The following is a 110,945-nucleotide window of genomic DNA, read 5'->3' as shown; positions in this document are numbered from 1 at the left end:
CAGCAGTTCTTTTTCGTGCTGTCAAGGGTGGCGGACGTCTGCCACAACCTCTAATATCTACAATTTTCAAGGTTCATCTGAGCCTAATTTTTTAACTCAGTTTTTTCATATCTTATTTGACACTACCTTCTTTAAAATATCGTGTATTTAACAGTTTCGGCCAAAATCCGAAAACCTCCGGTTTCCGACTTTTGCCTTTGTGTATATAATATCATTCAATTATTGTGATTTACTATAGTTAAGATTAACCTTCTCTTAATTTTATATTCCTGCCATCTGAAGTAATTGTTCTGCCCGTTGTTCCCATGTATGCCCTTTTTCAGTTAAGGTTCTGCCAGCCTCTAATATCTGCTTTCTTCGCTCATCCTCCGACAACAGCAGTCTGATTTTCTCCACTGCCTCCTCCGGATGATTCAGATCATAATAGCAGACGCCGTAACCCTCCGGAAGTTCCTCACAAAGATACCCGCTTCGATCCGACACGCATACCGCACCGTTTAAAATGGAATTAAACACACGGTCATGCGCTCCATCCTTAAACCACGGCATCACATTTAAAGATACTTTTGCCGTTGTCAGTGCCCGAAGACAGGCTTTTGAATCTGTCTGTGGAAGGATCGTAAGATTCTCTTTATGCGTTAATGCAAGCTTCTCCCAGCCTTTTCCGATCACGGTTACCGGAATTCCTGCATCGCATACTTCCGCAACAATTTTTCCACGGAAAAAATTCCGTAAATACAGATCAATAAAGATCATTTTATGTAAAGCAGGTCTTAAATCCTCCGGTGAATTTGCACCCATCTCACGTTCACAGTGTGAAAGTTCTACCGCTTCGACTGTCCACTCCGGATGAAGGATCAGTTCATCAATGATTCCCTGATAAAATGCAGCATATTCCTCGTTAATCCAGTGGATATTCTTTTCAAAAAAAGCAGGTTCCGTGTAATTCCCGGTAAAAATCACATCCACTGTTCCCGCCTCGGTTTTCTCCTCAGATTCCGGATAGCAGCTTCCCGCAAGCGGCAAAAAACCGGCATCATCAAATTCCGGATAAAATTCCTGGAAATACTTCTGATGATTCCGGTCTATGCTCAAATGATGATAATTCCGAAGAAGCCCCGGTTGAAGCTTCTCATCACTGAGAAGCTCCCGGAGTCTGTTATCATAGAAATACGGATGATCTGCTGCAATGTTATAACATGGAATCTGATATTCCTGCCAGACATATCCCATGTCCGGGCTATAAATTCCCTCTTCCCGCTCAAGACCTTCAAAATTAAAGGTAACCAGTATCGTATGCCCCGGTTTTATGAACTTCCTTACACGTTTAACCGAGTCCTTTACATTGTGTAACTGAAACACAAAAACGGATATTCCCATGTTTCTCCATGTCTCTGCCATCTGCTCTGAGAAATAGTCCAACGTTTCCACGCCGCCGTTCATAACAATTATTTTTGTTATTTTTCCCATTTTCTATGTCAAACCTTTCTTCTGGACAATTAGTGCATCGGATCTAAAGGATATTTATCTGTCAATGTTTTAACGATGGCTTTTGCCTTCTCTACAGCCGGCTCACCTTCCTTGATCAGCATTGCGATTGCCTCTGCGACCTGATCGAAATCATCCTCTTTTAATCCTCTGGATGTTGCTGCCGGTGTTCCAAGACGGATACCGCTTGTTACAAATGGTTTCTGAGGGTCATTCGGAATTGTATTCTTATTTGCTGTAATATTGGCTGAATCCAACAGTTTTTCGATGGCTTTTCCAGTCAGGCCAAAGTTGGTAAGGTCAACTAACATCAGATGATTGTCCGTACCACCAGATACGATCTTAACGCCTCTGTTCATAAGCCCATTACACAGTGCCTGTGCGTTTTTCACGATCTGTTTCTGATATTCTTTGAATTCCGGCTGAAGAGCTTCTTTAAAGCATACCGCTTTTCCGGCGATCACATGCATGAGCGGTCCACCCTGAATTCCCGGGAAGATAGCTTTGTTGAAATTATATTTATCCGCAACTTCCTGGCTGCATAAGATCATTCCGCCACGTGGTCCACGCAATGTCTTATGTGTTGTTGTTGTAACAACATCCGCATATGGAATTGGACTTGGATGAAGGCCGGCTGCTACAAGACCTGCAATGTGTGCCATGTCAACCATAAGTACAGCACCGCATGCATCTGCGATTTCTCTGAACTTTTTAAAATCGATCGTTCTTGCATATGCAGATGCACCTGCAATGATCATCTTAGGTCTGCATTCCATTGCCAGACGCATTACCTCATCATAATCAATGAATCCCTGATCGTTTACACCATAAGGAACAACCTTGAAGTATGTACCTGAGAAATTGACCGGTGATCCATGTGTCAGATGTCCGCCGTGATCCAGGTTCATTCCCATAATCGTATCGCCTGGTTTTAAAATTGCAAACTGTACTGCCATATTGGCCTGTGCACCAGAATGTGGCTGTACATTGACATACTCACAGCCAAATAATTCTTTTGCACGGTCTCTTGCAAGATTCTCAACAACATCTACACACTCACAGCCTCCGTAATATCTTCTTCCCGGATACCCTTCTGCATATTTGTTTGTGAGGATACTTCCCATTGCAGACATCACTGCAGGACTTACCCAGTTCTCAGAAGCGATCAGCTCAATATGACTGTTCTGTCGGTTAAATTCATCTGTAATTGCTCCGGCAATTTCCGGATCTGTTTTCTGAATATCTTCTAATGTGTACATAGGCTTCTTAACTCCTTTTCTCTCACGATCTGATTAAATTGTCAGACTAAATTTGCTATCATTATATACAAACTGAATTTATAATGCAATTTAATTAATTATGTTCTGTTATAACATTTTCTTATATCATCCATAAGGAGCCACTCTCCATTTGAAATATAAATATGTAAGAACCACAATCTGAATCAATAAAATCAAAGGCATTCCAATCACGAATTTCATATGTTTCGTTTTGTGCCGGAACAGGTACATGCCAGCCAGACTGCCAACACTTCCACCGAGCAGACTGATCAGAAACAATGTTTTCTCCGGAATCCGCCATGCATGTCTTTTCGCCCGTGATTTGTCAATTCCCATCATCATAACTCCTACGATGTTCATAATAACGACATACAAAAATGCCACTGTAAGCATCTCCATTTGTATTTTCCTCCTTTTTTCTATAAAGATTAAGGTGCCAAAAGGTGACTTTTAATTTTTGATTTAGCAAATTACACAAAGCAGTGCCTATTATGCCCCCTAATTTCATAAAATAAAACAACAGCCGCATCGGATATGGATGCGGCTGTCTGAGAAATAATCTGCCTGATTATTTTTCTTTTTTTACAATTCTGTTCTTGCCAAGATGAAGTTTCATAATAAACCACAGCTCAGTTGCAATAAAGATAGATGAATATGCACCGGAGATCAGACCGATCATCAGTGGCAGTGCAAATTCACGGATTGAAGCAACTCCAAGAATATAAAGCACGATTACCGTGATTAATGTTGTAATCGAAGTATTGATGCTTCGTGCCATCGTCTGTGTCAGTGATTTATTTGCAATCTCTGTCAGATTTTCCTGTGTCAGCTTATTCGTACCGCGCAGATTTTCACGAATTCGGTCAAAGATAACGATAGTATCGTTGACGGAATAACCTACGATAGTAAGCATGCAGGCAATAAATGTTCCACCAACCGAAATACGGATCAGCGCATATGCGGTAAGTACAACAAGAACGTCATGTACTAAAGCAATGATTGCACTGCTTGCAAAGCGGATATCTTTGAATCGGAACCAGATATAAAGCAACATGAAAATACATGCAACAATAACCGCTGATACCGCATCACGTTTCATCTCGCCACTGATTGTTGAGCTGATACTCTGTGATGTGATTGTTGTCTTATCTACGTTAAACTTGTCTGCCAGCACCTGTTCCATCTCCTGACGTTCGTCAAGATCCAGAGTTCTTGTCTTGATCACAATGTTGGTGCTCTCATCAACTGTTGTTGCCTGGATCGCAGAATCTCCGGTAATCTTCTCAATCTCCGGAACAATCTCAGACTCGATCTCGTCAATTGTATATTCCTTGCCAAAATCAGCAGTTGTTGATGTACCACCAACAAACTCCAGACTGTAATTCAAAGCTCTTCCTGTAGATGCATGATATCCGATCATTCCGACAATACCAGCACCGATTACAACAAGTGAAATTGCAAAATATACAAATCTGTATTTGATAAAGTTGATTGCTTTTCTTTCTTTTGCTCTGCCGTAGAATTTTTCAGAGCGAACTCCTACTGCATACATTGCACGCATCAGTGTTCTTGTGATAAAGAGTGCACTGAACATAGACAGGATAATAGAAATCATCAGTGTATATGCAAATCCCTTTACCGTACCTGATCCAAGAAGCATCAGGACAAGTGCCGCAATAAAGGTCGTTACATTACCATCCACGATGGCAGATAATGCCTTTTTATAACCTTCCTCAATCGCAAGACGAACTGTTTTGCCCTTTGTGATCTCCTCACGGATTCGCGCAAATATAATAACGTTTGCATCAACCGCCATACCGATACCAAGGATAATACCCGCGATACCAGGCAATGTCAGTGTAATCTCAAATAAGTAAATGAATGCGATCGTAAGTGTAATATAAATACCAAGTGCGATAGATGCTGCCACACCTGAGATACTGTACATTACGATCATGAAAAGCATAACAAGTGCAAGACCAATCACACCAGCCTTCACACTGGTTGCAAGTGCCTGGCTTCCAAGAGAAGCTCCTACAACGCTGGATTCCAGTTCGGATAATTTCAGGTTGATTGCACCGATACGGATAAATGTTGCAAGTTCTTTGGCTTCATCATAAGAACCCATTCCCTCAATTACACCAGCTCCGTCAGTGATTGCACTTTTTACGGTTGGAACGCTTACGAAATGATCATCGTAATAAATTCCGATGCTGTCGCCGGAAGCTGCTGCCTCTGTTGTGGCATCTGCAAAAATCTTTGCGCCATCATCTGTCAGTGAAAAGCTTACAACCGGTTCCTTGCTTCCTGTTGCACTGTCTGACTGATAAACAGCCTCTGCCGATTCAATATCGGTACCAGTGAGGATAACGGAACCATTATCAATCAGATCCTGAACATCATAATTCAGTTTAAAGCTCTTGGATGAACTGTCATAGCTGTAGTTTGCATTACCATCCGCATCATGCTCTTTAATAATGTAAAGTGATCCTGGGCTTCCCAGGTCCTCCAATACTGCGTTTGCATCTGTTACACCAGGAATTTCAACCGTGATACGGTCATCCCCTACCTGATAAACAGAATACTCTGTACTATAGTTCTGGGCACGCTCTTCCAATTTGGAAATTGTGTCATCGATGTCCTCCTGTGAAGGATTCTTATCATCGATCTGGTATGTAATTGATACACCACCCGAGAGATCAAGACCAAGCTTGATTGAGTTTTTATCCTTACCATTTTCCGTTGCGGAAAGAATGGTCGAAGCGTAATATCCGAGTCCAACTAAGCAGGCCAGGATAACAACGAGGATAACAACGCCTTTACTCTTTTTCATTGTTTTTTACCTTCCTATCTTTATTCTTCTGCCTCTGCGGCTTTTATCATAATCGCGCATTCCACGCGTTTTCTCTGTAATTCGCAGCCAATATCATAGGCATCCAGAATATTTCCATGGAAATTGTAAGAGTTTGCTGCACATCCGCCGCTGCAATAGAATCTTGCGAAACATTTTCTGCATTTTTCTTTTGCGTAAACGTTACAGCATTTGAACTCATCACGGATCTCAGTTTTCTGTACTCCATCCCATACATTGCCCATCAGGAAATCTTCATTTCCAACAAACTGATGGCAAGGATAAAGATCACCCCATGGAGTTACAGCAAGATACTCTGTCCCTGATCCACATCCGGATAAACGTTTTGCCACACATGGTCCACCTTCCAGATCAATCATGAAATGGAAGAAATTAAAGTCCTTATCGGTTCCATGACGTTTTACCATCTCTGCGGCAAGCTTGTCATACTCTTCAAAGAGCTGTGGAAGATCTGCTTCCTGAATCGCATAAGGATCGGTCTCCTGTGCAACAACCGGTTCCACAGAGATCTGTTTAAAACCAAGATCAGCCAGATGCAGTACATCGTTGGAAAAATCTGTATTGTAATGTGTAAAAGTACCACGCACGTAATATTTTTCCTGATTACGGCTGTCTGCAAATTTCTGGAATTTTGGAACGATCAGATCGTAGCTTCCAGCGCCTTTTCGGAATGGACGCATACGGTCATTGACTTCTTTTCTTCCGTCAATACTGAGTACGACATTGTCCATTTCCTTATTGGCAAATTCCATAATATCATCATTCAAAAGTACGCCGTTCGTTGTCAGTGTAAAACGGAAATGCTTGTCCTGTGTCTTCTCAATCTCTCTTCCGTATGCAACCAACTGCTTTACAACATCGAAATTCATCAGTGGTTCTCCACCGAAGAAATCCACTTCCAGATTACGTCTGTTACCGGAATTGGCAACAAGGAAATCCAGTGCCTGTTTACCGGTCTCATAAGACATCAATGCTCTTCTTCCATGATATTCACCTTCCTCTGCAAAGCAGTACTGGCAGGCAAGATTACAATCATGCGCAATATGTAAGCAAAGTGCCTTTACAACTGTTGGACGCTTTTTAAAATCTGTAATATATGTTTCATAGGAGTCCTCTGTAAAAAGATCTCCGTTGTCTTTCAATGTCTGAACTTCTTCAATTGCCTCTTTGATCTCTGTTTCCGGATAACGGTCTTTTAAAGCTGCAATAATTTCCCCGGCAGAATGCTCCTCAAACATTCCGATGACATCATAAGTTACATCATCTACCACATGAATGGCGCCGCTGTTAACATCTAAAACAATATCATAGCCGTTGTTCTTATATTGATGAACCACTATAATATCCTCTCTTTCTCTACTTTTCATTAACGAACAAATGACCGCACGCATCGCGAACGGTCGTTTGAATCATACTTTATGTAATTGATGCAAAAATTATTTGCACTGCTCACATGTCTGGTTTCCTACTGTGCAGGAAGTTTTGCATGCTGACTGGCAAGATGTCTGGCACTCGCCACATCCACCTTTTTTGATTGTGTTCTGTAATTTTCTTGTATTTAATGTCTTTACGTGTTTCATTAAGAATCTCTCCTTTTCTTCATCTATTGACGGAACGCTAAAATCCGCCTATCTTCTGTATTATATCACAGCACTTCCTATATGGAAAGGACTTTTTGAAAAATCATCCCGGAGCGATCATTCCTCCGATCATCGAAGATGCAAGACAAAGGATCATTGTAATAAACATCTGCATCATATCCTTCATCTGGCCTCCGCCTACTGCAAGTGAAATCGCAAGAAGTACGAAAAAATACGCCGCACCAGCTACAAGCCCCCACAGGAATCTGCGTTCTCTCATATATCGTCCCATAAGGAATCCACCGATTACTCCAGCAATTACATACACCAGTATAATAACGATCTCTGCGACATTCTTTCCAAGCGCCATCTTATACATGACAACCGAAAGAATAAAAAGTAACATTGCACTGACTGCAATCATCAGTACGACTGCAATCGCTAACATTTTCCCCGGCTTTTTTCGCTTTTCCTGTCTTTCCATATGCATTCTCCCGCAAAGCACACCTCTCCAGCCGTCATCTGACCGGATCATTGGTATATCTTATGCGGGAGATTCTGCACATATTCTATGATTCTTTATAACTCGCAGTTATTTACTGTTCTTGGGAACGGAATGACATCACGGATATTGCCCATTCCTGTCAGATACATTACGCATCTCTCAAAACCAAGTCCGAATCCTGCATGTCTTGCGGATCCGTATTTACGAAGATCCAGATAGAATTTATAGTCCTCTTCTTTCAGTCCAAGTTCATTGATACGTTCAAGAAGCTTATCATAATCGTCCTCTCTCTGGCTTCCACCAATAATCTCGCCAATTCCAGGAACAAGGCAGTCAACTGCTGCAACGGTCTTTCCATCCTCGTTCATCTTCATATAGAAGGCTTTAATCTCCTTTGGATAATCCGTTACAAATACCGGACGTTTGTAGATCTGTTCTGTCAGATAACGCTCATGCTCTGTCTGAAGATCGCATCCCCAGGATACCTTATAATCAAATTTATCATTGTGTTTGGAAAGGATTTCGACTGCCTCTGTGTAAGTAACTCTTGCAAAGTCATTGTTTACAACATTGTGCAGACGGTCTAACAGTCCTTTATCTACAAAATTATTAAAAAATGCCATTTCTTCCGGTGCATTTTCCAGTACGTAATTGATTACATATTTTAACATGCTCTCAGCAAGAATCATATCGTCCTCAAGATCCGCAAATGCGATCTCCGGCTCGATCATCCAGAACTCTGCCGCATGACGTGTTGTGTTGGAATTCTCCGCACGGAAAGTCGGTCCAAACGTGTAAATATTTTTAAATGCCATTGCATAAGTCTCACCATTTAACTGACCGGACACCGTAAGATTCGTCGGCTTTCCAAAGAAATCCTGTGTATAATCCACTTTTCCATCGGCTGTCTTTGGAACATTGTTCAGATCCATGGTTGTTACCTGGAACATCTCACCCGCGCCTTCACAATCACTTCCTGTAATCAGTGGAGTGTGCACATATACAAAGTCTCTCTCCTGGAAAAACTTATGAATTGCATATGCACATAAGGAACGTACACGGAATACGGCCTCAAATGTGTTTGTTCTCGGTCTCAGATGTGAGATTGTTCTTAAATACTCAAAAGTGTGACGTTTTTTCTGAAGCGGATAATCCGGTGTGGAAGCACCTTCGATCTCTACTTTTTCCGCCTGGATTTCAAACGGCTGCTTCGATTCTGGAGTCGGAACCAGTTCACCGGTAACGATGATTGCAGCTCCTACATTGATCTTCTGGATCTCTGCATAATTCTCCAGTCCATCTGCATATACAACCTGGATCGGCTCAAAAAATGTACCGTCATTTACAACGATAAATCCAAAATTCTTAGAATTACGGTTGCTTCTTACCCAGCCTCCGATTGTAATCTTCTGGTTTTCGAATTTCTTCTGATTGCGGAAGATATCTCTGATATTTGTTAATTCCATCTTCATTTCCTCCAAAATGATTCATTTCCTATTTTAATTAAACGCTGTCTCTTTTCAGCGATTACTGCTGTTCGGTTGATTCCACTGCCTCAGTAGAATCTGCTGCTGTTACGGTTACATTCGCCTTATTTACAACAAAATCCATAGCCTTATTTACAAGATAGAGCTTTCTCATATAGGCTTCCCCGTCCTCTGCATTGTCATTACCAAATGCGTTGTATACAGCTTCTGTATCATCAAATCCATACTGTGAATTATCTACAAAGTTCTGTACAAACTGATTGTAACCATCATCGTCAACTTCAAGATTCTCTTTTTCTGCAATTGCCTGGAAAATAAGTTCTACTTTGATCTGTTCCTCCAGATTGGTTCTCCACTGGGACTGAGCATCTTCAAGGCTTGTATTATAGGTATCCTTTAAATAGGTCTCGAGATCTTCGGTTTCATCGACATACTGTTTCTCATAGGAAGTCTGATATTCATTCAGTCTTGCTTCCAGATAATCTTCCGGAACTTCTACCTCGCTGGATGCAAGAAGCTGTTTTTTCACTTCTACAACTGTTGCGCTGTATTTATTATTGCCTGCCTGATATTCCAGATAGGAACGCACAAAATCTTTAAATTCCTGTGCTGAATTCAGGTTGTATTTCTCTGAGAAATTATCCTTGATCACATCATCAGAAACCGTATCCAGAGTTACCGGCTGATAGATGCCGTTGATCACAAATTCAAAAGTTGCAGGCTGTCCTGCGAGATCTGAGTTGCCGTAATTTTCCGGGAAAGTCACATCAGTAGAGACTGTGCTTCCTACGGTTGCTCCGATCAGACCTGCGGAAAATCCATCTATATAGGTAGTTCCGGATTTCACATCCTTATTATTATCCACATCGATCAGCACATCCTGTGCAGATCCTTTATCAAAAGCCTCACCATCATGATACCCTGTATAGTCTACATTTACATAATCGCCAGCCTGTACGGTATCACGGTCTGTTACCTCAACTGATCCAAGACCATAGCTGTTTAACATGGACATTCCCTGTTTTTCTACATCCTCATCCGTCACATCGTAATTGCCGGAGATTTCTATATCCATTCCATCATAGTTGCCAAGCATTTTCACCTGCTTGTCCACATCAACGTCGATCTGGGAACTTCTTACCTCAGCCTCTGTGGTCTCTGTTGTATTATCCTTGCCGTTTCCACATGCGGTCACTGTTGTCAAAGTTGTCATGCACAGTAAAAGTGCGATTATTCTTTTCTTCATAATTCATACCTTTCTTATCCCATCAGTTATTGCCCAAATGCAATCTAACTTTACTAACATACCATAAAACAGCCAAAATTAAAAGGGATTCCGTTGATTTTTCCATGAATCAATGATACAATATTATCCAGTAAAAAAAGGAGGAACCCCATGAACACAGTTACTATTGTATTGCTTGTCATTGCGATCGTACTTATTGCAGTAATGGTGGCATTATATTTCTTTGGAAAGAAAGCCCAGAAAAAGAAGGATGAACAGGACGAACAACTGGCAGCGGCAGCGCAGAGCGTTACCATGCTGATTATAGATAAGAAGAGACTCCGTATAAAGGATTCCGGTCTGCCTCAGCAGGTGATCGAACAGACTCCGAAGTATCTGCGTCGTTCCAAACTTCCAATTGTAAAAGCCAAAGTTGGTCCAAAGATCATGACTCTGATTGCTGATGAGCAGATTTTCAACGAAATTCCTTTGAAGAAGGAAGTAAAAGCTACTGTCAGTGGTCTTTACATCACTCAGGTTCGCGGTCTTCGTGGTCCTCTTGAAAAACCACAGGGCAAAAAAAGCTTCCGTGCAAAACTTCAGGAGAAATATAATAAGGCAAACGCTGAACTGAAAGCAGAGAAATCTGCAGCATCCGGCAGCAAATCCAAAAAGAAATAGTTATGAACCTAAAATCAGGCATGTCCGCATTTCGGACATGTCTTTTTTTCTTTTATTTTCTGTTATTTTTTCTCATTTTTTTACTTTTTTCTCATTAACGAAAACGTTTTTTAGAATTTGTGTTTTTAGCAGCATTGTGTTTGGTTATATTGCACAGTTTATAACCACATTTTTTATAAACATTGACAGAATGTACAAATACCTATTGCAATTTCACGCAATAAGAGCTATTATAAAGTCGCGAAAACGATTAAGTTATTTTTTAAAGGAGGGTGTTTTATGAAAAAGAAACTTATTAGTGCTTTGTTATGTGCCTCAATGGTGGCTTGCATGACAGCAGGCTGTGGGGACTCAGGTAACTCTGACAAAGGAGGTACAGAAGGATCCACTGGCGGATCTACAAGTTCCAGTGATCTTGCTTACAGCGGTGATCTTGAATTTATGCATTTCTCTACTGAAGAAGAGTCGCAAGGGAATGGGGGTTCCGATGGAATGCGTACCGTATTACAGCAGTGGGATGATGCAAATCCAGACATCAACCTGACACAGACGGTTCTGGCAAATACGGATTACAAAACACAGATCCAGACACTTGCCAACGCAGACGATCTTCCAGATGTATTCATGATTCAGGGTATGAACGTAAAAGCCTGGGCAAAACAGGGACTGATCCTCGATCTGACAGACGAGATCAAAAATTCTCCATATGCTTCTGATTACAATGAAGATTACTTTACACCATTTAAAGATGAGGATGGTAATATCTATGGCTTCCCGGCACTGACCGGTGGTACATGTACCGTAGTTGTATATGATTCCAAAGCATGGTCTGATGCAGGATATGATACTTTCCCATCAACCTGGGAAGATGTTGAAGCAGCTATTCCAAAATTAAAAGATGCCGGATATCAGGAAGCTATCGCATTTGGTAACAATGCACAGTGGCAGATGAACTCCTGCTTCCTTTCTACATTAGGTGACAGATATACCGGAAAAGACTGGTATGAGTCCATGATCAATAAGGGAGGCGCTTCCTTCGAAGATCCTGAATTCGTTGCTGCATTAACAGAGACACAGAGATTATTCAAAGACACAGATATCTTCAACAAAGATTTCAATGCAATCTCTAATGAAGATGCCCGTGAGTACTACATCTCCGGTGATGCTCCAGCATTCATCGGTGGTAACTGGGATGTTTCTTACATCCAGGCTTCTCTCGAGGGAACAGATCTGTATGATACAACAAAATTTGCTGTATTACCACAGCCAGCAGATGCTCAGTATGATAAGAACAGCCAGAACATCGGACTTGGTTACGCAGTTGCAATCAATGCTAAGTTAAAAGATGATCCGGACAAATTAAAAGCTGCAATCGATCTTGCAGAGTACATCACCGGACCTGAATTTGCAAACTATGTAACAGAGAACTATGCATTAGGCGGACTTACCAAAGTAGCAGATGTTGATTTAAGTAAATTCGACCAGTTCACACAGGACTTCTACAACTACTCTTATGTTGATACTACTCCATGTGAGATCTATGATTCTTACTTATCAAGTGATATCTGGAGCGTAGTTAATACCGATCTTCAGGATATGGTAAATGGCGACAAGACACCAGAAGAAGTGGCAGCAGATGCTCAGGCAGCTTACGAGTCTGGCTATTAATGCAATATAAGTAATAAATGTTTAAGGCTGCTTCAAATGCTCTCTTTTGAGGCAGCCTTACTTAATGGGGAATACGTTTCTCTGGTATTTTCCAGGAATCGAGGAGGTTTTTATGTTACAAAAATCTATGCGTAGAAAATCAAGAGTTATCGCATTGTATCTTTTGATACCTCTTGTTATTTATATTTTTTCTGTATTTGTACCGCTGATCACTGCATTCGTAGACAGTTTCTTCGAGTGGAAAGGCGGACCTCAGAAAACATTTAACGGGATACAAAATTACATCACATTATTTCACGACGAAACATTTTGGCAATCATTTGGACATAACATTTACTTAGTAGCTATCTGTATTCTGGGTCAGATTGGAATCGCATTCATTTTTGTATTAATGATCGATTCAAAATTAGTAAAATTAAAAGGAATGCACCGTACTTTTGGTTTCTTCCCAAGTACCATCTCAGCTGTCTGCGTTGGTTTCATCTGGAAGATGATCTACGATTACAACCGTGGAATTTTAAACTGGTTCTTAAAGCTCACAGGACATTCTGATGCTGTTAAAGTCTGGCTGAACGAGCCTAGCAAAGTTATGCTTTTAGTATCCATTCCTCTGATCTGGCAGTACATTGGTTACTATATGGTAATTCTGTTATCCGGAGTTGCTTCCATTGATAAGGAAATCTTTGAAAGTGCAGAGATTGATGGTGCAAACGCTGTACAGCGCGCAATCTACATTGTACTTCCACTGATCAAAAACACTTTATTGATCTGTATTATCCTTTGTATCGCAGGAAATATGAAGGCATTTGATAATATCTACGTTATGACATCCGGCGGACCTGGTACCTCATCCATGGTTATGGCTCTGTACGGATACACCGTTTCATTCAAGCAGAACAACATGGGCTATGGCTGCTGCATTTCTGTAGCAATCTTTGTTCTCAGTCTTATTGTTATCGGTGGTGCACAAAAAGTATTTAATTTCCTGTTAAAGGATAAGGAGGTGGAATAAAATGGCTGAAGTTAAAACTGCAGGCAAGAAAAAGAACAAAGAAAAACTTGGACCAGCACGTGCTCTACTTGCCGTTTTGTTAAATGCAATCTTAATCCTCTTCTCACTCAGCTGTATTTTTCCGCTGTTTTGGATGATTAACTCCGCATTAAAGAAAAAAAGAGATTTCAATTCTGATATTATCGGCATCGTAAAATCTCCTACACTTGAAAACTTTAAAAATATTCTTGGCAACGCAAACTATCATCTTGGTCAGTCTGTATGGAACAGCGCCAGAACAACGATCCTTTCCGTATTTTTCATCGTATTGTTCGGTTTCATTGTAGGTTACATTCTTGCACGAATCAAATTCAAATTAAATCGTGCAATCTTTGCAATCTTCTTAATGGGTATGCTGATTCCACAGCATTCACTGTTAGTACCAATTTACGTTGTATTTAAGAAATTCGGTTTATCAAACCATTGGTTTACACTTCTCATTCCTTATATCGCCTTCGGTCTTCCTATTGCGATATTCCTTGTAGAAGGTTTTGTACGGACGATTCCAACCGAACTAGAACAGGCCGCTGCGATTGATGGCTGTGGTTTCTCCAAAACAATGTTTTCCATCATCATGCCGATCTGTCGGCCGATCATGGTAACCATCGCCATCATCCAGTCGTTCGGATGCTGGAATGAGTTCTCATTTGCATTGATTCTGATCAAAGATCAGGCATTGCAGACCGTACCATTGGCACTGACACAGTTCACCGGACAGTTCAACTCAGACTATCCGAAGATTATGTCCGCTATGTTAGTTACAATGGCTCCAATCGTAATTCTTTACTTTGTATTCAGCAAAGAAATCATCAAAGGTATGGTTGCAGGTGCTGTCAAAGGTTAAACATCAATTATATTTCTTCCTAATGAAAAGATGCGTAACAGTTCATCGCTGTTACGCATCTTTTTCGTCTTTTACAATCTGAAATCCTTCGGTTCCTTTTTCGTTTACCTGTAAATGAATATGACAGTCTGCCACATGCTCATAATTCACTTCAAGTTCATAGTCAACTTCCACTTTCAGTTCGTTCTCCTTCTCCTGAATATCAACCTTCTTTGTGTCGATTCCAATGAGCAGGCTTCCATATGGCGTATAATAATAGGTTACATTTTTCTTGTTCTTCTCAAAAACCATGTGTGTGCTAGTCGCGCCACCTTTTTTTGTGAGCTCCATACTGTCTTTTCCGACTTTGATCATGTTCTTTCCGGTGCTGTCCACACCTTCCACGACCTCTTCGTACATCACATAATGTTTTCCGTTTCTTAAATAATATTCCCCGGCTGTAATTACTTCTACCGGCTCTGCATCGCTTTCTTCTGCAAACTGCATTCCACGAATGGAAATCAATACATCTTTTGTCATAGCTTTTCCTTCATCTGTTCTAACTACGGTTTCAAACACGAAGAATATTATATGCCACCATCTGAGGAATAGCAATCATCATTTTACTTAAAATAGTCCAAAAGTCTGGAATGCACCTCATAATTTCCCGATGTGAATACATCCTCATATTCTTCCGGACTCAAAACTTCCTGCAATTCCTCTTTGGCATCTTCATCCACGATCTCATATACGCTGTCACGGAAGCACATGTTCGGATAAAGTACACACCACCAGTTATGCCCCTTTCCTTCTCCGATCACGACCTGGAGAGCTTCGTAATTTCCAGCCGGGAACGTATAACTTCCATAGGTTTTCACCGGAAAATCCGTATGCGTGATCTTTGCACTGACAGAATCCTCACATCCCTGTTCTTTCAGTGTCTGTTCCGCTTTTGCAACGATATCCGGGATTGAATCTGTAATAATCCTTCTTGTCTCATCCATGTCTTTTACATCTGCAAGCCGTGGTTCCATCAATTCTCCAATGGCATCCCGCACCTTCAGTTTCAACGCCTGATCCTCACTGGAATCACTGTTTGCCAGCACATGAAACCGCATAATTTTTGAGGCAATTGATGGCTGCAGAGGGTCCTGTATACGATATGCCGCTATCGCTTCATTTCTTTGAAATCCACAAATTCCAATCAGAACTGCAATCGCTGCAACTATAATCCCCATACTGATTTTTATATGGTATCTTCTTTTTGTATTGTTCTTTCTTTTTTTACAATTTTTCATTTTCATGCTTCCTCTCTATCATCCATCCGACATTTTCTGTTATAAAAATTTCTGAAAATGTCTTTCTGTCATAGATTCTTTCCAGAAAAAGGAAGCTTATTCAAATTACTTGAAATATGATGTCTTCATTTTAATGATCCACCATCGTCACACGGACATCATATTGAAGCTGGATCGTATCCTCATAAGGAATTTCTGCATTCGCGGTACCGCTCTCCTGCTGTTTTTTCCATGCCTGATACCACGCCCGGTTATAACCGCCCAGCTTCTTATAGGAGTTGCTCAGATCGATCTTCTGGTTTTTCAGACTGTCTTCTGCAAGATTTTGAACATATGAAGTCACCGCATGAGATATCGCTTCCGGAAATACTTTCTGCTGGAATGCCTGCTGCTTTACTTCTTCTCCCTGCAGCAATTCCCCTTCACAGGAGACAGAAATTTTTACACGCCCCTGCGCAGAAAGATCATACTCTGTATAAAACGCGGTCAGCCGCAGATAATCCCCATTTCCAGTTTCCGCTATATACTGCTTTAATGCTCCATTTTCAAGGAATCCAAGCTGTCCGCATTCCATGGAAACAACTCCTTTCGGAACACCTCTTTGCATACAGTAATACCCTGTGATCACCGGCTTATCCTCCTGTACGGTAAGATACGGCAGAAATAAGGTTTCCAGTCTGTTTTTGGAAGCATCGAACAAACTTCCAAGTGTCGGCAGTCCATCTGCATCCACAGACACATCATTTTCAAATAACTGTTCCAGATAGGTCCCAAGATTCTCAGAAAGCGATTCATTGACTCCAAGCAATGTCCCTGCCTGATCCGTGACACATACATAGGTGTTTCTCGGAAAATCACTTTCCTGTTCCAACAGTTCAACCATCCGGTTAAACTGATTCGAATCCGCAAGAAAACGCTCTCCAAGAACAAGCACCTTCATATGATTATAATCCACGACCTTATTTAACTGCTTTTCATAATTATGCTGTGCCTGGTAAAAATCTTCGGCGGACGTTGCAAAACTTCCCACATGGTCAAGATCCGTCATCTCATCCGACACCTTTTCCAGAGGCTGATATATGCAGGAAAATGCAATGCTTTTATCCAATGAGTCCTCTTCCACCGCAGCAAGCATCGGAAAACATCGGTCTTCCAGCTCCACAGAACGACAGCCATTCAAGAACATGCTGCTTAAAATGCAGCCAAGCACAATCATAAGGCGTCCCCTTTTCCGTCCTTTCAACTTCTCTCCTGGCGGATTGCCTCCACGCTTCCTGCCTGTACACCAGACAATGAGACCTGGAACAACAATCATAAGCGGGGTTCCGATATACCACAGGTATCCTAGGAAGAGACGTCCTCCATTCGGATTCTGGTAAAAAAAAGCTGCACACATGATCGCCATAAAAACAAGCACCGTAACATAACGTTTGTTCCCTTTATGTCCAACAAACTTTCTGAGTGCCCGCGCTCCATAATACAGATTCGTGTTCAGCAGGGCAAACAATGTAAAAAACCATATCCCAAGCATGAGCGCATCTGCCCGCTTTAAAAATCCACCTGTAATCTGAACCGTGCTCATAAACGTTACCGCCGGATATTCCATTCCCGCAAGTGCTGCACTGCCAAAATTTCCAAGTAAAAGCATATACATGGCCGCTAAGAGGATTCCCGCAAAAAGCAGTGCTTTTGCGACGCTCCTCTGTATCTTTTTTTCACGATCTGCCTCTTTCACATGTTCCATAAGAAACAGCATCCAGAAGGTTGTTCCCCAGAAGATAAATACCAGATAGGATGCCTTTGCCACATTCCCTGCACTATGCATAAATACAGGTGTCCAGTAATCTGTATCCACCTCTTTTACAGCACCAAGCAGCATTGCAAAAAGCGGAATCATAATAAACCAGAAAAGTACCTCATAGATCCTTGCTCTTCCTTCTATGCCTCCCATAATTCCATATCCTGCAATGCATGCAAGAACCAGAAGAATCAGCCAGTACGACTCATCCCTTAAAAGATTCTTCTGAATCAGATGCGCAAAGACGAATGCCGTGTATCCGGACACGACAGCTGCCTGAACAAAAAGTCCAAGAAGAATCAGTTTTTCCCAGAAAACAGGAAGATTTTCCCCACAATAGACCAAAAAACCTGACTTCATCGTACGACCCAGTCCCCCAAGATAACGCACATAACACAGAGCCGCTGCTGTACCTGCAAGAATTGCAAAAACACCGTCCACTCCGACTTCTCCTGCAAGAAGTCCGGGAAGCAGAAGTGTACTCATTCCAATCAGGTCATACGTAAACAGCCGGAATACCTGACGTATTGATATCTGATGATTATTGGAAAACATACTTTTACTCTTTTCTTGTTAATTTCGTTCTTTTGTCCCTTTTTGCATAAATCGGTCTTTTTGTTATCTTTCGAAGCGGAAAACGCCACAAGAAATCCCTCTGGTCCTCATAACCGGTAAGTTCCGGTCCAACAAAAGGCATCAGATACGGAATTCCAAAACTCGTCAGATGTGACAGATGTATAAGCACCATCAGCAGACTGATCAGGAATCCAAAGTACCCAAGCCATGCACAGACTGCAATAAACGCAAACTTCAATATCCGGAAGGAAAATGCAAATTCTTCATTCGGTATTGCAAACGAACACAGCGCCGTAAATGCAACGATGATCACAACGATCGGACTGACCAGATTTGCTTCGACCGCTGCCTGTCCGATGATAAGCCCGCCCACAATACCGATCGTATTGCCCATGGCACCAGGAAGGCGAACTCCGGCTTCCCGAAGCAGTTCAAATGAGATCTCCATAAGCAGAACCTCAAATACTGCTGGGAATGGAACGCCCTGCCTTGCAGCCTGAAACGAAAGCAGAAGTGTTGTCGGCAGCACCTGTGTATGAAAATTCGTAACTGCCAGATAAAGCCCCGGAAATGTCATTGCAAAAAACGAGGCAATGTAGCGCAAAATCCTTCCAAACGTGGCTACTTCCCATCGATTATAATAATCGTCACTCGTTTTGATAAAAGAGTTATAATCCGTCGGAAGAATCAGCGCAACAGGGGAATTGTCCGAAAGAACAACGACCCTTCCCTCAAGGATCGCCATTGCAGCCCGATCCGGTCTCTGTGTCGTCTGAAACTGTGGAAAAGGAGAATACCACTTCTCTTCTGCCAGCTGCTCTATGACTCCGCTGTCGAGTACTCCATCGATTTCATAACGGTTCAGTCTTTTTTCCACTTCCGCAATAATCTCCGGATACGCCAGGTCTTCCATATAAACCAGATTTACATTGGTGTGGGAACGCACCCCGGGGCGCATTTCCTTTACTTTTACCTTTGTGGAACGCACCCTTTTACGGATCAGGGCAGTATTCACCTTTATGGAATCGGCAAATCCCTCATTGGACCCTCGAATCACCTTCTCCGAGTCCGCTTCCGTCACTCCCATATTCGGATAGCCTTTATCCGAGATTTTCAGAGCTTTTGGATATCCATCCACAAACAGGATCGCATCACCTGTCAGCATGCCCTGTGCTGCCTCCTCCATTGTTTCAAACGGGGTAACATCCGCGATTCCAAGTGCATTCTTATCGAGTATTTCTATAATTTCTTCTCCCGGTGCCTGCTCCAGGTAACTAAGCAGACGCCCAAGTGCAGTTGTCTCCATCAGGATATTGCTCACTGCTACCTCGATATACGCAAGAAAACACCGGACATTTTTCTTTTTTCCAAGCATCATCTCACGCATTTTGATATCCGAACAGTCTTTATAAATCTGCTGGTAAGCTTTAATATTTTCCTTGATATTTTCTGAAACAGATGTCATATTGATATCTCACTTCCTAATAAAGAGCTTTTTGCATTATAGGATTAAGGTATCAAAAGGCGGCTTTTCGGTTCGTGGCTGGCAAATTGCACAAAACAGCGACTGATATTGTGCCTTGGGAGAAAATTAGAAAATCTTAATTTACCTGCTTGTGCATAGTGTTTTGCTGCCATGGACGGCAGCAAAAGTCTTAACGCCCCATGGACGGGGCGTTTAAGACGTACACGTCACTTTGAAAAAATACAAATCAGGTAAATTTAGATTTTCTTATTTTCGGACAATGGGACATAATCGGCACTGTTTGGTGCAATTTGCTAATTCAAAATTAAAAACTACCTTTTGACACCTTAATTTTATAAAGAAAAAGGAACAGACAAAATTGTCTGTTCCTAGTATGGTTTATCCCAAGAGGATTTATTCCTGTTCCCGAATAATTTCTTTGACGGCAGATGCCTGATTCTCAATATGTGTGTGCATCGCCCGGACTACTTCATCCTGATTCCGTGCATATAAAGCCTCCACAATTGCTTCGTGTTCCCCGATCAATGTCGGATAATTCTTCTCTTCCTTCAGATATTCCACGCGATAACGATAGATCTGCTCGCGAAGATTATTGAGCATGCTTACAAGCTTTGGATTCCCTGTTGCCTCATAGATTACATCATGAAAGCTGACATCCGCCTCTGCAATCCGCTTCACATCATGACTTCTTGTACTTTCCACAAAAGTCTCTTTGATCATTTCTAACTGTTTCAACTGATCCTCTGTCATTCTTGTGCATGCAATTTTAGCAGCAAGTTCATCCAGTGCTTCACGGATCTCAAGAACATCTTCCATATCCTTTTCGGTCATCCTTGCCACTTCTGCGCCTTTACGTGGAATTGTCACTGCGAGACCTTCCTGTTCAAGCATACGAATTGCTTCGCGGATCGGTGTTCTGCTGACCCCAAGCTTCGCTGCAAGCTGAAGTTCCATCAGACGCTCTCCTGGTTTTAACTCCCCCTTCAGGATTGCTTCTCTTAAAGTATTAAAAACTACGTCTCTTAGTGGCAGATAAGCATTCATATTTAATGTTAAGTTGTCTGTCATTTTATCGATCTCCTGTTTTTATTTTCTCCGGTTATTGTAAATGGATGTAAGATAAAGCTGCTTTGCAAGTCCTGTCTGTTTCATATCATCATATGCCTTTTGTGCCTGCTTCTCATTCTCAAACAGTCCAAATACGGTTGGTCCGCTTCCGCTCATCATAGAATTCACTGCACCGGAACGCATCATTTGTTCTTTGATCTGTGCGATCACCGGATAATTCGGAATCGTTACTGTCTCTAAAACGTTCCCCATATCTTTGGCAACTGCCTGCAGATCCTTATTGCGAATGTCCTGTATTAATGTATCAATATCCGGATGCACCGTATGTTCATCCAGCTTCAGATTCTGATATACAAACTTCGTCGATACGGAAATCTGTGGTTTTGCAATCAGAACCGGGCATTTTACCATTGGTGGAAGCTGCTTAAGCTTCTCTCCGATTCCCTCCGCAAGCGCAGTTCCTCTCATCAGACAATATGGCACATCTGCGCCGATTGTTACACCACGTTCCATCAGCGCCTGTCTGGAAAGCTTCAGTTCGAAAAGCTGGTTGATTCCATACAACATTGCAGCAGCATCACTGCTTCCGCCTGCCATTCCTGCTGCAACCGGAATCCTCTTCAAAAGGTCTACCCGAACTCCTTCACGGATGTCAAATTCATCCATCAACAGCTTTCCCGCTTTGTAAACCAGATTGTTCTCATTTACCGGCAGAAATGGCAGATTGGAATGAATCTCAATCCCCGGTGTTTTTGTCTTTGTGATCTTCAACCGGTCATATAAATGAATGGTCTGCATGATCATGCGAACCTCATGGTATCCATCTTCTCTTCTTCTGACAACATCCAGACCAAGATTGATCTTAGCAAGTGCCTTTAATGAAATATCATCCATATGTTTTTCTCCTGTATTTTGTATACAATACGATTATACTATGAGAAAATGTGAAAATCAACATCGGAATTTCTACTTTTATTATACTCCATGCACCCGAAATAGATAAGTCAGCGTACACTCTGATATTGTACTTTTTTTCTCATCTAATCTCAGTTTTCATGGACTTCTGCTAATCTAAAAAAGCAGCTCCGATCATTCCGGCATCGTTTCCAAGCTCCGATGTCACGATTGGCGGAATCTCCCCAAGTTCTCCTCCAAAGCATTCTTTTACAACCAGCTTTTGCAGCTGATCCGTAAGATAATTTTTCTGAGCAGACACTCCCCCCCCAAGGATCACAACTTCCGGTCTGAAAATGTTGATAAGATTGGCAATTCCAGTGGCCAGATCCTTTTCGTATTCGGAAACAACCTGAACAGCGGCCTCATCTTTCTGCTTTTCTGCTTCGAAAATAATCCTTCCATCAATAGCCTCCGGCTTATTTCCAGAAAGGATGTTCATCTGTGAACCTGGATATTTTTCTGCCTTCTCTCTTGCAGATTTCATCAGTGCAGATGCCGATGCATACATTTCCAGACATCCTCTTCTTCCGCAGCTGCAGAGTCGTCCGTTCCGCTCAATCACCATATGTCCCGGCTCACATCCCCCTCTTAACGGTCCCAGAAAAATCCTGCCATCCATGATCACGCCACCGCCAACACCGGTTCCAAGTGTCAGAAGAATTGCATTTTTCCGCCCTTTGGCTGCGCCTCCTAATGTCTCTCCAAGTGCCGCAGCATCTGCATCATTTGCCAGATACATTGGAATGTCCAACTGTTCTTTGAGCCATGCAAGGATCGGTACATTCTCCCATCGGATGTTGTTGGAATAAACCACTGTACCCTGCGCCGGATCTACTGTACCCGGACATGCGATTCCAACCGACTCACATTTCTCCTCTTCTACATGATTCTCTTTCAACAGTTCTTTGATCAGTGCTGCCATACGCTGTATGATCTGTTCGGCAGACTCCGTTTCCGAATTTGTTTTAATCGTCTTTTTGTCCACGATCTGATACCTGTCATCCACAAGTCCGGCCTTGATCGTCATCCCGCCAATATCAATTCCAACTCTCATACCTTTTCCTCTTTTCTTTGAGCATTTCATTATAAAAAGAATAACACGGCATACGAGTTTTGTCCATTTGGTTGCACTTTTGCAATTCCTGTGTTATGATTCAGTTTAACAGCTGACAAGACAGTAGCATTTGCAGAAAGGATTTTTCAGTTATTATGGAAAAATGTAAAAAAATATTAAGGGAAATTTTTATTGATGGATTAAGCGGTATGGCTTCCGGGTTGTTTGCAACACTGATCATCGGAACCATCATCGTTCAGATTGGAACACTTCTTCCGGGTTCAGCCGGAATGTATCTGACTTATATCGGGAAACTGGCCCAGGCACTCACCGGTGCAGGTATCGGCTGCGGAGTTGCTGTACGTTTAAAATCAAGCCCGCTTGTTACCATCTCTGCGCTTGCAGCCGGACAGATCGGCGCTTTTGCAAGCAAGATCATTGCCGGAACTGTTTTTGTGGACGGCACAGTTACTCTGACCGGTCCTGGCGAACCACTTGGCGCATTTATCGTAGTTATCGTGGCTGTTTACCTCGGACGTCTGGTATCCGGCAAAACGCAGATTGACATTCTTGTCACTCCATTTGTATGTATCGTATCCGGAGCTGCCGTTGGACTGATTCTTGGACCACCAATCTCTTCTTTCATGACATGGCTTGGTTCTATTATCAACTGGGGAACTGAACAGGCTCCGTTCCTTATGGGTATTGTTGTATCGGTATTAATGGGTATCATCCTGACACTTCCGATCAGTTCTGCTGCACTTGGAGTTATCCTTGGATTAAACGGCATCGCCGCAGGAGCCGCTACGATTGGGTGTTGCGCAAACATGGTTGGCTTTGCGGTAGCCTCTTTCCGTGAGAACCGTTTTAACGGACTTCTTGCACAGGGCCTCGGAACAAGTATGCTGCAGATCGGTAACATTGTGAAAAAGCCTGTGATCTGGCTTCCAGCCATTATCTCCAGCGCAATTCTTGGTCCGGTATCTACCATTATTCTTCATATGACCAATAACAGCACCGGATCCGGAATGGGAACCGCTGGTCTTGTCGGACAGATCAATGCTTATCAGGATATGACCGCAGGCGGAATGGCTCCGGCTCTTGTCCTGTTCGAGATCATTCTTATGCACTTTGTACTTCCTGCCCTTCTTTCTTTTGGAATCTCTGAATTCATGCGGAAAAAAGGCTGGATCAAAGACGGTGACATGAAACTGGACGTGTAATCGACTCATACGTTACACCTGTTTTTATAAAACAAAATACAATCGTAACAAAAAGAATGCAGGGATGTATAGTTACCGCTATACTTCCCTGCATTCTCATTTTGACTTTGTCTGTTCTTATTCTTCTGTCTGTGTCTGGGACTCGTTTTTCCACTTGTTGAATTTCTCTTCAACCGCTTTATACGTGTCCTGTGAAATGGATGGGAGATCCTTGCCCCACGCTTTGGTTGCCTGCTCAAAGCCTTTCTTGAAGGCATTTAAAAGTTCGTCGGCTTTTGATGGATCATCTCCGGATAAAGCCTTCGCAAAATCCAAAATACGGTCAGAAGTCTGCTCAACTCCCCAGTATCCGTCCTCTGCGATATCTGCCTGTGCCTGAGCCTTTACCTCTGGAGAAACGGTAAAATCTCCACCTGCAAGGAATGACCAGATACTATCAGACTCACCAAGTTTCTTTCCCTGCTGGGAAATCATCTGCTGAACCAGATCTGTTAACTGCTGTGTTCTTTTCTCCGTATCTGCCTTCATCTGTGCAACAATTGCTGCATGGTCTTTCTTCTGAGTTACACTGTCTTTCTTTGTAACAGAAGATTTCTCATAGATAACAGCTGTGCTGTCAAATGTACCTGTTTTTGAAGCAGAGGTGCTGCCATTCTTCTTATCTGTCTTAGAAGCCGTATTCTCGGTCTTCTCACTTTTTGTTGTCTTAGCAGAAGCTGTACTTCCATAATAATTATTGATTGCATTTACACTCATTGATAACCCTCCTTGGTATCATGCGGGAATCCGTCCCGTCATTCCTGTGTATAAGTTTCTTTATTATTACATCGGCAGTTTTTGCAGATTTCTTAAGCTTTTCCCTGAAAACATAACGAAAAGTTACTCTAACTGCCTGATCTTTACAAATTCATCAAATCTCGGAAGAGCGAGTGACATTCTGCCGTACTCTCTTGTATCGACAACACCTTTTCTTTTCAATCTTTCCCTGTAAACAGAGAAAAGATTGGAATTCATGCTCAGACTTTCCCTGATATTTTTTACCCTTGTTTCTCCTGTCACTGAAATTACAGTCAGAATCTCCTTATCCTGCATTGAAAGTTCAGACCATATTTTGCTATATACATATTCGTCCAGATATTGATCATATTCTGGCAGAATTTCTTCTAACTTTTTGTCTGCACGATATTCCCAATAGAGATATCCAAGTACCTGAAAAGCAAACGGATATCCTTTTGTCAGTTCAGTCATCTTCTCCGCCTGCGTGATTTCAATTTTGAAAATATCCATATAGTTTTTTCTTATTGCTGTATAATTCAATGGCTCCAGCATAATCTTCGGTGCACGATACAAAAAAGTAAGTGCTTTATCGTTCTGCAGATCATATATGTTTTCATAAAGTCCTGTCATAATAAGAAAAATTGGATATTCCTCTCGTATAAAAATCTGAAAAGCGCTTGCGAAAACCCGTATATACTCAGAATTTGTCACCTCGTCAATCGTAACAAGCAACCGTTTTCCCGCTTTATTTATCTCAGCAAGCATCAATTCTAATGCATTCTCAATATCAGTAACGGGCGCTGCATTTTCGACTGACACACCAAGACCAAATGCAGAGAAGTCGAATTTGGCACTTAAAAATCTTGTATGCATTTCGGGCAAACTATATATTTTAGCTGCAAGACTTTGTAAAAGATCTCTTGTCGGATTTAATTCCACGACAATCCAGTCAGGAATTTTTCGCAGTTCAGCTGCAAGATTTGTCATCATAACGGTTTTTCCCGATCCCCTGACACCTGTGAGCATGAAAATCTGATTGGATGGCTGTTTTGCGCAAAACTCTTCAATAACCTGATTTGTCTGAACAATTCTGGATATATATTGAAGTGGTTTTTTCCCAAAAGATAACGTAAATGGATTACTCATTCTGCCCTCCTTATATAACTTTTATATTCTTATATAAGTTTTTATAACTTTTTCTTTATTATATAACTTTATATAACTTTTCGCAACATCTGCACACTCTATCTCCGGAAACGGTTCAGGCACGCAGCAATTTCAAGCTTTCTTGGTCTTGCAAGTCCACGGGCGCCGATCGCATCCATGCCTTTTTCATCCAACAGACTCTCAATGCGGTCAAGGATCTGCTGCACGGTAAGCCTGTCATCTGCAAGTTTCTGATAAGTATAACGCAGAATCGCACCAAGCGCATTGATCTGTTCCTCATCCACCAGCTGCTCCACAAGACGCAGATCAATCTCATTATGATCCACCGATATACTGTTCATGCCGTTGGTACGGATTTTGGTCCGCGGATTGTCAAAAATACGGTTTTTGTGAAGAATCCGCTTTCCCTCATCAATTGGAAAATACGATTTTCCTGCACCGGACATCGGAATACTTTCCACAGGCTTTTGCTGCGCTGCCAGTGCCTCCGTTTTTGCCATCTCCGTGATATCATACGGATAATATTCCCGCATCTGGATGACCGTGTCTGCCACATAAAAATACGCACCACTGCTTCCTGCAACAAGGATTGTGGAAATCCCCTGTTTCTCATAGAGTTCCCGTACACGGTCGATAAACGGAATGATCGGTTCCTCGTCGGCATGTACCACGCGCTGCATCAGCCGGTCACGGATCATAAAATTCGTAGCACTTGTATCCTCATCCAGAAGCAGAACGGTTGCACCTGCTGAAATCCCTTCTGTCATGCCGGCTGCCTGGGATGTGCTTCCACTTGCATCTTCTGTGGAAAAACGACTGGTATCCTTTCCGTTTGGAAGATTGCGGATAAAACAGGAGATATTTACATCATGCACAGGTCTTCCGTCTTCGGCCCGCGATTTTAATGCCGTATCCTCACAGATTACAAACTCTCTTCCGTCTCCCGCGATATGATCATATACACCGAGTTCTAACGCATCCAGCAATGTGGATTTGCCATGGTATCCACCTCCGACAATCAGTGTGATTCCTTTTCGTATTCCCATTCCACGGATGGAACCATGATTTGGAAGCATAAATTCCACCTCCATGGATTCCGGCGACTGAAAAGCCACCGCGTTTTTCATCGGCAGACTGGATGCACCACTTTCTCTCGGCAGAATTGCACCATTTGCGACAAACGCGATCATTCCGGCTTCCTTCAGCATGATGCGGAGTGCTGCCTGATCCTCCGAAAGTGCACGGACACGTTCGACTGCATCCTTCTGTCCCCTGGAATAACGGTTATAAAAAAGCGTTTTTTCCACACATCCCGGCAGAATATCAAATAAAACATGGATCAGTTCCCTGCTGTTTATTGTTCTTCCATTTGCCGGAAATCCCACCTGAAAACGCATGATAATGCTTCCATCTTTTGGATGGATCTGACACGCACTCCGGTCTAGGATCTCCTGTCCCGGTCTTGTGATAAAAACACGACCGCTTTTTCCGCTTCCTTTTGCCACACGGTCCATGGCTGTGATGCTTTTTCCAAAAATTCTCAGTAAATGATCCTGAAGTGCAATACGCTTTTCTCGTGTGTTATATGTGCAAACAGGGAAAGCCGCCAGCTTTCCCTGTATATGTACACTTAAATCAGACGGCGATGCAAATGGATCTCCCTGTACATGATCGATTGAGAGTGTAAAACCATCAAATTCATAGCTTCCTTTCGTATCCTTATACGCCGGATACCCCTTATGATCAATTTTCTGTAGTAAAGTTCTTAATGCCTGTGCATTTGCCATGCTCATTTCTCCTTTTATGCACTTTTGTACATTTTAGTTGTCTTTAAAGCAAACCAAAGTACAACCGCAACAGCTGCCAGAAGTATCACTTCCGCCACCATCAGTGGAAAATAATGTCCACAAAGCACAATGGTAAAATCTACTGCAAAATGGATCAGATATGCTGCTGCAATATATTTCTTCTGTCCGCTTTTTACTGCTTTGAATACAATTAATGATAACGCAATCTGTAAAACAACTGCAAGTACTCTTTCAGCACCTCCCAGATAAAACTGGTAAGCCGGTGTTGTCCATAAAGACTGAAGTGCTGTATATGTCTGCTGTTTTGTCGAAGCATCCATAAGCTGTAAGCTTTTTTCCATCATACCACTGTTGATGCTGAGAGCACTTACAATGTTTCCAATATAACTAATTCCCCCAACCACAATTGCCTCAAAACCACCGTGACCGATTCCATACATCACTGCATTCGGAAAATCAAGGTTTTTCTTCAGAAAATGCTTCATTGCAAACCAGCGTCCGGTTTCCTCAAAAACCGCCGCAGCACATCCGCCATAAAGCGCATACAGCCAGATGTTATCGGTAAGCTTCGTTCCTGTAATGGTAAGCACAACCGCATGAAGAATCTGCTCAAGCACCAGTGCCATTACAAAAAACACCCCACATCCAATAAAAAATGAAGATAACTTTGCTCCTAATTTTACTTTTCCAACAATTACCAGAATAACCGGAAGCAAGATCGTCACAACTGCGACAACTGCCATTGCTGTAATTGCTGCTCCTGATACATTTCCAAACTCCATAATAAAAACCATCCTTTCGTTTTGTTTTCCTACTTTTTACACCTTCCATCTGGAGGAATGTCAATAGAAAAATGCAAAATTCTGAAAAGTCCCGCTGCCATCAGCACTGCCTTTAATATATTATCCCCGATCATGCAGTACCAGACCTGTGTGATTCCCAATCCGAAGACACGCACAACAAGAAAAGAGCCAAAAATGCGCACGCCCCACCTGCTGATCAGTTCCACAACAAACGGATATTTCGTCCGTCCCATTCCGTTATAGATGCCTTCCATAACTGCAGTCGTTCCAAAGATTGGTTCCGTAAAAGCAACGATCCGAAGCAGCCTGCTTCCAATCTGGATTACCTCAGGGTCTGTGGTAAAAAGACGCATCATAAATTCTGCTCCAACAAAAAGCAGTAGTCCTGTAATACACATAACCGAAAATATAACAAGAATCGCGATCAGAATCACACTGCGTTCTTTTTTCTTATTCTGTTCGCCAATCGCATTGCCAATCAGCGTAGAAGTTGCCGCCTGCATTCCATAACCCGGAATGTAGAAGATCTCCTCCGCCGTAATTGCGATTGAATGTGCGGCATAGACCGTGGTAGCCATCGAAGAGACAAAACTCGTAGCCACAATGTATCCGCTGCAGGACATGATCCTGTTTAACATAACAGGAACTCCAATTGCCATGATCGGTGCAAGAACCGCTCTATCTAAATGGATATTTTCCTTTTTCACGCCAAGCGTCTGATTTTTGATCAGGACTTTCGTCATCAGGATTCCTCCTGCCACAAAAGAAATCGCAGAAGAAACTCCAGCTCCGATCGCGCCCATTCCACATGGATAGATCAGTATATAATTCAATACGATGTTGATCAGGTTTACAATCAGGTTCACGATCATCGGAGATTTGGTATCTCCGGTCGACCGGATCGCTGCACCAAAAATAATGGTGGCAGCACGAAAAACCATCGGCGCATTGATACAGATAAAATAAAGCGTTGCATCACTTCGGATTGCTTCATCTGCTCCCATCCACACCGGCATAAACGGCGCAATCACAAGTATGACAGCCATCAGAGTGACACCCGCAGCCAATGTAACAAGCACCGTCTGTCCTGCTGCTTTTTGCACCTTTTTCTCGTTTTTTTCACCGATTGCCCTTGCAATATAGGCCAGAAAACCAATTCCGATCGCGCTCATCACACTGTTGATCAGCCATGTATAGGTTGAACTTAACGATACGGTTGCCGTGGCCTCTGCGCCAAGATGACCAACCATCGCCGTGTCCACATACTGGACCACGGTTTCCAGTAAAGATTCCAAAATGGTAGGCCATGCCAGCATCAGAAGCGATGCAAACATGGCCTTATCCAGTTTCCGATATGTTGAATGTGTTTTCATATAAGGATCCACACACTTTCTTACCTAAAATTATTCTTTGATTTTATTTCCCAGAAAATACGTAAGGAAAAAGATGACCGATGCAATGATTACGATCATAGGACCGGTTGCAACATTCGTATAATAAGACACGAACAGTCCAACCAGACCGGAAAACAATGAGAAAATGATTGAATACAGATGATATTCTCTCATATTAACCGAAATATTCCGACTGGAAGCCGCCGGAAGAATCAGCAGTGCATTGATGATCATGATTCCGACCCACTTGATGGACAGCATGACGATCAGTGCTACAAATACAGCAAAAAGATTATCCATCAGTGACACCGGAACACGTTTGCTCTTTGCAAGCGTCCGGTGAATGCAGACTGCATTCAGTTTATTGAACCCAAATACCCAGAAAATCACGGTTGCAATAAAAATTAAAACAAGATATACAATCTCCCGTGTGGTAATGCTCAGCACATCTCCAACCAGAAGGCTGGAATATTTGCTGAAGTTGCCACCCTTCGAGAGGATTGCAAGTCCGATTGCGACCGAACAGGACGAAAATACAGAAATGATCGTATCTGTCGAAGCAGTATTCCGGCTTCCGATTTTATTCAGTAACAGTGCAAATAGTATCGCAAACACCACCATGGAAATTGTCGTATCCTGTACACCAAATACGATTCCAACCGCGATTCCCGTCAGTGCAGAATGCCCAAGTGCATCTGAGAAAAATGCCATTTTCTTGTTGACGATCATCGTTCCCATCAAACCAAATAACGGTGTGATAATAATGACCGCGATCAGTGCATTCCGCATGAAATTATAATCAAACCAGGATGTTACCTGACTCATTTTTTTCGCCCTCCCTGATCCATTTTTCTTCACTGGACATTCCAAATACATGATCAAACTCCGGACTCTGGAATACCTCTTTCACAGTTCCCTGCTTTGCAATGGTTGCATGATCCAGCAGAATGACTTTATCCGCATATTTTGCAACATAATCCAGATCATGTGAGATCAGAATGATCGCAAGATCATAGTTCTTCTTCAGATAATCCATCGTCTGGAAAAAGAGTTCCATCCCATTCTGATCGATGCCGGACACCGGCTCATCCAAAAGCAGCAGGTTCGGTTCGTCCATAATTGCCATGGAAAGAAGTACTCTCTGAAGCTGTCCTCCGGATAAATTGCACACCTGCTTGTCGATCAGATCCTCCGCTTCAAAAACGGCCAGTGTGTTTTTAATCTTCTCATAGACTTTTTTACTTTTATGAAGAAATACCGGTGCATTGGATTCATAACTTGCGATCAGATCATATACACTGACCGGCGTGTTCTTCTCAATATTAATGGATTGCGGCACATAACCGATCTTTAATTTCTGCATGTGTCCATCCTTGGTATCTTTGAATTCAATCTCCCCGGTATGCGGGATATCGTCCAGAATTGCCCGTATGAATGTTGATTTTCCTGCGCCGTTTTTACCGATGATCGCATTCAGTGACCCGCAATGAAAATGCAGATTGACGTCATCCAGAATCACCTGATCTCCAAAACGGACCCCGAGATGATTCATCTTGATACAATGAAATCCACACGGCTCGATGATTTTACGCATGCCTTTACTCCTTCCCCATAATTGTAATGTCTTTTATTTGCAAAATGCTTCCCTAAGCTTATCTATATTTGACTGCATCGCTGTAAGATAACTGTCCTTGCTGTAATCTCCACGATTGCAGGCATCCAGATAAATCACTTTCACATTAGATTCTGATTCGACGGTTTTGCCCATATCCGAACCATATAATTCTTCTGCAAAAATATAGGAAACATTATCTTTTTGAATCTGATCTAACACATCTGCCACTTCTCCGGCGCTTACCTGACGTTCCTCGTCCAGATCCAGGACATAGCTGACATTTAAACCATAATCCTCTGCAACATAATCATATGCTTCGTGAAAAATAATCACATTCTGTCCCTTGGCAGCCTGTCTGATCTCATCCTGTTCATCCTGAAGGGCAGCAAGCTTTTCATCATATGCTTTGGCATTCTCATGATATGCATCTGCATGTTCAGGATCTGCCTGTTCCAAGGCCGATTCTATCGTGGCAAGCTGTATCCGGTAATCAGAAATGCTCATCCATGCATGCGCATTCTCTTCATCTCCATCATCCAGAAGTGGCACATTCTGACAGGCTTCTATAATATCCAGCTCCGGATAATTCGAAGCGACATCCGTAAGAAAGGTCTCAATGCCACCACCATTCACGATAAACAGATCTGCTTTCGACAAAAGCTTCATATCCTCGGTTGTAAGCTGATAATCATGCAGACACCCTGTCTGCGGCTCACTCAGATTCTCTAATGTAACGCCTTTTACATCGCCAATGACATTTTCGGCAGCCACATACATCGGATAAAAAGAGGTTACAATCGTAAACTGTGTTTTGTCTTTTTTATCTTCCGTTGTGCTTGTATATAACATGGTAAGTGCAATGGCAACGATCAGTATTCCTGCAAGCATTGCAAATACAATTGCGTTCTTTTTCTTCATGAAATTCCTCTTAATTACTACTCTGCTATCTATTTTTTCTTCTTATGAGCCTTGGAAGAATCCGCTTTTCTGCTGTTTTTGCGTTTTCCAGTCTCTTTTCCGATAGCTTTCCATCTTGGCTTCTTTTCCTTTTTTGATGCAGCATTCTCCTGCGATGAAGGATTTCCGTCATTTGTCGTATTCTTTTTGCGCTTTCCAAATGCAGCAATCTCTTCCTCACTGAGTGGATTGCCATCCTCATCTACAAGAACAAGGGAATCGATCAGTTCCCAGATCTCTTCCCTGCCCTGTTTGGTCTCCGCAGAGAACGGTATAATGATCGTTCCCGGTTCGACATTTAACACTTCCTCAATTGCTTTCAAATGTGCAGGAAGCTGGCTTCTTTTCAGTTTATCCGCTTTTGTGGCAATGATGATCGGAGCAAATCCCTGGGATACCATCCATTCATACATAAGCTGATCGTTTTCCGACGGATCATGCCGGATATCGATCAGCAGGAACACTCCATTTAACTTTTTGGAGGTGTGAAGATAATTTTCGATCATCTTACCCCATTTTGCCTTGATCTCAATGTTGGCATTGGCATAACCATAACCTGGAAGATCCACCAGATACATGGCATCATTGATATTATAAAAATTGATGGTCTGTGTCTTTCCCGGCTGCGCAGAGGTACGTGCAAGCGCTTTCCTGTTCATCAATGCATTGATGAGGGAAGATTTTCCAACGTTGGATTTGCCTGCAAAAGCAACCTCAAAACGATCATTTTCCGGAATCGTGCTTGTGATTCCACATACCGTTTCCAGATTTACATTTTTAATTACCATCTGCTTTTCTCCTTTTATGATTCTACAAATGCTATTTTTAATACCTGTTCCAGTCTCTCAACAGGTATAATTTCCAGTCCTTTTTTTATCTCGGATGAGATCTCCTCTAAATCCTTCTCATTCTTCTTCGGAATGCAGATCGTATGGATTCCTGCATTTTTGGCAGCAAGGATCTTCTCTTTGAGTCCTCCGATTGGAAGTACTCTTCCGCGAAGCGTAATCTCTCCGGTCATTGCAACATCTGCCCGCACTTTTGTCTTTGTGATTGCTGAAAGCATTGCAGTTGCCATTGTAATTCCAGCGGATGGACCATCCTTTGGAACTGCTCCTTCCGGAATATGGATATGAATATCATTCTCCTTAAAGAATTCTTTTGGAATATGATAGGAATCGCTGATAGATCGGATATAGCTGATTCCAGCCTGTGCAGACTCTTTCATGACATCACCAAGCTGACCGGTCAGCTGGAACTGACCGGTTCCAGGCATGATATTGACTTCGATTTCAAGAGTCACACCGCCAACACTCGTCCATGCCAGTCCACGCACGATTCCGATTTCATCCTCTTCATTCTTCATATCATAGCTGTACTTTGCTTTGCCAAGATAACGCTCCAGATTCTGACATGTTACCCTGACTTTACGATTCTTATCCTCGTACACCTCGCGTGCAACCTTTCGACAGATTTCGCCCAGTTTACGCTCTAATCCTCGTACGCCGGCCTCTCTTGTATAAGAACGGATGACCATTGCAAGTGCCTGATCACTGATCTGAAGCTTGCTTTCATCGATTCCGTTCTTCTCCATCTGCTTTGCAAGGAGATGTTCTTTGGCAATGTGAAGCTTCTCATTCTCCGTATAGCTTGTGACTTCAATCAGCTCCATACGGTCAAGCAGTGGCTTTGGTATATCAGAAACCGAGTTTGCTGTCGCAATGAATAATACCTCGGACAGATCCACTGGAAGTTCTACATAATGATCCCGGAATTTATTGTTCTGTTCGGAATCCAGTACTTCAAGAAGTGCCGATGAGGTATCACCTTTATAATCACTGCTGACCTTATCGATCTCATCTAAAAGCATCAGCGGATTATTCACTCCCGCTGTTTTCAGTCCATTGATAATTCTTCCAGGCATTGCTCCGACATAGGTTCTTCTGTGTCCTCGGATCTCTGCTTCATCACGCACTCCACCAAGGCAGATCCGTACATATTCCTTATTCAGTGCTTTTGCCACGGAACGTGCAATACTTGTTTTTCCGGTTCCTGGCGGTCCTACCAGACAGATGATCGGACTCTCTCCCTTGCTTGTAAGATTACGTACTGCAAGGAATTCCAGCATACGCTCTTTTACCTTGTCCAGTCCATAATGATCTTCATTTAATACCTGCCCGGCATATGCAAGATCGGTGTTATCTTTGGAACTCTTTTTCCACGGAAGTTCTAAAAGGGTTTCGATATATCCACGCGCGACCGCACTTTCTGAGGAATTCGAACTGATTGTTTTAAAACGTTCGATTTCTTTTTTGATCTTATCCTTTACTTCTTTTGAAGCCTTTAACTTCTTTAAAGATTCCATATAAGAATCTGCGTCCGATTCCGTATGGTCTTCTCCAAGCTCTTCGCGGATCACTGCCATCTGTTCCCTTAAAAGATATTCTTTCTGATGTTTATCGACCCGCTGCTTCACTTTTGCCTGAAATTCATTTTTGATTGCATTAACTTCGATTTCATTTAAAAGCAGTGTCAGAAGCACCTGATAGCGTTCGGATACTCCGACCGCTTCGAGAATCTTCTGTTTTTCTTCGTAACGAACCGGAAGATTGTTGGATATATAATCCATCAGTTTATCCAGTTCCTGAATCTCCATTACCTGCCGTTTGATTTCTGCACTCAGTCTGTTATTCACAGAAGCATATCGTCCAAATGTCTCCTGAATACTCTCAACCATTGCCTGTTTTGTGTTATCCGGAAGATATTCCTCATCTTCCTCACATGCTTCAATCCGGGCTTCTAAGTATTCTGCACGGTCTGTAAAGTCTAAAAGTACTGCACGTGATAATCCTTCCACAAGGATGCGCACAATATTATTCTGTAATTTAATTACCTGCTTTACCTCTGCAATAATCCCGACCCCGTACAGATCTTCCTTCGTTGGATTCTCCACCTCGACATCGCGCTGTGTGACAAGAAAAACCTTCTGTTCTCCTGTCATGGCTGCCTCTACAGCCTTCAGCGACATCTCCCGGCTCACATCAAAATGAGCGATCATTCCGGGCAGGATTGTCATTCCACGCAGTGCTACCGCAGGTATTGTTGTCCAGTTATTCTCCAATGTTGTTCTCCTGTTTAGGAAGCAAGTTCTTCATCCTGCTTCTTTTCTTCGATTTGTGCCGGTTTTTCACCGTCGATCGCAAGATTCTTCTCTACAATCTCCGGAGTGATTACGCAGCGGTTAATGCTGTCATCGGAAGGAATACGATACATCAGATCCAGCATTACGCCTTCCATAATCGCACGAAGTCCACGTGCTCCGGTCTTTCTTTCTAAAGCTTTATCTGCAATTGCTTCAATTGCCTTTTCATCAAATTCGAGACCTACACCATCTAATTCAAACAGTTTTGTATACTGTTTTACGAGTGAGTTCTTTGGCTCCTGCAAAATACGGATCAGCGCATCACGATCCAGATTGTCCAAAGATACGGTAATCGGTACACGTCCGATAAATTCCGGAATCAGTCCGAATTTTACAAAATCCTGAGGAAGTGCATGTTTAAATGCTTCTCCGACATTCATCTCGCTCTTCTCTTTGACAGATCCGCCAAAACCGATTGATTTGGAATCCATACGCGTCTCTACGATCTTCTCCAGTCCATCAAATGCACCACCACAGATGAACAGGATATTGGTCGTATCGATTGGGATCAGCTCCTGCTGAGGATGCTTTCTTCCTCCCTGTGGTGGAACAGATGCTACCGTTCCCTCAAGAATCTTTAAAAGTGCCTGCTGTACACCTTCACCGGAAACATCACGTGTGATCGATACATTCTCGGATTTTTTGGTAATCTTGTCAATCTCGTCAATATAAATAATTCCGTGCTGTGCACGTTCAATATCATAATCTGCTGCCTGGATCAGTTTCAGAAGGATATTCTCTACGTCCTCTCCGACATATCCTGCCTCAGTCAGCGTTGTTGCATCTGCAATTGCAAACGGAACATTGATCACTCTTGCAAGTGTCTGTGCAAGCAGTGTCTTACCGGAACCTGTTGGTCCAAGCATAAGAATATTACTCTTCTGCAATTCTACTCCAAGGTCACCACCGGCCAGTACACGTTTGTAATGATTATATACTGCTACGGATAATACCTTCTTCGCCTGATCCTGTCCAATGACATAATCATCCAGAAATGCTTTCAGTTCTTCCGGTTTTAACAGATTAATCTGCTCCTGTGCAGATGCTTTTTCCTCTGTATGATCCCCCATATTCTCTTCGTCGATAATCTCAGCACAGATATCAATACATTCATCACAGATGAATGCACCATTTGGTCCAGAGATCAGTCTGTGAACCTGATCCTGTGTTTTTCCGCAAAAAGAGCAGCGGATTTTTCCATCATTTTTTCCTGCCATAATTTTCTCCAGATTCTATTTTTCTAAATTTCAAGAGGATGATATATATACGGTTTGAGGGCATCCCGCAAAAAGCGGGGTACCCTCCAGCAAACTTTCGTTTTTATCTACTTGTGATCACACTATCGATCAGACCGTATTCCATTGCCTCTTCTGCAGACATATAGTTATCTCGTTCTGTATCTGCACATACTGTCTCATATGGTTTGCCAGTATTTGCTGCCAGAATCTCATTTAATTTCTTCTTTGTCTTTAAGATATTTTCTGCTGCGATCTGAATCTCAGTTGCCTGACCCTTTGCTCCGCCGGACGGCTGATGAATCATGATCTCTGCATTTGGAAGTGCAAATCTCTTACCCTTTGCTCCACCTGCAAGAAGGAAAGCTCCCATGCTGGCTGCAAGACCGATACAGATGGTAGATACATCACATTTGATGTACTGCATTGTATCATAGATTGCCATACCTGCTGTAACCATTCCTCCTGGAGAATTGATATATAAATGAATATCTTTTCCAGGATCTTCAGATTCCAGGAACAGTAACTGTGCAACAACAAGGCTTGCTGTTGTCTCATTTACTTCTTCTCCAAGGAAAATAATTCTATCTTTTAATAAACGCGAATAAATATCGTAATTGCGCTCTCCTCTGCTGGTCTGTTCAATGACATAAGGTACTAAACTCATATAATTCGGCCTCCTTTATAAAAGTTCAAAAGACCGGCCCAGGATCTTCTGGGCCAGTCCATAGTAATTCCTTTGTATCTACAAAGATTATTCTTCTGTTGCAGCTTCTTCTGTTGTTGCAGCTTTCTTAGATTTTGCTTTTGCTCTTTCTTTTACATTATCCATTACAAGCTCAACAGCTTTCTGGATTGCAAGATCATTCTTCATGGACTTCTTCTCAGATTCTCCCATGTACTCTTTTAACTTGTCAGCTTCCATTCCGTAAGCTTTTGCCATCTTCTCGATCTCAGCATCGATATCTTCATCTGTAATCTCGATGTTCTCATCTTTTGCGATCTGCTCAAGAACAAGGCTGCTCTGGATACGTGTTGTAGCTTCTGGACGAACCTGCTCTCTTAACTTGTCAACAGTCATTCCTGAGAACTGTAAGTACTGATCCATAGAAAGACCGCTCTGAGCGATTCTCTGAGCGAACTCTTCGATCATTGTATCGCACTGTGTATCGATCATTGCATCCGGGATATCCATCTTGGATTTGTCAATGATCTTCTGGATTGCTTCATCCTCTTTTGTGCGTTTTGCTTCGTTCTCTTTCTGCTCAACAAGACGTTTCTTTAAATCTTCTTTGTACTCAGCTAAAGTATCGAACTCAGATACATCCTGAGCGAACTCATCGTCTAATTCAGGAAGTTCTTTTGTCTTGATCTCATTGATCTTAACTTTGAATACAGCTGGTTTTCCAGCAAGGTCAGCTGCCTGATACTGCTCTGGGAATGTAACATTGACTTCAACTTCGTCTCCTGTGTTCTTTCCGATCAGCTGATCCTCAAATGTATCGATGAATGTGTGGGAACCGATCTCTAATGGATGATTCTCTCCTTTTCCACCTTCGAATGCAACACCGTCAACAAATCCCTCAAAGTCGATAACTGCTGTATCTCCGTTTTCAACTGGACGATCTGTTACAGTAATTGTTCTTGCGTTGTTATTTCTTTCTTTCTCTAAGCTCTCTTCTACTTCTTCATCAGAAACAGATGTATCGATCTTAGTTACAGTTACTCCCATGTATTTGCCAAGTGTAACTTCTGGTCTTACAGCAACTTCTGCTGTGAAGATGAAAGGTTTTCCTTTCTCGATCTGAACAACATCAACAGTAGGACGGGAAACGATATCAACACCGCTCTCTTCAACTGCTGCCGGATAATTCTCCTGCATTAATGTATTGGCAGCATCTTCATAAAATACAGCTGGACCATACATTTTCTCGATCATGGCTCTCGGTACTTTACCTTTACGGAAACCAGGGATGCTGATCTTGTTCTTCTCTTTCTGGTAAGCTGCGTTCAATGCTTTCTCTAATTCTTCAGCGGAAACTTCGATTGTAAGTTTCGCCATGTTTTTTTCTAAATTCTCAACCTGTACACTCATTACTACTATTTTCCTCCTTAATATATATGAAATACCATGTACATCTTATTCAATGGCCGTCCCAGGAAATAATGGGCATACTACGACCACTACAGTCATTCATGCATTATATCACAGCTTATTTCAAAAAGCAACGAAAAAACATGAAGATCACAGCAGCAATCAAAATCACGATTCCTTCGATCATTGTCCGCTTTCTTTTACGCATAAATTCTGCTTCCGCCTTCTGTGCTTCTGTCAGTTCTTCCTGCGCCGGGCGGCATTCACAGATGAGACTGCCATAGCCCATACCAGCTGCAATTTCAGATGCATACGCATGATCTGCTGCTGTCACATAAATTTCATGATCCAGACAGTTTTCCTCAGAATCCACCAGCTTATATGCGTCACCTTCCGCAGACCTGGAGTAAACCTCGATGTGCTCTGCAAGCAGTTTTTCTTTTATGCGGGATGCACTATCGGCATCCGGCACTGTCATTAATTTCCGGATATATTCAAATCCCATCTGTGTTCTCTCCCTCTTGTATTTTATCTATACCACATCGGCAAACTGTGCCATATACAGCTCATAATATGCACCGCGTCTGGCAAGCAGTTCCTTCGGACTTCCCTGCTCTACAATACCGCCATTATCAATTACAAAAATACGATCTGCATTCTGGATGGTTGACAGACGGTGTGCAATTACAAAGCTCGTTCTTCCGGCCAGAAGTGCCTCAATTCCATGCTGTACAAGAATCTCTGTATGCGTATCGATGCTGGAAGTTGCCTCATCCAGGATCAGGATCTTCGGCATCGAGATCATTGTTCTCGCAAAAGCGATCAGCTGTCTCTGTCCGATAGAAAGACCTGCGCCACGTTCCTTCAGTTCGGTATCATAACCTTTTTCCATTTTCATGATAAAGTCATGCGCATTCACGGCTTTCGCTGCAGCGATCATTTCTTCCTCAGTTGCATCCATTTTACCATATAAAATATTCTCCCGTACAGTTCCATGGAAAATAAAATTATCCTGCGTCATAACACCCATCTGTCTTCGCAGACTGTGGATCGACACCTTCTTCAGATCATGTCCGTCGATATAAATATGACCATCCTCGATGTCATAAAAACGGCTGATCAGATTTACGATTGTCGTTTTTCCTGCGCCGGTCGGGCCAACAAGGGCAATCGTTTCTCCCGGCTGGATGGTAAAGTTCACATCGGAAAGAACCTTTGTCTCTGCCGGTGTTCCCTTATCATAGGTGAAGGATACATGGGAAAACTCCACTTTTCCCTCTACTTCCGGAAGTTCTTCCACATCTGATTCATCCTGAATATCCGGTTTCGTGTCAAGAATATCAAAGATTCGTTCAGCTGCGGAAAGGTTTGTCACCAGCTGATTATAAAAGTTACTCAGATTCATGATCGGATTCCAGAACATATTGATATACGTTCCAAAAGCCACAAGAAGTCCGACCGATACAGCCGGCGCTCCGATGAATTTCACACCGATCAGATAAAGCATCATAGTTCCGACTCCCCAGCAGAAATCTACCGTCGGTCCAAACATATCCGCTCTGCGGCAGGCTGCCACAAAAGCTTTCTGATGTTCATCTGTAAGTTCCTCAAATACTTCTCTTGTCTCATTTTCAGCGCGGAAGCTCTGCACAACACCGATTCCCGCAATATCCTCATGCACATATGCATTCAGGTTCGATGATTTCTTGCGGAAGATCTGCCAACGCTTATGCGCAGTTCTTTGAATGATAAAAATTCCGGCGATCATAAGCGGGATCGTGCAAAGAGACGCTATCGCAAGTTTCCAGTCTTTGACCAACATAATGACCACAACACCAAGCACCGTGATAAAATCCGGGATCAGCGTTGTAACCGCATTGGTCAGCACATCCTTTAATGAATTGACATCCCCGATAATTCTTGCAAGAATCTTACCGGTTGGTCTGCTGTCAAAAAAAGAAAAAGACAGCAGCTGGATATGTTCATATAATTCCTGACGGATCTTTAATAAGATCTGATTGGAAATTACAGACATCACATACATACGTATTTTTACCATGATCATATAGATCACATTCAAAACGAGTGCAAAAATACCAATTTTCACAAGCCCGTTCCAGTCACCAACACTGATGTGCTGGTCAATGGCATTTTCTATAATAAGCGGATTGACAAGCGAAATGGCAACTGTGACTGCCATGCATATCAAAACACCCAAAACGCCCTTTTTATGGTCTTTCAGATAGGAAAAGAGGCGGATGATGATCTGCTTCTTTTCGCCATTTTCCATTTGTTCGTCTTCTCGAAATGAGTTGACTGCCATACTGACACCTCCATTCTATGATGACAGCTGCATTGCCGAACCATATTGTGCCATGTAGGTTTCATAATACAGTCCCTTCTTTGCAAGCAGCTCTTCATGGGTTCCACGCTCAGCGATCTTACCGTTTTCAAGATAAATGATCTCATCCGCATGACGTACTGCGGAAATACGGTGTGCAATGATCATTTTCGTAGTTCCCTTTAATTCGTTCAATGTTTTCTGGATCTCATGTTCGGTTTCCATGTCAAGCGCCGAAGTAGAATCATCCAGCACCAGTATCGGTGAATGCTTTGCAAGTGCACGTGCAATACTGATTCTTTGTTTCTGTCCGCCGGAAAGTCCGACTCCGCGTTCTCCGACAACCGTCTCATACTGCTCTTCCATTTTCTCAATAAAACCGCTTGCCTGGGCATGATCTGCGGCATTTCGGATTTCCTCGATCGGAAGCGTTTTTCTCTGACCCATTTTGATATTTTCCTCGATCGTGTCAGAAAAAAGGAATACATCCTGCATAACAACGGAAATATTGCTTCGGATCTGTTCCAGTTTCAGATTCTTCACATCGACATGATCGATGGATACGCTTCCTTTGTCCGTATCGTAAAAACGCTGTAAAAGATTCACGATGGATGATTTACCGGAGCCGGTCGCCCCCATGATACCAAGGGTTTTTCCAGGCTCAAGTTCAAAGCTGATATCATCCAGGATCTGATTTCCTTCAATGGAAAAAGACACGTGGTCAAAGCAGATATTACCATCTACATGATCCAGTTCCACGGGTGTTTCCTTCTCCAGAACGTGTGATGTATTCTCGTAGATTCTGGCGATTTTCTTTCTGGATGCAATTGCACTGGAAAGGTCATTGGTCAGCCATCCAAGCATCTCCATCGGCCATGTACAGTTTCTGCTGTATTCCACATATGCCACCAGTGATCCGATATCCATCTGTCCTTTCATCACTTCCAGTCCGCCACATATCGTCATCGTCACCGGAAGTAAAACAGATACAAACTGGAAGATCGGATAATAACGCACCAGTGTTTTTGACTGGCGGATGTTCAGATCGTAATAGCGTTTGTTATGCGAAAGGAATTTTTCAATCTCAAATTCTTCCCTTGCAAAAGCTTTAACCGTACGCACACCCGCAAGATTTTCCTCTGCAACAGTGGTCAGATTCGCATTTTCCTCACTGATTTCCTCATAAACCGCATCCAGCTTCCGTTCCATGATGATTGCAACCGCTCCGCAGAGTATCATAAATGCAAGCGGAATAAATGTCAGTTTCCAGTCCAGTGTAAACATACAGTAGAGCACACTGGCAACATGAATGATGACCTCAATGATCAGCATTCCGACATATCCCAGCGCATTCCAGATATGATCGATATCATCCTTCACGCGCGCCATGAGTTCTCCGGTATTGGTTTTTCCAAAATAATCCATGGACAATCCCTGGATATGACAGAAAAGATCCTTTCGCATCTCGGCACCAATCTTTGAACTCGCTTTATCAAATGTAAATTCTTTATAATATCCAAACACACTCCGTCCGATACCGATCAGTACGATCGTAAGCAGTAATGTTGGAAGAATCTCCATGTTTCCTCCAACAAAAACTTCATTTACGATCCGTTTTGTGATCATCGGATACATCATATCGAGTGCGATTGCCGTAACCATACAGGCAATTGCAAACAGATAATAATACCAGTATCGGGCGATATATGAACTGATTTTTTTCACTTCTAACTTCCTCCTTTCAGGTCTGGCCCCGCTGTCATTGGATTTTGGTATTCCCCTTCCCGTCAGCCGCAACCCTGAAGAACTTTTCGGAAAAACAAAAAGCTCCTGTGGCAAAACTTCATCTTCTGCCACAGGAGCCGCAAAGCGCAAATTCCCATACGTGTACACACACGAAGACATCCATTCTTCACCGTATGAGAAATTGCCTTTTGCAATAAAAAAGACCATGGCATCCAATGAAACTGCCAGGGTCTGCAAAATCCTATCTGATATAGTCTATGAAAAAATAACTATAAAAATAATGACACCGAGGTAATTTCACGATTCTTGTTGTTCACTTGATTAAATTTGTAATTCGTAAACTTCATCATAATTTTACCTCTCTTTCTTTATTTTTGTTTACTAATCAAGTAAATCATAACTTCCAATAATTGTCAATGGTTCTTTTCTCATATTTTTTCCTGCAATGGGCAGAATATGTTTTGTAAAGGAGGTGAAACACATGAGTGGATCAAACAATACAAGTTCAAACAACATGGCAGTACCTGAAGCAAAGGACGCTATGAAGCGTTTCAAAGAAGAGGTTGCAAGTGAGATCGGAGTACCTTTAAAAGACGGTTACAACGGAGATCTTACTTCCAAACAGGCTGGTTCTATCGGTGGTGAAATGGTCAAAAAAATGATCATGAAGCAGGAAGAACAGATGAAATAAAAAAGCAGAGACTCCCAGAACATTTATGGATCTGCATACGCAGTTTCGTAAATGCCGGGAGTCTCTTTTTCCGATTGATTTTTGGATACGCTTTAATAAATAATGCTCTCTGCAAGCTTGTCTGCTGTCTTTTTGTCTGTGAAATAGCTTACAATCTCAAGTGCAAATGCGATTGCTGTTCCCATTCCACGGCTTGTGATCACATTGCCATCCTGTACAACCGAATCCTCAGAAGTAACTGCGCCTGTCAGCTTTGGTTCAAATCCGGGATAACTTGTCGCATGTTTTCCATTTAAGATTCCTGCCTGTCCCAATACACTTGGAGCTGCACAGATTGCGGCAACCAGTTTTCCACCTGCTGCAAACTCACGGATCACTTTATCCACGGTCTCATCTGCGCCAAGATTTGTTGTTCCCGGCATTCCACCCGGAAGTACGATGCCATCCAGTGTGGAAAAGTCCACCTCATCCTTTTTTGCATCCGCAAGAAATGTGATTCCATGTGCACCGGCAACTTCGTTTTTATCACTGATCGATATCGTTGTAATATCAATTCCCGCTCTTCTCACAATATCCACAACCGTAAGTCCTTCGATTTCCTCACAGCCATCTGCCATAAAAATTCCTATTTTACTCATTCTTTAAACCCTCCTGCCTCTGATTAATTGCTATTCACAGTATAAGGCAATTTGCGTCAAATTTCCAGATAATATATAATGTACGCAAAAGCAAAAATGAACAGTTACATCATGAAAGGGGATTCAAATCGTATGAAGAAATTAGTTGTGATTTTTCCGGGAATCGGTTATCACTGCGACAAACCACTGTTATATTACAGTCGTAAGCTTGCAGCAGAACTTGGTTATGAAACCGCTATTCCATTACAATATACATTTTCCGGTGGAAATATCCGTGGCAATGCCGTCAAAATGCAGGAAGCGTTTGACAGTCTGTATGAGCAGGCCGAAACATCACTCTCCGCCGTTGACTGGAGCAGCTACGATGATATTCTTTTTCTCTCAAAAAGCGTGGGAACAATCATTTCCAGCGCATATGCCAAGAAGCATTCGGTTCCATGCCATCAGATCCTGTATACACCACTGGAGCAGACTTACCTTTTTGCACCAACGGACAGTATCGCTTTTATCGGTAAAAAAGATCCCTGGAGTGATGTAGAAAAAGTCATTCTTACCAGTCAAAAGCAGACGGTTCCCATCTATACCTATGACGACGCCAATCATTCACTGGAAACTCCGGACACCATGCAGAATCTAAAGATTTTAAAGGATGTAATGAAAATTTCAAAAGAATATATACTTACATGGAGGAACAAATAGTGGAAATTGAACGTAAATTTTTAGTAAAAAAGACTCCGGAAAACTTGGAGTCTTATCCATGCAAAAAAATTGCACAGGGTTATTTAAATACGAATCCCGTCGTGCGGATCCGGAGATCCAACGACGAGTATTATCTGACCTATAAAGGGAAAGGCATGATGGTCCGTGAAGAATACAACCTTCCGTTAAACAAGGAATCCTTTGAACACATGGTAACGAAGATCGATGGTCTTCTGATTGAAAAAAGCCGTTATCTGATTCCCTTAAAAGACGGACTTACCGCTGAACTTGATGTTTTTGAAGGTTCCCTTGCACCTCTTCTGCTCGTTGAAGTAGAATTTGATTCCGTCGAAGCAGCCGAGGCATTTACCGCACCAGACTGGTTTGGAGAAGATGTCACCAATTCCGGAAAATATCACAACAGCAACCTTTCCAAACTAGCGTAAACGGTTTGCCGATTCATATTTCTGTTTCGTGCGGAGCGCCATTTTCAGGGCATCATAACGATTCATAAGATCCCCCTCCGGAATGACAACATCCATAACGACTGCAATATCATCAACCAGTTTGTCGGTAATGCAGTCTCTCATGGATACCAGCACATTGTATTTCTCATCAAAAGTTTCCGCATCCAGATATTCCATCAGTTTTGGATCCGGGCGTTCTTCGTCCGGATTCTCTGCCTGGATTCCGGTTTCCTGTTGTTTAGCAACGTTCTTTGAATCAGACTGTACTTCCAATATTACGGTATTGTCCTCTTCTTCCACGCAATGCCACGTTCCATCTGCATTCATTTCCATTCTTGTAAAACGATATTTCTGTTTCACGTCTGGATATTTGTTATGATCCACTTCACTGACAAACATGGCGAGTGGTCTTGCATACATGCCAAAACCACCATACAATGCCTGATAGATCACAAGCGGTTCCTTCGTCTCGGAATGTGTTGCAATTCCGATGATCTGATATAGTTTATTCTTAAAATGGCGATAAATCTCCCCATTCTTTGGTACTCGTTCCATATTATGTCTCCTTATTCTGTCATAGTATAAGAATTCAGCATATCCATTGCTTCACCGAGGAAGTCTCTTCCGAATTCAAGATTGACCTGATAGCCGGTAACCATTAAATCCTCAATATCTTTCATCAGAGAAGAGCTTTCCATATCCACGCTGGCTTCTTTCTTTGCTTCTGCGTGTAACGGAGCACTCGTCAGTTCCTTACCACACTGTGCCTCATGAAGTTCATCCTCCACATACTGGTTTGCATTCTGATTTGCTTTTGCCAGAATATCCGGAGCCTTCGTCTCCTGCTTTGTGCCTGTTGTCGCAGCTTTCTGTGCGGTCTGATGATTCAGTCTTTCTCCATACTTTGCCGTCAGCTTCGCCTTCAGTTCCTCCTGTGAAGGACTTGTATACGCCGGAGTCCGTTTTTCCGTATAAGTCTGCTTATTGGTATAAGCCTGATTCGCTGTATACGTCTGATTGTTGATATTAGTCTGTGTCGTTCCTGAATATGTATTCTTTTTATTCGTTCTTTGGGCATTTTCTGCTTTTTTCTTGTTGATATTAACAATAAACGCAATGATAATAATAACCCAGATCAATCCACCCATGGATTTTCCCCCTTTTACAACTTTTTCATATCTATTGTAGCCGATTTACCTGTTTGCGTACAGTAAATTTATAATTGTTCAAATGTGCGTGCCGCGTCCACAAGCAGATCACGAATCGGAAGATGCTGCGGGCAATGCCCTTCACATTTTCCACACCGGATACAGTCGCTGGCCTTTCCATGATCCGTTACTGCATCATGATATTTTCCTCTGGAAATTGCATTCACTCCAAACTGTACCGACATATTATATGCAGAAAATACATCCGGAATCACGATCTTCTTCGGACATCCATCCACACAATACTGGCAGGACGTACATGGAATCGTTGGAAGCTTATCCAGTTCTTCACGGACACGCACGATCGCATGCTTCTCTTTATCCGAAAGTGGCACAAAATCCTTCATGTATGAAGTATTATCTGCAAGCTGCTCCTTTGTGGACATTCCACTGAGCACCAGCATGACCTGATCAAGCGATGCCGCAAAACGGATTGCATACGATGCAAAGGACGCCTGCTCATCCAGCTCTTTTAATACTTCTGCGGATCTGCCGATCAGGTTCGCAAGTGTTCCACCTTTCACCGGTTCCATTACGATCACAGGGATTCCATATTTTACTGCTGTTTCATAGCATTTACGTGACTGTACGATATCCGATTCCCAGTCATAATAGTTGATCTGGAGCTGTACAAATTCTATCTCAGGGTGACGGCTTAATGTCTCATCTAAAACATCTGCGGAATCATGAAAAGAAAATCCGATATGTTTCGCTCTTCCATCTGCTTTGATCTTCTTTGCAAATTCAAATCCACCATTTGCTTCAATCGTCAGGATCCTATCTTTATCGAGTGCATGCAGCAGGTAAAAATCAAAATAATCTACTCCGCAGCGCTCTAACTGTCTCTGAAAGATCGGTTCATAATCTGTTTCACTTTTCACCAGCCATACCGGCATTTTATCTGCAAGGAAAAACCGATCTCTGTCGTAGCGTTCCACCAGACAACGTCTTACCGCTTCCTCTGATTGTTCCTTATGATATGGATAAGCCGTGTCAAAATACTGAAAGCCCTGTTCCATATAGGAATCGATCATCTCACAGAATGTCTGATCATCGATCCTGTCCTGCTCTCCGTCAAGTACCGGAAGCCGCATACATCCAAACCCCAGTTTCTTTTTCATCAAATCCTTTAATTCACTCATACTCTTTTCCTCCCTATCTGGCTGTTTTCCAGTAGTCTTTTAGCGAAGCGGTGCAAGAATTGCATCTGCACGCTCCTCCGGAGTCTTATTCTCTCCCTGTTCATTGTAAAATCCGGCCGGCAGATCTGCCTGATGCCGTTTCAAAATTCCACCAAATCTTGGCTGGCTTCCTGCGGTCTGATCCGCATATGTAATCGCTGTAATTAACTGCTTCCGAATCGGTCTTAAAAAGTCTGCTTCATAAAGACTTCCGATCTTACGCATTTTCTCCGAATAAGGAAGATCCGACAGATCCTCTGCCGAGCGGTCTGTCTCATAAAATCCCAGATGGTAAAAATCTGGTGTCTCTCTCCCCAGTATCTCCTGATTCAAAGCCGACAGATTCTCTACTTCACTCTGGAAAATAATCTTATCGCATTTCTTCTGTCCAAGTTCAATAACCGAGTGGTATGTCAGATGGTATTCCTGATTTTCAGGGCTGACAAGAAATTCATGTTCATAACTTCCATCCATCTGCCGGAGTTTACCGGTAATCGCAGCAACTTCTTCTTTGCACCGGCTGCTCTGCCACGCTTCTTCCACAACCACCTGTTCCAGCTTCGCTGCATATTTCTGGATCTCTTCCAGGTTCGCCCTTGCCTGAATATAGCTGTCTTTGGTGGCAGCGGTCTGTTTTTTTACCTTTTCATATAATTTAAGCCATGCACGTACTACCGACATATCACAGTCGGCAGTCTGCATGGCTTTTTTTATAAGTTTCAGTTCTTCGTCAAATTGATCTGTCAAAAGAATCATCCCTTTTAAAAATGTTACGATAACTTCGTAATATTATTTTTCATCGTACAAATGACATTTTACCACATGTCCATTACCCATGTCACGTGCTTTAGGATCTTCTTTTTTACAAATCTCCATACACTTCTCACATCTTGTATGGAATTTACATCCAGCTGGTGGATTGGCCGGTGAAGGAATATCACCCTTTAAGATGATACGCTCTTTCTTATAATCCGGGTCCGGCATTGGAATTGCGGAGAACAATGCCTGTGTATACGGATGCAATGGCTTGGCAAAAATATCCTCTGTCTTACCAGTCTCGACAAGTCCGCCCAGGTACATAACACCTACGGTATCTGAAATATGCTCTACAACCGAAAGGTCATGTGAGATAAACAGATAGGTCAGATTACGTTTTTCCTGAAGTTCACGGAGCAGGTTAATGATCTGTGCCTGAATGGAAACATCCAGTGCTGATACAGGCTCATCACATACTACGAATTCCGGGTTCAGAGCAAGTGCACGTGCGATACAGATACGCTGTCTCTGTCCACCAGAAAACTCATGTGGATAACGGTCTTTATGGTATTCCTGAAGTCCACAGTCTTTCATGACTTTTGTTACATAATCATCATATTCCTCTTTGGATACAAGACCATGCTCGCGAACAGCCTCTCCAATGATCTCTCCGATCGGCAGACGCGGTGAAAGTGAAGAATATGGATCCTGGAAGATGATCTGCATTTTTGTACGCAGTTTCCTTAATTTCTTTTTATCATATGTTCCGATGTCTTCTCCATTAAATAAAACAGTTCCATCTGTCTTATCAATAAGACGAAGGATCGTACGTCCTGTTGTCGATTTACCACATCCGGACTCTCCTACAAGTCCCATGGTGGTACCTCTTTTGATGGAAAAAGAAACATCATCTACGGCTTTTACATTTCCCGTAACGCCACCGAAAAATCCGCCTTTGATCGGGAAATATTTCTTTAAGTGAGACACCTCGAGAATGTTATCCGGATCGTGAACAAGCTTATCATTATTGCTCATTTGCTGTACCTCCTTCTGCGCATCTGTAGCAGCTTACAACATGTGTTGGAGATACATGATATTCACATGGATATGCTCCGTCACAGGCATCTACGCACATATTACAACGATCTTTGAAATAGCAGTAGTCTGGCATATTAACCGGGTTTGGAACGCTTCCCGGAATACTGTAAAGTTTATCAACTTTTTTACCAACAACCGGTTTCGAATTCATAAGCCCGATCGTATATGGATGTCTTGGATCTTTAAAAATCTCTCTTGCAGTGCCTTTTTCGATAACACGGCCTGCATACATTACAACAACATAATCCGCCATTTCTGCAACGACACCAAGGTCATGGGTGATCAGCATGATCGAGCTGTTGATCTTATCCTTTAAGTTGCGGAGCAGATCCAGAATCTGAGCCTGAATGGTTACATCAAGTGCAGTCGTCGGCTCATCGGCGATGATCAGTTTTGGATCACATGCAAGTGCCATTGCGATACAGATACGCTGTCTCATACCACCGGAAAGCTCATGTGGATACATCTGATATACACCTTCTTTATTGGCGATGCCAACCATCTCCAGAAGTTCGATGGTACGGGCCTTTACTTCTTCCTTGCTCTTTTCCGGATTGTGAAGTTCGATAACCTCATCAATCTGCTCTCCGATACGGAATACCGGGTTTAAAGAAGTCATTGGCTCCTGGAAAATCATGGACATATAGTTACCACGGAGTTTCTGCATAACACTTGCAGGAGCATTAACCACATTGACCACTTTATCTCCCGAATTAAAACGGATTTCTCCTTCTACGGTCTGTCCAGCAGGTCTTTGTACCAGCTGCATCAGGGAAAGGCTGGTGACGGATTTACCGCATCCAGACTCTCCTACGATACCAACCGTCTTTCCCTGTGGTACATCAAACGATACACCATCTACGGATTTTACAGTTCCGATGTCTGTGAAGAAATAGGTATGAACATTGTCAAACTCAACACAGTTCTCCGGATTTTTCATCTTGGTAATATATTCTTCTTCCGGAATATGTTTCCGGTTTCTCTTTTTCTCCAGCTCTTTTGTAATCTTACGATTCTTCTTGGAGATCTCGCGGGATTCTTTCGCTGAAATATAATTTGCGCTTTTTTTCTTTAATGACATTTGTTCCACCTACCGTTTCATTTTCGGATCGAATGCGTCACGCAGACCATCACCGATAAAGTTGAATGCAAGTACTGTTAACAGAATCAGGATACCTGCCGGAATCCATACGAATACATAATTCGTCATTACGTAAGAATCGTTAACCGCATTAATGATACTTCCCCAGGAAGCTGCAGGATACTTGATACCAAGTCCCAAGAAGCTTAATGTTGCCTCTGATAAGATAACATCACCAAGTCCCATGGTTGCAAATACGATCAACTGTGGAATTACGTTTGGAATCAAATGTCTGAAAATTCTGCGTCGGATGCTGATTCCGGTTGCTTCTACCGCGATCATGAACTCCTGCTCACGAAGAGAAAGGATCTGTCCACGTACGATACGCGCGATTCCAACCCAGCCAAGGACGGACATGACAATACATAACATATAAATACGTCCGGTTGCAGACACTTTATAGTAATCCATGATAGAACCAAGGATCATGTAAAGTGGAATTGCAGGAATACAATATACAATATCAACAAATCGCATTAAAACATTGTCAACCCAGCCGCCAAAGAATCCGGCAATACCACCAACGATAATGCCTAAAACGACTTCAATCGCAACAACGACAAACCCGATCAGAAGAGAGATACGTCCACCATACATCAGTCGTGCAAGAAGATCCATACCATTAGCGTCTGTTCCAACCCAGTGTGCTTTGGATGGACTTGCATAAGAGTCAACGACTTTTGTCTCCTGATAACGTTTGATCGTGTACTGACCATCTTTCTGGCTGAGCAGATATGTCTCATCATTACCATCTTTATCCTCAGCAGTAAACTCTTCTTTGTCATCTTCGATTGCTGCAACAACAGCCTCTTTAAATGCCGGTGTTAAAAATACGCCATCTACAACACTGTTGATGTTCATATTGGAAATATAAGCATAATCTTTGCCATCTGCATCTTCTACCATGGCTGCTGATTTGCCTTCCTGTTTGATCGTATAAGTGCTGTCATCTGCTGTGAATCCAGTCTCATCATCTGCCATGGCTACGATTGCATTATGATAAAAATCATAGGAAAACTGTGTTTCCGCTGTGTATCCGGTAAAGGAAAGCTGGCATACGACTGCCATCTCTGTACCTGTATAGAAATCAAGCTGTCCATCCTGTTCTGTAAACAGATAAGATTTTCCGTCTTTTGTAAATACATTCTGTCCGGCAGCTGCCGCACCCTGATACTCCTCGGAATCCGCAAGAGATGCAGAGGCAGAACCATCGATTGCATACATAATATAGGAAGAATCACTTACTTTGCCAAGTCCAAGCTGAGATCCATCTTTCGTCTCAAACACATACTTCTGCGTTGTAGCTGCAAGAATTGTTTTGGAAAACGCATCGGATGGAAGTGTCACACCATCTGCTGCATAAATCTGATAATCCGAAATCTCGGTTGCACCTGCATAATCCTTTTTCATCTCATCTGTGGTGTAGAACACCTGGCTCTGCGAATATGGATTCAAAAGACCACCAACAAATGCAAAAAGGAACATACAAACAATAATCACAACACCTGCAATTGCAAGCTTATTGCGTAAAAACCGCTTTGCCACGAGCATCCCAGGGGAAAGTACGCGGACACGCTGTTCGCTGTCAAGTTTCATATCTTTTTTTTCTGTATTGTTATCCATGTCTTCCTCCTTCCTAGTTTACTCTGACACGAGGGTCAACAACCGCATAAAGAATATCTGCAATCAGGTTGCCCAAAAGCGTAAGGATTGCAATAAATGTCATATAGAACATAACAAATGGAATATCTCCCTGCATCACACACTGATAAGAGGTATATCCAATACCCGGAATCTGGAACAGGGTCTCTGTAACCATCGCACCACTGAATAATCCCGGAAGTGTTCCACCAAGCAATGTAATGATCGGGATCAGTGTATTGCGGAATGCATGTTTATTGACAACGACACTCTCGGATAAACCTTTTGCTCTTGCAGTACGAATGTAATCGGAATTCAGTACTTCAAGCATGTTGGTACGTGTATAACGCATCAGACTACCGATGCTGACAATTGCAAGTACAATGGTTGGAAGGACCATATGTTTTGCCATATCAAAGAACTGTCCAACCGGTGAGAGCTGATCATGCATACGTCCTACAATACCATACAGGTCAAACCAGCCAAGTTTAATTGCGAAAATATACTTCAAAATGGTTGCAAAGAAAAAGCTCGGCAGGGAAATACCGATCAGCGCAAGCACTGTTATTACATAATCCGATGTAGAATACTGTTTTCTTGCTGCAAGAATACCGGCCGGGATTGCGATTACAATCTCAAGTATAAAAGAGCCGAGTGCCAGTGCAAACGAGTACCAGATTACGCTGGCAAACTTCTTTGTTACCGGCTGATTCCAGTACCAGGAATCACCAAACTGTCCACGTACTGCTTTTCCGGCCCAGGTAAAATATCCCTGTACAATACCGGTATCTAGACCGTACTGCGCATTTAACTGATCACGCCATTCACCATAACTTTTTGCGCCTGGTTTCTTTGAGAGTTCCATTGCCTGCTGTTCAACGTATGATGTCGGCATGCATCGCATAACACCATAAATAATCATTGTAACAAAGACAAGAAGCAGACACGATATTAAAACTCTTTTTAAAACAAATTTCTTCATTTTAATACTCTCCTTGTATATTGGTTACCCCTTAGCAAAGAAAAAGCTAAAGGTATTTCGCAAAAAGACGCCTCTTCTTCCTCTTGCGAAATACCTTTAGCATTGGCCGGGAAGCATCTGCTTCCCAGCCATTGCTATGTGGCACTCCTAATGGAAATTAGTTCAATTCAAGATTCTGTACTTCGTTTAACCATGTATAATATGTTGTCTGATCCGGTGTAACAGAATCCATGTTTACACGCTCTGTGCTGTACAGAGTTGCTTCCTGTCTCTGGTAAACCGGAATCTCAACTGCAAAATCAACAATGAAATCAAGAGCCTCTTTGTATACAGCCTTACGATATGTCTGGTCTGTATTTGTTCTTGCATCCTCAACCATCTGGTCAAGTTCTGGGGAGTTGATCTCATACATGTAAGCAGATCCACCATTAGAATCATATACCTGATACATATCCGGGTCTAATGTTGCAGACCATGCTGCACACCAGATCTCAGCTGTTCCAGCTTCTGTTGCGTTCCACAGGATAGAAGAATCAGCAAGGTCGTTAATATCAAGTTTGAAACCAATCTTAGCAAGTGCCTCAGATGCTGCTGTTACTACAGCGAATGAAGGATGGTCTCCGTTTCCGCCGCCACCGATCATTAATTCGTACTCTAATTTAGCGCCTTCCGGAGCTGCTGTTAATTTACCGTCTTCTACAGTATAACCAGCTGCTTCGAAGTATCCTAATGCTGCCTGAAGAGCTGCATCGTATTTCTCGTCTTCTGACATTCCGTCTGTATAAATTGGGTTGCCATTTACATCTGTAGAGAATGCTACTTTGTAATCTGCATCAGATTTCTGTGGAGCAGCCCATGATGTATTTGAAATTGGGTAGTTGATTACAGATGCTGCATCTCCATAGTAAGAATCGATTGCAACATCACGGTATACAGCAAGTACAGTAGCGATTGCTTTACGTAAATCTTTTGACTGTTCGCTTGCATTGTCTCCGCCAACACATACGTTTTTAGAGTTCATACCGATGTAACCATATCCATTGTAGTCTGTCTTTGTAAGAGATAATGTATCACCATTCTCTTCACCGTTAGAGTTCTCACTGCAGATCTGCTCAAGCGCTGCTTTTGAAAGAGATGGAGAAGAAATATCTACAGTTCCCTGAACAACACCAGGAACCATATCAGCCTCAGAAGTTGTCTTAAACTGGATATTCTTTGTCTTTGGCTCACCACGCCAGTAGTTCTCATTTGCTTCAAGGTATACTGTCTTATTCTCGTATTTTACGAATTTGTAAGGTCCAGCTCCCATTGGAGTAGAAGTTTTTTCTCTTATAGAAGAAAGATCACCTTTTGTGAAACCAAACTGGTTATTATCATAATCATAAGCAGAAGCATCTCCATAATAGTGCATTGGCTGTACTGGTGTTTTACCAAGCTGAGCTAATGCTGTTGCATCTACAGTAGATAATGTAATTTTTACAGAATAATCACCTGTTTTCTTAATTCCTTCGATATGATCTGCAGAATCACCTGTCTGAACAGCTGCTTTGTAAGAGTCATCAAAACAATCTGCTAAAGTTGTGCTTGCCTTCTCAGCATCAGCCATTGCAAGGATATCTCCTTCATATTTTGGGTTTGCACATAAATCATCCCAGAAATCTGCTAATGTAGGAACATCATCTCCCTCGAGAGTCCATGTCTTGCCTGTATAAGCGCTTGAGAAAGTTCCGTCATCGTTTGTTGCACCGTATCCGTAGTTTTCCATACTGAATGCGATATCATTCTTTGCATCAGATGCGTCAAGATTTGCCAGGCAGTAATCTACAATGCTCTGTGCGAATTCTTCTCCAGCCTTTGGAAGGTCTGTATCGAAGAACTGTTTCTGCTGATCCTCTGTTACAACAGAGAAATCTGTGTTATCAGCACCTTTTTCCAGTAAGTATTTGTATAATACTTCAGATCCGCTCTGGTAAGCATCCAGTCCTACAATTGGAAGGGAACCAATCGATGCTCCTCCATCATAAGATGGATCACAGAATACATAATATGTAAAAATAACATCATCAGCTGTCAAAGGCTCACCATCAGAGAATTTTACATCATCACGAAGAGTGAAATCATAATCTACAGTTCCATCTGCATTCTCTGTAATGTTACAGTCTGCGATACCTGTGTATGTGTAGTCAGTACCGTTGTACTCTTTGGTTTCTCCATCAATACCATTCATAATTAATTCACCGGCACGATCATTCTCCAGAAGATATGCCGCTGTCATATCAGCAACCTGCTGATCTGGTACGGACGCTGCAAAGAACTCTGAGAATTTCTCGCTCATATCCTGTGAAGCGATTACCAGTGGTGTGTCGGAGCTGGCTTTAGATCCGGATTCTGTGCCATCGTTTTTACCGTTGCCACAGCCTGTTGCGAGACCAGCTACCATTGTACCTGCCATAAGAATGGCAAGCATCTGTCTCATCTTTTTCATAATATTTCCTCCTAATGAAATAATCTATGTCTTAACCTTTTCAGGATAAAACCTTATTGGATTTCTTTGCCTTCCTCGACTCTGATTCCGGCAAAAATATGATCATAGTACTTTGCATATGCGATCACGACCGCTGCAAGCACCAGATGTCCCAGCAGATAAACAAGTTCTGCCCCTATACGAATCCTGCTGTGATAAATCACAATGTAAATCACATCGCAGACAGCACTGATGCCATCCATTGCAAGAATTCCTAGTGCACTCCTATGCATTCTTCGTATACTTCCGTCATACTGTGGCGTCGGCATGGAAATTCCGGCGTCCATATAACTGACTGCTCCGACAATCATAAATGCAGTCGGAAGGAACATAAACAGATACGGGTACACGATCCAGAATGTTCTGGAAGAATCCTGATTTACAAGACCGATTCCAATCTGTGCTACTGCCATAAGAAGCGCAAAGCCGATCGTGATCCAGTTTGTCTTTTTCTTTGCCTTTTCATCAAAAGGCAATACATAAGTTTGTATGTCTTCCTGTTTATACTTATTTCTTAGCATGTCTTCTTTTCCAGTTTTTCTACCAGTTCACGGATACATCCATCTTCAAACGGACTGTTTAATCCGGATTCACGGATTACATTGACGAAGAAATCTCTTGCGGAAAGGTTGCAGAGTTTTAAGTAATTCTCCCATGCTTTCTTAAAATCTTCATCCATCATGACCTTGAACTGCATTGCACATATACTTGCAAGGACATAATCAATATAGTAGAACGGGCATTGGAAAATATGTGACTGTCTCTGCCAGAACCCACCATTTGCATAAAATGGATCATTATCATAATCCATGTGCGGACGATACTCCTTTTCCAGTTCTGCCCACACTGCTTTACGCTCTGCCGGAGTCATCTCCGGTCTGGCATATACACGATGCTGGAATTCATCTACCATACATCCGTATGGAACGAAGATTGCTGCATCTTCAAAATGCATCTTCAGATAATCATCTTTACGGTCTCCAAAGAACAAATCCATCCATCCGTATGTGAAATATTCCATTGACATGGAATGGATCTCTGCGGTCTCCATCGTAATGTCCGCATATTCGCGGATCTCTTCATTACGGAGAAGATATCCCTGGAATGCATGGCCACATTCGTGTGTGATAACATCTACATCTCCGCTTGTTCCGTTGAAGTTTGCAAAAATAAACGGCGATTTATAGTTTGGCAGGTAAGTCATATAACCGCCCTGCTGCTTGGTCTTTCTTCCAAATACATCAAAGAGCTCATTCTCCATCATGAAATCGAAAAATTCTCCGGTTTCTTTGGAAAGCTCATGATACATCTTCTGTCCAGCCTGTAAAATTTCTTCCGGTGTACCGGTTGGAGCAGGATTGCCGTTTTTGAAATATACACCATTGTCATAGAATTTCAGGGAATCCACGCCGATTCTCTCTCTTCTGCGTTCATGAAGTCTGCTGGCAAACGGAACAAAGGATTCTTTGATCTGTCTGCGGAAATTCTCAACCATTGCCTGATCGTAGCAATTGCGGTTCATACGATAGTAAGCAAGTTCTATGTAATTATCATATCCAAGCATCTTTGCCTGTCTGGTACGATTCTTTACCATCTGATCATAGATCTCATCAATCTCATCCGTCACAGAAAGGAAATAATCACTCATTGCTTTCCATGCACGTTTTCTTGTTTCGCGGTCTGACGATGTTGTAAACTTCGTCATCAGGGAAAGATTATACGTCTCTCCATCAAACGGGATCTTTGCGGTTGCAATCAGTTTGGTGTATTTGCTGATCAATGCATTCTCTTCCTGCATCAATGGAATAATCTTCTCATCAAATGCTTTTAATGCGATCTCAATATTCTTAAATGTGACTTTTCCAATCTTCTTTTCCAATACATCACGATATGGAGATTCATAAAGAACCTTTGCATATTCATTCTCGTATTTCTGAATAACCGGAAGGATCTCATCACAGTAATCATTCTCTTTTTCGTAAAATTCATCGGTTGTATCAATTCCGTGGCGAATGCTTGCCAATGTAATGTTTGTTTCAACATCACCGGAGAATTTATAATACTCTTTATGGATTTCAAACTGTTCGTCTCCGGAAGACGCTTTCTTTGTTCTGTCGATAATGTCACGGTATTTTTTCTCTACCTCGTCCATATCAACACGCTTATACGGCATCTCTGAAAATTTCATTTCCAACCTTCTTTCCGGTTTAATTTAGCAGTGTTTTACCACTTTACCCAATTAAATCAAATTATTTATAACCAAAAAAAGTGCCAATGAACGCCTTTGTCCATTGCACTTCATCGATATACATGTGTTTTCCTCTCGCGAACAACTGTGTCTATTATACATGGTTTTTACGATTTGTCAACCAGATCCCAACTTCCTGTTTTTGGTATAAATATTCACGTTCATGTATCTTTTTTCTTCTATAATATGTATTTTAATCATTTTTTCGTCATTTTCTCTGAAATTCCTGTATTTATATTCACAGCATTTTCTTTGTTTTTTATATAAACAATTTCAAGGATTTGTATTATTTTTGTAAAGTTTACAGATTGAAAAACTATGATATAATGAGCAAAGCGCAATGATCTCATATGCGATATGATATCAGGAAAGGAACGTCCATGATCACTACCGATGAAATCTTAAATCTCAACTATTATAAAAAGACAACCTATACCGGCTGGATGGAGGGTATGCGTTTTCTGATCAGACGGGAAGCCCCGGAAGATGGCGATGCCATATTCCACGCCTGGGTCTGGCCTGGACCGTATATTTTTAATCTTACAGATGATGACCGGAAATTTGATGCAACTTTTCCATTTACAAATGAGGGGAAACAGCAGGTCGTAGACTGGATCAACAGTTCCTTTGAAGAACATAAAGATCTCTGGCCAAAAAGAAAGACAGATGGGAACTAATCTCATCTGTCTTATAAAATGGGCTTAAGTGGACTCGAACCACCGACCTCACGCTTATCAGGCGTGCGCTCTAACCGGCTGAGCTATAAGCCCATTTGTGTCTTAACACGAGTTTTATCTTATAATAATTCTTATTATTCGTCAAGCATTTTCTCAACAATTCTGTCTATGTACCAGAAGCACAAGGAAAGGGCAGCCACAATATGCCTGCGTTTCCCTGTACTGATCGTACATATCTGACACTAATATCCCATTGGAATATCTTTATTGCCTGCTTTCAGACGTGCCATAGCTCTCGCCAGAGATGCCTTTGACATATGGTACTCTTCGATACTCTGTTTCTGACGGAGCTGCTCTTCCGCACGCTCTTTTGCCTCTTCGGCACGACGTACATCGATCTCCTCCGGATATTCACAGGTATCGACAATAACCATCGCACGGTTATTGATGATCTGGGCAAATCCGGTTCCGGTAACACCTTTTACGATGCTGCCATCTTCCTTCTGGATCTCGATCTCTCCGACTTCAACTGAAAATACCATATTCTCATGATGCGCCTGAATCGCCTGCTGTCCATCAAATAACGGCAGGATCACCTGCTGACATTTGCCTTCAAAGAAGACTCTGTCACAGGCAATTACCTTTAAATAAAATGTATTCATGTGCATTCCTCCTAGTTGGCGGAAACAGTGCTATCCATCTCTTTGGCTTTTGCAATAACATCCTCAATGGTACCAACATTGAAGAATGCTGCTTCCGGATATTCATCCATCTCACCATTTAAGATTGCTTTGAAGCCGCGAACGGTATCTTTTAATGGTACATATTTACCTGGAACACCGGTAAAGTTCTCAGCAACATGGAATGGCTGTGAAAGGAATTTCTGAATCTTTCTTGCACGGTAAACCGTTGTTTTATCCTCTTCGGATAACTCTTCCATACCAAGAATTGCAATGATATCCTGCAGTTCTTTATACTTCTGAAGAATCTCCTGTACACGTCTTGCAGTCTCGTAATGCTCTTCACCTACAACGTCTGCCTCAAGGATACGTGAGTTGGACTCCAGTGGATCTACTGCCGGGTAAATACCCTGTTCTACAATCTTTCTGGAAAGAACGGTTGTTGCGTCCAGATGTGCGAATGTTGTAGCCGGAGCCGGGTCTGTAAGGTCATCGGCAGGTACGTATACGGCCTGAACAGATGTTACAGATCCGTTTTTCGTAGATGCGATTCGCTCCTGTAATTCACCCATTTCTGTTGCAAGTGTCGGCTGGTAACCTACAGCTGATGGCATACGTCCAAGCAGTGCAGATACCTCAGATCCTGCCTGTGTGAAACGGAAAATATTATCAATGAAAAGAAGCACGTTCTGATGTTCTTCATCACGGAAATACTCAGCCATGGTCAATCCGGTCTCAGCAACTCTCATACGAGCTCCTGGTGGTTCGTTCATCTGACCAAACACTAAGGCGGTCTTCTCTAATACTCCGGATTCTTTCATTTCAGTCCAAAGGTCATTACCTTCACGGGAACGCTCTCCAACACCGGTGAAAATGGAGTATCCACCATGCTCTGTTGCAATATTGCGGATCAGCTCCTGGATCAGTACGGTCTTACCTACACCGGCACCACCGAACAGACCGATTTTACCACCTTTTGCATATGGAGCTAACAGGTCGATTACCTTAATACCTGTTTCCAGAATCTCTACAACAGGACTCTGGTCTTCGAAAGAAGGCGGATCCCTGTGAATGCACCAATGCTTCTCTGCATCCAGATTCTCACCACCATCGAGTGTATCTCCAAGAACATTAAACAGACGACCAAGTGTCTTATCTCCAACTGGTACGGAAATACCGCTTCCAGTTGCTTTTACTTCCATATCCTTGCAAAGGCCTTCACTGGATGCAAGCATAATACAGCGAACGGTATTATTTCCGATATGCTGTGCGACTTCCATAACGCAGCGTTTTCCATTGTTATCAACTTCAAGCGCGTCTTTGATATATGGAAGATCGTTATCTTCAAATTCTACGTCAACGACAGGTCCCATAACCTGTACGATCTTACCTGTTTTCATCCTGTTTTCACATCCCTTCGTTATCTTTTCTTTTTCTTCTGTGCTTTTGCACCACCGATTACCTCAGTAATCTGCTGTGTAATTGCGCCCTGACGCACACGATTGTATTCGATTGACAGTTTTGCAAGCATATCTTTTGCACTGTCTGTTGCCGCCTGCATCGCCATCATTCGGGAATTATGTTCACTGGCAAATGACTCAACCAGCGCACCATATATAATTCCGTTTACACAGTTCGGAACAACATGATCGAGGATCTGGCTTAATGAAGTATTGGTCTTAATCTCTTCCTGATAGATATCTACCGGGATCGGTGAGGTAAAGTCTTCACGTACCAATGGTAAAAGACGCATTTTTTCGGTCTCCATCGTTACGGAATTCTCCATCTTCGTATAGATAATGTATACTTCGTCCAGTTCGCCTTCATCATACAGCTCCATTACACGTTCTGTAATAACACGCGCTCTGTGAAGAGACGGGTTCTGTACGGTGTATTTGAATTCTTCATCCACCGCAAGTCCTTCTTTGGCAAAATACTGGCGTCCAAGTTCTCCTACGACAAAAAGCTTATTATTCTCGCCCTGCTCAAACAGTTCATGTGCAAGTTTGAAAACGTTATGGTTATATGCACCTGCCAGACCTTTGTCTGCTGTGATCACAATATAACCTCTCTTTTTCTCGTTGTCCGGAATATTCTCGTGCTGGTCAAAATAGCGGCTGTTGTTCTCCGGGATATGACGAAGAAGTCTTGCCATTGCAGACTGCAGAGAATAGAAATACGGTTCCGTATTCTCAAGCTTCTGCTTTGCACTTCTCAGCTTTGCAGATGAGATCATATACATGGCACTTGTGATCTTCATCGTATCCTGGATACTTTTCATTCGTTTTTGAATTTCCTGCTGATTTGCCATGCTCTATCACCTGCTCTTAAATTCCTTAACTGCTGATACAATTTTGCCTGTCAGTTCTTCATCAAGAACCTTTTTCTCATTGATCTCATCAACGATGTCTTTATGTTCTGCTTTAAAGAAATCAAGCAGCTCGCCCTGATATTTCTTCAATGTCTTTACTTCAACATCAAGGAACAGACGGTTGTTTGCAGTTACCAGTGTGATAACCTGATCTGCAAGACTCATCGGATGGCACAGTGGCTGTTTCAGAAGTTCCATCAGTCCTTTACCATACTGTAACTGTTCCTTTGTCTGGTCATCCAGATCGGAACTGAACTGTGTAAAGATCTCCATCTCACGATACTGTGCAAGGTCGATACGGATCGTACCTGCAGATTTCTTCATTGCCTTTGTCTGTGCAGCTCCACCAACTCGGGATACAGAAAGTCCAACGTTAACGGCCGGACGCATACCGGAATTGAACAGGTCACTCTCCAGGAAGATCTGTCCGTCTGTGATGGAAATAACGTTGGTAGGAATGTATGCAGATACATCACCTGACTGTGTCTCAATGATTGGAAGTGCTGTAATGGAGCCTCCTCCCAATCCATCGCTTAACTTGCTGGAACGCTCCAGAAGTCTTGAATGTAAGTAGAATACGTCACCAGGATATGCCTCACGTCCAGGAGAACGCTCTAATAATAAGGATAATGCACGATAAGCAACTGCGTGTTTTGACAGATCATCGTATACAATCAGAACATCTTTGCCTTTGTACATAAAGTACTCTGCAAGAGCAGTTCCTGCATATGGTGCAATATACTGTAATGATGCTGATTCACTTGCTGTAGAAGAAAGTACGATGGAATAGTCCATAGCACCGTTCTTTGTCAGTGTATTTACTAATTTTGCAACAGTAGAAGCTTTCTGTCCGATTGCTACATAAATACAGATAACATCTTTTCCCTTCTGGTTTAAGATTGCATCTACAGCGATCGAAGTTTTACCAGTCTGTCTGTCACCGATGATCAGCTCACGCTGTCCACGTCCGATTGGGAACATGGAATCGATTGCAAGGATACCTGTTTCCAATGGCTGATTTACAGACTGTCTCTCTACGATACCAGGTGCTTCCTGCTCGATTGCACGGTAATCATCTGCTTTGATCTCACCTTTTCCATCGATTGGAGCTCCCAGTGCATTTACAATTCTTCCAAGGTAAGCATCGCCAACCGGAATACCTGCCTTTTTCTTTGTTCGTGATACCTTTGTTCCTTCTTTGATCTCGGTATCTTTACCCAGGATAATTACTCCGACCTGATCTCGTTTGATATCCTGTACCATTCCGCGAATTCCGTTTTCAAAAACAACAATTTCGCCATACATGGCATGCTCAATTCCATATACGGTAGCAATTCCGTCACCAACCCAGATGACATTGCCGACCTCCTGGTCCTGGCTTACCACGTCATAATTTTCAATTTCCGTTTTCAGGATAGATATAATCTCTTCTGAACTAATGGAACCCACGTTATCACCTCCACGTTAATCTTTTCTCTAATCGCTCCAGACGACCCTTCATGCTGCAATCCTGCTCCATGTCTCCAACACGCAGGACAAATCCTCCGATCAGCGCAGGATCTTTATGCATCGCAAGTTCCACCTGCTCTTTGCCATATTTGGACTTCAGATAATCCTTCATCTGTCCAACCTGCTCATCGTCCGGCTCCATCACATAGGTCAGCTCTGCTGACAAAATGCCATGCTGTTCATTATAAGCGCGTACATATGCGTTATAAATGTCCCCGATCATGTCAACTTCCTGTCTGTCGCAGAGTACTTTCAGGAAATTTCTGACCGCTTCCGGGAAAATATCATCAACGATACGATGTTTCACCTCTTTGGATATTACCGGATTCTGCAGCATCTTCGGCAGTTCTTCTGTTTGTGAAAAAATATCCATCATTGTTTCGACCGTATCTTTTTCCACACCCAGCTCATACAGAACGATTCCATAATTATTTGCTACCTGTGTCATTTACACCACCTGCTTTTGCCAGAAACTCGTTGTACAGTAACTGGTTATTTTCCTTGGTACTTGCTTCGCCTAATACCTTTCCTGCAGCGGCTACTGCAAGAACAGCGATCTCAGACTGAAGTTCCTGTACCGTTTTGTCGCGTTCCAGTTCAACTGCTTTATGGGCATCTTTAATAATTCTACCAGCCTCTTCATCCGCAGCGTTTACCTTGCTGTCATATTCTGCCTGAGCACTTTTTCTTGCTTTTTCAAGAATCTCGGCAGACTCTTCATGAGCTTTCTCCAGTTTCTTCTCATATTCCTTTTTCAGATCTGCAGCCTGATCCTGTGTCTTTTTTGCATCAGCAAACTGTCCATCGATCATGGCTTTTCTCTGTTCCATTACTTTGGTAACCGGTCCGATCAGGAAATGACGGAGTGCAAGATAAAGAACGATCAGATTGATAATTGTAAAAATGACGTTCCAATCTATTCTTAATAACTGCATACTCTACAAGTCCTCTCTATTAACCTAAGAATAAGATAATTAAAATACCAACTACCATACCGAAAATTGCAGTACCTTCGGCAAGTGCACAACCAAGTAATAATGCTTTTGTGATCTTTCCGTCTGCTTCCGGCTGTCTTGCGATTGCATCTGTTGCTTTTGATGTTGCAATACCGATACCAATACCTGCTCCAATACCTGTTAATGCTGCGATTCCTGCTCCAACTGCTACTAATGACATAATTTTAATCTCCTTTTCCTGTAAAAAATATAGGCAGATGCCTACTCAATTGTTTCCTTAATAAATAATGATGTTAAAAATACAAATACATATGCCTGAATGAAACCATCAAACAGGTCAAAGTATAAACTGAATGGAATTGGCACCAATAGAGGTGCAACAATTTTAAGCAATTCCATAATAACGAATGCGCCAAGAATGTTACCAAACAGTCGCATACAAAGTGATAATGGACGAATGAATACTTCAAGAATATTCATCGGCAGCATAATCGGAATTGGCTCTGCAAAGCTCTTCAAAAATCCCTTTGCACCTTTCTGATGCACTCCGGAATATTCGATCAGAACGATACTCATAAGTGCCAGCGCTCCGGTCACGCCCACGTCCTTCGTCGGTGATTTCAGTCCGAACAGACCGATCATATTGGAAATCATGATATACGTACCAACCGTCATCAGGTATGGTATATATCTCTTTCCGTCTTCGCCAAGCAATTCATAGAAAAAGTCATGCAATCCTCCCACAACTGTTTCTACAGCGATCTGACGCTTCCCTGGATTCTCTACTTTTAAGTTTCTTCCAAGGAAAATTCCCGCGACGATCAGAACAGCCATGATCACCCAGGTTACCACCACGGATTCCGCTACAGGAATTCCTCCAAAAACGGGAATCGTAAACGCGGTCTCACAATTCAGTTCCTCCATCAGTAATTCTGACAGATTTCCCATTTTTATGCCTCCTTCCATCAGATTCGGTCACAAAAAAACAGCAGGATATACCACTACGTACGTGACCCCCACTGCTTTGTGTTCCCCACGCTTCCTGTGACACTTTCTACCTATTAAATAATACGTATATTGTGTTCATTCAGCGTGTTTAATATACTCCTTTTTTTTCCAGAAGTATACGTGCAAAATAAATAATCTTGCACAAAAACGTCCAATACGCCTTGTGCAAGATTAACAATTTTCAACCTATTTATAGACAATTTTATCGTTTTGTAGTCCCAGTCAGGTAGGAATTTTTAACCAGAATTTAACCTTTTACGGAACCTCCGGTAATACCTTCTACATAGAACTTCTGCATGATGATAAACAGGATACCGATCGGGATACCAACCAGTACGCCTCCGGCGCAGAATCTTGAGAAGTAAGTAGGAATCAGCGTGCGGTTCAGCATATTATACAAACCGATGGCCACTGTCCAGTCTGTTGAAATACCGGAATTTAAAATAATTTTTGCAAAAACGAAGTCTGTCCACGGTACAAGGAAAGAACTGATTACCGTGTACACAATAATTGGTTTTGAAAGCGGAAGCACGATCGTAAAAAATGTACGTGCCTCGGATGCGCCTTCCAGATACGCAGCCTCTCTCAGGGAAGCCGGAATCGTATCAAAGAATCCCTTTGCCACAAGATATCCAAGACCAGCTCCACCAGAATATACAAGGATCATTCCAATATGGCTGTTGGTCAGATTTACAGACTTCAGGATAAAATAAATTGCGATCATGGACAAGAATCCCGGGAAAAGCTGAAGCATAACTGCTGCATTCATCAATGCTTTTCTTCCCTTAAAACGCATACAGCTCATCGCATAGCTGACCATCAGTACGAAGGTCGTAGAGATCAGGCATACAAAAATTGCAATGATCATGGTATTTTTAAACCACACCGGAAACTGTGACACTGTATCCGACTGGAATAATACTCGGGTATAGTTCCGGATCGACCATGTTTCCGGGAAAAATCTACTGGTATTCATTCCATCGTATCCGCTGAAAGAAGTTACGATCAGCCATACGATCGGTGTGATCCAGATGATTGCCAGAATTGCCAGTACAAGGTGAAGTACCACCGCTTTAATCTTATTTTTTGTCATCATTGGAAAGTTTCCTCCTTGTCTCCTTTAATTAAGAAGTTAAAGGCAAATAATGTAATTACCGCACAAACGATAAATACGCAGATACCGATGACGGATGCCATCTTGTAGTTATACTGCTCACTCGTCAACCGGTATAACCAGGTAACAAGAAGGTCAATCTCTTTACCACTTGATGCTGCCAGTTTCTGGTCTGTCGTTGTATAGACATCCTGGGTCAGCAGATAAATTACGTTAAAGTTATTAATGTTTGCTGTAAACTGTGTTACCAGATATGGTCCTGTAATAAAGAACATATATGGCATTGTAATACTCTTAAATATCTGGAATGCATTCGCACCGTCAATCTTGGCACTTTCTTTCAGTTCTTCCGGAATATTCATAAGAACGCCGGTTGCGATCAGCATCAGATAAGGAATACCTACCCAGATATTGATCACTACGATCGTAATCTTCGCCCATACCGGGTCTGTCAAAAATGGAATATAGTTGGTGCTGATCCAGCCTAATTTCTGGAACAGCCCCGTTATTCCGATGTTTGCGCAAAATGTATTTGCAATACCATTGTTTGCAAAGAAGTTGCGCAGTAAAAGAAGGGTTACGAACTGTGGTACGGAAATGGAGGCAACAAATAATGTTCTCCACATTTTTTTGAATTTTGTCAGTTTATTATTAATAAGTAGGGCAAGAATAATACCGCCAAAATATGTCGTGAAAGTTGCAAGGACTGCCCAGATCAGAGTCCATGCAAGAATCCGCCAGAATGTGTAACCAAATGTGACCGTAAGACTCGTCTGGAAAAGGCTCTTAAAGTTTGCAAGTCCTACCCATCCAAACAGCTGCGCCGGAGGCATATGATTCTGATCGTAATTTGTAAATGCGATACAGATCATGACTACAAGCGGCATGACATTGAAGATAATAACTCCAAGTACCGGGAATGCCAGTAATGTAAAATGAAACTTGTCATTCAACATAGCGTTTAAATCTTCTTTAAATGTATTTACATGTTTTCCTGCTTCCGCACGTTTCTGGAGACGGTATGTATTTCTCACATTCGCCATCCACAGAAGGATTGCAACAACAAGAAAGCTCAAACTAATGACTCCGAAAAGGAGAATCAAAAGTGAATTATCATAATCATTGACTTCATTTTTCATGGTTGTCGGATTATATACCATTGCACGTTCGACCGTACCAAGTGTATGTAATTTTCCGATATACGGAATTCCGATCATGACTGTGTATAAAATTACTGCAATTTCCAATAAGGTAACCAAAATACCTTTGATGATCTGTTTTCTTTTCAGATATCCGGCTCCCGCAACAATCAGGGATGCCTTTACTGCGCCATCTCCACCGGCGACAGCCTCTCCAAATTCCTTAAAAAAAGTACCAATCGCGCTGAAAAATCCTGCGACCGGGTTTGTCTTTTTTTTCTCAATACTCTTACTCATGCAAGCACCCTTGCCTTTCCATAGCATCTGCTTCCCAAGCAGTCTTCCCTTTTCTAATGTGAAATGCCTCCGTGCCACGGTGCGGAGGCATTTCACTGGGAATTTTCAGAAGTTACTAAACGATTTGTAGTTCAATTCTAGTTTGTAGGCTGTGAAACAGCATCTACAAGGTTATCAAGCAGTGTCTGAAGGTCTGTTCCGTCCGGATTGCCCTGTGCCATGATCTCACCAAATGATTTGGTTGGATCCCAGTAGTTTGATCCTACAGACTGAACAACACCGTTTGCACCATTCTGTGCAGTTACTGCTGCAAGTGCAACGTTTGCTTTTACTTCGTCAGACTCACCAACTTTAATATTAGAAGGTCCGATCTCACGTTCTTCAAAACGTGTCTGCTGGCTGTCTTCATTTGTCAGGAATTTTGCAAGTTCCATTGCCCAGCCAACCTGTTTAGAGTTTGCGTTTACACCCATCATTTTGTATCCGGCTGCAGATCCCATTGCCACCTGCTGTCCTGCGCATGTATAGGTAGGAAGAACAGTTGCAGCATATCCATCGCCAAATGCTTCCTGAACTGCTGTTGCATCCCATGATCCGGATACGATTGCACCAAGTGATCCTGTTGCGATCTGGTTTGCTGTATCTCCATCTGTAATTGGAAGGAATCCAGGATTTGTTGCAATATCAAGCATTGCCTGTGCTACATCAGTACCTTTAATTCCGTCTGCGGATGTTTTATTCCAATCCATTGTTGTACTTCCGTCTTCATTTAACTCGGTTGTAAAGCCTGCTCCATAGAAGAATCCTGCATTATACCATCCAGAAGCATAAACCATACCGGCTTTCTTTCCGGCAGCTGCACAATCTGCAAGGATTGCATCCCAGTTGCTTGGATCTGAAACAACATTTTTATCGTAGTATAAGAAATATCCGTTATCTGCTGAGAATGGATATGCATACAGTGTGTCATTTACTGTTGCAGCCTCAACAGAACCTGAAACGTTCTCACTGGAAATCGTATCTGCATCCTGTACGGCCTGTAATACGTTTGCGTTTACAAGATCTACAATCTGATCGCTTGCAAAAGCGAACACATCCGGTGCTGATTCCGGATCAACAAGGATATCGTCTTTTGCATTTGCCTCAGACTCAACGCCGACCTGAATATCGAAAGTCTGGTCTGGATTGGCTTCTTTAAATTTCTCAACCAGTTCGTTTGTCAGATCCTGGTCTTCTTCTGCAGCCCATACTCTTAAGCTGATGGAACCATCTGCAGCGGCTTGCGTATCTCCCTCTGATGATTTGCTTCCGCACGCTGTCATTGAAGCAACCATACATGTTGCTAACAGTGCACATAATACTTTTTTCTTCATGTTATATTTCCTCCCTTTTCCCCAGCGTTTCCGCTGAACTCACAGCCGACTGGCATTCTCATCACATGTACGCTGTATGCGTTTCCATGTCATGATTTTTCGCGTTATCTCTATTGTCTTTCGCGCCTTTTCGCATTTGCGCAATCGGTTGTTCTATGTTGATAGTATAATCCCTGGTCATTTTTGTGTCAATGTGCATGATTTATAATATATTTGTGTTGTTTTTGTTGCTTTTTCACAAATTATCTTCATTTTCAGAATATATGCCCCTTGTTTTCGAGCGTGTTGTGCAACCGTTAAACCTTTTGTTTTCTCCGTAATCGGCCAAAAATAAAACAGAGCCTGGATTCATTTGCATGTCACAAATGAATCCAGGCTCTGTTTTATTGTAACTGACTAATGATCGACTGTCAGGATGCACTTTTATCTATTTCGAGATGCATTTTAAATGCTTTTAACTGCACATGAGATGCATAGATATTCTTATAACGGTAAATGCTAAGTACAATGCCGGCCAGCATATAGCTTACGACCAGACTCGTATTACCTGCTGAAAAAAACGGAAGAAACGACCGGATAGAAGGTATCATTCCCAGATTTTGCGCAATATTGATCACTGCATTCAGCATGATTACCATTGCGCAGCCAACTCCCATCGCCATGCCAAGCTGGTTGTGCTGATGTACCGCAATCATAAAAAACCGTATGATCAGAAACGCAAGAGCCGCACAGATCAATATACCTGCAACGAATCCATAATTCGAGATCAGGTAAGTAAGTACAAACTGTGATTCTCCTCCCGGAAGATTCGCAGAAAGGTTCTGTCCACTGTCTCCGATCCAGGTACTTGCCCGGATGCCGTCTACAGCAGTCTTCGCTGTATAATCCCATTCTTTCTGGCCAGTAAGAATCATGCGAATACGCATCACCTGATAATTTGCGGCTCCACCCATAACATATTTCTGAACAAAACCTAAAAGCGGAAGGCCAAGCACAGTTCCCCATAACCCTACCAGCGTTTTTTCTTTTGCAATGTGATACCATCCTTTTCCAACCGCAATTGTCAGTACAACCGCCTGCGCCACCAGAAGTATAGCTGCAAGTGTCAGACTTGGCATACGCAGTGCTGCGATAATTGGTAAGATCATCCATATGATTGCCTTTACCAGTCCTTGATATCCACTTCCATAATACGAATAAATAATTGCTGCATAAAGAGGCACATAGAAAAGCATAAGTGGAAAAAAGGAAATCTCAATTCCTCCAACCTGAATGGATTGTGTTACACCATACATGGTTTCTCCCATATGACAGCCAGCAAACACTGCTATCAAAAGAAGAACCGCGACTGGTTTTGCAAATTCTGCTATCCTTGTATCGTCCAGCCGATACATAAGAATCATAAGCACTAATCCAACGGTTGCTCCGCATACATATTCCTGTGTTCCAAGCAATATATGCATCACACTTGCCGCAATTGTTATTACAGTAATAAACAATATCATTTTCCACGCAATCTGCGGCCGGTGTATCCGGTCAAGGGCAATTCCGGTCTCCACAGGACTTCCCATATCCAAAACAGCGGCTTCCTCTGCCTGTCCCCTGGACATTCCGGATGAAATATTATCCGCAATCTGTTGTCGGATATGCTCCTCAATTTCATCCCGAATTGCATCATGAGCCTGTCTGCACCGAATCTGTTCCAGTAAAATCCGTAAATATTCTTCCATTCCCTATACCCCCATCGCCAGTACTCTTGCTACTGCATCCTGATATTCCGTCCATTCTTCCTTTTTCCTGTCAAGCATATTCATACCAGACTGTGTAATACTATAATATTTTCTGGTTTTTCCGGCGTACTCCTTTTCATAAACCCTAAGCATCCCCTTATCCTCAAGACCATGCAAAAGCGGATACAGCGTTCCCGCCTTCAGTTCAAAAACATTCTGTGACTTTTGGCGGAGTGTATCGATCATTTCGTAACCATACATGTCTTTTTCCGATAAAAGCTTTAAAATCAACATTGTCATACTTCCCGAAACCAATGATTTTTCAACTGCCATTTTGTCCTCCTTCCTTGCGATATATCGATTCAGGTGATTCTCCGTAAATGCCGAAAAATCATTCATTACACCGAAAAATTGATAGATTTGATCATACAAAACAGCAGATTCTCCGTAGAAGAAACATTTTCATTGATTACGCCGTCAAATGCTGCAAAACTGACGGTGTAATCACAAAGAAATAACGATTTACGGAGAAAAGGATAACTATCCTGCATGTCAGAGCTATGAAATTAGGTGTAAACGAACAAAGTTTCATCATTACGGAGAATTCCCTGTGAATTTCGCATTTTTAATTATATAGATGTTCGATATATCTGTTATCTATATAGTATATCGACAGTCTATATATGTCAACTGCATTTTTAAGTAAAAACTCCGGAAAGCCTGAAATAAATCTCACGCCTTCCGGAGTTCTCTACCTTTTATCTTACTGTTTATGCATCCTCTAAAAATCAAAATCCTCGTAATCAGCCGGAAGAAACCGGTGATAAATCATATGACAGCCCTCATCTTTAAAGCAATAATAATACGGATCTTCTTTATCATCCGCAAAACGAAGAAGATAATCAAATTCCCCATTGTTAATTTCTTCCATAATGACGTGATCCGAATGCTGATCAAACAACGCTTTGATCTGTTCTATCGTGACATGGTGCTGCTGCAGAAGTTCAACCAGTGTCTTTATGAACTCGTTTTCCTGCATATGCGCATGCACATATTCGCTTCCTTCTTCGGGAATATGAAAACAGAATCGGTCTTTTACATGTGAAACCGAGATCTCTCCGAGTTTTTCCGTCAGTGATTCTGGAAGATCTGACAGTCTCTTTTGCATATCCTCTGTGTTATCCTCTGCATCAAAAAAATGATTCAATGAACTGAGCGGATAATAAAGCCTTACCTGCTCTTTCCGATAACCAAGTTTTGCCTGTTCCTCTTTCATAATATCAATCAGGCTTCTCTCAAGCTGTTCATATCCCATTTTCTGTGTCTCCTTTTTCTAATTTCAATTACTTAATCCAGATTAGGGTGTCAAAAGGTGACTTTTTTGACACCCTAATCCTAATTCAATTATTTTCCTCAAAAAAATAAGATGGAAATCAAAAAAGATCACCACCTCATCTCTGTCTGAATGCGGAACGTGGGACTTGAACCCACACGCCTCGCGGCACAAGAACCTAAATCTTGCATGTCTGCCAATTCCATCAGTTCCGCTTATTGCAACTTCCTGCAGCTGCAAAACTTACTAGGAAATTATAGCGGATGAATGGTGAAATTGCAACCAAAATATGAAGGATCATTCCGGTTTCTTTAAAAACTGGATGATGATATCATAATTCTCCGGTTTATGAGGAAACGTACAGTCTGTGCAGACCTTGATCTGCCTTCCATTCTTCTCGATATAGGTATGGTTGCCCGGACAATGCTTTCTGTTATATAACGGACAATAACAAAAAAGACAATTAAAGTCCCCTTCCAGCTTATGACACGGGAAGTACTGGCATGCTCTGTTTTCAAAAAAGCGATAAGAATTCTCCATAGTTCTCCTCTTTCAACCGTTTATTTTACAATGACAATAGTAAGATATCCGCTTTCTGCTTCAAGTTCTTCCATTCCTCGCATGATCTTCTGCTCCGAAAGTCCACAGTCTGATACCGCATAGATCTCATGATAGCTTTCCGGGCTGGCAAGCAGCCTCTCCTTTAATTCTATCAGCTTTTTACCGGATTTCATATAGATTTTTGTGCCTTTTAACTGCAAGGATTCCTCCAATTCATAGGAAGCCGGTATGATGTGGATCTCATCCTTACCATCTCCAAGTGAAATTCCAAGTGCTGCTGCCACAGCACAAAAAGACGGAACACCACTTATCATCTTCGCCTGATAACCATCCCTGACAGCCCTTTCGTGCATGTAATTATAGGTAGAATAAACGGACGGATCTCCGATCGTCAGAAAAGCAATCTCTTTCCCCTGCTCTAACATTTCCCGCAATTCTTCATAGATCTGATCGTGTGCACCTTTTAATTGCTCCTTGTCACGGATCATTGGAAAATGTCTGCACAGGATCTCCTTTTTATCAATGTCAGGAATCACGGATCTGACGATCCGATATGCGTAACACTCTTCTTTTGGCTCCGTCGGAAGGATCACAACATCACTGTTTTCAATTGCTTTTACCGCAGCAAGTGTCATAAGCCGGGGATCTCCCGGACCGACACCAATGCCATATAATATTCCTCTCATTTCGTTGTCTCCTGTTTCCATTTGCGCATCTGCGCAACAAAATGATACACAAATTCCGGATTGGACGGATAATACAGATGTGGATAACCCCACCAATGGTCAGATGTGCTGTGGATACACGGCCAGTTTCTGCCCGTCACGGGTTTTTGCGCAATACAGTCCATGCCATTATCTGAACTGTCATAATAATGAAATTCATGTCCCCGGATCTTCGTCCCGGCCGGCAGCCAGTCAGCTTCCTTTTCTTCTATCTCCACATAGCCAAAACGCACCAGTTTTCCGGTATCTTTGCATTCTGCCGGCAAAACGCCTGCCATGTGGAAAGCTGCACCGGTTTTATCCACAAGTGTATCATGCAGATACATGAATCCTCCACATTCGGCAACCGATGGCATTCCTGCTGTGATCGAATCACGGATTGCTTTTCGCATCTTCTCATTTGCCTCCAGCTCCCCTGCATGCAGCTCCGGGTAGCCTCCGCCAAGAAGGATACCATCAATGTTCTGCGGCAGTGCCTCGTCATGGATTGGAGAAAACCAGACAATCGTGACTCCCTTTTCCCGAAGCAGCCTCAGATTGTCCTCATAATAGAAGCAAAATGCCTCATCCTGCGCAACAGCCAGACGAAGATTCGCACACGATTTCCCGTCATTCTCCGGCTCTATTCCATTCTTTTTCTCCTGACCATCCGCTGTTCTTTCACTTGTCTGCAAAGCATCACCGTCTGCAGTCTTCCGTGAAAAGTCATCTATGTTCCCTGCTTCATTTGCGATTGCAAGAATACGGTCGATATCCACCGTTTTCTCCAGCTGCACGGCCGCCTCATGCAGTTGTCTGCGGATATCATCGATTTCCCCAGGCATAACAAGTCCGAGATGCCGTCCCGGAAGCACAAGCTTCTGCGTTTTTGGAAAACATCCAAGCACTGGAAGTTTCAGTTCTTTCTCAATAAGCGGTGCAATGGTCTGAAGAAACATCGGTGTTGTCCGGTTTAAGATTACGCCACGGATCAGATGGCTTTTATCGTATTGAAGAAAACCTGCAAGAAGCGGGATCATGGATCTGCCCATTCCATGTGCATCCAAAACAAGTACAATCGGAATATCTAAAACCTCCGCAAGATGATATGCGGATCCCTCTTCCCTGATACCGCCAAGACCGTCATAAAGCCCCATCACACCCTCGATGACAGATATTTCCGTCTTATCATCGGTTCCCTTAGAATTCATCTGATATAGCTCCCGAATCTGTTCCGGACCTGAGAAAAACGTATCCAGATTTCTTGATGGCACACCGATGATCTGTTTATGAAACATCGGATCAATATAATCCGGTCCACATTTAAATGCTCTTGTTCTGATGTCCCGCTGCTTCAGTGCCTGAAGCAGGGCACAGGTGATCGTTGTTTTCCCGCTTCCGCTCTTTGTTGCTGCGATAAGAACTCCCGGATGTTTCATACTTCTTTCCTTTCCAGTGTGAATGATGCGATCATGACCGGATTCTCAGCCTGCATCAGATGATACGATCCAATGGCCTTAGAACGGCTTGCCTGTACCCAGACAACCTCGGGATCATTCACCCATCCCTCTTTTAACAGATTCGATATCTCTCCGATTGTCTCCATGCTGATCGCATTGATCACAATACGGGTCTTCGGATTCTTGCGGTAAAGAATCATCAGAATCTCTTTTAGATTGCCACTGCTTCCCCCGATAAATGCATGGGTCGGTGCCTCGAGATCCACAATTCCACCTGGTGCCTCCGCCTCAAGAACCTGAACATTATCCAGTCCGAATTTTTTCCGGTTTTCCTCGATCAGCTCTACCGCCTGTGGTTTTTTCTCGATTGCATATACCTGAATACTGCTGCTCCTTGCAGCAATCTCCATTGCAATGGAACCGGTTCCGCTCCCAATATCATACACAACTGCATCTTCCCTCAGATGCAGTTTACTGATGGAAATTTCACGGATTTCCTCCTTGGTCATTGGAACCTTGTCTCTTACAAATACCTCATCCTTCCAGCCATGTGTTACTGCTCTTTTCTGTTTCGCCGGATTGCAGACCAGACAGGTATACAATCCCTCCTCTGTGATCGAACCACACTCATCCGGAGTCAGTTTTAAAATGCGTTCTTTCGGATAGGAAAGCTCATAACCGATCCAGAGTATGCAGTCTTTCAGCCCGGATTCCATAAGAATCTGCCCGATCCGCTGTACATTCTGCGCACCGGACATCAGCAAAAAGGTCTTTTGATGATAACGGATTGCATCCACCACGGAGGCTCTCCATTCTTTTTCCTCGCCTCTTCCATGGATACTCATGATCTTTGCATCCTGCCAGCTGATTCCGGTACGTGCCGCAAGATAAGAAATCGATGAAATTCCCGGATAAACCGTCACTTCCCCGATATCCGCTGCATCAAGCTTTTCTTTCATTTTGCTGCAGCCACTGTAAAAGCCGGTGTCTCCGGAAAATAAAATTGCGACCCGGTGCGGTCCTTCTGGCAGATTACGCAGACATGGCAGTATATCCTCTGCAAGATAATATGGATACTTTTCTGCATTTTTTCCAGCCAGGGACAGCATTCTTTTTGCACCAAAAACAACGTCTGCCTGCGCAATCTCATTTTTGGCAGCGACCGTAAGCGTATCCGGGTTGCCCATTCCAATACCGATCAGCGCAATTTTAATTTTACGTTCTTTATCCTTTACCGGTCCGGAGGCTGTAAGAATCCTGCATCCCAATAATTCCTCTAACCGTCTGAGTACATTTTTCAGGGTAAAACCAGAGCTTTGTTTCTCCGGGTTGACGATCACATAAACCGGAATCCCCGCTTTTTTTGCAGCTTCCAGTTTCTCTGTATATCCTCCCGCAGATCCACTTTCCTTGGTGACCAGACATTTGATGTCAAACTGACGGATCAGTGCTAGATTCAATTCCTCAGAAAACGGCCCCTGCATCGCAAGAATATGTTTTCCGGCAATTCCCTGTTCTTCACATAACCGGATGCTTTCCATTCCCGGAAGGACACGCACAAAAAGTCTTTCTTTTACTTCCTCTTCTCTACAGAAAACGGCCAGTTCCTTGCTTCCTGTCGTAAGCAGAATATTCCCGGACATGGATTCTAATGCGGCAGCACATTGCGCAGCATCTGAAAAATATTTCTTTTCCCCGATCCCGTAATCACTGCTTGCTGTATCACGTTTCAGTCTCAGATAAGAAAGGCATACCTTCTGCGCTGCTGCCCTGATATTCTCAGATACTTCGGTTGCAAAAGGGTGTGTGGCATCCACAACGGCCGCATAATTGGAACTTTTCATGAAGGCTTCCATCTCTTCTTCTCTCATGCGCCCCTGATGCACCTGAACGCCTGGAAGCTCCGGCATGACGAGTTCTCCATATTCCGTTGCTACGGACACTGTACATTCAATTCCTGCTGCAGAAAGATGCTCCGCAAGCTCTCTTCCCTCCGTTGTTCCCGAATAAATGAGTACCTTTCTCATATCTGATAACCTCTTTTCGTAATCAGCTTTCCATTCACGATCTCAGACTGTGAATTACCGATAAAAACCGTTGTAAACATATTTACTTTGCAATCCCGCAGTTCCCGGATCGTACAGGTATGTGCTTTCGTTCCTTCTCTTCCGATATTCTCCACATAACCGCAGGCGCGCTCCGGCTCTACTCCGTTATTCATCAGGATATCACACGCCTTCTGCAGATAATCTGCCCTCTTATGGCTGGACGGATTGTAGATTGCCATTGCAAAATCGCCCATTGCCGCTGCAATCAGACGTTTTTCAATGCGTTCCCACGGTGTCAGAAGATCACTTAAACTGATCACACAGAAATCATGGTTTAAAGGCGCACCAAGCACCGCCGCACCGCTGCTTGCAGCCGTAATTCCAGGAATCACCACAAGCTCTGTCTCCGGCTCTTCTTTGCCAAGTTCAAAAAGCAGGGAAGCCATTCCATAGATTCCCGCATCTCCACTGCATACCATAGAGACCGTTTTTCCTTTTTTTGCTTCCTCAAAACACATCTGACAGCGTCTGGTCTCCTGGCGCATCGGTGTGGAAAGAAATTCCTTGCCGGAAAAACGTTCTCCTAAAAGGCTCAGATAGACCGGATAGCCAATGATCACATCGCTTTCCTCCAGTGCACGGATCGCCTGAGCCGTCATCATATCCTCTTCTCCTGGTCCCATTCCAACAATATAGATTCGGTTTTTCATGTATTCTGCTTCCTCTCTTTCTTCTCGCTGCTTTGCGCTGTTTCCAGTACCAGCCGGTCATCTGCGTCCGTTTTCATATGCCACGGTGCGTAGGCAACTGCCAGTGTCATTCCGTTTTCGGCTGTCTTGTGCAGGATGAGCCTGCCTTCCTCTCCTGCTTCCGCCATTGCAGCCCTCTCACAGACATTTCCGACACCAACGTTATTTTTTACAAAATCAGATTCCTCGAACCTGCCACTAACCTGCTCCAGCTGTTCCGCCGAAAACGTTACAAACGGCAGCCGGTTGGCATTGGCAAACCGTAGAATCCCCTCTTCATCCTTCTTCCGGTCGATCGATGCCACTGCACGGACATCCTGCATCGAAACGGCAATCTTTTCCAGTTCTTTATCCACAAAGTCCCGGATCTCTTCGTATGGTTTTCCACGACGGCACCCGATACCAAGTACATATTCCTTTGGTTTCAGTCGGAGGATTCCATTGGAAAGCTGCTTGTCATCGGTTGCAATCACGATATCCACCATCTCTTCTTTTAAAACCTTAGATGAAACCCTGGCAATTCCGTCTTTGTTTAAAACGGACAGATTCTGTCTTTTTGCAAACACATCCACTGCAAACGTCTCATTGACATCCGTTGCTGTTGTGATCACCGGAACCGCACCAGCCTGATGTGCGATCCGCTCCGCCAGTTCATTTGCACCGCCCATGTGCCCGGATAAAACGGGAATCACAAAAAGTCCGGTTTCATCCATTACAATGACCGGACTGTCTGTTAATTTATCTTTGATCCACGGAGCAATCATGCGCACGGCAATTCCACATGCCCCGACAAAAACAATCGCTCTTTTCTCCCGAAACTGTTCTCCTGTCCAGGCTTTGACATCCGCAACCTGATCCTTTTTTGAAAAAAGAAGTACCTTCTCAGGAGCCCAGTTGCCAAACACGGTTTGGGAAAGCTGTTTTCCCTTATCCGTAAAACTGATTACACTGATCTCCATACTGCTCACTCTTTCGCTTTACGGTATTCTGTGCTGAAATCCGGTGCATAAAGCCGCGATCTGTCATAGTGCTGATGTGCAATGACATCACCAACCAACACCAGCGCTGTCTTTGTGATTCCATGCTCCTTTGCCACACTGGCAAGCGTTTCCACCGTACAGATGTATGCCTCTTCCTCCGGCCATGTCGCCTTATACACAAGTGCCGCCGGCGTATTCGGTTCATATCCGCCCTGAATCAGTCTCCTGCCCAGTTCTTCCAGCATTCCGGTGCTCAGATAGATTGCCATGGAGGCACGATGAGCTGCAAAACTCTCAATGCTCTCCTTCTTTGGAACCTTCGTGCGCCCCTCCATACGGGTGATGATCAGCGACTGTGACACTTCCGGCAGCGTGTATTCCAGATTCAGACTGGAAGCCGCGCCAAAACACGCACTGACCCCGGGACAGCTTTCATATGCGATTCCTTTTTCATCCAGAATGTCCATCTGTTCACGTACAGCTCCGTATATACTTGGTTCACCTGTATGAAGGCGGACCGTCATCCTGCCTTTTTGCTCAGCTTCCTCCATTACTGCAATCACTTCTTCCAGAGTCATCTTCGCACTGTTATAGATCTCACAGTCTGCTCCGGCGTATGACAGCAGTTCCGGATTGACAAGTGATCCGGCATAGATGATCACATCCGCCTTTTCCAACAGACGCATGCCTCTGACCGTGATCAGATCTGCTGCACCGGAACCGGCTCCTACAAAATAAACCATATCCGTTCCTCTTTCCCATATCTTATCCTTTACAGATTAGCATACATCCGCTCTTCATTCAATGTTTTACTGGATAAATCCCTGCGCCCGAAGCATTTCCATATAGGTGAGCAGACGGTCATAAAGCGGGTCTGCTTTCTGTCCAAATTCTCTTTTCACCTCCATGGCAATCTCATAAACGGATCTTGTCCCATCGAATTTCATCCAGATAAAACTTCCTATTTTGTCCAGATGTACCTGTGTTTTCTCCGGCTTTTTAATAAGTTTCTGTGCAATCCGGTTAAAAAAGCCTTTATTTTCTATAATAAGCGTGACATTTCCTTTTTCATCGCAGTCCCACTCTACCGCAGCTGCATGGCTGAACACATGATCCAGATAATTCTCTTTTTTCTTTTTTATCTTTTTACTCATTTTTTTCACATGCTTTCTGATTTCCTTTTGTATGGAATGCTGCTTTCTGAACCAGAAATACACTTACTATGAGTAGAACAATGCCTCCCCAGATTCCGGTATTCACCACCCCGGACAGATCGATCCTGTCTGCAACACCAAATACTGCAAGAAGAGCCAGGAGGATTCCTACAAGGCCTTCCCCTGCGATCATTCCCGAGCAGAATAATATTCCCCGGTTTGTGACATCTTTTCTTGTCTTTTCATCCTGTAACTTCTTTTTGCTGACGTACAGGCGCACCAGTCCTCCGACCATAATACCGGAGCTCAGTTCCAGCGGAAGATAAAGTCCGATTGCAACCGGAAGCACTGCAATTCCAAGAATCTCTACAACAATGGCAATAAATGCACCAATGATCACAAGAGCCCATGGCAGATTGCCATCCATAACGCCTTCCACGATCATTTTCATCAAGGTTGCCTGCGGTGCAGAAAGCTCTTCCGTCCCAAATCCCCACGCCATGCTGAGCAGATAAAGCACGCCGCCGATCGTGACTGCAGCAACCAGTGTTCCGATGATCTCACCGATCTGCTGTTTTTTCGGCGTGGCACCTAAAATATATCCGGTCTTCAGATCCTGCGAAGTATCTCCTGCCATGCATGCGATAATGCAGATCACCGATCCGATCGCAATTGCTCCCTGCATCCCATGTATGCCAGTATCTCCAGACATTTTAAGCAGAAGTGTTGCAAAAAGCAGTGTTGCAATTGCCATTCCAGATACCGGGTTATTACTGCTCCCTACAAGACCTACCATTTTTGAGGAAACCGTTGCAAAGAAAAAACCAAAAAGTACGATCATAACTGCACCGGCTATTGAAACCGGTATGGATGGCACAAGCCAGATTACAAGCACGAGTAATGCAATCATCCCAAGCACTGTTTTCATGCTGAGATCACGTTCTGTACGAAGCGTCATGTCTTCATGTCCTTTTCGCAGGGAACGGATTGCTTCCCGGAACGTTGAAACAATAAGTGGAAGTGACTTCACCAGACTGATCATTCCGCCAGCAGCCACCGCTCCTGCTCCAATATACCGGATGTACAGACTCCATATCTTAGTGGCACCGCCAGCCTCATAAATCTGTCCGATTGTCTCTGTTCCCGGATAAATCGTATTATGATATCCAAATATTACAATTGCCGGGATTAAAACAAGCCAGCCAAGAATTCCTCCCGCAAACATATAAGAAGCTATTTTGGGTCCGCAGATATATCCAACTCCGATCAACGCCGGATAAACTTCTGTTGCAATTTCCGTTTTCAGGGTATTAAGACGCATCGATACAGCTCCTGGAATGATCTTAAGTCCATCTACCACAAATTTGATACCTGCAGCAATCCCCATCCCAGCAAAAACCGTGCTTCCGCCAGAACCTTCTTCTTCCCCTGCAAGTAATACTTCTGCACACGCAGTTCCCTCCGGATATGGAAGTACTCCGTGCTCCTGAACGATCAGTGCATTTCGAAGCGGAACCATAAAAAAGACGCCAAGCAATCCTCCGCAGATTGCAATTACTGCAATCTCCAGAATTCCCGGTGTCTCTATTTTTCCTTCTGATGCCCATAAAAATAACACAGGAAGCGTAAAAATCGCTCCTGCCGCTAATGATTCTCCCGCTGAGCCAATAGTCTGGACCATATTGCTCTCAAGGATTGAATCCTTTTTCAAGATCAGGCGGATTACTCCCATCGAGATCACAGCCGCCGGAATCGAAGCGGACACAGTCATTCCAACACGCAGTCCCAGATATGCGTTTGCCGCTCCAAACACAATTGCAAGAATGATTCCGGTAATAATCGAAGCAGCAGTAAGCTCCGGAGTAACTTTGTCTGCTGGAATATATGGTTTAAAAGTCTCTTGATTCTTCATAAAACCTCCTTTTAGTAGCCATTTGCAAAATTTTTCAAAATATACTAACGCATATACCACACATGCTTAATTTACATTTCAAAAATCTCACAATTGTCTACTGTATTCTAGCAGATGCATTTTTCTCCGCCTAGTGATGGTTTCTGGATAAAATTCCATTTTCTGGATTCTTAGTCCGGGCACTTGTAGTGCGATTTTGTGAAATGAAATTCCAGAAAAATATATAAAATTATAGAGAGAACCGATTTACAAAAAATAAGCATTTTGTAAATAGGTTCTATGTAAAATATTTTTGAAGGAATTCAACTACACACAAAAAAAACGCCAGCTCCCACATGTGACCATGTGAGAACTGGCGTCTTATTTTATTCAGACTACCGTCCGATTCTGTTTTTAATTACAGGATTCCACCAACTGCTAAGAATAATGGTGCGAATACTAATGCAACAACTGTCATAAGTTTGATCAGGATGTTGATTGAAGGACCTGATGTATCCTTGAATGGATCACCTACAGTATCTCCAACAACTGCTGCTTTATGAGGTTCGCTTCCTTTTCCACCGTGTGCTCCAGACTCGATGTATTTCTTAGCGTTATCCCATGCTCCACCGGCATTTGCCATGAAGATAGCCATCATAACACCAGTTACTAATGCACCAGCAAGAAGTCCACCTAATGCTTCAGCACCGAAAAGAAGACCAACTGCGATTGGAGCAACGATAGCGATGATACCTGGAAGTAACATCTGTTTTAATGCTGCGCTTGTAGAAATAGCAACACATGATTTGTAATCAGGTTTGCTTGTTCCTTCAAGGATTCCCTTATCAGCATGGAACTGACGACGAACTTCTTCGATCATCTTGTAAGCTGCTTTGGAAACAGATTCCATTGTGATAGCAGAGAATAAGAATGGAAGCATAGCTCCGATAAATAATCCGATGATTACATATGGATTTAAGATGGAGATGCTCTTTAACTCTACAGCTTCTGAGTAAGATACGAATAAGGATAATGCTGTTAAAGCTGCAGATCCGATTGCGAATCCTTTACCAACAGCTGCTGTAGTGTTACCTACAGAATCCAGTGTATCTGTAATATCACGAACGCTCTCATCTAATCCAGACATCTCAGCGATACCACCTGCATTATCTGCGATTGGTCCGTAAGCATCAACTGCTACTGTGCTTCCTGTTGTAGCAAGCATACCAACTGCTGCAAGTGCGATTCCGTATACACCAGCGAATGCATATGCTGCAAAGATACCAACTGCGATCAGAATGATCGGAATTGTACATGAATGCATACCAACTGCAAGACCACTGATGATGTTTGTTGCTGCACCAGTCTCAGACTGCTCAGCGATTTTACGTACATGACGATATTTATCAGATGTATACCACTCTGTGATAGATCCGATTAAAGTTCCAACAATCAGACCAGCGATGATTGCTCCTGCTGGTTTGAAAGAACCAAGGATCGTATTACTTAATACGATTGCAACAACGATTGTAATGATGTTTGCAATATTTGTTCCAAGTTTTAATGCTTTATGAGGATCTGTGCCTTCTTTACCACGTACACAGAATACTCCAAGGATGGATGCTGCGATACCAACTGCTGCAAGAACAAGTGGATATAAAGCTCCAGCTGCTCCATCATGATACAGAATACCTAATGTTACTGCAGATACGATAGATCCAACATAAGACTCGAATAAGTCAGCTCCCATTCCGGCAACGTCACCAACGTTATCACCAACGTTATCAGCGATAACGGCTGGGTTACGTGGATCATCTTCCGGGATACCAGCTTCTACTTTACCAACAAGGTCAGCTCCTACGTCAGCAGCTTTTGTATAGATACCACCACCAACACGAGCGAACAGTGCGATTGAAGAAGCACCAAGGCTGAATCCGAATAAAATGTCTGCATTACCTGTTACAAAATAGATCATGCTGACACCAAACAGACCAAGTCCAACAACACAAAGACCCATAACTGCACCACCGCGGTATGCGATTGGAAGTGCCTTTGTCATTCCGCCTTCTTTTGCAGCGTTTGCAGTACGTACGTTAGCACGTGTAGCAACCTGCATTCCAGCGTATCCGGCAATTGTAGAAAAAATTGCTCCGATTACAAAACAAATAGCTGTAGTCCAGCCAATTCCGAATCCGATCGCAAGGAATAATACCACGATAAAGATTACGAGAATTTTGTACTCAGCCATAAGAAATGCCTGTGCACCCTCATGAATAGCAGCGGCAATTTCTTTCATCTTATCAGTTCCCTCATCCTGTTTTCCAACCCAGACTGCAAGGGCAGCTGCGATTACTACAGCAAGGATACCGATAGCAGGAATTAAATAAACCATAATTCTTCTCTCTCTTTCCTATATTTTGTCACAGTTTTTGAGTATATCGAAAGATTGTCAAAAAGTCAACATTCTATGCCAAAATACTACTGAGAAAGTTTCTGTTTTATTTATTTTCTTCGATCCATTTTTTCAGATTTTCTTTTGGCAGGAATCCAACCTGCTGCGCAACCTTTTCTCCATTTTTGAAAATGAACAGTGCTGGAATATTGGTTACACGGTATTCTCTTACCAGTTCCATGTTTGCATCTGAGTCAGCATTGAAGAAATCAGCCTCCCCTGCCATCTCGTCAGAAAGCTCCTCTAAAACAGGAGCCAGCATCTGACAAGGGCCACACCATACAGCAGAAAAATCGACAACAGCAAGTTTGCTTGCTTTCACAGCCTGAAAATCATTGTTTACAATTTTGTTTACCATATTTGTTTCTCCCTTCGAAAATTTTTAATTCTGAAGTTCTTATTTATAAGGTTCTACTTTTGACTCAATCTCTGCAAAGAGCTTCTCTTTTAAGTTTGTCACAAAATCAAATGCTTCATTCACCGGAATCATTTCTTTTACACGCTTATCTCTTGTCACAATTTCCACTGCAGATTCTTTGAGGTTACGCGGACTTACAACAACACGGATCGGAGCTGCGATCAGATCTGCCTCTGAGAACATTGCACCCGGGCGGATATCACGGTCATCATAGATAACTTCCACACCGGCATTCTGAAGATCTTTATACAACTTGTCTGCAGTTGTTTTTGTCTCTTCATCATCTACGCGCAGACAGCAGATTTCAACTTCCCATGGTGCAATTGAGATTGGCCAGATCGGACCATACTCATCATGATGTGCCTCACAGATAGACGCAGCCATACGTCCTACACCAATACCATAGCATCCCATAACCGGGTATTTCAGTTCTCCGTTTTCATCGCTGTACTGCATATTCATTGCTTTTGTATATTTTGTTCCAAGCTGGAAGATATTACCAACCTCGATACCTCTTTTAATTGTAATTGCAGGTTTTCCACAGCATGGGCACACACTGCCCTCTTTTACCTTGGCAATATCGACGTACTCGACATTTCCAAGATCACGCTCCAGATTCAGCCCTGTATAATGATATCCCTCTTTATTTGCACCTGCTACAATCGCATCCAGTCCTTTTAATGTTGTGTCGCAATAGAAGGTAACTTTATCTGAGATGTTGTAAGGTCCGATATATCCGGCTACAAGCGGTGCATCTTCTGTAATCTCTGCCGGATGAATATCCTCGCCAACAAGATTACGCAGTTTGGTCTCATTTACTTCATAATCACCACGTACAAATGCAACTACAAAGCTGTCATCTGCATTTTTCTGGTAAACAACTGCTTTGCAGGATTTTTTTACGTCGGAATGTAAGAAACAGCATACGTCATCAATGGTCTTGCAGTTTGGTGTCTCAATACATTGTAATTCTTCCAGTTCACCCTTGCTCTCGTTCTTTACGATATTCTCTGCTGCTTCCATGTTTGCTCGGTAATCACATTCATTACAGATTACGATCGAATCCTCTCCAACCGGTGTTAAAAGCATGTATTCATGGGATACGCTTCCTCCCATCATACCAGAATCTGATGCAACCGAAATAACCTCTGGAATTCCCGCTTTCTGGAAAATACGATGATATGCCTGATAGCAGACATCATAATATTTCTCGAGATCTTCCTGTGATGTATGGAATGAATATGCATCTTTCATTGTGAACTCACGCACACGGATCATTCCGGCTCTTGGTCTTGCCTCATCACGGAATTTTCTCTGGAACTGATAGATCATAAACGGATACTTGTTGTATGACTGTCCATATTCACGCACCAGCTGTACTGCTGCTTCCTCATGTGTCATTCCAAGTACGAGCTTTGCGTCATTACGGTCTCTTAAACGAACAAGTTCGTTTCCAACACTTTCGTAACGTCCTGACTCTTCCCAGAGTTCTGCCGGCATTACGACCGGAAACAATACTTCCTGTCCATCGATCATGTTCATCTCTTTGCGGATGATTGCTTCAATCTTTGCTGTGATTCTCTTTAATGTCGGGAACTCAGAATAAATTCCGTTTCCAACATATTTCATGTAACCACCACGAATCATCAGTGCATGGCTGTCGATCACGCAGTCTGCCGGTTTTTCCTTAAATCTTTGTCCTACTAATTTTGATACTTTCATCATGACCTCCATTAAAAAAGCCCTAAGCTGCAAGGATCTCTCCTTGTCTGCTTAGGGCGAATATACAATCCGTGTTACCACCTAACTTCAGGTCTTAGCCTGCTCTCAACTGTAAGCTATCACTTACACTGCCTCTGATAACGGTGGCCTCCGGCAGGATTTCTCCAGAATCCGATTCTGTCTTCATCCCACGACTCCCAGACTGGTTCCCTATCTGTCCACAAAAGCCTCACACCATCCGGCTTCTCTCTGAATGCTTCCGATACGTACTTTTTCTGTTCAACGTTTGAGAAAAAGCTACCACAATTTATCCGAAAAGTCAAGGCGGATTCACTACTTATAATCCATAACTAAAAACATTGGTTTGATTGCTACGACCTCATCATACTCTTCCTGCTCAACCACCACACTGGAATTTAATGCTTTCAGGTCATCTTTCAGGATTCCAAGCGCTTCCGGAATTGTCTGTGCACGTCCCTCTTTCAGTATGTCCTGCATACGTTTCAGAACGATTGGATGTGCATAACATGCCGGCACCGGGAAATCCGGATATGTTCTGATATAACTCTCCATGGCATCTACCGAATCCAGCAGATGTTTCTCCACAGCTTTCCGGTTATTACGTGCCGTCGGAAGTACACTTGCACCGGAAAACAGAAAGATGGCTGCAAGACCAAATAACAGGAAATAAATTCCAAATCCGGCATGTGTTGTCAATGCATAAATGCCATATATAAGAGCCCCCACTCCTATAAGTGTAATTGCGAGTGCAACCCATTTGTATGCCGGATTACTTCTATCATACACTCTTTTCTTTTTTGCAGACTGGCTCAGATTCAGATAGAGATCTGAGTTGTTATGCAGATATTTTTCTGCATTCTCCAGTGTATGAATACTATGCTCTGCTTCTTCCGTAAGTGTGACATTGCGATATTTTTCTTTTTGTTTTCTAGCTTTCTCTGCAAGCTTCCGCTCCGCCTCTTTACTATGGAGCGGGATGTCAGGGTAATTCTTCTCAACATGGGCAAGCAGTTTGTCGACGTCTTCTTCATGTTTGAAATTGCACTGTTTCTCTTTGCCATTGTCATATTCCACCACAAGATAAGGAAGCGTTCCAAAAGAGCCCTTACCAGTAAATCCGCCCTTGCTCATGGCAATCCTTTTGAAAACCCGCTTTACATTCTTCATTGGAATGTAATAGCAGCGGTCAACATAAAAGCTGTTCAGATAAATTGCTTTTTGTCCGATTCCGCAAGGTCCAAATTTTTTGCAGTTCTTTTTGTCCATTTTTAATTCGTCATCTGCCAGGGAAACATTTCCCAGCCTCTGTGGTTTAAAGATCATATGCAATCCCTCCTGCTGTCTTTACTCTGTCTTTAAATGGCAATGCCACCACAGGCAGGTACTCCCGTCTGTGATGGCATTGGTCAGTTTATGCATTCTTTGCCGGTTTCTTTGTTGCATGGATAAAGATTCCAAGGAACAGTGCTGCAAGCACGATTCCTACCGGGTATGCAATTGTTGTGGAAAGTCCAAGACACTCTCCTGCACAGAAGAAGTATGTCATAGATACAGCACTCATGAATGTTGCAGGAACTGCTGTAATCCAGTAATTCTTCTTCTCGCGATACAGATACATACTTGCTGTCCAGAGAACGATCATTGCAAGTGTCTGGTTTGTCCAACTGAAGTATCTCCATACGATTGCGTAATCCAGATGTCCGACAAATGCGCCAACTGCAAGAAGCGGAACGCACAGAATCAGACGTTTCTGCATTTTATCCTGGTCGATCTTGAACCAGTCTGCCAGAACCAGACGTGCACTACGGAATGCGGTATCTCCGGATGTGATCGGACATGCGATAACACCGATCATTGCAAGTGCTACACCAACACTGCCCATTGTCTTGATACATACATCGTAGATTGCTGCAGACTGTCCACCTGCAAGGACTTCGCTAAGTCCGGTGCTGAGGCCTCCGGTAACTTTGTAAATAGCGCATCCTGCTGCAGCCCAGATCAGAGCGATCACACCTTCTGCAACCATTGCACCATAGAATACGAAATGTCCCTGTTTCTCAGATTTCATACAACGAGCCATCAGTGGTGACTGTGTAGAATGGAATCCGGAAATTGCGCCACATGCTACAGTGATAAACATGAAGCTCCAGATTGGTTTGCCTTCCGGATGCATATTGTGGAAGTTGCTCCAGATCTCCGGAATTGAATATTCGGAATGTGTGAAAATACCAATGATAACTCCGACTGCCATAATGATCAGGCAGATACCGAAGATCGGGTAAATTCTTCCGATGATCTTATCAATTGAAATAAATGTTGCAATAAAGTAATACAGAAGAATGATCCAGAGCCAGAACTCAGTATTCGCAACGATTCCTGTAACTCCACCATTCTTAAACAGTGTTACGATCAGACCAGCCGGTCCGACTGCAAATACAGTACCTACCATTACAAGAAGAACAACACTGAATACACGCATTACGTTCTTCATTGCATTGCCAAGGTATTTTCCACATACCTCAGAAATAGAAGCACCATCATTACGTTCAGAAAGCATACCTGAGAAATAATCATGTACACCACCTGCAAAAATTGTACCGAATGTGATCCAGAGGAATACAACCGGTCCCCAAAGTGCGCCCTGCATAGCGCCAAAGATTGGTCCAAGTCCAGCGATATTTAAGAGCTGTACAAGGAAAAGTTTCCATTCCGGCATAACTACATAGTCAACGCCATCGTTAATCCTTACTGCCGGTGTCTCTCTGTCATCTGGTGCAAAGGTATTCTCCACAACCTTACCATAAACAAAATAGCCACCGATCAATAATGCCAGACAAATAAAAAAACTAATCATAACAACACCTCCAATGCATAAACATTAGTTTTTATATTTCATAAATTTATTATAGCGCTTTTGTTCTAAAAAACAATATTTTTTATCGCTTTTTTGTGTATTTATTACAATACATTCATTTGACGTTTCTATTTCGTTCGTCATAAGCCATAATTTGATTATCAAACTCTTTATATTCGTTTCCTCCCTGACATTTATTCTGAATTCAAGGCTATTATACTGCTTCTGTTTTTGAAAACAACAGCTTTTCTGTATTTTATCCGGTGCAAAAAAACATTGACAATCGCTCCTCTGTCCGTTATTATCATACATATCATATCTGATTAATAGGAATTAAATCAAAGGAAGGTGACAGGACATGAATATTTTATGCTTTGGAGATTCAAATACATATGGATATAAGCCGGACGGATCCGGCAGATTTGATGCAGACACCCGCTGGACCGGCATTCTTCAAAAGAAGCTCGGTCACGAGCATCCGATCATTGCAGAGGGGCTGTGTGGAAGAACTACCGTATTTCAGGACGAACTGCGCGAAGGCCGCCGCGGTCTCGATACGATCGGAATTACCGTCGAGATGCATAACCCGGTCGATCTTCTGGTCATCATGCTTGGCACCAACGACTGCAAATCCCGCTACGGTGCATCCGCAGGTACAATCGCAAGAGGACTGGATCAGGTTATTGAGAAGGCAAAAAAGAACGCATCCCAGCCATTCCGTCTTCTTCTTATTTCACCAATTCATCTGGGACATGGCGTAGGCGAGTCCGGATTTGATCCGGAATTCAATACTTCCTCCGAGATTGTTTCACGGGAGCTCTCTGCAGAATATGAAAAAATTGCCAGGAAACACCAGGCAGAATTTCTTGATGCCTCCGCATATGCCCTGCCAAGTGTCACAGACCGTGAACATCTGGACGAAGCAGGCCACGCAGCGCTTGCTGAGGCAATTTATAAAAAGATTGTACTTCTCTCATAAAGTGGATATAATTTTACTAAACTTCACGTAAATGAACAACTTTTGGGAGGGACCAATATGAAACTGATCTCATGGAATGTAAACGGACTGCGTGCCTGTGTCCAGAAAGGATTTCTTGATTATTTTAAAGAAACGGACGCTGACTTTTTCTGTATCCAGGAATCCAAGCTGCAGGAGGGGCAGATCGACCTTGATCTTCCGGGTTACCACCAGTACTGGAATTATGCCCTGAAAAAAGGATATTCCGGAACTGCAGTTTTTACCAGAAAAGAACCGCTTCACGTCTCCTACGGACTCGGAATCGAAGAACACGATAAAGAAGGACGCGTCATCACATTGGAATATGAGAATTTTTATCTTGTCACCTGCTATACGCCAAACTCACAGAACGAACTTGCAAGACTTCCATACCGTATGCAGTGGGAGGATGACTTTCTTACCTATTTAAAACAGTTAGATTCCAAAAAACCGGTGATTCTATGCGGTGATCTGAATGTTGCGCACACGGAGATCGACTTAAAAAATCCTAAAACGAACCGTAAAAATGCAGGATTTTCCGATGAAGAACGCGCAAAAATGACAACTCTTCTGGATTCCGGTTTCACAGATACTTTCCGCTATTTTTACCCGGATAAAGAGGGGATTTATTCCTGGTGGTCATACCGCTTTAAGGCACGTGAAAAGAACGCCGGATGGCGCATTGACTATTTCATCACTTCCAGACGGCTGGATGATAAATTAAAAGGAGCAGCCATCCACACCGATATCCCCGGTTCGGATCACTGCCCGGTTGAACTTACAATTGATCTGTAAAACTCTATAAGGTATGTAGAAATTCCTCAAAACATACCCCATCCTCAAGTGGAAGTCCCATCTCGATCGACTTTTCAATGCAACGTCTGATAAAACGTGATGCTTTTCGCACCGACTGGGTAAATTCCACTTGATTGACCGCATCTGCTGCAATAATCGCAGAGAAAATGTCTCCGGTTCCAGGTCTTGAACTGCCAATCTTTTTTGTCCGGATCAATTCATAATCCCTTCCCTTTTCATAGCAGAAATTCGCCACATAACTCTTCTGCTGGATTCCTGTGATTACCACACGCTCCGGCCCCATCTGTGCGATTTTTTCTGCAAGTAAAAGGAGCTCTTTTTCGCTCCACTTCTCCCGGTAATCCGTTCCAGTCAGAATACAGGCCTCCGTCACATTCGGCATAACAATGTCCGCAAGACTTACAAGACGTGCCATTTTCCTGCACATTTCCCCAGTATAGGTTGCATATGCTTTTCCGTTGTCTCCCATGACCGGGTCAATCAGCACAACTGTCTTTTCCGTTCGAAACTCCTGAATAAACCGGCTGACAATCTCTATCTGCTCCGCAGATCCTAAAAATCCGCTGCAGATACCTTCAAACTGAAGACCAAGCCTTTTCCACTCCGCAACATATGCCGGCATGTCCGGAGTATAATCCGTATAGAAAAAATGTTCATATCCGGAATGATTCGAAAAAATCGAGGTTGGAACAGCACAGCACTGTACTTTCATTGCCGAAATAATCGGCAGCTGCACCGCAATGGAGCATCGTCCAAATCCGGTAAAATCGTTGATTAAAGCAATCTTTTTCTGTCTGTTGTGGTTCTCCATAAAATCCTTCCTCTGTGTCCAATCCATATTTTCTATCATTATATTGCACAGATTGCATGAACTCAATGCTTTTTGATACTTTTCCGCATTACTACATTAAAATTTTTATTGATTTTTTATTGATTTTAAATGGAATACATGTATAATCATGATAGGGAAGTTAAAATTTTCCACTTCTTGATAAAGAGATCTCACGTCTGCATTCGCAAGTGATTACTCTATTACACAACGAAAGGAACGAGGTAATTAAAATGGCAGAAATCAATTTAAGCAAGTATGGCATTTCCGGAGCAACTGAAGTAATTCACAATCCTTCTTACGAAATGTTATTCGAGGAAGAGACAAATCCAGCACTGGAAGGCTATGAAAAAGGTCAGGTCAGCGAGCTTGGCGCAGTTAACGTTATGACTGGTATCTACACAGGTCGTTCTCCAAAAGACAAATACATTGTTGTAGATGAGAATTCCAAAGATACTGTATGGTGGACATCTGATGAATACAAAAACGATAACCATCCAGCAACTCAGGAAGCATGGGCAGCTGTAAAAGATCTTGCAATCAAGGAGCTTTCAAATAAAAGACTTTTTGTTGTAGATGCATTCTGCGGTGCAAACAAAGACACACGTATGGCAATCCGTTTCATCGTTGAGGTTGCTTGGCAGGCCCACTTTGTAACAAACATGTTCATCAAACCAACCGCTGAGGAATTAGAGAACTTCGAACCGGATTTCGTTGTTTACAATGCATCCAAAGCAAAAGTTACAAACTACAAAGAATTAGGATTAAACTCTGAGACAGCTGTAATGTTCAACATTACAAGCAAAGAGCAGGTTATCATCAATACATGGTACGGCGGAGAGATGAAGAAAGGTATGTTCTCTATGATGAACTACTTCCTCCCATTAAAAGGAATGGCTTCTATGCACTGCTCTGCCAACACAGATTTAAACGGAGAGAATACAGCAATCTTCTTCGGTCTTTCCGGAACAGGTAAGACAACACTTTCTACTGATCCAAAACGTCTCTTAATCGGTGATGATGAGCACGGCTGGGATGACAACGGTGTATTCAACTTCGAAGGTGGATGCTACGCAAAAGTTATCAACCTTGACAAAGAATCTGAGCCAGATATCTACAATGCAATCAAACGTAACGCTCTTCTTGAGAACGTAACACTTGATGCTGATGGCAAGATTGATTTCGCTGATAAGAGCGTAACCGAGAACACCCGTGTTTCTTACCCAATCGATCACATCAAAAATATCGTACGTCCAATCTCATCTGCACCAGCTGCTAAGAACGTTATCTTCTTATCTGCAGATGCATTCGGAGTACTTCCTCCAGTATCTATTCTGACACCAGAGCAGACACAGTACTACTTCCTGTCAGGATTCACAGCAAAACTTGCTGGTACTGAGCGTGGAATCACTGAGCCAACACCTACATTCTCTGCTTGCTTCGGTCAGGCATTCTTAGAGCTTCATCCTACAAAATATGCAGAAGAGCTCGTTAAGAAAATGCAGAAGAGCGGTGCTAAAGCATACCTGGTTAACACAGGATGGAACGGAACCGGAAAACGTATCTCTATCAAAGATACACGTGGAATCATCGATGCAATCTTAAACGGAGACATCAAAAATGCTCCTACTAAGAAGATTCCATACTTCAACTTCGAAGTTCCTACAGAACTTCCAGGAGTTGATCCAGCAATCCTTGACCCACGCGATACATACAAAGATGCTTCTGAGTGGGAAGTAAAAGCAAAAGACCTTGCTGATCGTTTCGTTAAGAACTTCGCTAAATACGAAGGAAACGCTGCTGGTAAAGCTTTAGTTTCAGCTGGACCACAGGCTTAATTTCAATCATTCTGACTGGATTGCCAGTCCTATGCAAAAGGACAACTCCTTACTCCGGGGTTGTCCTTTTTTGTATCTTTTTTATTCTATTTGATTGTTTTTGCATTTTTATTAATTTATTCTGCATTTTATTAACAAAACTCTACTTCTGTCTATTGTTATATTTTGTCATAAAAACTATAATTGTAGTATAAGGGAACGGGGAGAGGTATACTTATTGGAGGTACATGAGATGAAAAATGCAGCATCAGCTCAGGAATTTGAATCGCTGAACGGCATTACAATTGACGAAGTATTGTCCGTTTTTGAAGCAGTATCCGAAGCTTTTCCAATGATCGTGTCTGTAAATCTGACGAAAAACAGATATACCATGATCAAACAGGACGGATTTCTTGCAAATAATCTTCCGATGACTGGAAAATATGATGATCTGATCGATCTTGGTGTGGAAAATATCCACCCAAATTACCAGAAGGCATTTATGGAAAACTTTTCAAGAGAACGGTTACTGCGCCAGTTTGCCCAGGGGCGAAAAGAAGTGTATGTCAAACTTTATCAGAAGGGACAGGGGGATCATTACCAGTGGGTATCCACACACGTAATCCGTGTAAAGGACCGCGATGGTGATATCTGCCATATTTGTATTAATAAGGTTCTCTGCGATTTCTGCTCCGATGGCTCGAACAGACATTGCCGCGCACCTTACTAAACCGCAGACAATAAAATGCATGGCTCACAGAACATATTTTATATACTGCTCTGTTTGCCATGCATTTTTATCAGCCTGCCGATATCCATCTAATCCAGTATTATTCCGCTCAACCGCAGGTATGTCCGCCACAGTTGTGCTCATGTTCTCCGCAGGAATGATCATGCTCACCACAGTTGTGTTCTCCACTGTGATGAGAACACATCGTATCCGGATCATAGGACAAATTACCTTCGATCAATGCTTTCACCGCATCATCCGCAGCTCCTGTCACTCCAGGGAATAGTTCAATTCCCATCTGTGCCAGCGCATTTCTTGCGCCACCGCCAATTCCACCACAGATCAGAACATCAACTGAATATTCATGCAAAAATCCAGCCAGCGCTCCATGTCCCTGTCCATTCGTATCGTACACTTCTGACTTTAAGATTTTTCCGTCTTCCACCTGATAGATTTTAAAATACTCACTATGTCCAAAATGCTGAAACACCTGTCCATTGTCATAGGTTACTGCTATTACCATTCTTCTTTTCCTCCACTCATCTTTCATTTTTCCAAGGCATCTGTTGCCACTTTTCAACCGTTGTCTACAACAATTCAGATTGCCATTACACAGTTCATAATTGCCGCCCTGTATACAAAGTTCCCTGCCGTTTACAATGCTGTCTGCCACTTTCTTCCTGGCACTTGCATAGATCGCGGTAATACTTGTTCTGACAAGATTCATCTGCTCTGCACATTCTTCCTGTGTCAGTCCTTCATAATCGATCAGACGGATACTCTCATACTCGTCCACGGTAAGAATTACCCTGTCTTCGTTGCTCCATGCAGTCTGCGGTACAAACCTGCGGCATAAAGGTTCCTCGCAGACACGCCGTTTCTTCGCCGGTCTCGCCATGTTACCTCCTGTCTCCTACTGTTCCAGCGCCTTTTCCAGCAAAAGTGCTGCATCACGTACACAGTCATTGCATTCCCGCAGAACTTTTCCGGTTCCGATTCCTTTTAATTCCTTACAGATCACAGATCCGTTCTGGTTCTTAAATTCCGTCATCATGGCACGGATATCCTGCATTGTCTTGCCTGGATTCTTGTTCTTCATTCCAAGTATCATTGCAGCCCCGGTCAGGGCTCCACAACTGCCTTCCATCGTACCCATGCCCACTGCAAAAGCCTGAGTCAGATTACGCATCGTCTCCTCGTCTACCCCAATGAGATCACAATAGGTACATGCAACCGCCTGTGCGCAGTTATAGCAGCCAGACTGTTTCTTCTGTGCAGCTTCCTCTGCTCTTGAAATCATTCTACCCCTTCTTTCTTCTGTATATGGTCTTACGACCATCTGATGATTTTTCTCAATTATTCCAGAAACAGTATAACGCCATTATTGACATATGTCAATAATGGCGTTTTCTATCCAGTCACAAATTCTGCTTCTCGCATCCTGTGGAATGATTGATTTCTGTTTTCCTTTCATCTGTTCTGCATTATCCTGCTGCATAAGCCGATTCACCGCATGCGTAAGTATATTGGTGGAAGTTCGTTCTGAAAATTGCAAAGATTAATTCCACCATCCCTTTTATTTCTTGCAATAAACCTCAACATATGATGTATCAACATCTTTTACGTAAAAGCAATTCCAAGACTCTCACATATAGCGAAAGACTCTTTCTCACAGCTTTTCCAGAACTTCATTCTCATACCGTTCTCGAATATGTTGTTCCAACGTGACAAATACCCCAATATACCGATGCAGAATTTTTTTGACCAGTTGCTGTGCTGCTTCTTCATTGTAAATGTGTGTTGTATCATTTCGATCGCGCAACATCTCCAGCCATATATTCTCTTCTATAAAATCAAAATACGCATATGCCGTCTTAATAATTTCTCTCGGAGATCCTGTTGCAGTTTGATTTGCACCCTCATAGCGCAATAATTCTTTTAACACTTTCCAACCTAACTCAAACTGAATATAAAATTTGTCAATAATCCCACTTATGATAAATTCGTTGGTAATATCTTCCTGCTCCGCACGGCAAAGCACCTGTAAATGTCTGCTATACTGATCAAACTTTTTCATACAATACAATCCCATCCTTTTCTATCTCTGAAATCAATTCGGAAGATAAATATTTATCCTCCATATTTATAATATCCAGTTTTAAAAGTGACCATAAATCTTCATTCAAACTGTCTGACAAATTTTTAAAATCTTTGCATCCGTAGATTGCCAGATCAATATCACTTTTGGGCAGATTGTTTCCACGCGCACGTGATCCAAACAAGACCACTTTTCGAGCATGGTGCTTTTTCGATATTTCTGCGATTTGTCGATAAACGTTTTGTATGTTCTGATCTTCTTTTCCCTTCATTATCTGTTTCTGCTCCTGTTTTGCGTATTCCTAATATAAAAATATATTCTTATTATACGCCAGCCTTAACAAAGAACGCAATCAAAGATAATATGAAAGTTTCCCTTTTCTCGTAGTTATTTTGTAATATATTTCACAGCAGTTCCATAAGCGATCACTTCTGCCGCGCCACTCATGACCTGCGAAGAACCATAGCGGACTCCAACAACTGCATCTGCACCAAGTCCCTTGGCTTCATCCACCATTCTTTTGACTGCGATCTGGCGTGCCTCATTTAACATCTCGGTATATCCAACAATCTCTCCACCAACCAGTGTTTTCATGGCTGCCATAAAATCCTTTCCAAAATTCTTGGACTGTACAACGGTTCCCTTTACCATACCCAGTGCCTCATACTCTGTTCCTGGGATTGTTTCAATACTTAGAAGCTTCATCTTCTTCTCCTCCTTCGATTTCTTTTACTCGTTTTACCAATGCAACAACTACTCCAATTCCAATTGCGACAGGAATTGCAACCATAAATAATAGCCAGCCGATTGGAATCGGGTCTTCTGAGTTTGCCCATAGCAGAATTGCGATCGTAAAAATCATAATTACGATCATAATACCGCCGCCAAGCACAGCGCCCAGAATCTTTTTCTTATGAATGTCCGTTCTTTTGATATCCATAAAACTGGTTCCCTCCTTTTCCAACTGTTCCATTCGTTCCAGACACGCTTCCGCATCCAAATGTTCCAGCGAGGTTCCCTGATCCAGCATCTCCTGACAAAAATTCTGCACCTGTGTCAGATTCTTCTTCTCGCGTTCCAATTCCTCCAACTGATATTCCAGACAGTCTCTCAGGCTTTTCTTTCCATCAAACATCTGTCTCATATCTTCGATTGGAATTGAAAGTTTACGCAAAAGACGGATCTCCAAAAGCCGGTCCACATCTTTCAGTCCGTATTCACGATATCCATTTTCTGCACGTTCTACCTGAAGCAGTCCCTGTTCTTCGTAAAAACGGATATTTTTTCTTGTAATGCCAACCAGTTCTTCTACCTGCTTGATCTTCATTTTTCTGCTCCTTCCTTCGTGTCTGACCTTTTTATACAGCTTCCACAAGGTGGAAAGTCAATCTTTTTTTCAAAAAAAGTTATTTTTATCATACCATGAATTCAAAATTCCCGATATACCTGAATTCCATATAAAAAATCATAGAAAAATCTTTCGAAAGCGCTTATAATAGTTCAGGCAAATAATCAGACCACATCTGACATAGAAAGAAGTAATTTCATATGATTACAAATAAAAAAAATTCCATGGACATGCTCCATGGTTCTCTTTGGGATAAAATATTGATCTTTGCACTGCCACTCGCAGCCAGCAGTATTCTTCAGCAGCTGTTTAATTCCGTCGATACTGCCGTTGTCGGCCGTTTTGCAAGCAGCCAGGCGCTCGCAGCCGTTGGAAGCAACAGTTCCCTTATCTCATTGATGATCAACCTGTTCGTTGGAATCTCACTTGGTTCCAACGTCGTGATCGCACATTATATTGGTCAGAAAAAAGAGGATAGTATCCATGCTGCCATCCATACTGCAATTCTCGTTGCAATTGCAAGCGGACTTTTCGTACTGATGCTCGGACAGTTTATCGCCCGTCCTGTCCTGACTTTGATGGGAACTCCTGAGGACGTGATCGATCTTGCTGTCTTATACCTGCGGATTTATTTTCTTGGAATGCCTTTTATCATGCTCTATGATTTCGGTTCTTCTATTCTCCGCAGCACAGGAGACAGCAAACGACCTCTTTATGCACTGATTGCTGCCGGCATCATCAATACCGTGCTGAATCTGATCCTTGTTATCGTTTTTCATCTTGGTGTATCCGGTGTTGCAATCGCTACGGTCGTTTCCAATATGGTAAGCTCCGGGATTATTCTCTATATCCTTATGCACGAAGAACCGCCGATCCGTCTGAGTTTTCATAAGCTTTCCATTCATCTGCCTGAGCTGAAAAAAATCTTACAGATCGGTGTTCCTGCCGGACTTCAGGGAATGGTGTTCTCCATTGCAAATGTCTGCATTCAAAGTTCGATCAACAGCTTTGGTTCCAATGCCGTTGCGGGATCTGCTGCTGCATTAAACTATGAATTTTTTGCATATTTTGTTGTAAATGCATTTGCACAAACAACGGTCACATTCACCAGCCAGAATTTTGGTGCCGGTGAATATGACCGCTGTAAAAAAATATATCGTACCGCTATGATCTTTTCAGTGGTATTCTGCGGAATGCTGTCTGCCGTCTTTGTTCTCGGCAATGGCTTCTTCCTGCAATTATACTCGACAGATCCTGCTGTTTTAGAATTTGCCAGACAGAGACTCTTCATCGCCACCACTTTAGAGCTTCTGACCTCAACCTATGAGATCAGCGCCGGTGCTATGCGTGGTCTTGGGCATTCTTTGTCTCCTGCACTGATTACAGTATTCGGTTCCTGTGTACTGCGCCTGATCTGGATCTCAACAGTCTGCCGCACGATCCATAAGTTCTGGGTTCTGATTCTGATCTACCCAATTTCCTGGGTTATCACAGGTGCTATCATGATCACAGCTTACGTACTTCTCCTCCGTAAGCTGTACCCTAAGAATATAGGTTAATGCAAATTACAGTGCAGCCTTAATTGCTGCCATCAGTTCATCATAAGTCTCATATGCAGGCAGATCCGGGTTATCCTTCTTGATCTGATCAGTGCTCTTAAACAGGAAACCTGCCTTACTTGCGCGGATCATTCCAAGATCATTATGGCTGTCTCCACTTGCAATTGTCTCATATCCGATCGACTGTAATGCTTTCACGGTTGTGAGTTTGGAGTTCTCAATACGCATTTTAAATCCAGTAATCTCTCCATCCGGAGCAACCTCCAGTGTATTACAGAAGATTGTCGGCCAGCCGAGTTTCTTCATTAGCGGTCCTGCAAACTGGGTGAATGTATCGCTGATAATGATTACCTGTGTCATACTACGGAGTTCATCTAAAAATTCCTTTGCTCCAGGAATCGGATCAATTTTTGCAATTGTCTCCTGAATCTCCTTTAATCCAAGGCCGTGCTCTTTTAAAATGCCAAGTCTCCATTTCATCAGCTTATCATAATCCGGCTCATCTCTTGTAGTTCTCTTTAACTCCGGAATTCCACTCTCTTCGGCAAACGCGATCCAGATCTCCGGAACAAGAACGCCTTCTAAATCTAAGCATACAATATTCATATGTATTTCCTCCTCAACAGCTTTGTTCATCATTGTAGCACAACCTGCCTCGAATTCAAACACTTTATTGCGTTAATGTTGTCAATTTATAAAATTATTCTCCAAAAACAGCTTTATAATCTGCCTGGAATTTCTCAATTCCCTGATCTGTTAACGGATGTTTGGTCATCTGCTCAATGACTTTATAAGGAATTGTTGCAATATCCGCACCTGCAAGAGCGCAATCTGTTACATGGATTGGATTACGGATAGATGCAGCTATAATCTCTGTTTCATATCCATAAATGTCAAAAATATCTGCAATCTGACGGATAAGTTCAATTCCAGGCTGGCTGATGTCATCTAATCTTCCAAGGAAGGGTGATACATAAGTTGCACCTGCATTTGCTGCAAGAATTGCCTGGTTTGCACTGAAGATCAATGTAACGTTTGTTTTGATTCCTTCTGCGGAAAGAACTTTAACAGCTTTCAGACCTTCCACGGTCATAGGGATTTTTACAACCATATTCGGATGAATTGCTGCGATCTCACGTCCCTCTTTGATCATTCCATCCGCATCCACAGTTGTTGCCTTTACCTCACCACTGATCGGTCCATCTACGATCGATGCAATCTCTTTAATAACCTCTGTGAAGTCTCTGCCTTCTTTGGCAATCAGGGATGGATTGGTTGTCACGCCACAAATTACTCCCATGTCATTTGCTTTCTTAATGTCCTCAACATTTGCTGTATCCACGAAAAATTTCATTTCATATACCTCCGTTTATTTATTTTCCTTTATTCTACAATCACAATATAACACTTATCATAAGCATATGCAAGACGTTTCAAAAGTAAATAAAAGCATTCGAAAGTAAATAAAAGTTCATTTGTTTTTCTTCCTTATTTTTTGCTGGATTAAATCACAGATATGCTTTACAATATGAATATATATGTAAATGCATTTTATAGAATGGAGTCTGGAGATATGCTGCAATTAGAACGCCAACAACAGATTTTAAACTACCTGGAGAAAAACAGAAAGGCTACAACGAACGAACTGAGCGAACTGCTTGGAGTGTCGGCAACCACCATACGCACCGATCTGAACCAGATGGATAAAGAAAAGCTCCTGACCAAAACACATGGCGGAGCTATTTACCGGGATCGTTCCGGTGATAAGAAAGATCTGACCGGAAGAGCTTATTTTTTTGATGAAAGAGCTTTGGAAAATCAGCCGGAAAAAGAAGCCATCGCTTCCGAGGCTGTAAAACTGGTGCGTGACCACATGTGCATCTTTCTCGACGCAAGTTCTACCGCATATACCCTCGGAATGAAGCTGACCGGCTTCACGGAACTGACCGTCATCACAAACGGCATTAATCTTGCACTTGCACTGAAAGATGTTCCGGGAATTACAGTAATTCTGACCGGTGGAATCGTAACTTCCGCCTCTTCCTCTATTGAAGGACTGCTTGGAGAGGATCTTCTTCGCAAGATCCATACAGATATTGCCTTCGTATCTGCAAGAGGATTTTCGCTGGAAAACGGACTGACAGATTTCAGTATCTATGAAGCGGATCTGAAGCGGATGTGTATCAAAGCTTCTGCGAAAACTATTGCTCTGATCGATCATACCAAGTTTGATACCACTTCGATCTCCAGCTATGCTTCACTTGACGATCTGAATCTTGTGATCACCGACAACCATTTATCGCAAAATACAAGAGAAGTTTATGAAAAAGCCGGAATCGACCTTGTGATTGCTGAATAACCCTGTAAATTTCACGCGGTCTGGCTAATTGCCGAATATAATCCGAGTAAAACCAGTAAAAATACAATATTTGCGATTGTAAACACAACTATATATCTGCCTGTTTTTATCTCCTTTTCTCCTGCTGCATATTTAAAACTGATCAGACTCGCCATAGATGCAATCAATGTGCCAAGTCCCCCAAGATCCGTTCCGATTATGAGCGCCTTGATCTGATCCGTAAACCCGGATAGCAGGATTGCAGCCGGCACATTGCTCATGAACTGACTTGCCACAATCGCGGTCAGTACTTCTCGTCCGTTCACCATCTGCTGCAAAAGATCATGCACCCCCTGCATTCGTCCGAGATTCCCGATAAATATAAATAATGCAGCAAATGTACCAAGCAAAGAATAATCCACCTCTTTCAGAAGACTCCGTTCGCATAACAATGTGTAGATCAGTACACAACCAAGCGGAATCTCATAAGGCAGGATTCTTCCAACAGCCAGAAGACTGATGAAAAGCAACGTTGCACAGGCTGCATATTTTCCCATGTTGAAGTGTCTTTTCCGATCTGTTTTCTCAGTGATCTTAATCTCAGTTTTTTCGTAATTTTTTCCACTACCAGCGACACATAAAATGATCCATCCCGCAAGAAGGATTCCTGAAACCAGCGTATATGGAAACATCAGCCTTAAGAACGCAACCGCTGTATCATCCGACATTCCGAAAAGATACAGATTCTGTGGATTTCCAATTGGTGTGAACATACTGCCCAGATTCGCTGCCAGTGTCTGAATAACGATCACACGAAGCATCCATTTTCTTCTCAATTTTTCTTCCATTTTATGCATGATCGTGATTGTGAATGGGACAAACGTAATCAGCGCAACATCATTCGTAATCACCATGGACAAAAAGAAGCAGAGAAAAACAAGAACAAACGCAACCCCCGTCACTGTCTTAGTTCGTGCCAGCAGTTTTTCTGCCAGAAGATCAAAAAATCCCAGTTTCCGAAAACCTGCCACAACTGTCATCAGGCAGAATAAGACTGCAAGCGTCCGATAATCTATATACCCAGGATACTGCGCATCCGGATGAACCCAAATTGCAGAAACCACTGCCAGCACGATCGCAATTGAAAGCACGATCTCCCTTTTTATAAATAACATCAATTTTTTCATATTACCATTTCCTATTGCATTCATAATTACGGTATCATTATATTCGACTGAATGGTGGCTTTCAACTCAAATATGACAACACCTAAATTTTATCCACAATTAACAGTACCATGACGTGGATTTTACAAACGTGCGTTATAATCTCTCCTGTTTATACAAATCATTACAACACGGAGGAAAATGAGTATGAAAAAGAGAAACAGAATTTTCACTGCTTTTCTCGCAGCAACATTGATTATCGCACCAAGTGCTCTTGCATTTGCCGGTGCAGCACCAGATGGCAGCACAGATGCAGCAAAGGCATATGGAGAAGCATTTACCAACTGGAAAACAAATAACTGGGAAAATGGGCTTAGTACGGACTGGACACAGGTTTCCATGACACCTGGATCAGATGAAACATCCATGGATTTTGCATGGTATTCTAAAACCAATGAAGAAACCTCTCTCGTTTACGGACAGAATTCTGACCTCAGCGATGGAAAAAACGTTGAAATTACGTCTGTTGACACAAAGCAGACCGACAAAAATGGTACTTCCTATACAAGTAATAAGGCTGTGCTCACAGGCCTTCAACCTGGAACAACCTACTATTACCAGGTAGCCGGAAAACCTGTCCATTCATTCCAGACCGGGACATCGGATAAATTCACTTTTGCATTTGTTGGCGATCCACAGATTGGTTCTTCCAATGAATTAAAAGGATCTGACACCGAAGAATTCTATAATGCACAAAGCAATGCCGTTGCCAGTGACAGCTACAACTGGTCACAGACACTCAATAAAATTCAACAAGCCGGATCTGATTTTGTTGTATCAGCCGGCGATCAGATTCAGACCACTGCCAAAAAAGCACCTGGAAAAAGTACAACAACCAGTGAGATTGAATACGCCGGATACCTTTCTCCGGAAGCACTGACTGCACTTCCAGTCGCTACAACAGTCGGAAATCATGATGCCGATAACGCCAACTACCAATACCACTTTAACGTTCCGAACCTTAGCAATTTAGGTGATAATGGAACGGTTGGCGGTGATTACTATTTCACCTACGGAGATGTCTTATTCATGATGCTGAACACACAGGATACCAACTCTGCAGAGCACATCGAATTCATTCAGAATACAATTTCAAAAAATTCAGACTGCAAATGGAAAGTTGTAACACTGCATCAGGATATCTATGGTTCTGCTGAACATTCCAATGAACCGGAAATCGTAAACCTGCGTTATGCCCTCACCCCAACTTTTGAAAAATATGGTGTCGATGTTGTTCTGACCGGTCACGATCATGCATACTCCAGAAGTAAATTCTTAAAAGCTGATTCTGAGGTCAAAGAAGTAACTTACAACAAGAAAGATTTTAAGGCAATGCTTGAAAAAGATGTAAATTACAGTGGCGAAGGAACTATTTATACCGCCCCACAGAACATTAAAGATGATACGACAGACTCATCCGAACAGGCATATCTGGAATATCTGAATTCCATTATGGATAAAGATAACATCACCGATGACAGTACTTCGTATGCAATCAATCCTTCCGGTATTCTTTACCTGACTGCAGGCAGTTCATCCGGTAGTAAATATTATGACCTTGTACCACGTCAGCAGTCTTATATTGCAAACAGATGGCAGGAAGATGTACCTACTTATTCTCTGATTAATGTTACCGAAACTTCCATGACCATCAATACGTACCGCACAAACAACGACAGCAAGATCGACGATACACTTACTATCGTAAAAACTGCCGACAGATCCGAACTGGACGCAAAAGTAACAGCTATTCAAGACGAAATTGCAAATGGAACCATTACGGAGAAAGATTATACCTCAGACAGCTGGAATGCACTTCTTGATGCACTGAAAAAAGCCGAAGACTTAAATGAAAAATCTACACAGGCTGAAATCAATCTTGCACTTGAGAAATTAAGCAGTGCAAGAAGCGGATTGCAGAAAAAACCTTCTGACTCAAAGAAAGACATCACCGATGACAAAACTTCCGTAGTTGGCACAGCCGATGATTCTGAAACGACGGACACGACTGGAGCATCAGGCTCTGCAAAAACTTCTGATACATCTGGAAAATCTGACGCTACAGCAGCTTCCACGAAAAAGCTTGCTACCGGAACATCTGTCACAAGCAGCTCTGATGCCAAAATCACTTTGAAAGATACCAATGGAATTTTACCGGAAAATGTTGTATTTTCCTCATCTAAAATCTCAGATACATCCAAAATTGCACAGGTCAGATCACTGGTCACCTCCAAAATTTCCGGTGTGACTGATGTTGTTTTATACGAGCTAAACCTGACAGACAAAACAACAGAACTTCATCAGCTGGATGGAACCGTTCAGATCACTATGGATCTTCCTTTTAGCCTTGGAAATAACGAAACTGTTAAAGTATATCGTGTTGACAATGACAATCTGATAGAATGTACTGCTTCCGTAAAAGACCAGAAACTTGTTTTTGAAACAGATCACTTCAGTACCTTTGCTTTTGCAAAAGTAACTACTGCTGCAAATGGAAAAACAACTTCTGTCCAGACTGGCGACAATCAAAACGCAGCTATCTGGACAATCGTATGCATTGCAGGAATGGCTGTGCTTGGAGCAAGCATTTTCTCCCGCAGAAAAAACAATAAGAAAAGAGACTATTAATTTTATGATACACGCATCAAATAAAAAAAGGATCTGCATCGCAGTCCTTATTCTGGTACTTACCATAATTTGGGGTTTTTTGCTCAACCGTGTGGATAAAACCGAACTTTTGTCCAACGATGGAAGAACATTTGAAAAAGCGCGTGTGGTTGAAATCGTAAATGATAATTTATCTGCTGATGGCACCAGAGCCGGTGCCCAGCAGGTTAAAGTACTGATCCGAACTGGTTCGCATAAGGGAGAAATTCTGGATGCCACCAGTTCTTCCTCTTATTTATACGGAGCCAACTGCACGGTCGGATTAAAAGTAATCGTCATTATCAGTGAATCTGATGAACTGACAACCGTGAGCGTATACAATTATGACAGAGGTATGCAGCTTTATGCTATCATAGGATTTTTCCTTCTGGTACTCGTCCTGATCGGCGGCTTGAAAGGCTGGAAATCTGCCATCGGACTTGTCTTTACATTCTGCTGCATTATTTTTCTCTTCCTGCCACTTATCTACCGTGGTGTGTCTCCGATTCTGGCTGCCGCATTTATTGTAATTCTGACCACTGTTGTTGTAATGTATCTGATTGATGGGATGACCACCAAATCAAAATGCGCAATGATTGGTACGATCCTCGGTGTAGTCATTGCTGCGCTTTTTGCCTGGATTTTTGGAAAAATATCTCACATATCCGGCTACAATGTGGATGATGTGGAAAGCCTGATCTACATCGGTCAGATGACCAATATCCGTGTCGGAGAATTAATGTTTGCGGGAATTCTGATCTCCGCATTAGGTGCTGTCATGGATGTTGCCATGTCCGTTGCAAGCACGATATGTGAAATTCACGCAAAAAATCCCCACCTCGACCGGAAAGAACTTTTTCATTCTGGAATCCATGTCGGAAAAGATATGATGGGAACTATGTCCAATACCCTGATTCTTGCTTTTGCAGGAGGTTCCATTAACACTTTTGTCTACATATACAGCTATAATTATCAGTATTATCAGATACTGAACATGTATTCCGTCGGTATCGAAATCATCCAGGGAATTTCCGCAACACTTGGTGTGATCCTGACGGTTCCATTAGTATCTTTTATCACGACATATGCATTGAAAAACAGACCTTCCTCTCCATAAGGAGAGTGGTCTGTTGATCATTTCACCCCAGGGATATTATTAAGAATGTACCGCCAAGAAAAAAGACAGGCTTCTATTTCAATCTGCGCTCTCCTAAAGGGAGCGACGACGTCCGGCGGTGGAAAATGGTGCTAGAATATAAATAGTACAAGCCAAAATGAGAAATTCCAAATACACATAAGCATGATACAATAGAAACATGCTGAAGGAGGATCTCATATGGCAAAGCAACATGACAAACAATTTAAACTTGATGCAATCCAGTACTATCAGGATCACAAAGATCTCGGAGTACGTGGAGGTGCAGAAAATCTTGGCATCGGCTACAGTACATTAACAAAGTGGCTGAAAGACTTCCGAGAATCAGGTGATATTCCTGTTCGTGGTTCTGGTAATTATGCATCTGATGAGCAGAAGGAAATTGCCCGTCTCAGACGTGAATTACGTGATGCCCAAGATGCACTTGATGTGTTAAAAAAAGCAATCAACATTCTGGGAAAATGACGGAAGCCATTTATCTCGAAGTGACTGAGAAGACAGAAGCTGCCAAAAAGGCTGGACGCCAGGTTTCCGTCTCTGGAATGTTGAAATTTTTAGGTGTCTCTCGCTCAGGATATCTTGCATGGCTCCACCACGTACCTTCTGATACAGAAAAACGTCGTGAAGCTGTAAAAGCAAAAATACAGGATATTTATGATGATTCCAAGCAGAACTACGGCGCTCCGAAAATCACTGTAGAACTGCGAAAAACCGGTGAAGTCATTTCGGAAAGAACCGTTGGTACATATATGCGCCAAATGGGAATCCGTGCTCAGTGGAGCAAACCATGGACCATCACCACAAAAGATTCTGATTTCAGCACAGAATTACAAAATATCCTTGATGAACAGTTTAATCCTGACCGCCCGAATGCTGTCTGGTGTTCGGATATCACCTACATCTGGACAATAGACGGATTTGTCTATCTGACCAGTATTATGGATTTATTTTCCAGAAAAATCATAGCCTGGACACTTTCAGAAACACTGGAAGTATCCTGCGTGATTGATACGATAAACAAAGCCAAAGCTCGCCGAAATATTGATCAACCATTAATTATCCATTCGGATCGTGGCAGCCAATATGTTGCAAAGGAATATAAAAAAGCAACCGAAAATATGCAGCGTAGTTACTCAAAGAAAGCATTTCCGTGGGATAATGCATGCATTGAATCCTTTCATTCTGTTATCAAACGTGAATGGCTCAATCGCTTTAAAATCCGTGATTATAAGCAAGCATACCAGTTGATTTTTGAATATCTGGAAGCTTTCTACAATACGAAACGAATTCATAGCCATTGCAACTATATGTCGCCAAACGAATTCGAACAAGTGTATGAAAGAACGAACACTGAGGCTGAGCTTCTGGCAGGTTAAAATGGGGAGAAATTTCTCATTTTAACTTGTACTAAATCTTGACATAGGACCAAAATGGCTCTTTGACACGATTTCAATCCACGCTCCCCTAAAGGGAGCGACCCACGTGGTATGACGGATCTGGAATGGACGATGAATTTCAATCCACGCTCCCCTAAAGGGAGCGACAGCAGCGTTCACAATTGCAGGATACTACACTATGGATTTCAATCCACGCTCCCCTAAAGGGAGCGACTGTTTCCATTATTGTCTACATAGCATCCCTTCATCCATTTCAATCCACGCTCCCCTAAAGGGAGCGACTGTCTGCCGGCTTAATTCATCCTGGCAGACATGTATTTCAATCCACGCTCCCCTAAAGGGAGCGACAGCAATATTTCACAAAAAAAATTATATTTTTTATAAAATATTACAAATATATTCAAATTTACAGCTAAAAAATTTTCCTCTTTGATTCTTTTTAGTCATAAATTCAAATTTTTGTTAATTTTTTCTGGTGCGAATCCCCCACATATTTTATGCGAGCATTATATTCGCACTATACATTTTGTTTATAAAATCAGTGGCTGGTCAACAGGAATTCCTCTATCAACACCAATGTGCTCTACTTTCGTCTGATATTTGTTACCAAGATAATAAAATCGTAAGCTATCAACGCTTTCATCGATAATATCATTTAATATCGATTTTAACAACACACATTGCGACTGATCAAGAATACACTCAAATACTGAATTTTGTACACGTCTTCCATAATTTTCACATTGTTTTGCCACTTTTCTTAATCTAGTTCTCCCAGCTGCACTTTCAGTATTTACATCATATGTAATCAATACAAGCATTATTTACCACCTCATTTCCAAAGGAATACCGGATAACCATCCAGATCTCCTCGTAAATATCTCGCTAGTAACATTGCCTGAACATATGGCACCATTCCCCATTCCACCTTTTCTTTTAAAAATGGATGTGTAATTACCTCTTTTTTCTTATTCTGCCATTCTGTTAACAATCTTTTCCTAAGTTCATCATCCATTATAACAGCGCCATTTTCTTTTTGTGTAAAATTCTTTTTATTTACTACTTTTTTATTAATTAACGATAAAACAAAGCGATCCGCATACACCGCCCTAAACTCTTCTAGCAAATCCAACGATAATGAAGCTCTTCCTGGTCGATCTGTGTGCAAACATCCAACATACGGATCCAATCCAACAACTTCTAACGCTGATGTGATTTGATTGGTCAACAGTGTATATACAAAAGAAAGCATCGCATTTACATTGTCCAATGGCGGTCTTTTATTTCTTCCTTGAAACAAAAAATCTTTTTTTTGCTGTAAAATAAGTTCATTAAAAACACTAAAGTAAATGCTTGCGGCTTCCCCTTCGTATCCTCTAAGCTGCTCTTTCGAATCTGCATTCTGGATAAACTCCAATGAATCCTTCAATTGCAAAGATGCCTTTTTTACGCGTTCGGTATCAATCTGCATTGCATGATCTCGAATTGCACGTTCCAGAATCCATCTTGCATTATAAACTTTCCCCGAAATACAGTTTTTTGCAATTCCTAAACTAATTTTCTCATCTTTGCAACTTATATATTGTTGTTCTCGTAAAACTACATTCCCCCTTGTTTTTCCTGTAACACGAGCTAAAAATTTTCCTTGTGGTGTTAAATAACAAAGTGAAATATTTCGATCCATGCAAGCCCCCATAAGTGCTGGACTTGTTCCCCTATATCCAAAAGAAACTATTCCTTCAAGATTATGCAATGGCAATCTTCCTACTTCTTTTTGTTCATCGTATACAACAATATTCTCCCCATCTAACCCCAAATAACTATTTTCAGATGTTACATATAAGGTATTCAACAACTTCTTCACTCAGTCTCCTCCTTAAGCATCTGGCTTATATAATTTTTTACGGATGTTGTTTTTTCCAGTTTTGGAAGACAAATATCTTTTAAAGAGCATGCATTACATGCTTTGCTTTGTTTTACCTTTGGAGTATAATTTCGCTTGTAATATTCATGCATTTCCTGAAACATTTCTTTTACTTCTTCTCGAAGTCCATCTGAAAATTCCACTATCTCTCTTTTTCTTGTTTCACCGTAAAAAATTGCCCCTTCCTGTATATATGTAGAAAACATTTCTTCCAAGCACATTGCCTGGGCTGCTAATTGTAATTTATCTTCGTCTGTCTTTTTCGGTTTTCCCTTTTTATACTCAATTGGATATACCGAATACAACCCACGATGTCCAAACAATGTAAT

At 42.4% G+C, this 110,945-nt stretch carries 103 protein-coding genes, 2 tRNA genes, 1 pseudogene, 1 CRISPR repeat array and 1 other annotated feature (1 of these 108 only partly in view); of the genes and pseudogenes, 19 read left to right on the top strand and 87 right to left on the bottom strand.

The features are described from left to right. Positions 1-261: 261 nt before the first annotated feature. The 9 genes from FYJ75_RS04225 to FYJ75_RS04185 form a co-directional block, all read right to left on the bottom strand. Positions 262-1,470, bottom strand: a complete 1,209-nt coding sequence (locus FYJ75_RS04225; protein ID WP_154429157.1) for a glycosyltransferase — start codon at positions 1,468-1,470, stop codon at positions 262-264. A 29-nt stretch (positions 1,471-1,499) separates the two neighbouring features. Further along, entirely contained in the window at positions 1,500-2,747 is a 1,248-nt protein-coding gene (gene glyA / locus FYJ75_RS04220; RefSeq protein WP_154429155.1) for a serine hydroxymethyltransferase, read from the bottom strand. A gap of 126 nt (positions 2,748-2,873) precedes the next feature. Beyond that, positions 2,874-3,167, bottom strand: coding sequence for a DUF1294 domain-containing protein (locus tag FYJ75_RS04215; RefSeq protein ID WP_331467436.1), 294 nt, complete (start codon positions 3,165-3,167; stop codon positions 2,874-2,876). Between the two features lie 169 nt (positions 3,168-3,336). Continuing rightward, a complete protein-coding gene (secD, locus tag FYJ75_RS04210) occupies positions 3,337-5,601 on the bottom strand; it encodes a protein translocase subunit SecD (RefSeq protein ID WP_154429153.1) in 2,265 nt (754 codons plus the stop codon). Positions 5,602-5,621: 20 nt separating this feature from the next. Continuing rightward, positions 5,622-6,977, bottom strand: a complete 1,356-nt coding sequence (gene scfB, locus FYJ75_RS04205) for a thioether cross-link-forming SCIFF peptide maturase (RefSeq protein ID WP_328596856.1) — start codon at positions 6,975-6,977, stop codon at positions 5,622-5,624. Positions 6,978-7,076: 99 nt separating this feature from the next. Further along, entirely contained in the window at positions 7,077-7,220 is a 144-nt protein-coding gene (gene scfA, locus FYJ75_RS04200; protein WP_154429149.1) for a six-cysteine ranthipeptide SCIFF, read from the bottom strand. A gap of 103 nt (positions 7,221-7,323) precedes the next feature. After that, positions 7,324-7,704, bottom strand: a complete 381-nt coding sequence (locus FYJ75_RS04195) for a TIGR04086 family membrane protein (protein ID WP_195838937.1) — start codon at positions 7,702-7,704, stop codon at positions 7,324-7,326. A 95-nt stretch (positions 7,705-7,799) separates the two neighbouring features. After that, positions 7,800-9,191: an asparagine--tRNA ligase gene (gene asnS, locus FYJ75_RS04190; RefSeq protein WP_154429145.1), complete on the bottom strand. Its 1,392-nt coding sequence runs from the start codon at positions 9,189-9,191 to the stop codon at positions 7,800-7,802. 61 nt (positions 9,192-9,252) lie between these two features. Then, positions 9,253-10,458: an FKBP-type peptidyl-prolyl cis-trans isomerase gene (locus tag FYJ75_RS04185; protein ID WP_154429143.1), complete on the bottom strand. Its 1,206-nt coding sequence runs from the start codon at positions 10,456-10,458 to the stop codon at positions 9,253-9,255. A 150-nt stretch (positions 10,459-10,608) separates the two neighbouring features. On the opposite strand from FYJ75_RS04185, the gene FYJ75_RS04180 reads away from it, so the two are divergent. The 4 genes from FYJ75_RS04180 to FYJ75_RS04165 all read left to right on the top strand — a co-directional run bounded on the left by FYJ75_RS04180 (position 10,609) and on the right by FYJ75_RS04165 (position 14,681). Next, positions 10,609-11,118 (top strand): hypothetical protein, encoded by a 510-nt coding sequence (locus tag FYJ75_RS04180; protein WP_154429141.1) that lies wholly within the window; start codon positions 10,609-10,611, stop codon positions 11,116-11,118. 279 nt (positions 11,119-11,397) lie between these two features. Continuing rightward, on the top strand, positions 11,398-12,786 hold the full coding sequence (locus tag FYJ75_RS04175) for an ABC transporter substrate-binding protein (RefSeq protein WP_154429139.1): 1,389 nt from the start codon (positions 11,398-11,400) through the stop codon (positions 12,784-12,786). Positions 12,787-12,898: 112 nt separating this feature from the next. Next, positions 12,899-13,798, top strand: coding sequence for a carbohydrate ABC transporter permease (locus FYJ75_RS04170; RefSeq protein WP_154429137.1), 900 nt, complete (start codon positions 12,899-12,901; stop codon positions 13,796-13,798). A 1-nt stretch (position 13,799) separates the two neighbouring features. Beyond that, positions 13,800-14,681: a carbohydrate ABC transporter permease gene (locus FYJ75_RS04165; RefSeq protein WP_154429135.1), complete on the top strand. Its 882-nt coding sequence runs from the start codon at positions 13,800-13,802 to the stop codon at positions 14,679-14,681. Between the two features lie 51 nt (positions 14,682-14,732). On the opposite strand, the gene FYJ75_RS04160 is transcribed toward FYJ75_RS04165, so the two are convergent. The 7 genes from FYJ75_RS04160 to FYJ75_RS04130 all read right to left on the bottom strand — a co-directional run bounded on the left by FYJ75_RS04160 (position 14,733) and on the right by FYJ75_RS04130 (position 22,897). After that, entirely contained in the window at positions 14,733-15,200 is a 468-nt protein-coding gene (locus FYJ75_RS04160; protein ID WP_154429133.1) for a DUF1934 domain-containing protein, read from the bottom strand. Positions 15,201-15,283: 83 nt separating this feature from the next. Beyond that, complete coding sequence (spoIIR, locus tag FYJ75_RS04155; protein WP_195838936.1) at positions 15,284-15,958, bottom strand: stage II sporulation protein R; 675 nt, start codon at positions 15,956-15,958, stop codon at positions 15,284-15,286. A 130-nt stretch (positions 15,959-16,088) separates the two neighbouring features. Further along, the gene (locus tag FYJ75_RS04150; protein WP_154429129.1) at positions 16,089-18,311 is read right to left on the bottom strand and encodes a GerAB/ArcD/ProY family transporter; all 2,223 of its coding nucleotides are present in this window, start codon (positions 18,309-18,311) and stop codon (positions 16,089-16,091) included. A 4-nt stretch (positions 18,312-18,315) separates the two neighbouring features. Then, positions 18,316-19,797, bottom strand: a complete 1,482-nt coding sequence (locus FYJ75_RS04145; protein ID WP_154429127.1) for a spore germination protein — start codon at positions 19,795-19,797, stop codon at positions 18,316-18,318. 414 nt (positions 19,798-20,211) lie between these two features. Then, the gene (locus FYJ75_RS04140) at positions 20,212-20,886 is read right to left on the bottom strand and encodes a GntR family transcriptional regulator (RefSeq protein ID WP_154429124.1); all 675 of its coding nucleotides are present in this window, start codon (positions 20,884-20,886) and stop codon (positions 20,212-20,214) included. 18 nt (positions 20,887-20,904) lie between these two features. Continuing rightward, a complete protein-coding gene (gene ispE, locus FYJ75_RS04135) occupies positions 20,905-21,780 on the bottom strand; it encodes a 4-(cytidine 5'-diphospho)-2-C-methyl-D-erythritol kinase (RefSeq protein WP_154429122.1) in 876 nt (291 codons plus the stop codon). Positions 21,781-21,952: 172 nt separating this feature from the next. After that, on the bottom strand, positions 21,953-22,897 hold the full coding sequence (locus FYJ75_RS04130; protein ID WP_154429120.1) for an ROK family protein: 945 nt from the start codon (positions 22,895-22,897) through the stop codon (positions 21,953-21,955). Positions 22,898-23,052: 155 nt separating this feature from the next. On the opposite strand from FYJ75_RS04130, the gene FYJ75_RS04125 reads away from it, so the two are divergent. Beyond that, the gene (locus FYJ75_RS04125; protein ID WP_154429119.1) at positions 23,053-24,120 is read left to right on the top strand and encodes a PTS transporter subunit IIC; all 1,068 of its coding nucleotides are present in this window, start codon (positions 23,053-23,055) and stop codon (positions 24,118-24,120) included. A 117-nt stretch (positions 24,121-24,237) separates the two neighbouring features. On the opposite strand, the gene FYJ75_RS04120 is transcribed toward FYJ75_RS04125, so the two are convergent. The 16 genes and pseudogenes from FYJ75_RS04120 to FYJ75_RS04045 all read right to left on the bottom strand — a co-directional run bounded on the left by FYJ75_RS04120 (position 24,238) and on the right by FYJ75_RS04045 (position 43,239). Continuing rightward, positions 24,238-24,876, bottom strand: a complete 639-nt coding sequence (locus tag FYJ75_RS04120) for a hypothetical protein (RefSeq protein WP_154429117.1) — start codon at positions 24,874-24,876, stop codon at positions 24,238-24,240. 123 nt (positions 24,877-24,999) lie between these two features. After that, positions 25,000-26,043, bottom strand: coding sequence for a P-loop NTPase family protein (locus FYJ75_RS04115; protein ID WP_154429115.1), 1,044 nt, complete (start codon positions 26,041-26,043; stop codon positions 25,000-25,002). A gap of 98 nt (positions 26,044-26,141) precedes the next feature. After that, positions 26,142-27,851, bottom strand: a complete 1,710-nt coding sequence (locus FYJ75_RS04110) for an ABC-ATPase domain-containing protein (RefSeq protein ID WP_154429113.1) — start codon at positions 27,849-27,851, stop codon at positions 26,142-26,144. 14 nt (positions 27,852-27,865) lie between these two features. Further along, positions 27,866-28,654: a YhfC family intramembrane metalloprotease gene (locus FYJ75_RS04105; protein ID WP_195838935.1), complete on the bottom strand. Its 789-nt coding sequence runs from the start codon at positions 28,652-28,654 to the stop codon at positions 27,866-27,868. 29 nt (positions 28,655-28,683) lie between these two features. After that, positions 28,684-30,048, bottom strand: coding sequence for an MATE family efflux transporter (locus FYJ75_RS04100; protein WP_154429108.1), 1,365 nt, complete (start codon positions 30,046-30,048; stop codon positions 28,684-28,686). A 30-nt stretch (positions 30,049-30,078) separates the two neighbouring features. Further along, positions 30,079-30,894 (bottom strand): metal ABC transporter permease, encoded by an 816-nt coding sequence (locus FYJ75_RS04095; RefSeq protein WP_154429106.1) that lies wholly within the window; start codon positions 30,892-30,894, stop codon positions 30,079-30,081. Continuing rightward, the gene (locus FYJ75_RS04090) at positions 30,869-31,663 is read right to left on the bottom strand and encodes a metal ABC transporter ATP-binding protein (RefSeq protein ID WP_154429104.1); all 795 of its coding nucleotides are present in this window, start codon (positions 31,661-31,663) and stop codon (positions 30,869-30,871) included. The genes FYJ75_RS04095 and FYJ75_RS04090 overlap by 26 nt, the downstream gene beginning before the upstream one ends. Before the next feature lie 33 nt (positions 31,664-31,696). After that, positions 31,697-32,602 (bottom strand): metal ABC transporter substrate-binding protein, encoded by a 906-nt coding sequence (locus FYJ75_RS04085; protein ID WP_154429102.1) that lies wholly within the window; start codon positions 32,600-32,602, stop codon positions 31,697-31,699. 233 nt (positions 32,603-32,835) lie between these two features. Then, positions 32,836-33,429 (bottom strand): annotated as a pseudogene (gene yihA / locus FYJ75_RS04080) (ribosome biogenesis GTP-binding protein YihA/YsxC); the annotation flags it as partial. A 14-nt stretch (positions 33,430-33,443) separates the two neighbouring features. Further along, positions 33,444-35,717 (bottom strand): endopeptidase La, encoded by a 2,274-nt coding sequence (gene lon, locus FYJ75_RS04075; RefSeq protein WP_235907001.1) that lies wholly within the window; start codon positions 35,715-35,717, stop codon positions 33,444-33,446. 59 nt (positions 35,718-35,776) lie between these two features. Then, positions 35,777-37,060 carry an ATP-dependent Clp protease ATP-binding subunit ClpX gene (clpX, locus tag FYJ75_RS04070; RefSeq protein ID WP_154429097.1) on the bottom strand — a complete coding sequence of 428 codons (1,284 nt, stop codon included), beginning with the start codon at positions 37,058-37,060 and terminating at the stop codon, positions 35,777-35,779. A 103-nt stretch (positions 37,061-37,163) separates the two neighbouring features. Beyond that, positions 37,164-37,745 (bottom strand): ATP-dependent Clp endopeptidase proteolytic subunit ClpP, encoded by a 582-nt coding sequence (gene clpP / locus FYJ75_RS04065; RefSeq protein ID WP_154429096.1) that lies wholly within the window; start codon positions 37,743-37,745, stop codon positions 37,164-37,166. An 87-nt stretch (positions 37,746-37,832) separates the two neighbouring features. Next, complete coding sequence (gene tig, locus FYJ75_RS04060) at positions 37,833-39,173, bottom strand: trigger factor (RefSeq protein WP_154429095.1); 1,341 nt, start codon at positions 39,171-39,173, stop codon at positions 37,833-37,835. Positions 39,174-39,291: 118 nt separating this feature from the next. Beyond that, on the bottom strand, positions 39,292-39,678 hold the full coding sequence (locus FYJ75_RS04055; RefSeq protein ID WP_154429094.1) for a hypothetical protein: 387 nt from the start codon (positions 39,676-39,678) through the stop codon (positions 39,292-39,294). A 27-nt stretch (positions 39,679-39,705) separates the two neighbouring features. Beyond that, positions 39,706-41,496: an ABC transporter ATP-binding protein gene (locus FYJ75_RS04050; RefSeq protein ID WP_154429093.1), complete on the bottom strand. Its 1,791-nt coding sequence runs from the start codon at positions 41,494-41,496 to the stop codon at positions 39,706-39,708. Between the two features lie 15 nt (positions 41,497-41,511). Continuing rightward, positions 41,512-43,239: an ABC transporter ATP-binding protein gene (locus FYJ75_RS04045; RefSeq protein WP_328596854.1), complete on the bottom strand. Its 1,728-nt coding sequence runs from the start codon at positions 43,237-43,239 to the stop codon at positions 41,512-41,514. Positions 43,240-43,741: 502 nt separating this feature from the next. Here FYJ75_RS04045 and FYJ75_RS04040 point away from each other — a divergent pair. Further along, positions 43,742-43,951: an alpha/beta-type small acid-soluble spore protein gene (locus tag FYJ75_RS04040; protein WP_154429092.1), complete on the top strand. Its 210-nt coding sequence runs from the start codon at positions 43,742-43,744 to the stop codon at positions 43,949-43,951. A 92-nt stretch (positions 43,952-44,043) separates the two neighbouring features. On the opposite strand, the gene FYJ75_RS04035 is transcribed toward FYJ75_RS04040, so the two are convergent. Then, on the bottom strand, positions 44,044-44,589 hold the full coding sequence (locus FYJ75_RS04035) for a DJ-1 family glyoxalase III (protein ID WP_154429091.1): 546 nt from the start codon (positions 44,587-44,589) through the stop codon (positions 44,044-44,046). 132 nt (positions 44,590-44,721) lie between these two features. On the opposite strand from FYJ75_RS04035, the gene FYJ75_RS04030 reads away from it, so the two are divergent. Together FYJ75_RS04030 and FYJ75_RS04025 are read left to right on the top strand one after the other, a co-directional pair. Then, entirely contained in the window at positions 44,722-45,288 is a 567-nt protein-coding gene (locus FYJ75_RS04030; RefSeq protein WP_154429090.1) for an alpha/beta hydrolase, read from the top strand. Then, positions 45,288-45,734, top strand: a complete 447-nt coding sequence (locus FYJ75_RS04025) for a CYTH domain-containing protein (RefSeq protein WP_328596852.1) — start codon at positions 45,288-45,290, stop codon at positions 45,732-45,734. Before FYJ75_RS04030 ends, FYJ75_RS04025 begins: the two co-directional genes overlap by 1 nt. On the opposite strand, the gene FYJ75_RS04020 is transcribed toward FYJ75_RS04025, so the two are convergent. The 11 genes from FYJ75_RS04020 to FYJ75_RS03970 form a co-directional block, all read right to left on the bottom strand. Beyond that, a complete protein-coding gene (locus FYJ75_RS04020) occupies positions 45,726-46,310 on the bottom strand; it encodes a DUF1653 domain-containing protein (RefSeq protein ID WP_154429088.1) in 585 nt (194 codons plus the stop codon). The genes FYJ75_RS04025 and FYJ75_RS04020 overlap by 9 nt on opposite strands. Before the next feature lie 11 nt (positions 46,311-46,321). Beyond that, positions 46,322-46,903 carry a hypothetical protein gene (locus FYJ75_RS04015; RefSeq protein ID WP_154429087.1) on the bottom strand — a complete coding sequence of 194 codons (582 nt, stop codon included), beginning with the start codon at positions 46,901-46,903 and terminating at the stop codon, positions 46,322-46,324. A gap of 68 nt (positions 46,904-46,971) precedes the next feature. Then, complete coding sequence (locus tag FYJ75_RS04010; protein ID WP_154429086.1) at positions 46,972-48,105, bottom strand: aldo/keto reductase; 1,134 nt, start codon at positions 48,103-48,105, stop codon at positions 46,972-46,974. Between the two features lie 39 nt (positions 48,106-48,144). After that, complete coding sequence (locus tag FYJ75_RS04005; RefSeq protein WP_154429085.1) at positions 48,145-48,891, bottom strand: hypothetical protein; 747 nt, start codon at positions 48,889-48,891, stop codon at positions 48,145-48,147. 42 nt (positions 48,892-48,933) lie between these two features. Beyond that, positions 48,934-49,935, bottom strand: a complete 1,002-nt coding sequence (locus FYJ75_RS04000; protein WP_154429084.1) for an ABC transporter ATP-binding protein — start codon at positions 49,933-49,935, stop codon at positions 48,934-48,936. Beyond that, entirely contained in the window at positions 49,925-51,079 is a 1,155-nt protein-coding gene (locus FYJ75_RS03995) for an ABC transporter ATP-binding protein (RefSeq protein ID WP_154429083.1), read from the bottom strand. The genes FYJ75_RS04000 and FYJ75_RS03995 overlap by 11 nt, the downstream gene beginning before the upstream one ends. Before the next feature lie 9 nt (positions 51,080-51,088). Then, on the bottom strand, positions 51,089-52,762 hold the full coding sequence (locus tag FYJ75_RS03990; RefSeq protein WP_154429082.1) for an ABC transporter permease: 1,674 nt from the start codon (positions 52,760-52,762) through the stop codon (positions 51,089-51,091). Between the two features lie 13 nt (positions 52,763-52,775). After that, on the bottom strand, positions 52,776-53,762 hold the full coding sequence (locus tag FYJ75_RS03985) for an ABC transporter permease (protein WP_154429081.1): 987 nt from the start codon (positions 53,760-53,762) through the stop codon (positions 52,776-52,778). A gap of 157 nt (positions 53,763-53,919) precedes the next feature. After that, a complete protein-coding gene (locus FYJ75_RS03980) occupies positions 53,920-56,247 on the bottom strand; it encodes an ABC transporter substrate-binding protein (RefSeq protein WP_154429080.1) in 2,328 nt (775 codons plus the stop codon). 53 nt (positions 56,248-56,300) lie between these two features. Then, positions 56,301-56,807, bottom strand: a complete 507-nt coding sequence (locus tag FYJ75_RS03975; RefSeq protein WP_154429079.1) for a hypothetical protein — start codon at positions 56,805-56,807, stop codon at positions 56,301-56,303. Then, a complete protein-coding gene (locus FYJ75_RS03970) occupies positions 56,801-58,474 on the bottom strand; it encodes a M3 family oligoendopeptidase (protein ID WP_154429078.1) in 1,674 nt (557 codons plus the stop codon). The genes FYJ75_RS03975 and FYJ75_RS03970 overlap by 7 nt, the downstream gene beginning before the upstream one ends. Positions 58,475-58,914: 440 nt before the next feature. On the opposite strand from FYJ75_RS03970, the gene FYJ75_RS03965 reads away from it, so the two are divergent. Next, a complete protein-coding gene (locus FYJ75_RS03965) occupies positions 58,915-59,211 on the top strand; it encodes a GNAT family acetyltransferase (RefSeq protein WP_154429077.1) in 297 nt (98 codons plus the stop codon). 19 nt (positions 59,212-59,230) lie between these two features. Here FYJ75_RS03965 and FYJ75_RS03960 read toward each other — a convergent pair. The 30 genes from FYJ75_RS03960 to FYJ75_RS03815 all read right to left on the bottom strand — a co-directional run bounded on the left by FYJ75_RS03960 (position 59,231) and on the right by FYJ75_RS03815 (position 89,735). Then, positions 59,231-59,304 (bottom strand) — tRNA-Ile (locus FYJ75_RS03960). 149 nt (positions 59,305-59,453) lie between these two features. Then, positions 59,454-59,873, bottom strand: coding sequence for an ATP synthase F1 subunit epsilon (atpC, locus tag FYJ75_RS03955; RefSeq protein WP_154429076.1), 420 nt, complete (start codon positions 59,871-59,873; stop codon positions 59,454-59,456). Between the two features lie 11 nt (positions 59,874-59,884). Continuing rightward, on the bottom strand, positions 59,885-61,291 hold the full coding sequence (atpD, locus tag FYJ75_RS03950) for a F0F1 ATP synthase subunit beta (RefSeq protein WP_154429074.1): 1,407 nt from the start codon (positions 61,289-61,291) through the stop codon (positions 59,885-59,887). 20 nt (positions 61,292-61,311) lie between these two features. After that, entirely contained in the window at positions 61,312-62,202 is an 891-nt protein-coding gene (atpG, locus tag FYJ75_RS03945) for an ATP synthase F1 subunit gamma (protein WP_154429072.1), read from the bottom strand. Between the two features lie 6 nt (positions 62,203-62,208). After that, positions 62,209-63,711 (bottom strand): F0F1 ATP synthase subunit alpha, encoded by a 1,503-nt coding sequence (gene atpA, locus FYJ75_RS03940; RefSeq protein WP_328596851.1) that lies wholly within the window; start codon positions 63,709-63,711, stop codon positions 62,209-62,211. A 4-nt stretch (positions 63,712-63,715) separates the two neighbouring features. Beyond that, on the bottom strand, positions 63,716-64,219 hold the full coding sequence (atpH, locus tag FYJ75_RS03935) for an ATP synthase F1 subunit delta (protein ID WP_154429070.1): 504 nt from the start codon (positions 64,217-64,219) through the stop codon (positions 63,716-63,718). After that, positions 64,200-64,706 carry a F0F1 ATP synthase subunit B gene (gene atpF / locus FYJ75_RS03930; RefSeq protein ID WP_154429068.1) on the bottom strand — a complete coding sequence of 169 codons (507 nt, stop codon included), beginning with the start codon at positions 64,704-64,706 and terminating at the stop codon, positions 64,200-64,202. Before atpF ends, atpH begins: the two co-directional genes overlap by 20 nt. A gap of 19 nt (positions 64,707-64,725) precedes the next feature. Continuing rightward, positions 64,726-64,947, bottom strand: a complete 222-nt coding sequence (gene atpE, locus FYJ75_RS03925; RefSeq protein WP_154429066.1) for an ATP synthase F0 subunit C — start codon at positions 64,945-64,947, stop codon at positions 64,726-64,728. A 41-nt stretch (positions 64,948-64,988) separates the two neighbouring features. Next, complete coding sequence (locus FYJ75_RS03920; protein ID WP_195838938.1) at positions 64,989-65,651, bottom strand: F0F1 ATP synthase subunit A; 663 nt, start codon at positions 65,649-65,651, stop codon at positions 64,989-64,991. Between the two features lie 331 nt (positions 65,652-65,982). Then, positions 65,983-66,828: a sugar ABC transporter permease gene (locus tag FYJ75_RS03915; RefSeq protein ID WP_408638900.1), complete on the bottom strand. Its 846-nt coding sequence runs from the start codon at positions 66,826-66,828 to the stop codon at positions 65,983-65,985. Next, a complete protein-coding gene (locus tag FYJ75_RS03910; RefSeq protein ID WP_154429060.1) occupies positions 66,828-68,285 on the bottom strand; it encodes a carbohydrate ABC transporter permease in 1,458 nt (485 codons plus the stop codon). The genes FYJ75_RS03915 and FYJ75_RS03910 overlap by 1 nt, the downstream gene beginning before the upstream one ends. Positions 68,286-68,422: 137 nt before the next feature. Beyond that, positions 68,423-69,658, bottom strand: a complete 1,236-nt coding sequence (locus FYJ75_RS03905) for an extracellular solute-binding protein (protein WP_154429058.1) — start codon at positions 69,656-69,658, stop codon at positions 68,423-68,425. 410 nt (positions 69,659-70,068) lie between these two features. Next, complete coding sequence (locus FYJ75_RS03900; RefSeq protein ID WP_154429056.1) at positions 70,069-71,388, bottom strand: FtsW/RodA/SpoVE family cell cycle protein; 1,320 nt, start codon at positions 71,386-71,388, stop codon at positions 70,069-70,071. 3 nt (positions 71,389-71,391) lie between these two features. After that, positions 71,392-71,721, bottom strand: coding sequence for a PadR family transcriptional regulator (locus tag FYJ75_RS03895; protein ID WP_154429054.1), 330 nt, complete (start codon positions 71,719-71,721; stop codon positions 71,392-71,394). Positions 71,722-72,169: 448 nt separating this feature from the next. Further along, positions 72,170-72,703 (bottom strand): DUF3877 family protein, encoded by a 534-nt coding sequence (locus tag FYJ75_RS03890; protein ID WP_154429052.1) that lies wholly within the window; start codon positions 72,701-72,703, stop codon positions 72,170-72,172. A gap of 151 nt (positions 72,704-72,854) precedes the next feature. Next, positions 72,855-72,936, bottom strand: a tRNA-Leu gene (locus tag FYJ75_RS03885). An 82-nt stretch (positions 72,937-73,018) separates the two neighbouring features. Then, positions 73,019-73,261 carry a cysteine-rich small domain-containing protein gene (locus tag FYJ75_RS03880; protein ID WP_154429050.1) on the bottom strand — a complete coding sequence of 81 codons (243 nt, stop codon included), beginning with the start codon at positions 73,259-73,261 and terminating at the stop codon, positions 73,019-73,021. A 20-nt stretch (positions 73,262-73,281) separates the two neighbouring features. Continuing rightward, positions 73,282-73,968: a precorrin-2 C(20)-methyltransferase gene (cobI, locus tag FYJ75_RS03875; protein ID WP_235906999.1), complete on the bottom strand. Its 687-nt coding sequence runs from the start codon at positions 73,966-73,968 to the stop codon at positions 73,282-73,284. Then, positions 73,965-75,425, bottom strand: coding sequence for a cobyrinate a,c-diamide synthase (locus FYJ75_RS03870; RefSeq protein WP_154429046.1), 1,461 nt, complete (start codon positions 75,423-75,425; stop codon positions 73,965-73,967). The genes cobI and FYJ75_RS03870 overlap by 4 nt, the downstream gene beginning before the upstream one ends. Next, positions 75,422-77,473 (bottom strand): precorrin-6A reductase, encoded by a 2,052-nt coding sequence (gene cobK, locus FYJ75_RS03865; protein ID WP_154429044.1) that lies wholly within the window; start codon positions 77,471-77,473, stop codon positions 75,422-75,424. The genes FYJ75_RS03870 and cobK overlap by 4 nt, the downstream gene beginning before the upstream one ends. Continuing rightward, entirely contained in the window at positions 77,470-78,204 is a 735-nt protein-coding gene (gene cobJ, locus FYJ75_RS03860) for a precorrin-3B C(17)-methyltransferase (protein ID WP_154429042.1), read from the bottom strand. Before cobJ ends, cobK begins: the two co-directional genes overlap by 4 nt. Beyond that, positions 78,201-79,202, bottom strand: a complete 1,002-nt coding sequence (locus FYJ75_RS03855; protein ID WP_154429040.1) for a cobalt-precorrin 5A hydrolase — start codon at positions 79,200-79,202, stop codon at positions 78,201-78,203. The genes cobJ and FYJ75_RS03855 overlap by 4 nt, the downstream gene beginning before the upstream one ends. Before the next feature lie 5 nt (positions 79,203-79,207). Then, entirely contained in the window at positions 79,208-79,966 is a 759-nt protein-coding gene (gene cobM / locus FYJ75_RS03850) for a precorrin-4 C(11)-methyltransferase (RefSeq protein WP_154429038.1), read from the bottom strand. 66 nt (positions 79,967-80,032) lie between these two features. After that, positions 80,033-80,377 (bottom strand): PqqD family protein, encoded by a 345-nt coding sequence (locus tag FYJ75_RS03845; protein ID WP_154429036.1) that lies wholly within the window; start codon positions 80,375-80,377, stop codon positions 80,033-80,035. Beyond that, the gene (locus tag FYJ75_RS03840) at positions 80,370-82,289 is read right to left on the bottom strand and encodes an OPT family oligopeptide transporter (protein WP_154429034.1); all 1,920 of its coding nucleotides are present in this window, start codon (positions 82,287-82,289) and stop codon (positions 80,370-80,372) included. The genes FYJ75_RS03845 and FYJ75_RS03840 overlap by 8 nt, the downstream gene beginning before the upstream one ends. Positions 82,290-82,686: 397 nt before the next feature. After that, complete coding sequence (locus tag FYJ75_RS03835; protein ID WP_154429032.1) at positions 82,687-84,660, bottom strand: sodium-translocating pyrophosphatase; 1,974 nt, start codon at positions 84,658-84,660, stop codon at positions 82,687-82,689. Between the two features lie 106 nt (positions 84,661-84,766). Next, complete coding sequence (trxA, locus tag FYJ75_RS03830; RefSeq protein WP_154429030.1) at positions 84,767-85,078, bottom strand: thioredoxin; 312 nt, start codon at positions 85,076-85,078, stop codon at positions 84,767-84,769. Positions 85,079-85,117: 39 nt separating this feature from the next. After that, on the bottom strand, positions 85,118-86,860 hold the full coding sequence (locus tag FYJ75_RS03825) for a proline--tRNA ligase (protein ID WP_154429028.1): 1,743 nt from the start codon (positions 86,858-86,860) through the stop codon (positions 85,118-85,120). A 49-nt stretch (positions 86,861-86,909) separates the two neighbouring features. After that, positions 86,910-87,152 (bottom strand) — a binding site (T-box leader). 41 nt (positions 87,153-87,193) lie between these two features. Further along, on the bottom strand, positions 87,194-88,204 hold the full coding sequence (locus FYJ75_RS03820) for a prepilin peptidase (protein WP_154429026.1): 1,011 nt from the start codon (positions 88,202-88,204) through the stop codon (positions 87,194-87,196). 88 nt (positions 88,205-88,292) lie between these two features. Further along, positions 88,293-89,735: a carbon starvation CstA family protein gene (locus FYJ75_RS03815; protein ID WP_154429024.1), complete on the bottom strand. Its 1,443-nt coding sequence runs from the start codon at positions 89,733-89,735 to the stop codon at positions 88,293-88,295. A 358-nt stretch (positions 89,736-90,093) separates the two neighbouring features. Here FYJ75_RS03815 and FYJ75_RS03810 point away from each other — a divergent pair, with 358 nt between their 5' ends. Continuing rightward, entirely contained in the window at positions 90,094-90,714 is a 621-nt protein-coding gene (locus FYJ75_RS03810) for a GDSL-type esterase/lipase family protein (protein ID WP_154429023.1), read from the top strand. A gap of 57 nt (positions 90,715-90,771) precedes the next feature. Then, positions 90,772-91,527, top strand: coding sequence for an exodeoxyribonuclease III (gene xth / locus FYJ75_RS03805; RefSeq protein WP_154429021.1), 756 nt, complete (start codon positions 90,772-90,774; stop codon positions 91,525-91,527). 4 nt (positions 91,528-91,531) lie between these two features. Here the strand turns inward: xth and FYJ75_RS03800 are convergent, their stop codons facing one another. Further along, on the bottom strand, positions 91,532-92,359 hold the full coding sequence (locus FYJ75_RS03800) for a pyridoxamine kinase (protein WP_154429019.1): 828 nt from the start codon (positions 92,357-92,359) through the stop codon (positions 91,532-91,534). Between the two features lie 251 nt (positions 92,360-92,610). Here FYJ75_RS03800 and pckA point away from each other — a divergent pair, with 251 nt between their 5' ends. Continuing rightward, positions 92,611-94,215: a phosphoenolpyruvate carboxykinase (ATP) gene (gene pckA, locus FYJ75_RS03795; protein WP_154429017.1), complete on the top strand. Its 1,605-nt coding sequence runs from the start codon at positions 92,611-92,613 to the stop codon at positions 94,213-94,215. Between the two features lie 232 nt (positions 94,216-94,447). Next, a complete protein-coding gene (locus FYJ75_RS03790) occupies positions 94,448-94,924 on the top strand; it encodes a hypothetical protein (RefSeq protein ID WP_154429015.1) in 477 nt (158 codons plus the stop codon). 109 nt (positions 94,925-95,033) lie between these two features. Here FYJ75_RS03790 and FYJ75_RS03785 read toward each other — a convergent pair whose 3' ends face one another. The 6 genes from FYJ75_RS03785 to FYJ75_RS03760 all read right to left on the bottom strand — a co-directional run bounded on the left by FYJ75_RS03785 (position 95,034) and on the right by FYJ75_RS03760 (position 98,349). Beyond that, on the bottom strand, positions 95,034-95,822 hold the full coding sequence (locus tag FYJ75_RS03785; protein WP_154429013.1) for a DUF134 domain-containing protein: 789 nt from the start codon (positions 95,820-95,822) through the stop codon (positions 95,034-95,036). A gap of 15 nt (positions 95,823-95,837) precedes the next feature. Then, entirely contained in the window at positions 95,838-96,224 is a 387-nt protein-coding gene (locus FYJ75_RS03780) for a C-GCAxxG-C-C family protein (RefSeq protein WP_154429011.1), read from the bottom strand. Between the two features lie 369 nt (positions 96,225-96,593). Beyond that, entirely contained in the window at positions 96,594-97,001 is a 408-nt protein-coding gene (locus FYJ75_RS03775; protein WP_154429009.1) for an HI0074 family nucleotidyltransferase substrate-binding subunit, read from the bottom strand. Further along, positions 96,988-97,293 (bottom strand): nucleotidyltransferase family protein, encoded by a 306-nt coding sequence (locus FYJ75_RS03770; RefSeq protein WP_154429007.1) that lies wholly within the window; start codon positions 97,291-97,293, stop codon positions 96,988-96,990. Before FYJ75_RS03770 ends, FYJ75_RS03775 begins: the two co-directional genes overlap by 14 nt. Positions 97,294-97,409: 116 nt before the next feature. Then, positions 97,410-97,727, bottom strand: a complete 318-nt coding sequence (locus FYJ75_RS03765) for a YbjQ family protein (RefSeq protein WP_154429005.1) — start codon at positions 97,725-97,727, stop codon at positions 97,410-97,412. Then, positions 97,708-98,349 (bottom strand): MerR family transcriptional regulator, encoded by a 642-nt coding sequence (locus FYJ75_RS03760; RefSeq protein ID WP_154429003.1) that lies wholly within the window; start codon positions 98,347-98,349, stop codon positions 97,708-97,710. The genes FYJ75_RS03765 and FYJ75_RS03760 overlap by 20 nt, the downstream gene beginning before the upstream one ends. 221 nt (positions 98,350-98,570) lie before the next feature. On the opposite strand from FYJ75_RS03760, the gene FYJ75_RS03755 reads away from it, so the two are divergent. Next, positions 98,571-99,929, top strand: coding sequence for an MATE family efflux transporter (locus FYJ75_RS03755; RefSeq protein ID WP_154429001.1), 1,359 nt, complete (start codon positions 98,571-98,573; stop codon positions 99,927-99,929). Positions 99,930-99,935: 6 nt separating this feature from the next. Here FYJ75_RS03755 and thrH read toward each other — a convergent pair whose 3' ends face one another. Then, on the bottom strand, positions 99,936-100,535 hold the full coding sequence (thrH, locus tag FYJ75_RS03750) for a bifunctional phosphoserine phosphatase/homoserine phosphotransferase ThrH (protein WP_154428999.1): 600 nt from the start codon (positions 100,533-100,535) through the stop codon (positions 99,936-99,938). 94 nt (positions 100,536-100,629) lie between these two features. Then, positions 100,630-101,283, bottom strand: coding sequence for a fructose-6-phosphate aldolase (gene fsa, locus FYJ75_RS03745; RefSeq protein ID WP_154428997.1), 654 nt, complete (start codon positions 101,281-101,283; stop codon positions 100,630-100,632). 219 nt (positions 101,284-101,502) lie between these two features. Here fsa and FYJ75_RS03740 point away from each other — a divergent pair, with 219 nt between their 5' ends. After that, positions 101,503-102,288 carry a DeoR/GlpR family DNA-binding transcription regulator gene (locus FYJ75_RS03740; protein WP_154428995.1) on the top strand — a complete coding sequence of 262 codons (786 nt, stop codon included), beginning with the start codon at positions 101,503-101,505 and terminating at the stop codon, positions 102,286-102,288. Positions 102,289-102,299: 11 nt separating this feature from the next. Here FYJ75_RS03740 and FYJ75_RS03735 read toward each other — a convergent pair whose 3' ends face one another. Continuing rightward, positions 102,300-103,454 carry an SLC13 family permease gene (locus tag FYJ75_RS03735; RefSeq protein WP_154428993.1) on the bottom strand — a complete coding sequence of 385 codons (1,155 nt, stop codon included), beginning with the start codon at positions 103,452-103,454 and terminating at the stop codon, positions 102,300-102,302. Positions 103,455-103,640: 186 nt separating this feature from the next. Between FYJ75_RS03735 and FYJ75_RS03730 the strand changes: the two genes are divergently transcribed. The 4 genes from FYJ75_RS03730 to FYJ75_RS03715 all read left to right on the top strand — a co-directional run bounded on the left by FYJ75_RS03730 (position 103,641) and on the right by FYJ75_RS03715 (position 108,671). Further along, on the top strand, positions 103,641-106,121 hold the full coding sequence (locus tag FYJ75_RS03730) for a purple acid phosphatase family protein (RefSeq protein WP_154428991.1): 2,481 nt from the start codon (positions 103,641-103,643) through the stop codon (positions 106,119-106,121). A gap of 4 nt (positions 106,122-106,125) precedes the next feature. Continuing rightward, on the top strand, positions 106,126-107,256 hold the full coding sequence (locus tag FYJ75_RS03725; protein WP_154428989.1) for a YibE/F family protein: 1,131 nt from the start codon (positions 106,126-106,128) through the stop codon (positions 107,254-107,256). 219 nt (positions 107,257-107,475) lie between these two features. Beyond that, the gene (locus FYJ75_RS03720) at positions 107,476-107,760 is read left to right on the top strand and encodes a transposase (RefSeq protein ID WP_154428987.1); all 285 of its coding nucleotides are present in this window, start codon (positions 107,476-107,478) and stop codon (positions 107,758-107,760) included. Continuing rightward, positions 107,757-108,671 carry an IS3 family transposase gene (locus FYJ75_RS03715; protein ID WP_117831446.1) on the top strand — a complete coding sequence of 305 codons (915 nt, stop codon included), beginning with the start codon at positions 107,757-107,759 and terminating at the stop codon, positions 108,669-108,671. Before FYJ75_RS03720 ends, FYJ75_RS03715 begins: the two co-directional genes overlap by 4 nt. A gap of 70 nt (positions 108,672-108,741) precedes the next feature. After that, a CRISPR array of direct repeats spans positions 108,742-109,040; the repeat unit is 32 nt; unit sequence ATTTCAATCCACGCTCCCCTAAAGGGAGCGAC. A gap of 182 nt (positions 109,041-109,222) precedes the next feature. Here FYJ75_RS03715 and cas2 read toward each other — a convergent pair. The 3 genes in view from cas2 to cas4 are tightly spaced (at most 11 nt apart) and all read right to left on the bottom strand, a layout consistent with a single transcriptional unit that may run on beyond the window. After that, positions 109,223-109,513, bottom strand: coding sequence for a CRISPR-associated endonuclease Cas2 (cas2, locus tag FYJ75_RS03710; RefSeq protein ID WP_154428985.1), 291 nt, complete (start codon positions 109,511-109,513; stop codon positions 109,223-109,225). Between the two features lie 11 nt (positions 109,514-109,524). Beyond that, positions 109,525-110,556 (bottom strand): type I-C CRISPR-associated endonuclease Cas1c, encoded by a 1,032-nt coding sequence (gene cas1c / locus FYJ75_RS03705; RefSeq protein ID WP_328596850.1) that lies wholly within the window; start codon positions 110,554-110,556, stop codon positions 109,525-109,527. Beyond that, a protein-coding gene (cas4, locus tag FYJ75_RS03700) for a CRISPR-associated protein Cas4 (RefSeq protein WP_154428983.1) crosses the window boundary here: on the bottom strand, positions 110,553-110,945 show its 3' portion. It continues 273 nt past the right edge of the window; 393 of the gene's 666 nt are visible here — the last part of the coding sequence; its start codon lies beyond the right edge, outside the window — the gene reads right to left on this strand; its stop codon occupies positions 110,553-110,555. Before cas4 ends, cas1c begins: the two co-directional genes overlap by 4 nt.

Source organism: Roseburia porci, assembly GCF_009695765.1.
Classification (GTDB): Bacteria; Bacillota; Clostridia; order Lachnospirales; family Lachnospiraceae; genus Roseburia; species Roseburia porci.
Note: the sequence above shows the minus strand (reverse complement) of the source record. Positions and strands in the feature narration are given on the sequence as shown.

What these genes read in the sequence shown, in the direction of transcription:
- atpE (WP_154429066.1), bottom strand. Translation starts at nt 64,947, where the DNA reads ATGTCATTAGTAGCAGTTGGAGCAGGAATCGCAGCATTAACAGGTATT.
- spoIIR (WP_195838936.1), bottom strand. Translation starts at nt 15,958, where the DNA reads ATGAAAAATTGTAAAAAAAGAAAGAACAATACAAAAAGAAGATACCAT.
- FYJ75_RS04090 (WP_154429104.1), bottom strand. Translation starts at nt 31,663, where the DNA reads ATGCGTAAAATCATCGAGCCGTGTGGATTTCATTGTATCAAGATGAAT.
- FYJ75_RS03740 (WP_154428995.1), top strand. Translation starts at nt 101,503, where the DNA reads ATGCTGCAATTAGAACGCCAACAACAGATTTTAAACTACCTGGAGAAA.
- FYJ75_RS04020 (WP_154429088.1), bottom strand. Translation starts at nt 46,310, where the DNA reads ATGGAACGAGTACCAAAGAATGGGGAGATTTATCGCCATTTTAAGAAT.
- FYJ75_RS04055 (WP_154429094.1), bottom strand. Translation starts at nt 39,678, where the DNA reads ATGGGATTTGAATATATCCGGAAATTAATGACAGTGCCGGATGCCGAT.
- FYJ75_RS03730 (WP_154428991.1), top strand. Translation starts at nt 103,641, where the DNA reads ATGAAAAAGAGAAACAGAATTTTCACTGCTTTTCTCGCAGCAACATTG.
- FYJ75_RS04105 (WP_195838935.1), bottom strand. Translation starts at nt 28,654, where the DNA reads ATGGAGTTTGGAAATGTATCAGGAGCAGCAATTACAGCAATGGCAGTT.
- FYJ75_RS03785 (WP_154429013.1), bottom strand. Translation starts at nt 95,822, where the DNA reads ATGGCGAGACCGGCGAAGAAACGGCGTGTCTGCGAGGAACCTTTATGC.
- clpP (WP_154429096.1), bottom strand. Translation starts at nt 37,745, where the DNA reads ATGAGTTTAGTACCTTATGTCATTGAACAGACCAGCAGAGGAGAGCGC.
- clpX (WP_154429097.1), bottom strand. Translation starts at nt 37,060, where the DNA reads ATGGCAGGAAAAAATGATGGAAAAATCCGCTGCTCTTTTTGCGGAAAA.
- FYJ75_RS03890 (WP_154429052.1), bottom strand. Translation starts at nt 72,703, where the DNA reads ATGGGATATGAACAGCTTGAGAGAAGCCTGATTGATATTATGAAAGAG.
- FYJ75_RS04130 (WP_154429120.1), bottom strand. Translation starts at nt 22,897, where the DNA reads ATGAGAGTTGGAATTGATATTGGCGGGATGACGATCAAGGCCGGACTT.
- FYJ75_RS03790 (WP_154429015.1), top strand. Translation starts at nt 94,448, where the DNA reads ATGAAAAATGCAGCATCAGCTCAGGAATTTGAATCGCTGAACGGCATT.
- FYJ75_RS03810 (WP_154429023.1), top strand. Translation starts at nt 90,094, where the DNA reads ATGAATATTTTATGCTTTGGAGATTCAAATACATATGGATATAAGCCG.
- FYJ75_RS04165 (WP_154429135.1), top strand. Translation starts at nt 13,800, where the DNA reads ATGGCTGAAGTTAAAACTGCAGGCAAGAAAAAGAACAAAGAAAAACTT.
- FYJ75_RS04120 (WP_154429117.1), bottom strand. Translation starts at nt 24,876, where the DNA reads ATGAGTGTAAATGCAATCAATAATTATTATGGAAGTACAGCTTCTGCT.
- FYJ75_RS03845 (WP_154429036.1), bottom strand. Translation starts at nt 80,377, where the DNA reads ATGAGTAAAAAGATAAAAAAGAAAAAAGAGAATTATCTGGATCATGTG.
- FYJ75_RS03780 (WP_154429011.1), bottom strand. Translation starts at nt 96,224, where the DNA reads ATGATTTCAAGAGCAGAGGAAGCTGCACAGAAGAAACAGTCTGGCTGC.
- FYJ75_RS03965 (WP_154429077.1), top strand. Translation starts at nt 58,915, where the DNA reads ATGATCACTACCGATGAAATCTTAAATCTCAACTATTATAAAAAGACA.
- FYJ75_RS04215 (WP_331467436.1), bottom strand. Translation starts at nt 3,167, where the DNA reads ATGGAGATGCTTACAGTGGCATTTTTGTATGTCGTTATTATGAACATC.
- cobM (WP_154429038.1), bottom strand. Translation starts at nt 79,966, where the DNA reads ATGGTTTATTTTGTAGGAGCCGGTTCCGGTGCAGCAGATCTGATCACG.
- atpD (WP_154429074.1), bottom strand. Translation starts at nt 61,291, where the DNA reads ATGAAAACAGGTAAGATCGTACAGGTTATGGGACCTGTCGTTGACGTA.
- FYJ75_RS03975 (WP_154429079.1), bottom strand. Translation starts at nt 56,807, where the DNA reads ATGCTAAGAAATAAGTATAAACAGGAAGACATACAAACTTATGTATTG.
- atpC (WP_154429076.1), bottom strand. Translation starts at nt 59,873, where the DNA reads ATGAATACATTTTATTTAAAGGTAATTGCCTGTGACAGAGTCTTCTTT.
- FYJ75_RS03720 (WP_154428987.1), top strand. Translation starts at nt 107,476, where the DNA reads ATGGCAAAGCAACATGACAAACAATTTAAACTTGATGCAATCCAGTAC.
- cas2 (WP_154428985.1), bottom strand. Translation starts at nt 109,513, where the DNA reads ATGCTTGTATTGATTACATATGATGTAAATACTGAAAGTGCAGCTGGG.
- FYJ75_RS03755 (WP_154429001.1), top strand. Translation starts at nt 98,571, where the DNA reads ATGATTACAAATAAAAAAAATTCCATGGACATGCTCCATGGTTCTCTT.
- FYJ75_RS04030 (WP_154429090.1), top strand. Translation starts at nt 44,722, where the DNA reads ATGAAGAAATTAGTTGTGATTTTTCCGGGAATCGGTTATCACTGCGAC.
- FYJ75_RS04185 (WP_154429143.1), bottom strand. Translation starts at nt 10,458, where the DNA reads ATGAAGAAAAGAATAATCGCACTTTTACTGTGCATGACAACTTTGACA.
- thrH (WP_154428999.1), bottom strand. Translation starts at nt 100,535, where the DNA reads ATGAATATTGTATGCTTAGATTTAGAAGGCGTTCTTGTTCCGGAGATC.
- FYJ75_RS04085 (WP_154429102.1), bottom strand. Translation starts at nt 32,602, where the DNA reads ATGAAGAAAAAGAACGCAATTGTATTTGCAATGCTTGCAGGAATACTG.
- FYJ75_RS03995 (WP_154429083.1), bottom strand. Translation starts at nt 51,079, where the DNA reads ATGTCATTAAAGAAAAAAAGCGCAAATTATATTTCAGCGAAAGAATCC.
- FYJ75_RS04040 (WP_154429092.1), top strand. Translation starts at nt 43,742, where the DNA reads ATGAGTGGATCAAACAATACAAGTTCAAACAACATGGCAGTACCTGAA.
- FYJ75_RS04015 (WP_154429087.1), bottom strand. Translation starts at nt 46,903, where the DNA reads ATGGGTGGATTGATCTGGGTTATTATTATCATTGCGTTTATTGTTAAT.
- FYJ75_RS03760 (WP_154429003.1), bottom strand. Translation starts at nt 98,349, where the DNA reads ATGAAGATCAAGCAGGTAGAAGAACTGGTTGGCATTACAAGAAAAAAT.
- FYJ75_RS04225 (WP_154429157.1), bottom strand. Translation starts at nt 1,470, where the DNA reads ATGGGAAAAATAACAAAAATAATTGTTATGAACGGCGGCGTGGAAACG.
- atpG (WP_154429072.1), bottom strand. Translation starts at nt 62,202, where the DNA reads ATGGCAAATCAGCAGGAAATTCAAAAACGAATGAAAAGTATCCAGGAT.
- FYJ75_RS04095 (WP_154429106.1), bottom strand. Translation starts at nt 30,894, where the DNA reads ATGAGTCAGGTAACATCCTGGTTTGATTATAATTTCATGCGGAATGCA.
- atpF (WP_154429068.1), bottom strand. Translation starts at nt 64,706, where the DNA reads ATGCAGTTATTAAGAATAGATTGGAACGTCATTTTTACAATTATCAAT.
- scfA (WP_154429149.1), bottom strand. Translation starts at nt 7,220, where the DNA reads ATGAAACACGTAAAGACATTAAATACAAGAAAATTACAGAACACAATC.
- FYJ75_RS04050 (WP_154429093.1), bottom strand. Translation starts at nt 41,496, where the DNA reads ATGGCAGTCAACTCATTTCGAGAAGACGAACAAATGGAAAATGGCGAA.
- ispE (WP_154429122.1), bottom strand. Translation starts at nt 21,780, where the DNA reads ATGGATGATATTTCATTAAAGGCACTTGCTAAGATCAATCTTGGTCTG.
- FYJ75_RS03980 (WP_154429080.1), bottom strand. Translation starts at nt 56,247, where the DNA reads ATGAAAAAGATGAGACAGATGCTTGCCATTCTTATGGCAGGTACAATG.
- FYJ75_RS04160 (WP_154429133.1), bottom strand. Translation starts at nt 15,200, where the DNA reads ATGACAAAAGATGTATTGATTTCCATTCGTGGAATGCAGTTTGCAGAA.
- FYJ75_RS04195 (WP_195838937.1), bottom strand. Translation starts at nt 7,704, where the DNA reads ATGGAAAGACAGGAAAAGCGAAAAAAGCCGGGGAAAATGTTAGCGATT.
- FYJ75_RS03990 (WP_154429082.1), bottom strand. Translation starts at nt 52,762, where the DNA reads ATGGATAACAATACAGAAAAAAAAGATATGAAACTTGACAGCGAACAG.
- FYJ75_RS03820 (WP_154429026.1), bottom strand. Translation starts at nt 88,204, where the DNA reads ATGATCTTTAAACCACAGAGGCTGGGAAATGTTTCCCTGGCAGATGAC.
- FYJ75_RS03835 (WP_154429032.1), bottom strand. Translation starts at nt 84,660, where the DNA reads ATGGTTTATTTAATTCCTGCTATCGGTATCCTTGCTGTAGTAATCGCA.
- lon (WP_235907001.1), bottom strand. Translation starts at nt 35,717, where the DNA reads ATGACAATCCTGCCCGGAATGATCGCTCATTTTGATGTGAGCCGGGAG.
- FYJ75_RS03900 (WP_154429056.1), bottom strand. Translation starts at nt 71,388, where the DNA reads ATGGAAGAATATTTACGGATTTTACTGGAACAGATTCGGTGCAGACAG.
- FYJ75_RS04010 (WP_154429086.1), bottom strand. Translation starts at nt 48,105, where the DNA reads ATGAGTGAATTAAAGGATTTGATGAAAAAGAAACTGGGGTTTGGATGT.
- FYJ75_RS03825 (WP_154429028.1), bottom strand. Translation starts at nt 86,860, where the DNA reads ATGAAAGTATCAAAATTAGTAGGACAAAGATTTAAGGAAAAACCGGCA.
- FYJ75_RS03915 (WP_408638900.1), bottom strand. Translation starts at nt 66,828, where the DNA reads ATGACAAAAAATAAGATTAAAGCGGTGGTACTTCACCTTGTACTGGCA.
- xth (WP_154429021.1), top strand. Translation starts at nt 90,772, where the DNA reads ATGAAACTGATCTCATGGAATGTAAACGGACTGCGTGCCTGTGTCCAG.
- FYJ75_RS03775 (WP_154429009.1), bottom strand. Translation starts at nt 97,001, where the DNA reads ATGAAAAAGTTTGATCAGTATAGCAGACATTTACAGGTGCTTTGCCGT.
- FYJ75_RS03770 (WP_154429007.1), bottom strand. Translation starts at nt 97,293, where the DNA reads ATGAAGGGAAAAGAAGATCAGAACATACAAAACGTTTATCGACAAATC.
- FYJ75_RS04150 (WP_154429129.1), bottom strand. Translation starts at nt 18,311, where the DNA reads ATGTTTTCCAATAATCATCAGATATCAATACGTCAGGTATTCCGGCTG.
- secD (WP_154429153.1), bottom strand. Translation starts at nt 5,601, where the DNA reads ATGAAAAAGAGTAAAGGCGTTGTTATCCTCGTTGTTATCCTGGCCTGC.
- FYJ75_RS04140 (WP_154429124.1), bottom strand. Translation starts at nt 20,886, where the DNA reads ATGACAGACAACTTAACATTAAATATGAATGCTTATCTGCCACTAAGA.
- FYJ75_RS03985 (WP_154429081.1), bottom strand. Translation starts at nt 53,762, where the DNA reads ATGAAGAAATTTGTTTTAAAAAGAGTTTTAATATCGTGTCTGCTTCTT.
- FYJ75_RS03910 (WP_154429060.1), bottom strand. Translation starts at nt 68,285, where the DNA reads ATGAGTAAGAGTATTGAGAAAAAAAAGACAAACCCGGTCGCAGGATTT.
- FYJ75_RS03905 (WP_154429058.1), bottom strand. Translation starts at nt 69,658, where the DNA reads ATGAAGAAAAAAGTATTATGTGCACTGTTAGCAACATGTATGGTTGCT.
- tig (WP_154429095.1), bottom strand. Translation starts at nt 39,173, where the DNA reads ATGAGTGTACAGGTTGAGAATTTAGAAAAAAACATGGCGAAACTTACA.
- FYJ75_RS03855 (WP_154429040.1), bottom strand. Translation starts at nt 79,202, where the DNA reads ATGGAGATCAGTGTAATCAGTTTTACGGATAAGGGAAAACAGCTTTCC.
- cobJ (WP_154429042.1), bottom strand. Translation starts at nt 78,204, where the DNA reads ATGAAAAACCGAATCTATATTGTTGGAATGGGACCAGGAGAAGAGGAT.
- cobK (WP_154429044.1), bottom strand. Translation starts at nt 77,473, where the DNA reads ATGAGAAAGGTACTCATTTATTCGGGAACAACGGAGGGAAGAGAGCTT.
- FYJ75_RS03970 (WP_154429078.1), bottom strand. Translation starts at nt 58,474, where the DNA reads ATGAAATTTTCAGAGATGCCGTATAAGCGTGTTGATATGGACGAGGTA.
- FYJ75_RS03920 (WP_195838938.1), bottom strand. Translation starts at nt 65,651, where the DNA reads ATGGAGGAACTGAATTGTGAGACCGCGTTTACGATTCCCGTTTTTGGA.
- atpH (WP_154429070.1), bottom strand. Translation starts at nt 64,219, where the DNA reads ATGACACAGGTAGCAAATAATTATGGAATCGTTCTGTATGAGCTGGGT.
- FYJ75_RS04175 (WP_154429139.1), top strand. Translation starts at nt 11,398, where the DNA reads ATGAAAAAGAAACTTATTAGTGCTTTGTTATGTGCCTCAATGGTGGCT.
- FYJ75_RS04110 (WP_154429113.1), bottom strand. Translation starts at nt 27,851, where the DNA reads ATGGCAAATGCACAGGCATTAAGAACTTTACTACAGAAAATTGATCAT.
- trxA (WP_154429030.1), bottom strand. Translation starts at nt 85,078, where the DNA reads ATGGTAAACAAAATTGTAAACAATGATTTTCAGGCTGTGAAAGCAAGC.
- FYJ75_RS04115 (WP_154429115.1), bottom strand. Translation starts at nt 26,043, where the DNA reads ATGAGTAATCCATTTACGTTATCTTTTGGGAAAAAACCACTTCAATAT.
- glyA (WP_154429155.1), bottom strand. Translation starts at nt 2,747, where the DNA reads ATGTACACATTAGAAGATATTCAGAAAACAGATCCGGAAATTGCCGGA.
- cobI (WP_235906999.1), bottom strand. Translation starts at nt 73,968, where the DNA reads ATGAGAGGAATATTATATGGCATTGGTGTCGGTCCGGGAGATCCCCGG.
- FYJ75_RS04100 (WP_154429108.1), bottom strand. Translation starts at nt 30,048, where the DNA reads ATGAAAACACATTCAACATATCGGAAACTGGATAAGGCCATGTTTGCA.
- FYJ75_RS04125 (WP_154429119.1), top strand. Translation starts at nt 23,053, where the DNA reads ATGGAAAAATGTAAAAAAATATTAAGGGAAATTTTTATTGATGGATTA.
- FYJ75_RS04180 (WP_154429141.1), top strand. Translation starts at nt 10,609, where the DNA reads ATGAACACAGTTACTATTGTATTGCTTGTCATTGCGATCGTACTTATT.
- FYJ75_RS03840 (WP_154429034.1), bottom strand. Translation starts at nt 82,289, where the DNA reads ATGAAGAATCAAGAGACTTTTAAACCATATATTCCAGCAGACAAAGTT.
- asnS (WP_154429145.1), bottom strand. Translation starts at nt 9,191, where the DNA reads ATGGAATTAACAAATATCAGAGATATCTTCCGCAATCAGAAGAAATTC.
- FYJ75_RS03800 (WP_154429019.1), bottom strand. Translation starts at nt 92,359, where the DNA reads ATGGAGAACCACAACAGACAGAAAAAGATTGCTTTAATCAACGATTTT.
- FYJ75_RS03870 (WP_154429046.1), bottom strand. Translation starts at nt 75,425, where the DNA reads ATGAAACATCCGGGAGTTCTTATCGCAGCAACAAAGAGCGGAAGCGGG.
- FYJ75_RS03765 (WP_154429005.1), bottom strand. Translation starts at nt 97,727, where the DNA reads ATGAAGCTTCTAAGTATTGAAACAATCCCAGGAACAGAGTATGAGGCA.
- FYJ75_RS04145 (WP_154429127.1), bottom strand. Translation starts at nt 19,797, where the DNA reads ATGACATCTGTTTCAGAAAATATCAAGGAAAATATTAAAGCTTACCAG.
- FYJ75_RS04035 (WP_154429091.1), bottom strand. Translation starts at nt 44,589, where the DNA reads ATGAGTAAAATAGGAATTTTTATGGCAGATGGCTGTGAGGAAATCGAA.
- FYJ75_RS03725 (WP_154428989.1), top strand. Translation starts at nt 106,126, where the DNA reads ATGATACACGCATCAAATAAAAAAAGGATCTGCATCGCAGTCCTTATT.
- FYJ75_RS03735 (WP_154428993.1), bottom strand. Translation starts at nt 103,454, where the DNA reads ATGAAAAAATTGATGTTATTTATAAAAAGGGAGATCGTGCTTTCAATT.
- FYJ75_RS03815 (WP_154429024.1), bottom strand. Translation starts at nt 89,735, where the DNA reads ATGATTAGTTTTTTTATTTGTCTGGCATTATTGATCGGTGGCTATTTT.
- pckA (WP_154429017.1), top strand. Translation starts at nt 92,611, where the DNA reads ATGGCAGAAATCAATTTAAGCAAGTATGGCATTTCCGGAGCAACTGAA.
- FYJ75_RS03715 (WP_117831446.1), top strand. Translation starts at nt 107,757, where the DNA reads ATGACGGAAGCCATTTATCTCGAAGTGACTGAGAAGACAGAAGCTGCC.
- FYJ75_RS03895 (WP_154429054.1), bottom strand. Translation starts at nt 71,721, where the DNA reads ATGGCAGTTGAAAAATCATTGGTTTCGGGAAGTATGACAATGTTGATT.
- FYJ75_RS04170 (WP_154429137.1), top strand. Translation starts at nt 12,899, where the DNA reads ATGTTACAAAAATCTATGCGTAGAAAATCAAGAGTTATCGCATTGTAT.
- FYJ75_RS04000 (WP_154429084.1), bottom strand. Translation starts at nt 49,935, where the DNA reads ATGAGCAATAATGATAAGCTTGTTCACGATCCGGATAACATTCTCGAG.
- FYJ75_RS03880 (WP_154429050.1), bottom strand. Translation starts at nt 73,261, where the DNA reads ATGGAGAATTCTTATCGCTTTTTTGAAAACAGAGCATGCCAGTACTTC.
- fsa (WP_154428997.1), bottom strand. Translation starts at nt 101,283, where the DNA reads ATGAAATTTTTCGTGGATACAGCAAATGTTGAGGACATTAAGAAAGCA.